The following is a 90,606-nucleotide window of genomic DNA, read 5'->3' as shown; positions in this document are numbered from 1 at the left end:
CTGATCCACCCCGAAGGGCTTCACCGTTCGACTTGCATGTGTTAAGCACGCCGCCAGCGTTCGTCCTGAGCCAGGATCAAACTCTCCGTGAATGTTTACCCGTAATCGGGTTCCCACTCGCGTTGAGCGGCACGGCAACCACCGGAATAGGGCGGCCCCGCGCACTGCGTCCTCGCTAGTGTTATTTCAAAAGGAATCTCCAACCCCGATCAGATGACCGAGGCCGGGGATGTCAACATATCTGGCGTTGACTTTTGGCACGCTGTTGAGTTCTCAAGGAACGGACGCTTCCTTCGGACCGCCTTCCAGCGGACCCTCCGGGCTTCGTTCTTTCGTGTTTCCAGCTTATCAGACGTTTTCCGCTCCGTTTCCGGGGCTTCGTTCATCCAACTCGCCGGTGTCTTCCGAGGCTTGACGCCCTGTCCGACGTTTCAAACTCTAGCCGATCCGTACTCCGAAAAGCGAATCGGCCGCAATCCGATAAAACGAGCACGCCACATAAACGCCAGGCCGCGACGCAGAAATGCGCACGCGAACCAGCCCGAACCTGGGAAGTGGTGTTTCAGGGGATTGGCCGCTCCGGGACCGTCCGCGCAGACGCGTGTCCGGTGCTCCCTGCCGAGCAGCTCGAAGAACTCTACGCGCTTCGGCGCAGCGATGCAAACGGCAGGCAAACACACGCCGGCCGGGCCCCGGGGAGAGGGGTCCGGCCGGCGAGGCGTGGGCTCAGCTGTTGGTCGGGAAGCCGAGGTTGATGCCGCCGTGCGACGGGTCCAGCCAGCGCTGGGTCACGGCCTTGCCGCGGGTGAAGAACTGCACGCCGTCCGGGCCGTACGCGTGGGCGTCGCCGAACAGCGAGGCTTTCCAGCCGCCGAAGGAGTAGTAGGCGACCGGCACCGGGATCGGCACGTTGATGCCGACCATGCCGACCTCGACCTCGAACTGGAAGCGCCGGGCCGCGCCGCCGTCGTTGGTGAAGAGGGCGGTGCCGTTGCCGTACGGGTTGGCGTTGATCAGCGCCAGGCCCTCCTCGTAGGAGGAGACGCGCACGACCGAGAGGACCGGGCCGAAGATCTCGTCGTTGTAGACGGACATGCCGGGCTTCACGTGGTCGAACAGGGTCGGGCCGAGCCAGAAGCCGTCGGCGGTCGGGGTGCCGTCCTTGTCCTCGGCGGTGATCGGGTGCTTGCGGCCGTCCACCGCGAGTTCGGCGCCATCGGCGACACCGGACTCCACGTAGGAGGTGACCTTGTCGCGGTGCTGGCCGGTGACCAGCGGGCCCATCTCGGAGTCGCCGTTGCAGCCGGGGCCGACCTTGAGGGTGGCGACCCGCTGCTTGATCTTCTCGACCAGCTCGTCGCCGACCGGGTCGACCGCGACCAGGACGGACACCGCCATGCAGCGCTCGCCGGCCGCGCCGAAGCCGGCGTTGACGGCGGCGTCGGCGGCGAGGTCCAGGTCGGCGTCGGGCAGGACCAGCATGTGGTTCTTGGCGCCGCCCAGGGCCTGCACGCGCTTGCCGTAGCGGGTGCCGGTCTCGTAGACGTAGCGGGCGATCGGGGTGGAGCCGACGAAGCTGACGGACTTGATGTCCGGGTGCTCCAGCAGGCGGTCGACCGCGACCTTGTCGCCGTGCACGACGTTGAAGACGCCGTCCGGCAGGCCGGCCTCCTTCCACAGCCCGGCGAGGAAGTTGGCGGCGGACGGGTCCTTCTCCGAGGGCTTCACCACGACGGTGTTGCCGGCCGCGATGGCGATCGGGAAGAACCACATCGGCACCATGGCCGGGAAGTTGAACGGCGAGATGATCGCGACCGGGCCGAGCGGCTGGCGGATCGAGTAGACGTCGACGCCGGTGGAGGCCTGCTCGGTGAAGCCGCCCTTGATGAGCTGGGGGATGCCGCAGGCGTACTCCACGACCTCCAGACCGCGGGCGATCTCGCCCAGGGCGTCGGAGTGCACCTTGCCGTGCTCCGACACGATGATCGAGGCCAGCTCGTCGCGACGGGCGTTCAGCAGCTCGCGGAAGGCGAAGAGCACCGTCGACCGCCTGGCGACCGAGGCGGCACGCCACTCGGCGAAGGCCGAGGCGGCGGCGGCCACGGCCTGGTCGACCTCGGCGATCCCGGCGAAGTCGACCTGGCCCGCGACCTGGCCGGTGGCCGGGTCGAAGATGTCACCGCGACGGGGCGCCGCACCGGCGGTGGCGACCGGCTTGCCGCCGATCCAGTGAATGATGTGCTTGCTCAAGGTCGTCTGCCTCCGAAGTCCCGGGCGGCGTCCTGCCACCGGTCCGGTCTGGCGCCGCCCGCGAGTGGGCCGGGCGACGGAAATTCACGGGGCTACCGCGCTCGTCTCCCAGTCTGGTCGCCGACCCGGCCCCGGCTCAACGAACAGGCTGACGGGGATCTCGGATTCAGCCTTACAGGTCGTCCGGTCGCTACTCCGAACGCGTGCCACCCACCGCACGGGACGGGGCTCAGGCCTCCTGAGCCCCCGGAGCCGGAACCGGATCCTCCGGAGGCAGATCGTCCAGGGCCGACTCCTCCAGGTACGGATCGTGCAGCCCGTCCGCCGCCTCCTGGGTCTCCAGCAGGTCCAGCCGCAGGTCCTGCGCCCACGCCAGCGCCCAGCGCTTCAGCCCGTCCACCTCCCCGACCGGGACACCCCGGGCGCGGAACCGCCCGTCAGCCGCCTCGGCGAGCGTCTCCAGTCGGTCGGCGAGCGCGGTGAGCTGGAGGTCCGGGTCCAACTCCTTCGCCAGGGCGATGAGTTCGCCCTCCCGGTAGCAGCGGGTGAGGGCGTGGACGTCGACCAGGTCGCGCGGCATGCCGCGGTCCACGAGCAGCGCTGTGGTCAGCGCCGCCGCGTCCTCCAGGGCGACGACCGGCAGCACCGCCGGGGGCTCGTCCGGCCCGGGCGCGCCGAGGTCCAGGTGGACCGCCCGGTGGCCCAGCGGTTCCTTGCGCAGTTCCACCGAGTGCGTCCGGCCGCCCAGGGCCAGCCGGACGGTGAGCTGCTCCAGTCTCGGGGTGCCCGGCCGCTCGGCCACCCCGCCGCCCGCCGCCCGGTACGCCTCGGCCAGCGCGTCGGCCACCTCCGGCAGGTCGGCGTCACCGGTCGCCAGGGTGAGCCCGTCCTGTGCGCAGGCCGCGACACCGTGGGCGCGCAGCGCGTGCCCACCGGCCAGGGCGAGGCCGTACCGGACGCACACCGGCGCGGCCAGACCGGCCAGGCGCAGCTGGGCGGGGCCCGGCCGGAGGGACGAGTCGACGGCGTGCGGAGCGGTGGTCACGCCTCCAGTCTGACGCTGCCGCCCACCCCGCGCCCCACTGCCGCCACCCTCACCACCCGGCCCGTGCCGCCCCCGCGTGCCGTCCCCGCCGCGCTCACCGCCCGCCGAGCCCGGCCGCCGCCTCGTGCAGCGCGAGTTCCAGCAGCACCGGGTCGTTGAGCCGCCCGGAGCCGTCCGGCGGGACGAGCCAGCGCACGCCCCGGCTGCTGCGTTCGGGGTGCGGGACGACGATCCAGGTGCCCTCCCCCGCGCCGCGCACCCCGGTGCCGACCCAGCGGGCGGCGGTGCCGACCGGCACCAGGAAGCTGACGTGCTCCTCGCCGAAGTCGGTGAGGACCGGGCCGCAGGTGCCGCCCGCCACGACCTCCAGCGCCGGGCGCCCGAGCCGTCCGGGGACGGACAGGACGTCCCAGCCGCGGCCGGCCGGCAGCAGCATCAGGCCCAGCCCGGTGCGCTCCCACTGCTCCCGGAAGGTTTCCGGGTCCGGTGCCACCTGGGCGAGCCAGTGCAGTCCGGTGCTCTCCATGTCTGTCCCCGCTTCTCGCCGTTCGTCCTGTTCGGGCACGGCGGGGAAGACCGAGACCCGCCGTCATCATGGAGAGGCGGACGGCGGGTCCCTCTTACACGGGTCCGACACGGGTCCGGCACCGGGCCGGGGCGCGCTCGCCCCGGGGCGCGGGCGCCGACGGGACCGGCTCGGCGGGGGTCAGCTGTCGAAGCCCAGCCCCAGGCGGTCGAGCGTGCGCAGCCAGAGGTTGCGGTGACCGCCGTTGCGGTCGGCCCGCTCCAGCGACCGGGTGGTGATCTCGATCCCGGCCCAGCGCACCGGCTCGGGCGGGAACGGCAGCGGCTTGCTGCGGACCATCTCCAGCGAGGTGCGCTCGGTGCGCTCGCCGGCCAGCAGGTCGAGCATCACCTCGGCACCGAAACGGGTCGCGCCGACGCCGAGCCCGGTGTAGCCGACCGCGTACGCGACCTTGCCCCGGTACGCGGTGTCGAAGAACGCCGAGAACCGGCTGCAGGTGTCGATCGCGCCGCCCCAGGCGTTGGTGAAGCGCAGGCCCTCCAGCTGCGGGAAGCACTGGAAGAAGTGGCCGGCCAGGGTGCGGAAGGTCTCCGGCCGCTGGTCGTACTCGTGCCGGAGGTGGCCGCCGTAGTGGTAGACCGCGTCGTAGCCGCCCCAGAGGATCCGGTTGTCGGCGGAGAGCCGGAAGTAGTGGAACTTGTTGGCGCTGTCGCCGAGCCCCTGGCGCCCGTGCCAGCCGATCGAGGCGAGCTGCTCGTCGCTGAGCGGCTCGGTCATCAGCGCGTAGTCGTACACCGGCACGACGTACGGGCGGACCCGCTTGAGCAGGGACGGGAACACGTTGGTGCCGAGCGCGACCCGGCGGGCGAAGACGCGGCCGTAGGGGGTGCGGACGGCCGTGCCGCTGCCGTACTCCCGCAGGTCGGTGGCCCGGGTGTGCTCGTGGATCCGCACGCCCTGGCTCAGGCAGGCCTCCTTGAGGCCCCAGGCGAGCTTGGCGGGGTGGACCATCGCCACGCCCTCCTTGTCCCAGAGGCCGCCGAGGAAGGTCGGCGAGTTCACCTCGGCGCGCAGCTCGTCGGCGTCCAGGACGGTGATGTCGAGACCGTGGCGGGCGACCGCCTCGGCGAGCTCGTGGAGCTCCTCGACCTGGTGGGGCTGGGTGGCGACGTCGATCTCGCCGGTGCGCTCCCACTCGGCGTCGATGCCGTAGCGCTTGAGGGTGGCCTCGATGCCGTCGAGGTTGGCGGCGCCGAGGCGTTCCAGCCGGGCGAGTTCGGACGGCCAGCGGTCCAGGCCGTTGCCGAAGCCGTGGGTGAGGCTGGCCGCACAGAATCCGCCGTTGCGCCCGGACGCGGCCCACCCGACCTCGTTGCCCTCGACCAGCACGACGTCCAGCGAGGGGTCGCGCTCCTTGGCGATGAGGGCGGTCCACAGGCCGGAGTAGCCGCCGCCGACGACCAGCAGGTCGCAGGTGGTGTCGCCGACCAGGGCGGGGAGCGCCTCGGGCCGACCGGGGTCCTCCAGCCAGAAGGGGGTGGGCCTGGCGTCACTGAGTACGCGGGCGGAATCCATGCATTATCAGCCACTTTCCACGAATAGGCGTCGTTACGGGCCACCGGTGACCGGGCGTGCGTCAGGCGGCGGCCTTCCTGCGGTTCCCGAGCCACTGGCCGACGACGGTCAGCACGACGGCGGCGAGGAACATCGCGGTGCCGATGACGTTCACCTGCACCGGGATGCCGCGCTGCGAGGCGCCCCAGACGAACATCGGGAAGGTGACCGTGGTCGGGCCCGAGTTGAACTGGGTGATGATGAAGTCGTCGAAGGAGAGCGCGAAGCTGAGCAGCGCGCCCGCCGCGATGCCGGGCGCCGCCAGCGGCAGGGTGACCCTGAGGAAGGTCTGGGTGGGGGTCGCGTAGAGGTCCTGGGCGGCCTGTTCGAGCCTCGGGTCCATGCTCATCACGCGCGCCTTGACCGCCGTCACCACGAAGCTGAGGCAGAACATGATGTGCGCGATGAGGATGGTGGTGAAGCCGAACGGGATGCGCATGTTGAGGAAGAGCGTCCCGAGCGAGGCGGCCATGACCACCTCGGGCATGGCCATCGGCAGGAAGATCATCGCGGTGGTGGCCGAGCGGCCGCGGAAGCGGTGGCGGGCCAGCGCGAAGGCGACCATGGTGCCGAGCACGGTGGCGCCGATGGTGGCGAGCACCGCGATCTGCAGGCTGAGCGAGAGCGACTGGCACATGTCGGCCACGCCGCAGGGGTTGGTCCAGGCGTCGGTGGAGAACTCGTTCCACTCGTAGTTGAACTTGCCCACCGGCTTGTTGAACGAGAAGGCGAGCACGACCAGGTTGGGCAGCACCAGGTAGGCGAGGGCCAGCAGGCCGGCCAGGACGACCAGGTGGGCGCGGACCCACTTCAGGATTCGGGACATCAGACCAGATCCTCCGTCCCGGCCTTGCGCATGTAGACCGTCACCATGCCCAGGATCAGGGCCATCAGGATGAAGCTCAGCGCGGCCGCCGTGGGGTAGTCGAGCACGTTCAGGAACTGCTTCTGGATGCCGTTGCCGACCATCTGCTCGCTCGGCGAGCCCAGCAGCTGGGCGTTGATGTAGTCGCCGGAGGCCGGGATGAAGGTCAGCAGGGTGCCCGCGACCACGCCCGGCAGCGAGATCGGGAAGGTGACCTTGCGGAAGGTGGTGAACGGCCGGGCGTAGAGGTCGCCGGCCGCCTCGTGCAGGCGCGGGTCGATCCGCTCCAGCGAGGTGTACAGCGGAAGGATCATGAACGGCAGGAAGTTGTAGGTCAGGCCGCAGACCACCGCGAGCGGTGTGGCCAGCACCCGGTCGCCGGAGGTGAGGCCGACCAGGTTGGTGAGGTCCAGGACGTGCAGCGCGCCGAGCGCGCCGACCACCGGGCCGCCGTCGGACAGGATGGTCTTCCAGGCCAGCGTGCGGATCAGGAAGCTGGTGAAGAACGGCGCGATGACCAGGATCAGGATGACGTTGCGCCAGCGCTTGCTCGCCTTGAAGGCGATCGTGTACGCGAGCGGGTAGCCGACGGCCAGGCAGAGCACGGTGGCGACGGCGGCGTAGGAGAACGAGCGGACGAAGTGCCACTTGTACTCGACCAGGGCGTCCCAGTAGGTCGCGAAGTGCCAGGTGACCTTGAAGCCCGCTTCGAGCGAGCCGGTCTGCAGCGAGGTGGACGCCTGGTAGACCATCGGGACGGCGAAGAAGACGACCAGCCAGGCGATGCCGGGCAGCAGCAGCCAGTACGGGGTGAGCTTGCGCTTCGGCTTGCGCGCGGCCGTCGGGAGCGGACCGCCGTCGGGCGGTACGGCCGTCGGCGGCGCGGCCGGGGTGGTGGCGGTCATGCGGCCTCCTCCCCGGTGCCCGCGTCGATCGCCTGCGAGGCGTCCAGGGCGAAGGAGTGCGCCGGGTTCCAGTGCAGCCGGACGGCGGCGCCGGGAACTATCCGGGCGTCGCGCTCCATGTTCTGTTCGAAGACGGCGACCTCCTGGCCGCCGTCGGTGCGCACCACGTACTGGGTGGAGACGCCGATGAAGCTGGAGTCGAGCACCGTGCCGGCCAGCTTGTTGCGGCCGTCGGCGACGTCCTCGGAGGCGTGCGTGATGGTGATCTTCTCCGGCCGCACGCCGAGGTGGACGCGCTTGGCGTCGGTGGCGCAGCGCGCCTTCGGCACGGTGAGGCGGGCGCCGGCCGCGCTCAGCAGCAGGTCGCCGCCGTCGGTGCCGGTGACCTCGGCCGGCAGCAGGTTGGACTGGCCGAGGAAGTTGGCCACGAAGGTGGTGGCGGGGTTCTCGTACAGCTCGGCGGGCGCGCCCAGTTGCTCGACCCGGCCGCCGTTCATCACCGCGATGGTGTCGGCCATGGTCATGGCCTCCTCCTGGTCGTGGGTGACGTGCACGAAGGTGATGCCGACCTCGGTCTGGATCCGCTTGAGTTCCAGCTGCATCTGGCGGCGGAGCTTGAGGTCCAGCGCGCCGAGCGGCTCGTCCAGGAGCAGCACCTGCGGGTGGTTGATCAGCGCGCGGGCGACGGCGACGCGCTGCTGCTGGCCGCCGGAGAGCTGGTGCGGCTTGCGCCGGGCGTACTGGCCGAGTTCGACCAGCTCCAGCATGTCGTCGACCTGCTTCTTGACCTCCTTCTTGCCGCGCCGGCGCAGGCCGAAGGCGACGTTCTCGAAGATGTCCAGGTGCGGGAAGAGGGCGTAGCTCTGGAAGACGGTGTTCACCGGCCGCTTGTACGGGGGCAGGGCGGTGACGTCCTGGCCGCCGATCAGGACGGTGCCGCTGGTGGGCTCCTCCAGGCCGGCGATCATGCGCAGGGTGGTGGTCTTCCCGCAGCCGGAGGCTCCGAGCAGGGCGAAGAAGGAGCCCTGGGGGACGGTCAGGTCGAGGGGGTGGACGGCGGTGAAGGAGCCGTAGGTCTTGCCGATGCCGGTGAGCCGGACGTCGCCGCCGACGGCCGCGTCGCGCTGCTGGTCTGTCATGGGGTGGTGTCTTCCTGGGTTTCTCGGCCGGGAGTGGGGGTCAGGCGCCGATGAGCTTGGAGAACTTCTGCTCGAAGTCGCTCTCCTCGCTCTCGGTGAGCGTGCGGAACACGTGCGCCTTGGCCGCCATGTCGGGGGTGGGTACGACCAGCGGGTTGGCCGCGGTGTCCGGGGCGAGGGCGGCGAGCTCGTCGCTCATCCCGGTGACGGCGGAGACGAAGCCGATGCCCGCGACCAGTTGCGCCGCGATCTTCGGCTGATAGTAGAAGTCGATCAGCTTTTCCGCGTTCGCCTTGTGCTGCGCCTTGGCCGGAACCAGCAGGTTGTCGGTGGAGGAGAGGAAGCCCTTCTCCGGGATGACGAACTCGATGTCCGGGTTGTCGGCGCGCAGTTGGATCAGGTCGCCGCCCCAGGCGATGCAGGCGGCGATGTCCCCGGAGGAGAGCTCCTGGCCGTAGTCGTTGCCGGTGAAGCGGCGGATCTGCTTGCTGTCGACCGCCTTCTGCAGCCGGGCGATCGCGGCGTCGAAGTCGTCGGCGGTGAACTTCGCGGAGTCCTTGCCCTGGTCCAGCAGCACCATCCCGACGCTGTCGCGCATCTCGGAGAGGAAGGTGACCCGGCCCTTGAGGTCGGGGTCGTCCAGCAGTTGGGAGACGCTGGTGACCTCCTTCCCCTTGGTCGCCTTCTTGTTGTAGGCGACGACGGTCTGGATGCCGGCCCACGGGTAGGAGTAGAGCCGGCCCGGGTCCCAGTCGGGGGCGCGGAAGCGCGGCTCGATCGTGGTGATGGCGGTGGTCACGTTCGCCGGGGTGAGCTTCTGCACCCAGCCGAGCCGGATCAGCCGGGCGGCCATCCAGTCGGTGAGCACCATCAGGTCGCGGCCGGTGTCCTGGCCGGAGGCGAGCTGCGGCTTGATCTTGCCGAAGAACTCGACGTTGTCGTTGACGTCCTCGTTGTACTTGACCTTGATCCCGGTGGCCTGGGTGAAGGCGTCCAGGGTGCCGTGCTTCTCCTTGTCCTTCTCGTCGGTGTCGATGTAGAGCGGCCAGTTGGAGAAGTCGACCTCCTTCTCCGTGTCCGAGAGGTCCTTCGCGGCGTTCGCGGTGGAGTCGCCGGTCGCCCGGGGGGCCGCCGGGATCCCGCAGGCTGCCAGGGTGCCCGCTCCGGCCGTGAGGGCGGCGGCGCGCAGCAGGGTGCGGCGGCCGAGTGCGGCCCGGCCGCTGGTCAGGCTGCGCTCCCAGGCCCTGCGGACCGGTTCGGGCAGACCGTCGGTGAGCTCGTTGAACGCCATGGAACGGGCCTCCTGGGGGAGAAGGGGGGCGTGGGGGAAGCGCCCTGGTCCGGGGGTTATCTGTCTCCGAAGACGGTGCGGTGCCAGTCCTTGCGGGCGACCGCGGTGGTGTCGAACATGACGTGCTTGACCTGGGTGTACTCGTCCAGCGAGTACTGGGACATGTCCTTGCCGTAGCCGGACGCCTTGTAGCCGCCGTGCGGCATCTCGCTGATGATCGGGATGTGGTCGTTGACCCACACGCACCCGGCCGCGATCTCCCGGGTGGCGCGCAGCGAGCGGTGCACGTTGCTCGTCCAGGCGGAGGCGGCCAGGCCGTAAGGGGTGTCGTTGGCCAGCCGCAGGCCCTCGTCATCGCCGTCGAAGGGCAGCACGACCAGCACCGGCCCGAAGATCTCGCCCTGGACGACCTCGCTGTCCTGGGCCGCGCCGGTGATCAGGGTGGGCGGGTGGTACGCGCCCCGGGTGAGGTCGGTGCCGTCGTGGCCGGTCGTGGGCACGCGCCCGCCGGTGACCACGGTGGCGTACGCCCGGGCGCGCTCCACGAAGCCGGCCACCCGGTCCCGGTGGGTGTACGAGACCAGCGGGCCGAGGTCGGTGTGCGGGTTCAGCGGGTCGCCGATGCGGATCGCCGCGAACAGGTCGGCCACCCCGGCCACGAAGGCGTCGTACAGCGGGCGCTGGACGTACGCGCGGGTGGCGGCGGTGCAGTCCTGGCCGCCGTTGATCAGCGAGGCGGCGACGGCGCCGTGCACGGCGGCGTCCAGGTCGGCGTCGTCGAAGACCACGAACGGGGCCTTGCCGCCGAGCTCCAGGTGGGTGCGCTTGACACTCGCGGTGGCGAGCTCGGCGACCCGCTTGCCGACGGCGGTGGAGCCGGTGAAGGAGACCATCGCGATGTCCGGGTGCCCGACCAGGTGCTCGCCGGCGGTGCGGCCGGCGCCGGTGACCACGTTGACCACGCCGTCCGGGACGCCCGCCGCCGTGCACGCCTCGGCGAACATCAGCGAGGTCAGCGGGGTCAGCTCGGCCGGCTTGAGCACGATGGTGTTGCCCGCGGCGATCGCCGGGAGGATCTTCCAGGCGGCCATCTGCAGCGGGTAGTTCCACGGCGAGATGGAGCCGACCACGCCGACCGCCTCGCGCCGCACGTACGAGGTGTGGTCGCCGGAGTACTCGCCGGCCGCCTTGCCCTCCAGGTTGCGGGCGGCGCCGGCGAAGAACGCCGCGTTGTCGATCGTGCCGGGGACGTCGAACTCGGTGACCAGCTTGACCGGCTTGCCGGTCTGCGCGGTCTCCACCCGGGCGAGGTCGCCGCAGGCGTCGGTCAGCACCGCGGCCAGCCGGGTGAGCACCTCGGAGCGCGCCCCGGGGGTGGCCGAGGACCAGCCGGGCAGGGCCGCCTTCGCGGCGGCGACGGCCGCGTCGACGTCCTCGGTGGTGGCCAGGGCGACCTGCTCGACCACGCTGCCGTCGGCGGGGTTGACGACCTGGAAGGGCTCGCCGCTCCCCCGGGTCCGGCGGCCCGCGATGTGCTGCGCACCGGCGCCGAAGTCGGTCAGGTCCATCTGGTTCCTCCAAGTGCCGGTGGTACGACTGAGTGACGGAGCGCCGCCGCCGCGGTGGGGGTCTGCGGGGGTGCGGAAGTCCGTCCTGTCGATCATCGGGGTTGCGCGATCCTGGCAGTCCGGCTGGCTCCGGACAAGGGATTCCACGGTTGCGTTCTTGTTAACGCGACGGATTCCGGCGTGGGGTCGGTTTTCCGCCACTGCCGACCCGCTGACCATGCCCGGTGCCGCCGGGGCGTGACAAGGCTCACTGCGACAACCTCGACTCGAAGGGCCTTACAGGGTGCAAGGGTCCCGGCAGGGCGACAGGTCGTCGCGAGGATGGATGATTCACCTGACACCCTGGTCACCCCGTCCCCGCTCCAGCTCCGTTCCAGCCCCGCCCCGTCCCCACTCCACCCCCACCCCACCCCCACCCCGTCCCCACTCCGGCCACCTCGGCCATGGAGGCCCGCGATGCTCCCCACCGTCGCCCGCGTACTCGACCTGGAGGTGATGCGGCGCGGCCTGCCCCAGGTCGTGGCCGGCGCCGACCACCTGGAGCGGCCGGTCCGCTGGGTCCACGTCAGCGAACTGCCCGACGTCGCCGGGATGCTCCGGGGCGGCGAGCTGGTCCTGACCACCGGCATCGCGCTGCCCGAGGACCGTGCCGGGCTGGCCCGCTACGTGCACGAACTGGACGAGGTCGGGGTGGCCGGCCTGGTCGTCGAGTACGGGCGGCGCTACTTCGACACGCTCCCCCGCGCCCTGGTGAACGCCGCCGAGCAGCGCGGGCTGCCGCTGATCACGCTCCGCCGCGAGCTGCGGTTCGTCGCCGTCACCGAGGCCGTGCACGCCCTGGTGGTCAACGCCCAGCTGGAGCAGCTGCGCGTCTCCGAGTCCGTCCACCAGGTGTTCAACGAGCTGGTGGTGGAGGGCGCCGAGCCGCCCGAGGTGATCCGGCAGGTGGCCCGGATGGCGGGCGGTCCGGTCGTCCTGGAGAACCTGGCCCACCAGGTGCTCGCCCACGACGCCGCCGGGCGTCCGGAGGCCGAGGTGCTGGAGGACTGGGAGCGCCGCTCGCGCGGGGTCCGTCCGGCCGGCCGCACCGGCCACGACCCGCGCAGCGGCTGGCTGGTCACCACCGTCGGCGCCCGCGGCCAGGACTGGGGCCGGCTGGTGCTGGTCCAGGATCCCGGCCCGCTGCCCGAGGGCGAGGCCCACCCGCACACCATGCTGCTGGAGCGCGGCGCCTCCGCGCTGGCGCTCAACCGGCTGGTGGTCCGCGACCGGGAGAGCCTGGAACGGCAGACCCACCGCACCCTGCTCTCCGGCATCCTCACCCACGCGCTGACCGTCTCCGAGGCGGCGCTGCGCGCCCAGGCGCTCGGCGTCCCGCTGGAGGGCCGTCGGCTGGTGGGCGTGGTGCTGCGGCAGCGGCGCGGGCCGATCCCGGCCGCGCTGGAGGCCCAGGCCCGGCTGCGCGACTTCACCGAGCTGGCCGCGGGCGCGGTCCGGGCCTGCCGGCTCTCCGCCCTGGTCGGCGCGCTGGACGACGAGGGCGTCGGCCTGCTGATCTCGCTCGGCGCCCAGCAGGACGAGCACGCCGCGCTGGACGCCTTCTCGGCCGCCCTGCGCCGGATGTCCGCCGAGGCCGGCCGGGAGGGCGCCGACCCGGCGGGTCCGGTGGTCGCGGTCGGCTCCTCGGTCGGCTCGGTCCGCGACGCCCGGCGCACCCTGCTGGAGGCCACCCAGGTCGCCGACGCCGCCCTGCACGACGTGCCCGGCGGCGGCCGCGCGTCCTCCTACTACCGGCTTCCGGACGTCCGGCTGCGCGGCCTGCTCCACCTGCTGCGCGACGACGCCCGGCTGCAGACCTACGTGGAGCGCGAGTTGGGTCCGCTGCTGGCCCACGACGCCGAGCACAACGGCCAGTTGGTGCAGATGCTGCGGATCTACCTGGAGCAGGGCCGGAACAAGTCGGCCGCGGCGGACGCCGCGCACCTGTCCCGGCCGTCCTTCTACGACCGGCTGCACAAGGTCGAGCGGATCCTCGGCGTCGACCTCGACCAGGTCGAGTCCTGCCTCTCCCTGCACGTCGCCCTGCTGGCCCTGGACGCCGTGCGGCGCTGACGCCGTGCGGCACCGGCGGGCGCCCCCGGCGTCCACACCCCGGCGCTCTCACACCCGTTGCCCTCACACCCCGGTGATGCGTCCCCAGACCTTGTGCAGCTCGGGCCGCTCGGCCGAGGTGACGTCGCGCATGGTGTGCAGCCGGGCGCGCATCTGGTCGGTCGGGAAGACCAGCGGGTTCTCGGCGAGTTCGGCCTTCTTCTGGTCGCCGCTGGCCGCCAGCACCTCGCGGGCGGCCGGCACCGGGCAGATGTACTGGACGAACGCGGCGAGTTCGGCGGCCACCTCGGGCCGGTAGTAGTAGTCGATCAGCAGCTCGGCGTTGCGCTTGTGGGTGGCGCGGTTGGGGATCATCAGGCTCTCCGCCCACAGCTCGCCGCCCTCCTCCGGCACCACGAACTCGATGTCCGGGTTCCCGGCGGTGAGTTGGACCGCGTCGCCGGAGTAGGCCTGGCAGGCGAGCGCCGCGCCGGAGGCGAGGTCGCTGGTGTAGTCGTTGCCGGTGAACCGGCGGACGTGGCCGGCGTCGACCGTCTTCTGCACCAGGTCCATCGCCTTGTGCGCGTCGTCGTCGGTGAACGCCGCGATGTCCGCGCCCTGGGAGAGCATCAGCAGCCCGAGCGCCTCGTCCAGCCCGGCGAACAGCGTGACCCGGCCCTTGAGGTCGGGCGCCCACAGGTCGGCGGTGGTCCTGATCTCCCGGCCGAGCGCCTTGCGGTTGTACGCGATGCCGGTGATCCCGGACTGCCACGGCACGCTGCGCCGGCGCCCCGGGTCGAAGGCCGGGTTCGCGAGCTGCGGGTCCAGGTTGGCGGTGACGTTGGGCAGGTTGGCCCGGTCCATGGCCTGCACCCAGCCCAGCGAGACGTACCGGCCGGCCATCCAGTCGCTGATCACCATCAGGTCCCGGCCGGGGTCGGCGCCCTGGGTGAGCACCGGGCTGAGCTTGCCGAAGAACTCGTCGTTGTCGTTGATGTCCTCGGTGTAGGCGACCTCGATCCCGCTCTTCTCGCCGAAGGCGTCCAGGGTCGGGCGTCCGCCCTGGTCGTCGGTGTCGATGTACTGCGTCCAGTTGGAGAAGACGAGCCGCTTGTCGCTCTCCGAGCGGTCCGGCGCCGAGCGGCGGTCCTCGGCGACGTACGCGGACGGGATCCCGCAGCCGGTCAGCGTGCCGGCCCCGAGCAGCGCGGCCCCGCCGAGCACGGAACGTCGGCGCAGGGAGGGCGGGTTGGACGAACGGCGGGTCAGGGTGGAGCGGCTGGGCATGGGGAACCTTCCGGAGCGTGGGACGGCCCCGGGCGCACGCACGGGTGCCCGGGGCCGTCCTGGTAGGTACGTCAGACAGTGTGCGCGTCGGTGAGCGACAGCACCTCGTCCAGCACCGCGAGGCCGGTCTTGGCCTCCTCCTCGGTGACGGTGCACGGCGGGACGACGTGGAAGCGGTTCATGTTGACGAACGGCCAGAGCCCGCGCTGCTTGCAGGCCGCGGCCAGCTCGGCCATCGGCGCGTTGGCGGCACCGGCGGCGTTGTACGGCACCAGCGGCTCGCGGGTCTCCCGGTCCTTCACCAGGTCGAGTGCCCAGAACACGCCCAGGCCGCGGACCTCGCCGATCGACGGGTGCCGCTCGGCCAGCTCGCGCAGGCCGGGGCCGAGGACGGTCTCGCCGATGTGCTTGGCGTTCTCGACGATGCCCTCCTCCGCCATCGCGTTGATGGTCGCCACCGCGGAGGCGCAGGCCAGCGGGTGGCCGGAGTAGGTGAGCCCGCCGGGGAAGGCCCGCTCGGCGAAGGTGGCCGCGATCTCGGCGCTGATCGCCACGCCGCCCAGCGGCACGTAGCCGGAGTTGACGCCCTTGGCGAAGGTGAGCAGGTCCGGGGTGACGCCCCAGTGGTCGGCGGCGAACCACTCGCCGGTGCGGCCGAAGCCGGCCATCACCTCGTCGAGGATGAACACGATGCCGTGGCGGTCGCAGATCTCCCGCACCCCGGCCAGGTAGCCCGCCGGCGGGATCAGGATGCCCGCGGTGCCGACCACGGTCTCCAGGATGACCGCGGCGACGGTGCCCGGCCCCTCGAACGCGATCACCTCCTCCAGGTGCCGCAGCGCGCGCTCGCACTCCTGCGCCTCGTTCTCGGCGTGGAAGTTGGAGCGGTAGGCGTACGGGCCCCAGAAGTGCACCACGCCGGAGACGCCGGTCTCGTTGGCCCAGCGCCGCGGGTCGCCGGTGAGGGCGATCGCGTTGGCGGTGGCGCCGTGGTACGAGCGGTACGTGGAGAGGACCTTCTGCCGGCCGGTGTGCAGCCGGGCCAGCCGGATGGCGTTCTCGTTGGCCTCGGCGCCGCCGTTGGTGAAGAAGATCTTGTCCAGGTCGCCCGGGGTGCGCTCGGCGATCAGCCGCGCGGCCTCGCTGCGCGACTCGACCGCGAAGCCGGGCGCGATGGTGCAGAGCTTCGCCGCCTGCTCCTGGATCGCGGCGACCACCTTCGGGTGCTGGTGACCGATGTTGGTGTTGACCAGCTGCGAGGAGAAGTCCAGGTAGCGGTTGCCGTCGTAGTCCCAGAAGTACGAACCCTCGGCGCCGGCCACCGCGAGGGGGTCGATCAGCGCCTGGGCGGACCACGAGTGGAAGACGTGCGCGCGGTCTGCGGCCTTGACCGCCTGGCCGGCGGCTGGGTCAGCGGTGGGGATGCTCATGCCGGTAAGGCTAGGGCGGGTCGCCCTAGAAGTGCAGTTCCATCGTGTCAGCCGGTCGCGCGATCCGTCGACAGGGTGCAAAGACACCGGGCCCGGGTCGAAAGGACCCAGGCCCGTAGTCAGTTCATACAACCTGAAATCAGATCGCGGTCATCCCGCGCCGGACGGTCACGACCCGCTAGATCGCGGTCATCCCGCGCCGGACGGTCACGACCCGCTAGATCGCGGTCATCCCGCGCCGAACGGTCACGACCCGCTAGATCGCGGTCATGACGTGCTTCACCCGGGTGTAGTCCTCGAAGCCGTACGCCGACAGGTCCTTGCCGTAGCCGGACTTCTTGAAGCCACCGTGCGGCATCTCGGCGACCAGCGGGATGTGGGTGTTGATCCAGACGCAGCCGAAGTCCAGGCGGCGGGACATCCGCATGGCACGGGCGTGGTCCTTGGTCCACACGGAGGAGGCCAGCGCGAACTCGACGCCGTTGGCGTACTCGACGGCCTGGTCCTCGTCGGTGAACTTCTGCACGGTGATGACCGGGCCGAAGACCTCGTTCTGGATGATCTCGTCGTCCTGGTTCAGGCCGGAGACGACGGTCGGGGCGTAGAAGTAGCCCTTGTCGCCGACCTGGTGGCCACCGGCCTCGATCTTGGCGTGGGCGGGCAGCCGCTCGATGAAGCCGGCGACCTGGCGCAGCTGGTTGGCGTTGTTCAGCGGGCCGTACAGCACGTCCTCGTCGTCCACGCCGCCGGTCTTGGTCTCGGCCGCGGCCTTGGCCAGCGCCTCGACGAAGGCGTCGTGGATCGACTCGTGCACCAGCACGCGGGTGGCGGCCGTACAGTCCTGGCCGGCGTTGAAGTAGCCCGCCACCGAGATGCCCTCGACGGCCTCGGCGATGTCGGCGTCCTGGAAGACCACGACCGGGGCCTTGCCGCCCAGCTCCAGGTGGACGCGCTTGACGTCCTTGGAGGCCGACTCGGCGACCTGGATGCCGGCCCGGACCGAACCGGTGATGGAGGCCATCGCCGGGGTCCCGTGCTCGACCATCAGCTTGCCGGACTCGCGGTCGCCGCAGATGACGTTGAAGACGCCGGCCGGCAGGTCCAGCTCCTTGAGGACGCCGCCGATGATCTCGGCCAGCAGCACGGTGGAGGCCGGGGTGGTGTCCGAGGGCTTCAGGACGACGGTGTTGCCCGCGGCGATGGCCGGGGCGAACTTCCAGACGGCCATCATCATCGGGTAGTTCCACGGCGCGACCTGGGCGCAGACTCCGACCGGCTCGCGGCGGACGATCGAGGTCATCCCGTCCATGTACTCACCGGCGGCCTTGCCCTCCAGCAGGCGGGCGGCACCGGCGAAGAAGCGGATCTGGTCCACCATCGGGCCGATCTCCTCGGAGAGGGTCAGCGCGCGCGGCTTGCCGGTGTTGCGCACCTCGGCGTCGACGATCTCGTCGGCCCGGGCCTCGACCGCGTCGGCGATCTTGAGCAGCAGCTTCTGCCGGGTGCTCGGGGTGGCGTCCCGCCAGATCGGGAACGCGGCGGCGGCGGAGGCCATGGCGGCGTCCACGTCCGCGGCGCCGGACAGCGGCGACGTCGCGTACACCTCGCCGGTGGTCGGGTCGACGATGTCGAGCGTGCGGCCGTCAGCCGCGTCGACGAACTCACCGTTGATGTAGTTGCGCAGCGTGCGAAGGTCGCTCACGGATCTCTCCTCGGTCTGGGCCTGCGGCGTTGCAGATTCCGGCGCCATGGTACGTCGGCGGATCCGACGCACGAAGGGTGCCGAGTGGCCGGGCCCGGAACGGCGCGGTCCACTGGTGGCGGTACGCACGGCACCTCGCGGGGCCGCGCGCGTACCGTGCCAGGGTAGCCGCACGACTGCCGGTATCGACAGGCCGAGTGCTCGCAAGCGATGAAATCCGTATGCGTTTTCCGGGATCACAACGAAATCAGCAGCTTCCACACTTGCGAACGCGGGAACGATCAGGCACAGTGGCCGCGTGGCCAACCGCGACCGGAACGCCAGCGTTCCCCTCGACGCCGCCTCCAAGGCGATCATCGAGCAGCTCCAGGAGGACGGGCGCCGCCCGTACGCCGCCATCGGCAAGGCCGTCGGCCTGTCCGAGGCAGCCGTACGACAGCGCGTCCAGAAGCTGCTCGACCAGGGCGTGATGCAGATCGTCGCCGTCACGGACCCGCTCACCGTCGGCTTCACCCGCCAGGCGATGGTCGGGATCCGGGTCGAGGGTGACATCGAGCCCGTCGCCGACGCGCTGGCCGCCCTCGACGAGGTCGACTACGTCGTCTGCACCGCAGGCTCGTTCGACCTCCTGGCCGAACTGGTCTGCGAGGACGACGAGCACCTGCTCGAACTGATCAACAAGCGCATCCGCGCGCTTCCCGGCGTGCGGAGCACCGAGAGCTTCGTTTACCTGAAGCTCCGGAAACAGACCTACACCTGGGGCACCCGATGACAGCCGACCCGGCGCAGAAGGACCTTTCCAAGACCGCCTACGACCACCTGTGGATGCACTTCACCCGCATGTCGTCGTACGAGAACTCCCCCGTGCCGACGATCGTCAGGGGCGAGGGCACCTACGTCTGGGACGACAAGGGGCGGAAGTACCTCGACGGCCTCGCCGGCCTGTTCGTCGTCCAGGCCGGTCACGGCCGCGAGGAGCTCGCCGAGGCCGCCGCCAAGCAGGCCAAGGAGCTCGCCTTCTTCCCGGTGTGGAGCTACGCCCACCCGAAGGCCGTCGAGCTGGCCGAGCGCCTGGCCAACTACGCCCCGGGCGACCTGAACAAGGTCTTCTTCTCCACCGGTGGCGGCGAGGCCGTCGAGACCGCCTGGAAGCTCGCCAAGCAGTACTTCAAGCTGACCGGCAAGCCGACCAAGTACAAGGTCATCTCGCGCGCCGTCGCCTACCACGGCACCCCGCAGGGCGCGCTGTCCATCACCGGCCTGCCGGGCCTGAAGGCCCCGTTCGAGCCGCTGGTGCCGGGCACCCACAAGGCGCCGAACACCAACATCTACCGCGCCCCGGCCTTCCTCGAGGGCCCGGACGGCACGGTCGACCCCGAGGCGTACGGCCGCTGGTGCGCCGACGAGATCGAGGTCGCCATCCTCAACGAGGGCGCCGAGACCGTCGCGGCCGTCTTCGTCGAGCCGGTGCAGAACGCCGGCGGCTGCTTCCCGCCGCCGCCCGGGTACTTCCAGCGCCTGCGCGAGATCTGCGACCGCCACGACGTGCTGCTGGTCTCGGACGAGGTCATCTGCGCCTTCGGCCGCCTCGGCACCATGTTCGGCGCCGACAAGTTCGGCTACCAGCCCGACATGATCACCTGCGCCAAGGGCATGACCTCGGGCTACTCCCCGATCGGCGCCACGATCATCTCGGACCGCCTCGCCGAGCCGTTCTACAAGGGTGACAACACCTTCCTGCACGGCTACACCTTCGGCGGCCACCCGGTCTCCTCCGCCGTGGCGCTGGCCAACCTCGACATCTTCGAGCGCGAGGGCCTGAACCAGCACGTCCTCGACAACGAGGCCGCGTTCCTGGGCACCCTGAACAAGCTGCGCGACCTGCCGATCGTCGGCGACGTCCGCGGCAACGGGTACTTCTACGGCATCGAGCTCGTGAAGGACAAGGTCACCAAGGAGTCGTTCAACGACGACGAGGTGGAGCGCGTGCTCTACGGCTTCCTGTCGAAGGCGCTCTTCGACAACGGCCTGTACTGCCGCGCCGACGACCGTGGCGACCCGGTGGTCCAGCTGGCCCCGCCGCTGATCTCCGACCAGTCGACCTTCGACGAGATCGAGCAGATCCTGCGGACCAGCCTCACCGACGCGTGGGCGAAGATCTGACCGTCTGAGCTTCCTTCCCCACCCTCCGCCGAAGGGCGGTCCCGCTCCCCGCGGGGCCGCCCTTCGGCGTCCCTCCATCCGAACATCACAGTCGTACGACCAAACATGCCTGAATGCGGGTGATTTGCCCGTGATGGACCAGTGCGCCGCAACCGCGACCCGCCCCGGTCGTTCTAATCTGACGACTGTCATATCCCTGCGGCCCCCAGGATGGAACCTCATGTCAGCGGCACCGCCTGACAACGACGTGCTGTGGGCCCGAGGGATCGTCAAGTCCCATCACGGCACCCCCGCCCTGCGCGGCATCTCGATCGGCGTCCGCGAGGGCGAGGTCCTCGCCGTCACCGGCCCGCGCGGCTCCGGCAAGAGCACCCTGCTGGGCTGCCTCTCCGCCCAACTCCCGGTCGACGACGGCGAGGTCTGGTTCAACAGCGCCCCCGTGCACACCCTCACCCGGGCCGGCCGCGAACGACTGCGCCGCGACCGCTTCGGCTTCGTCGGCTCCGAGCCGCACCTGGTCCCCGAACTGACCGCCCGGGAGAACGTCGCCCTGCCCCTGCTGCTCGCCGGGGCCGGCAACAAGGCCGCCTACACCGCCGCCGACGAGTGGCTCGAGCGCCTCGACGTCGGCGACTTCGCCCGGCAGCGCCCCGACCGGCTGGTCCAGAGCCAGCGCCAGCGGGTCGCCGTCGCCCGCGCCCTGGCCCCGCTGCCGCCCGTCGTCTTCGCCGACGACCCCACCGCCCCGCTGCACCGCGAGGCCGCCGAACAGGTCCTGCGGATACTGACCAGCGCGGCCCGCTCGCACCAGCTCACCCTCGTCCTGGCCACCCACGACCCCGAGCTCGTCCGGTTCGCGGACCGTGCCGTCGCCCTCGTCGACGGACGGCTCGCCGCCCCCGCCGCCCCCGTCCCGCGCGGCCCCGCCGCGTCCGGGGCCCCCGGAGCGTCCGCCGTCACGGCCACCCGCCGCTGACGACGCCGAGCCGCTGAAAGAGTCGACGTGTTCTATCTCCGTCTGGCCCGGGGCTACCGGGCGCCCGACCTCGGCCGCTGGCTGCTCACCGCGCTGGCCGCCGCCGTGGTCGCCGCCTTCCTGCTGCGCTCCCTCGGCCGGGCGATGAGCGACCCGCTCGGCGGCGCCGACCCGCTGGTCCGGCTGCTCTGGTGCCTCCCCCCGCTCGCCGCCGTCGCCTGGTTCGCGGCCGTCGCCGCCCGCGCGGTGCCCGCCCGGTGCCCCGAACGGATCGCCGGCCTCACCGCCGCCGGAGCTGGCTCCCGCCGGATCCGGGTGCTGATCGCCGGCGAGGTCGCCCTCGCCTGCACCCTCGGCAGCCTGCTCACCCTGCTGGCCTTCCTGGTGCTGCGCAACGACATCGCGGGGCCCTCGCTCGCCCCCGACCTCGGCATGGGCGTCCCGCTGCCGCCCGCCGCACCGGTCACCCTGCTCGCCCTGGTCCCGCTCACCGCCGGGATCGCCGCCGCCTGCGCGGTGTCCGTCACCGAGCACCTGCCCGGCGGCCGCACCCGGCGCGGCACCGGCTTCGGCCCCTGGCGGATCGCCCTGCCGATCGGCCTCGGCGTGATCGGCGCCGCGCTCGAACTCATCGCCCTGCGGCCCGGCGCCGCAGCCGACGGCCGCCCGATCCACCTGCCCGCAGGGCTCGGCACCACCAGCACCGCCGCCCTCGGCGGCTGGGCCGCGAGCGCGCTCGGCCTCGCCCTGCTCACCGGCCCGCTGCTGGCCTGGACCGGACGGCTGCTCGCCGTCGGCCGGCCCACCCCGCTGCGGCTGCTCGCCGGCCGCGGCCTCACCGCCCAGGCCCCGCGCCTCGGAGCGCCGCTGGCGGTCCTCACCCTCGCCGTCGCGCTGGTGCTCACCACCATCCGCTACTGGATCGGCACCCCCGGCAGCGCCGACGCGCTGCCCGCCGTCGAGGCTGGCCTGGTGCTCGGCTGCGCGGCCGCCGCGGTGGCCGCCCGGCTGGCCGAGGTCCGCACCGACCGCCGGGACGTCACCGACGCGCTGCTGCGCCTCGGCGCCTCGCCCCGGCTGCTGTTCGGCGCGGTCGCGCTGCGCACCCTGGCGGTCGGCACCACCCTGCTGCTGACCGGCGGGGCGACCGCCGCGCTGGCGGCCGCCGGCCTGCGCTGACCGCCGGGGCCGCCCCGGACCGGTCCTCGGACTAACCCGCCGCGGCGAGCTGGCCGCAGGCGCCGTCGATCTCCTGGCCACGGGTGTCGCGGACGGTCGTCGGCACGCCGTGCGACTGCAGCCGGCGGACGAACTCGCGCTCGTCCTCGGGCCGGGAGGCGGTCCACTTGGAACCCGGGGTCGGGTTCAGCGGGATCAGGTTGACGTGCACCCGGCGGTTCTTGATCAGCCGGCCGAGCAGGTCGGCCCGCCAGGCCTGGTCGTTGATGTCCTTGATCAGCGCGTACTCGATGGAGATCCGGCGGCCGGACTTCTCCGCGTAGTTCCAGGCCGCGTCCAGCACCTCGGCGACCTTCCACCGGGTGTTCACCGGCACCAGCTCGTCGCGCAGCTCGTCGTCCGGGGCGTGCAGGGACAGCGCCAGGCGGCAGCTCAGGCCCTCGTCGGCGAAGCGGTGCATCGCCGGGACGAGCCCGACGGTGGACACCGTGATGCCGCGCTGGGACAGGCCGAAGCCGTCCGGCGCCGGATCGGTCAACCGACGGATCGCGGACAGCACCCGGTTGTAGTTGGCCAGCGGCTCGCCCATGCCCATGAAGACCACGTTGGACAGCCGCGCCTCGCCGCCGGGGATCTCGCCGGACTTCAGCGCGCGCATCCCGGCCGCGATCTGCTCGACGATCTCGCCGGTGGACAGGTTGCGGGTCAGCCCGGCCTGGCCGGTGGCGCAGAACGGGCAGTTCATACCGCAGCCGGCCTGCGAGCTGATGCACATGGTGACCCGGTCCGGGTAGCGCATCAGCACGGACTCCACGAGCGTGCCGTCGAAGAGCTTCCACAGCGTCTTGCGGGTGGCGTCGTCGTCGCACGAGACGTGCCGCACCACCGACATCAGCTCGGGCAGCAGGCTCCCGGTGAGCTTCTCCCGGCTGGCGGAGGGGATGTCCGTCCAGCTCGCCGGGTCGTTCGACATCCGGCCGAAGTAGTGGTTCGAGAGCTGCTTGGCGCGGAACGGCTGCTCGCCCAGCTCGGCGACGGCCTCCTTGCGCTCGGCGGGGCTCAGGTCGGCGAGGTGTCGCGGGGGCTTGGCGCCACGCGGCGCGACAAAGGTGAGTTCTCCGGGCTTAGGCATGGTTCATCCAGTGTCGCAGACGCGCGGGGGCCCCGGACGCCAGGCGTCCGGGGCCCTCCTGCGGGCACGTGGATCAGCTGCCGACGAAGGCCGCCAGCAGCAGCCAGACCACCGGGGCGGTCGGCAGGAGCGAGTCCAGCCGGTCCATGATGCCACCGTGGCCGGGCAGCAGCGTGCCCATGTCCTTGATCCCGAGGTCGCGCTTGATCATCGACTCGCCCAGGTCGCCCAGGGTCGCGGTGACCGCCGCGCAGCCGCCCAGGATCAGGCCCTGCCACCAGCTGCCGTCGTCGATGATCAGCTGCATCAGCACCGCGCCCGCCAGCATCGACAGCGCGATGCCGCCGGCGAGTCCCTCGCGGGTCTTGCCGGGGCTGATCGTCGGGGCCAGCTTGGTCCGGCCGAACTTGTAGCCCACGGCGTAGGCGCCGGTGTCGCTGCAGATCGTGACGATCAGGAAGAGCACGATCCGCTGCGGGCCGTCGTCGGCCGCCAGCATCATCGCCACGAAGGTGGCCAGGAACGGCACGTAGAAGGCGGTGAACACGCCGGCCGTTATATCCCGCAGGTAGTCCTCCGGCGGCTCGGCCATCCGCCAGACCATCACCGCCAGCCCGGTCAGCGCGAGCGAGGCCGCGGCCCACTGGATCCCGGCCCAGTAGCCGGTGGCGACCATGGCGATGCCGCCCACCACCAGCGGGATCAGCGGCGCCTTGATCTGCTTGCGCTCGGCGAGCCGACTGGTCAGCTCCCAGACGCCGACCGCGACCGCGGCCATCACGACGAACAGGAACAGCGCCTTCACCACGAACAGCGAGGCGACGATCACCGCGCCGAGGCCCACCCCCACCCCTATGGCGGCCTGGAGATTACGGCCACCGCGCTGCTTGCGCGGCTGCGGCTGCGGGTCGGGCTGGGCGGCCACGGGTGTCTCCTGCCCTGGGTGGGACGACGGCACGAAGTGGGGCTGCCCGGCTGCCGGGTGGCTGGGCGGCGGCGCGGGACGCACGGGTGCCCCCGGGTACGGCGGGCTGCCGGGGCCGGGGGTGGGAGCGGTGTCGTCGGATATCGCGCGCAGCACGACCGTCTCGGTCACGCCGGGCGGCGCGGTGCCGGGCTGCTCGTCCCGGAACAGCGGGCCGCCCAGTCGGCCGGCCTCCCGGGCCGGTCCCGCCGCGGGGTCGGCCGGTACGGCGGGGCCGACGGGAACGGGCCGACCAGCGGCCGGGCCGTGGCCGGTCGGCCGAGCGTGACCGGTCGGCCGGGCATGGCCGGGCGCACCGGGGGGCGGCCCCGGGTCGGCCGGTACGGGAGGCATGACCTGAGTCTCCTCCGCGTCGCCGCCCCAGTACACCGGAGGCTGCTGCGAGTGATCCGAACGGAGGCCCCGGCCGGGCGGGACGGCAGCCGGCGGGCCCGGGGGCGCCACCGGGCCGCCCCGGTGACCGGGGTGTCCCTGGACCGGCGCCGACGGCTCGCCGTACCCCGGCGCCGGGTGGGCCGGGGTACGGGGTGCCTGCGGCTGCGGCGCCGGGCGGTAGGGCTGGAACTGCTGGTCGGACGGGCCCCAGTAGCCAGGGGCGTCAGGGGCGTCGTTCATCAGACCTCGAGCAGCTCGGATTCCTTGTGCTTCAGCAGCTCGTCGACCTGGGCCACGTACTTGGCCGTGGTGTCGTCGAGCTCCTTCTCGCCGCGGCGGCCGTCGTCCTCGCCGACCTCGCCGTCCTTGACCAGCTTGTCGATGGCGTCCTTGGCCTTGCGGCGCACGGCGCGGATCGACACCTTGGCGTCCTCGCCCTTGGTGCGGGCGATCTTGATGAACTCCCGGCGGCGCTCCTCGGTCAGCTCGGGCAGCACCACGCGGATGATCGAGCCGTCGTTCGACGGGTTGACGCCCAGGTCGGAGTCGCGGATCGCCTGCTCGATGGCCTTCAGCGCGGTCTTGTCGAACGGCGAGACGACCGCCATCCGGGGCTCCGGCACCGAGAACGAGGCCAGCTGGTTGATCGGCGTCACGGTGCCGTAGTACTCGGCGACGATCTTGGCGAACATCGCGGGGTGCGCCCGGCCGGTGCGGATGGCCGCGAGGTCGTCCTTGGCGACGCTGACGGCCTTCTCCATCTTCTCCTCGGCCTCGAGGAGGGTCTCTTCGATCACTGTGGTCTCCCTGTCCGGTTCATCTGCTGTTGTTCCCACCGGTGTCGGCGCGGTGGCCGGTCGCGGCTCCCGCGCCGTTCCGTACGGCTGGTTGCTGCTCAGGCCCGGACGGAATCCTGGCTGATGAGTGTGCCGATCTTCTCACTCTTCACCGCGCGCGCGATATTGCCCTCCGCCAGCAGTTCGAAGACCAGCATCGGAAGGTTGTTGTCCTTGCACAGCGTGATCGCGGTGAGGTCGGCGACCTTGAGGTCGCGCGCGATGACCTCGGAGTACTCCAGCGCGTCGAACTTGACCGCGTCCGGGTTGGTCCGCGGGTCGGAGTCGTAGACGCCGTCCACGCCGTTCTTGCCCATCAGCAGGACGTCGGCGTGGATCTCCAGCGCACGCTGGACGGCGGTGGTGTCGGTGGAGAAGTACGGCATGCCCATACCGGCGCCGAAGATCACCACACGGCCCTTCTCCAGGTGCCGGACGGCCCGCAGCGGCAGGTACGGCTCCGCGACCTGGCCCATCGTGATGGCGGTCTGGACCCGGGTCTCGATGCCTTCCTTGACCAGGAAGTCCTGCAGCGCCAGGCAGTTCATGACGGTGCCGAGCATGCCCATGTAGTCGGAACGGGCCCGGTCCATGCCGCGCACCTGCAGCTCGGCACCCCGGAAGAAGTTGCCGCCGCCGATGACCACCGCGACCTCGGTACCGGCGCGGACGACCGTGGCGATCTCCCGGGCGATCGCGTGCACGACGTCCGGGTCGACGCCGAGCCCGCCGCCACCGGCGAAGGCTTCACCGGACAGCTTGAGCAGCACCCGGCGGCGCGCGCCGTCCTTGGGGTCCTGCGCGGTCTCCTGCGTCTCCTGCATGGACTTCTCCTTTTTGCACCTACTGGTCACAGGCGCGGGTGTGCGGATGCCCCGCCTGCGCGTACACGCGAGGAGGCCACTGCCGCGGGAACCGGTTCGGTGTCCTGCACGGCAATGGCCTCCTCGTCGTTCATGGTGCCGACGCGAGCCCGCCCGTGGGCGGTTGGCGCTGGGTGAGCCCGTTCGGCGGTCCGCCCGCCCTGGTCAGCGGGCGGGGGCGGTTCCCAGCCTAGAGGGGCCGGGGACCAGGTGGAACGTGGCTCAGGCGCCGACGCGGAAGCGGGCGAAGCGCTTGAGGGCGACGCCGTTCTCCTCGAGGACCTTGGCGACGGTCTTCTTGTTGTCCTTCGCGAAGGCCTGCTCCAGGACGGAGTGCTCCTTCACGAAGCCGGTGACGCGACCCTCGACGATCTTCGGCAGGGCGGCCTCGGGCTTGCCCTCCTCGCGAGCGGTGGCCTCGGCGACGCGGCGCTCGTTCTCGAGGTCCTCGGCCGGGATGTCCTCGCGGGACAGGTACTTCGGGGCGAAGGCGGCGATGTGCTGCGCGACGTCCTTGGCGACCTCGGCGTTCTCCTTGTCCAGCTCGACCAGGACGCCGACGGCCGGCGGCAGGTCGGGGCTGGTCTTGTGCAGGTAGACCGCGACGAAGCCGTCACCGCTGAACTGGGCGAAGCGACGGAAGACGATCTTCTCGCCCAGGGTCGCGTTGGCCTCGTCCACGAACTGCTGGACGGTCTTGCCAGCCTCGATCTCGGAGGCCAGGGCGGCGTCCAGGTCGGCCGGAACGGTCTTGGCGACGTGGGCGGCGATCGCGTCGGCGACCTGGACGAAGTTGTCACCCTTGGCGACGAAGTCCGTCTCGCAGTTCAGCTCGACCAGAACGCCGGACTTCTTGTCCTCGGCGATCAGCGCGGCGACGGCGCCGTTGGAGGCGTCACGGCCCTCGCGCTTGGCAACGCCCTTCTGGCCCTTGATGCGCAGGAGCTCGACGGCCTTCTCGACGTTGCCCTCGGCCTCGTCCAGGGCCTTCTTGCAGTCCATCATGCCGGCGCCGGTGAGCTCACGGAGCTTCTTGACGTCCGCGGCGGTGAAGTTCGCCATGGTGTGAATCTCTTCTCGCGTCTCGCGTGTCTGCGTGGGGATGCGCCGGGACCGATGGTTCGGTCCCGGCGCGGGAGAGAGGGGCACCTACCGGCGTCGTACCGGTGGGTGCCCCTCACCCTTGGTACGTCAGGCCTGCTCGGCCGGAGCCTCGGCGGCCGGGGCCTCGGCGGCGGGAGCCTCGGCGGCGGCGGGGGCCTCCTCGGCCTTCTTCTCGCCCTCGATGAGGTCCTTCTCCCAGTCGGCCAGCGGCTGGTCGGCGCCCGGCTCGGCCTTGGCGTCGCCCTTGGCGACACCGGCGCGGGCCTTCAGGCCCTCGGCGACGGCGTCGGCGATCACGCGGGTCAGCAGGGTGACGGAGCGGATCGCGTCGTCGTTGCCCGGGATCTTGTAGTCGACCTCGTCGGGGTCACAGTTGGTGTCGAGGATGGCGACGACCGGGATGTTGAGCTTCCGGGCCTCGCCGACCGCGATGTGCTCCTTCTTGGTGTCCACGATCCAGACGGCGCTGGGAACGCGCTGCATGTCGCGGATACCGCCGAGGGTCTTCTCCAGCTTGTCGTGCTCGCGCTGGAGGACCAGGAGCTCCTTCTTGGTGAGGCCGGAACCGGCCACGTCCGAGAAGTCCAGCTCGCCGAGCTCCTTGAGGCGCTGCAGACGCTTGTAGACGGTCGAGAAGTTGGTCAGCATGCCGCCGAGCCAGCGCTGGTTCACGTAGGGCATGCCCACGCGGGTGGCCTGCTCGGCGATGGCCTCCTGGGCCTGCTTCTTCGTGCCGACGAAGAGGACGCTGCCGCCGTGGGCAACGGTCTCCTTGATGAACTCGAAGGCGCGGTCGATGTAGTTCAGCGACTGCAGGAGGTCGATGATGTAGATGCCGTTGCGCTCGGTGATGATGAAGCGCTTCATCTTCGGGTTCCAGCGGCGGGTCTGGTGACCGAAGTGGACGCCGCTCTCCAGCAGCTCCCGCATCGTGACGACGGCCATAGCCGTGCTCCTCAGGTGTTACGGCCCGGCGGCGGTGACTCGTCGCAGCGACGACCGCCCACAGCCGGGTCAGGCTCGGTTTGTCCGTGGCGGCCAGGTGACAGCCACGCCTGACGCCCCGAACGTGCCGAGCCGCTTCCGCCCGCTCGGCCGGGGCCGGTCGGGCTCGGCGGACCGAGCGGCACTCGCACCTGGCGGGGCCGCGGAAGAACCGTGTCCGACCACCGGTGGCGGGGCGTGCGAAGTCGACCCGGCGGACCGGGTCGCGTGTGAAGTGTACGGGAAGCGCCGAGCGGCGGGCGACTTCACGAGCGGCCGGGGGCCTGCCGAGGAGCTGGGAAGAGTCCGGGATCGGCCGGGACGGGCGGGTCGGCGGCCGGTGGTGGGCGGTGTCGGCGGCGGGTACCGGTGGCGCACGGGAGCGGGCGCGCGCCGGTCGGCTGCCTGCCCGCGGATCGTCACCGGTATGCCGCTTGTACACCGGATGGCGGCACTCGTACACCCGTCGGAGGGACGGCGACCGGGTGCGGGGGCGGTTTGTCCACAGGAATCCGGATGTGGGTGGTGCGGAGGTGCGGAGACGGCGAGCCTTCGCGCATGACTGTTCGTGCGTGGTTCACCGGGTTTCGGAGGCTGCTCACCGTGGGGGTGGTGCCGGGGGTGGTGTTGGGGGTGACCTTGGTGCTCGGGGCGCCCGGGACGCCCGGGGTCGCGAGAGCGACGGAGGCGGCGGGGTCGGCGGATGCGACGGCGTTGGCGGGAGTGGCGCGGGCGGGAGTGGCGTGGTCGGCGGGCGGCTCCGACGGGGATCTCGCCCGAGGCGGTGGGCGGGCCTGGCCGGTGGGCGGACCTCGCGGGCTCCTGGGGCGTTTCGAGCCGCCGGCCAAGCCCTGGGCGGCCGGTCACCGGGGGGTGGACCTCGCCGCGGAGCCGGGGACGGAAGTACGGGCGGCGGCCGCCGGGGTGGTCACGTTCTCCGGGTCGGTGGCGGGCCGTCCGGTGGTGACCGTCTCCCACCCGGGCTCCGGCTCTCCCCCGCTCCGGACCACCTATCTGCCGGTCACCGGCTCCCTCCCGGTCGGCACCCCGGTGGCCGCCGGGCAGGTGATCGGCCGGCTCGCCCCGGACGGGCGGCACTGCGCCGTGCGCGACTGTCTGCACTGGGGGCTGTTGCGCGGGAGCCGCTACCTGGACCCGTTGGCCTTGTTCGGCGCGGGCACGGCGCGACTCCTGCCACTGGGTCCGGGGGCGACGAGCGGCGGGCAACCGACGGGCGGCGGGCGGCCGGTCAGCGACGGTCGGCCGAGCCGCCCGGCCAGCGACGGTCGTCCGGTCAGCGGCGGGTACCGGTCACGCCCGGCCGAGGCCGTGCAGCGCCAGGGCGACGGCGGCGTCCGCGACCTCCTCGGGGTTCTCGGTCGGGCCACCGGTGCGCTCACCCGAGACCGCCTGCTCGGCTCGGCGGACGGCCGCCTCCACGACGCCCTGCAGCAGCGATGCGGCCAGCCGGGGCCGCTCGTGGCCCAGCTCCTCCAGCGCCCGGACCACCAGACCGGCCAGCTTGCCGTGCGCCGCCCGGATCCGCTCGCGCGCGGCCCCGTCGAGCTCCAGCGCCGAGATCGCCACGACCGCGCGGTGACGCGGGTCGGCGGCCAGCGCCAGTTGGCCCCGGACATACGCCTCGATCCGCTCGGCGGCGGTGTCGCGGCTCTCCATCCCGGCCTCGATCTCGGCCGCCCAGAGCGGGAAGTCCACCTCGCAGAGCGCCTCGACCACGGCGGCGCGGGAGCGGAAGTACTCGTAGACCGAGGAGCGCGCCAGCCCGGTGCGCGCGGCCAGCGCGGGGAAGGTCAGGGCCTCCTTGCCGCCCTCGGTGAGCAGGGTGCGGGCAGCGTCGAGGAGGGCTGCACGCTGCAGCTGGCGATGCTCGGCCACCGTGGCCGCTCGGATCTTCGGCACGCTCCCACTGTACGGAGCCCTACGCGCGGCCGATGAGGCGCCGCGCATCAGGCGGCGGCGCGGGCCCCGCACCCCGGGCGGCCGGGCCACCGACCGGCTGGGTCACGACCGGCGAGGTCACGAACGACTGGGCCACGAACGGCTGGGCCACCGGGTGGGCCCGCCGCCGAACCCGCGCGCTACCGGATGTCCGAGAGCTTGGCGCGCAGCTGGAGGACGGACTTGGTGTGGATCTGGCTCACCCGACTCTCCGTCACCCCCAGCACCTGGCCGATCTCGGCGAGGGTGAGGCCCTCGTAGTAGTAGAGCGTCACCACGGTCTTCTCCCGCTCGGGGAGGGTGTTGACCGCCTGGGCCAGCAGTCTGCGCAGCTCGCGGTCCTCGGCCACCTCGACCGGGTTGTCCGCGCCGTGGTCCTCCAGGGTGTCCATCAGGCTCAGCCGGTCGCCACCCTCCCCCACCGGGTGGAGCAGTTCGTCCAGGGCCACCACGTTGGCGAGCGACAGCTGGCTGAAGATGGCGTGCAGGTCCTCGATCGCGATGCCCATCTCGGCCGCGACCTCGGGATCGTGCGGCGTCCGGCGCAGCCTGGCCTCCAGCGTCGCGTACGTCCGCTCGACCGCCTTCGCCTTCTGCCGCACCGAGCGGGGGATCCAGTCCAGGGCGCGCAGCTCGTCGATGATCGCGCCGCGGATCCGGCTGATCGCGTAGGTCTCGAACTTGATGGCGCGGTCGATGTCGAACTTCTCGATCGCGTCGATCAGCCCGAAGACCCCGGAGGAGACGAAGTCCGCCTGCTCGACATTGGAGGGCAGACCGACCCCGACCCGCCCCGCCACGTACTTGACGAGTGGTGAATAGTGCAGGATCAGCTGCTCACGCAGCCGCTGGTCGCCGCTCTCCTTGTACGAGCGCCAGAGCTCCTCCAGCGCGCTGCGCCCCTGGGCCGCGGCGTCCCGGCCGGCCCGCCCGGTGTCCGCGGGTGCGTTCACCGGTGCGTCGACGGGTGCGCCCACCGACGCGTCGACGGATGAGTCCACCGGCGCGTCGGCGGACCGGGCCGCCTCGGCGCCCCGGGTCGCGTCCGCGGGCTGGCCTGGCACCACCGTCGGTCGGCCGCCCTGGCGCGACAGGCCTCCCATCGTCCCCGCCGACTTGGGCGGGAACTCCGTCGTGGGGCGCCGCTCGGTCCGCGGCCCGCCCGAGGACCGAGCGCCACCGGTCACTCTGTGTCCGGGAATGTGTGTGGGCATGCGTTGGTCTGCGCCGTTCTGCCGAGTCATGTGCTGATAGGGAAGGCATGTGGAGCGTAGCGTGACCAACTCACTGCAAAGCGCTACCACCACTCGGTCGTCCCCCGATCCGGTGGCGTTCACCCACCGGATCCGGGCACACGAGCGGAAGAACCGGATCAGCTGGTCAGCCGGGTGGTTCGGACACGCCCTCCCCAGGCGCACGCGTGTTCTCCGTCCCGACGCTCACCTCCTCCGCACCAGGCGCCAGTGCGCGCCGTGTCGCTCGACGTAGCCGAGCGAGCCCAACTCGTAGAGCCGCTGGAGCACTTCGTCCGGCGGGAGGCCGGACTGACGGGCCAGCCGCTCGACCGGTGCGCCCTCCGCCGTCGCCGGTACGGCCTCCAGGACCCGGGCCACCGGGGGCTCCAGCAGGTCGCGCGGCAGCACCGGTGCGCTGCGCTCCGGAGCCAGGTCGTCCCCGATCGCTCCGATCAGCTCGGTGATCTCGGCCGCGTCGGTGACCAGGGTGGCGGCACCACTGCGGATCAGGGCGTGTACCCCGGCGGACAGCTCCGAGGTCACCGGGCCGGCGACGCCCATGGTGTGGCGGTTGAGGTCCCGCGCCCGTCTGGCCGTGCTCAGGGCTCCGCTGCGGACGGCCGCCTCGACCACCACGGTGCCCCGGGTGAGCGCCGCGATCACCCGGTTGCGGAGGACGAAGCGGAAGCGGTTCGGGTGCTCCCCGGGCGGGAGTTCACTGACCAGCAGGCCTTGGACGCCGATCCGCCGGATCAGTGCGGCGTTCCCCTTCGGGTAGGCCACGTCGACTCCGCAGGCGAGCACCGCGACGGTCATCCCGCCGACGGCGAGTGCGCCGCGGTGGGCCGCCGCGTCGATCCCGTAGGCCGCGCCGGAGACCACGACCCAACCGCGCTCGGCGAGTTGGGCCGACAGCTCCCCGGCGACGTGGGCGCCGTAGGCCGTGCAGGCCCGGGAGCCCACCACCGAGACGGAGCGCAGCGCGAGCAACCGCAGCGAGCCGGTGCCCATCGTCCAGAGCCCGACGGGGCGTCCGTCACCCAGGTCGTCGAGTTGACTGGGCCATTCCGTGTCCCCCGGAATGATGAACCGTCCGCCGCCGCGCCGTACCCGTTTCAGGTCCGTCTCCGGGTCCAGCCCCGAGAGCCTCGCCCGGTACCCGGCCAGCCGGGTGGAATCCAGCCCGGGGTGGTCGGGCACCGTCCCGTCCCGGATCGCCCGGACCACGTCGACGGCGGGGAGTTGGCCGAGCCAACGGCCGACCACCGCGTCCCCCGGTTCGCTGAGCCGGCTGAGCAGGGCGCGGGCCAGGCGCTCGGGATCGGACGCCGCCGTGGTGCCGGTGGGGTCGGCCTCGGTTCCGGCACCGGTCCCGGTCGTCCCGGTCCCACCGTAGGGGTATCCCAGCAGCTGGTTCATGCGTCTCGCTCCGTTCCGTCGACAGACTCCTCGCGGGTCCCGGGCCGGCCGGCGTCCGGCGGGCCACCGCGCTGGGCGGGGATCCCCCAGAGCCGGCCGGGGACCCGCTCGGTCAGCGGCAGCCCCTGCTCCACCCCGGTGCGCAGGACCAGGGCGGTGCGCACGTCCCGCTGGTCCGGTCGGTCGCGACCGGCGAGGTCGGCGACCGTCCAGGCGACCCGGAGCACCCGGTCCAGGCCCCGGGCGGTGAGCAGCCCCCGCTCCAGCTGACGGGCGACGTCGTTGAGCGCGCCGGGCGCGAGCTGCCAGTGCGTGCGCAACTCGTGGCCCGGGACCTCCGCGTTGGTCCGCCACGGGGTGTTCGCCAGCCGGGCCGCCGCCCGCTCCCGGGCGGCCCGCACCCGGGCTGCGACGGTCTCGGTGCTCTCCGCCGTGGCGTCCCGCTCCATGAGCTCGATCCTCGTCACCGGGGCGACCTGGACCTGGAGGTCGACCCGGTCCAGCAGCGGCCCGGAGAGCCGCCCCTGGTAGCGGTTGACCATCGCCGGCGAGCACTCGCAGCCCTCGCCCCGCCGGGAGTGCCGACCGCACGGACAGGGGTTGGCGGCCAGACAGAGGAGGAAGCGCGCCGGGAGCCGGAGCGACCCGGCCGATCGGGCGATCACCACCTCGCCCGACTCCAGCGGCTGGCGCAGCGCGTCGAGCACCCGGACCGGGAACTCCGGCGCCTCGTCCAGGAACAGCACGCCCCGGTGGGCCAGCGAGACCGCGCCCGGTCTCGGCAGGCCGCTGCCGCCGCCGACGATCGCGGGCATCGTGGTGGAGTGGTGCGGGGCGCAGTAGGGCGCGGTGTCGATCAACGGACGCCCGACCGGGAGCAGGCCCGCCACCGAGTGCACGGCGGTGACCTCCAACGCCTCCTTCTGGGTCAGCGGCGGGAGCAGCGCGGGCAGTCGCTCCGCCAGCATGGTCTTGCCCGCGCCCGGCGGGCCCTTCAGGTAGAGGTGGTGGCCTCCGGCGGCGGCGATCTCCAGGGCTCGTCGCGCCTCGTACTGGCCGGCCACGTCGGCCATGTCGAGGCGGGACGCCTTGTCCTCGGACAGGCCCCGCACACTCGCGCAGGGCAGCATCAGCCCGGCCATCAGCGGATCCGGTCGGCCCCCGATCGGGTCCGGCGGCTCCTCCGGCGCCGTCCCCCCGGTCAGGATCGCGATCAGCTGGCGCAGGCTGCGGACACCGATCACCGTGACCCCGGGGACGAGCGAGGCCTCGGGCGCGGTCTGCTCGGCGACCACGACCCGTTCGTAACCGGCGTCGGCGGCCGCCAGTACCGACGGCAGCACCCCGCGGACCGGCCGCACCCGGCCGTCCAGCCCCAGCTCGCCGATGATCAGCAGGTCGGCGATGGACGACGGGTCGAGCCGCTCGGCGGCCGCCAGCACGGCGCAGGCCACCGCGAGGTCGAAGCCGCTGCCGCTCTTGGGCACCGAGGCGGGGCTGAGGCCGACCGTCAGCTTGCGCTGCGGCCAGGCCTCGCCGCTGTTCACCACCGCAGCGCGGACCCGGTCGCGGGCCTCGGTGAGCGCCTTGTCGGGCAGGCCGACCAGGGTGAACGCGGCCACCCCGGGCTCCAGATCGGCCTGGACCTCGACGATCACCCCGTCGACGCCGACCAGCGCGACGGAACAGGTACGGGCGAAGGCCATCTCAGACCACCCCCCGCAGGTGGTCGACCAGGGCCGCACCCCGCGCCCGGTTGACCACGGCGACCAGGTCGATCCGCACCCCGCCCGGCGGGGCGGGAGGCCAGTGCGGATCCGTCGGCGCGACGTCGTCGTCGGCGCCGGCCAGCCGGGCGAAGTGGCCGGGCCAGCGCTCGGCCATCCAGCGCTCGGCCAGGCGTTGCAGCCGGGCGGCCTTGGCCTGGTCGATGGCCTCGGTGGGCTGCTGGAAGCCCCGCTCGGAGCGGGTCTTCACCTCGCAGACCGCCACGGTGTCGCCGTCGAGGGCGACGATGTCCAACTCGCCCTCGACGCAGCGCCAGTTGCGGTCCAGGATGCGGAGCCCGGCCTCGGTGAGGCGGCGGGCGGCGACCCGTTCCCCGTAGCGGCCGAGCCCGGTCCTGGTGCTGCGGACCGGGACGCCCCGCGACTTCTTCCCGGCTGCGGCTGTGTCCGGTACGGCCTGGTCCTGCACGACGGTGTGCTGCATGGTGACCACCTCCGCCGAGGAGGCTGCCCCATCGCGCACCGCCGGGCCCGGAAATTCCGGTTCCCTGTGGATAACCCGGACCTGTGGATAACTTTTGTCACCCGCAGGGGTGAGAAGCCCTGATCCCGCGAAATTCGGCTGGACAACGCGGGACGGAGTCGTCCAACGTCAGTTCCCGAAGCCGGACTCGTCCGAGGGCAGCTCCAGGTCGCTCTTCGCGAGTTCCTCGATGTTCACGTCCTTGAAGGTCAGCACCCGGACCTTGCGGACGAACCGGGCCGGCCGGTACATGTCCCAGACCCACGCATCCGCCATCGACACCTCGAAGAACACCTCGCCCTGGACCGAGTGCACCTGCAGCTCGTAGTCGTTGGTGAGGTAGAACCGTCGCTCGGTCTCGATCACGTACTTGAACAGGCCGACGACGTCCCGGTACTCCCGGTAGAGCTTGAGCTCCATCTCGGTCTCGTACTTCTCGAGATCTTCGGCACTCATCCAGGCGTCCCCTCAACTTGTCACGTCCACCCATTGTGGACCACCGCACCCACGGTCAGAGCCGTACCGGATCCACCGGCGGGCCCTCGACCAGCAGTCGTTCCAGGAAGTCCGCCAGGCCGGCCGGATACACCGTCTCGCCGGTCCCCCTCAGTTCCTCGACCGTCCACCAGCGCGCCGCGAGCAGCTGGGCGTGTTCGTCCGCGCCCATGCCGGAGTGGTCCAGGTCCGTCTCGGCGGTCCGGGCCAGGTGGAACCACTGTTCCTGCTCGTAACGCCGTCCTTGAAAGGAGAACGACACCGTGCCGTACGCCACCAAGGGACCCAGGTCCACGCCCCGCAAGCCGGTCTCCTCCGCGAGCTCCCGCTCGGCCGCCTCGCGCACGTCCTCCCCCGCTTCCAAACCGCCCCCGGGCGTGAACCACCACGTCTCCCCGGGAACCGCCGGGTCGGCGCCCAGGAAGAGGAGGATGCGGTCCAGCCCGTCCAGCAGCAGGATCCGCGCCGCCCTGCGGCGCTGTGCTGTCATGGCGGCGCTCCACGCTCCTTCCGTTCGCATCGGTGGTGCTACCGATCCTGCCACCCGGCGCCGCCGTCCGGGGCGATGTTCGGCAGAGCGGCCCGCGCGGCGACGGCCCCGCTCAGGAGCCGCTCCCCCGGCGCAGCCGGCGGGCCAGCCCGGCCACCCCGCCCGCCGCCGAGGTCACCAGGATCAGTGCCGCGCCGCCGACGGTGGCGTAGGCGGCGGGCTCCAGCGGGCCGGGCTGCGACGGCCCCGGCCCCGCGAAGCCGTCGAAGGCGGTGGTCCGGTCGAGCAGGCCCGTCCGGCCGAAGGGCTCCAGGGTGGCCTCGACCCTGGCTTCGACGGCGTCGGCCGGGACGGTCCCGCCGTCGACCTCCAGGTGGGTGCGGGAGTCGAGCGAGCCGACCCGGTTGTCACCGAGCAGGAACAGCCGGCCCTGCGGCACCGTCACGCTGAACGACTCGCCCTGGCCGCCCTGGGCCGCGAGGTAGGGCTCGTCCACCGGCTGTCCGTTGACCGTCAGGCGGCGGTTGTCCCCGCTGGTGGCGACGGTGTCCCCGCCGACCGCGACCACGCGCTTGACCATGAGCTCGTTGCCGCCCCAGGACTGGTCCCGGAAGACCACCACGTCGCCCCGGCCGACGGCCCCGCCGGCGACCTTGCGGGCGAGCACGGTGTCCCCGATCTGCAGCGTCGGGTACATCGAGGCGGTGGGGATGTCGTACGGCCGGTAGTCGACCGCGATGAGGGCGAAGCCGCCGATCATCAGCACCAGTCCGAGCGCCAGCGCGACGCCCTGCAGCACCGCGGCCGGCCGGCGGCGTTCGGGCGCGGGCGCGGGCGCGGGCTCACTGTCGGCCGTCTGCTCCACGACACTGCTCATCGACACCGTCCACCTCTGGCCGACCGGAGAACACCACTGGCACGCCGGGGGCACCGGCGGGAACGCCGACGGGCCGTGGCACGTCCGAGCAGATTACTCGTCGGTACCACGGCCCGCGCAAGGGTCGGGGACAACCCGGTGGAGCTCAGGACGCCTTCCGGCGCTCCTCCCGGCCCCGCACCCGACGCACCAGCGGAAGCAGGGCGACGGCCCCCGCCGCACCGGCCGCGGGGGGCGCCATCGGCGCGGCCGCCGCCAGGCCCTTCTGGTCGAAGGTGCTCGGCACCGGCAGGGTCGCCCAGTGGCTGATCGGCCAGGCCACCACGAAGGCCCGCCCGATCACGTTGTCCACCGGGACGGTGCCGCCGCCCGGCTGGTCCATGTGGAAGCGGGAGTCCAGCGAGTTGGCGCGGTGGTCGCCCATCACCCAGATCCGCCCCTTGGGCACCTTGACCGGTCCGAAGGGGTGGTCACCGCAGGGGGTGTTGCCCGGGTAGATGTACGGCTCGTTGAGCGCGACACCGTTGACCTTGACCGGCCCCTCGCCCTCGCACTCGACGGTGTCCCCGCCGACCGCGATGACCCGCTTGATCAGGTCCTTCTCGTTGGCGGAGGGCATCAGGCCGACGAAGCCGAGCACGTCCTGCACACCGCGGAGGAAGGAGTTGCTGCTCTGCGGGGTCGGCTCGTCGTTCAGCCAGCCGCCCGGGTCATGGAAGACCACGACCTCGCCGCGCTGGGGCTCGGCCCCGAACCAGGGGGTCAGCTTGTCGACCAGGACGCGGTCACCGACCTGCAGCGTGTTCTGCATCGACTCCGACGGAATGGAGAACGCCTGGACGAAGAACGTCTTGATCACGAGCGCGAGGATCAGCGCGATCCCGATCAGGATCGGCAGTTCCTTCCAGAAGGAGCGCGGCTTGCGCGGCTTGGCCGGAGCCTCCGACTCCGACCCGTCCGCCGACCCGGTCTCCGACTGCGAGGGTTCCGGCGAGTCCTCGGCCCCGGCGCCCTGTTCATCGGCGGTCTGGGCCGCGGCGTCGTCGACCGCGGCCGAGGGCGCCGACAGCTCGGCGGACCGGGCCGCCCGACGGCCTGGGCCTTCGGGCTCTCCGGCGCCCGAGCGGGCACCGATCACCAAATCCCCCACAACGTCTCCTCCCTGCTGTGCGGACGCCCGCGCGCCCGCGCTCAGAGTGCCGCACAGCGGGCACCACGCTCGCCACGACCGTGAACGACCTCAGGGCTGCCCACCGGGGGCTCCCCTGACACCAGCACAGCCTCGGCGCACGGCCGGGACCACTCCCGGCCGCACCTGCACTTCTCTATCACTCCGAGGCATCCGGCTCGCGGTCCCACACGCGAGGCCCGGCCGCTCAGCGGCCGGCGCGGCTCACTCCGGAGGCCGCCCCGGCCGACGACCGACGAACGGAAGGATGCCCAACACACCCATAACGAGCGGAGGTTCCACAGGAACCGGCCCAACGCCCACGGATTCCGCGGCAGTTCCACCGGCCTGCGGAGCCCGCGCGAGAGAGGAGAGTGAACCCGGCTCCTCGAGTTGATGGAAGCGGTCCAGCGGCCAGGCGATCACGAACGCGCGACCCACCACACCGCTCAGCGGGATCGTGCCCTGACCCGGATTGCCCATGTGGAAACGGGAGTCGGCGGAGACGTCCCGGTGGTCGCCCATGACCCACAGCCGCCCCTGCGGCACCTTCACCTTGAAGGGCTGCCTGGACGGCGGGTTGTCGGGCGCGAGGTAGGTCTCGTCCACCGGGTGCCCGTTGACACTGAGTCGCCCCTGCGCGTCACAGCACTCGACGGTGTCCCCGCCGACGCCGATCACCCGCTTGATCAGGTCCTGCTCGTTGTCGGACGGCAGCAGTCCGACGAAGGTCAGCACCTGCTTGGCCGCGCCCAGCACCGGGCCGTCGTCGGAGGGCTTGCGGTCGCCCTCCAGCCAGCCGCCCGGGTCCTTGAACACCACCACGTCGCCGCGCTGCGGCTCGCTGCCGAACCAGGGGGTCAACTTGTCCACCAGCACCCGGTCCCCGATCCGGATGGTCTGCTCCATCGAGCCCGAGGGGATCACGAACACCTGGATCAGGAAGGTCTTCATCACCAGCGCCACCAGCAGGGCCACCAGGATGATCATCGGGACCTCGCGCACCAGCGACCGCTTGCGCCGGCGGGCCGCCCGACGGGCGCTGCGGCGGCGCTCGGCCCGGCCGCGCACCGCCGGAGTGACGGCGGGTCCGGTGTCCCGCGGTCCCCGACCGTCCGGCTCCCGGGCCGGACGTTCGCTGAGTCGACTCCTACCTCTGGCTCCCATGACCACCCGTCCCCGCAGTCGCGGCGAAGGCCGCGGGCCGGTCCAGGCCGGTCAAGCGCGAGAACGGGTAGACCACCCAGTCCGCCCGGCCTATCACCTTGTCCTCCGGCACGAAGCCGCCGCCGGGCTCGCCGAGGTGGTCGCGGGAGTCGCGGGAGGCGCTGCGGTGGTCGCCCATCACCCACAGTTCACCGGCCGGCACCACCACGTCGAAGGCCACGCTCGACGGGTCGTCCCCCGGGGCCAGGTAGGAGGTCTCGTCCACCGGTACGCCGTTGACGGTGATCGGCGCGCCCGGCCCGGTGCTGGTCACCCGGTCCCCGCCGACGCCGATCACGCGCTTGACGTAGACGGTGTCCCCGGCCGGGGCCAGCCCGAGGTCCCGGGCGAGCGCACGCGCACCGTCCCAGAATCCCCGCGGCTGCGCCGACTCCCGCAGGAAGGAGCCCGTCCCGTCGAAGACCACCACGTCGCCCCGCTGGGGGTGACCGCCGAAGGCGTACGCGAGCTGGTTCGCGATCAACCGGTCGCCCGGACGCAGGGTGTCCTCCATCGAGCCGGAGGGCACCGCGTACGGGCGCGCGACGAAAGCGTTCACCAGGAGCAGGGCCGCCAGGCAGATCCCCGCCAACAGCAGCAGGTCGCGCGAGCGCGAGTGGCCGGGTTCCTCCTCCGGCTCCGGGCCGTCAGCGGCGTCCCCGGACGCGGCGGCGGTCGTCCCGGTCGGTGCTTCCTCGGAAGCACTCCCGGAAACGACCGCGGACCGCGACAGAGGGTCCGCACCGGTGGGTGCGGGACTGCCGTCGCGGTCCGCGGGTGGTTCGTGCGTGCTCATCGGGGGGTGAGCTTACCTTGCGGTCGTTCGTCCCCCGTGAGCGCTCCGATCCCCCGGCCAGGCCGGGGGACGGTGGATCAGCGGTCGCGCTTCTCCTTGATCTTCGCGGCCTTGCCGCGGAGGTCACGCAGGTAGTACAGCTTGGCGCGGCGAACCGCACCGCGGGTCACGACCTCGATCTTCTCGACGACCGGGGTGTGCACCGGGAAGGTGCGCTCCACGCCGACGTTGAAGCTGACCTTGCGAACGGTGAAGGTCTCACCGATGCCGGCGCCGTGGCGGCGGATGACGACGCCCTGGAAGACCTGGACACGGGAGCGGTTGCCCTCGATGACCCGGACGTGGACCTTCAGGGTGTCACCGGCGCGGAAGGCCGGAATGTCGCTACGCAGCGAGGCCGCGTCGACAGCAGCGAGCTTGTTGCTCATGTTGCTCTCCATCGCAGGCGCCACGGGCCGCCCACGGAAAATCGTCACAATGGGGTTTGCTGTGGGCCGCATCGGCTGACGACGATCCCCCCGTGGCGGGGGCGCCGGTCCACGTGCCCCCTACGAGAAGGGGCCAGCGACAGACAGCAGCGGCCTATTCTTCCACATCGGCGGCCGTGGACCGAAATCGGCCGAGCCGCTCGTCCCAGGCCAGGCCGAGGACACCGAGCGCCTCCCGGTCCTTCTTGTCGAAGGCGCCGTACTGCCAGCGCTCGACCAGGTCGGAGCGGTTCGCCAGGGTACGGGCGAAGGCCTGCTCGCGCCGCCAGCGGGCGATCTTGCCGTGGTTGCCGCTGAGCAGCACGTCCGGCACCGTCCGGCCGCGCCACTCGGCGGGCTTGGTGTAGACCGGGCCCTCCAGCAGGTCGGCCATCGCACCCGGCGCGAAGGAGTCGTCGCGGTGGGACTCGGCGTTGCCGAGCACCCCGGGCAGCAGCCGGGCGATCGCCTCGACCATCACCAGCACCGCGACCTCGCCGCCCGCCAGCACGTAGTCGCCGATCGAGGCCTCGACCACCGGCATCCGGGTGGCCGCCTCCTCGATCACCCGGCGGTCGATGCCCTCGTAGCGCGCGGGGGTGAAGGCCAGCCAGGGGCGGCCGGCCAGCTCCTGGGCGAGCTCCTGGGTGAACGGGCGCCCGCTCGGGGTCGGCACGACCAGGGTGGGCACCTCGCCCTCGGGCCCGCCGGCGACCACCGCGTCCAGCGCCTCGCCCCACGGCTCGGGCTTCATCACCATGCCGGGGCCGCCGCCGTACGGGCTGTCGTCCACCGTGCGGTGCACGTCGTGGGTCCACCCGCGCAGGTCGTGGACGTGCACGTCGAGCTGGCCGCGTGCGCGGGCCTTGCCGACCAGCGAGACGTCCAGCGGCTCCAGGTACTCGGGGAAGATCGTGACGACGTCGATCCGCATGCCGCTCGACACGCCGCCGGCCTCGCCACCCTCCGCCACGCCGCCGGTCACTCCGACTCCTCCGAACCCTCGGCGCGATCGGCATCCTCGACGCCCTCGGCAGCCGCGGCGTCCTCCGCACCCTCGGCACCCTCGGCCGAGGACGTACCGGCGACCTCCGCCCGCTCCGGGTCGATCAGCCCGGCGGGCGGGGTGATCACCGCGCGCTGGTTCTCCAGGTCGATGGTCGGCACGATCTGGCTGACGAAGGGCACCAGGACCTCCGTCCCGTCGGCCTTCTTCACCGTGAGCAGGTCGTGGTACGGGAGGTGGACGACCTCGGTCAGCTCGCCGACCGGGGTGCCGTCGAGCAGCACCACGTCCAGGCCGATCAGCTGGTGGTCGTAGTACTCGTCCGGGTCGTCGGGACGCTCCTCCGGGTCGACCTCGGAGATGAGCAGCGTGCCCCGGAGGGCCTCGGCCGCGTTGCGGTCCTTGACACCGGCGAAGCGCACCAGCAGCCGCCCGCTGTGCACCCGGCCGGACTCGATGGTCAGCGGCCCGGCCGACGCGGGGTCGGTGAGCAGGACGGCACCCGGGCCGAGCCGGAGCTCCGGCTCGTCGGTGCGGACCTCGACGCTGACGTCCCCCCTGATGCCGTGGGCACGGCCGATCCTGCCGACGACGAGCTGCACGGTGATCGTTCTCCTGGAGTTCCTGAGCCGGTACGAAGGGCTGGTACGACGGGTTGGTACGAAGGGCTGGTGCGTTCGGGTGGTGCGAAGTGGTGACGCGATGGGGTGGTGCGAGGCGGTGACACGGTGACGCGATGGGGTGGTGCGAGGCGGTGACACGGTGACGCGGTCACGCGACGGGGTGGTGCGGAAAACGGGAAAGGCCGACCGGGACGACATGCGTCCCGGTCGGCCCCAAGCCCTGACGGCTGAACGAGCAGCTGCGTCAGCGGATGTTGTCCACGTCGACCAGGTCGACCCGGACGTTGCGACCGCCGAGGGCGCCGACCACGGTGCGCAGTGCGCGCGCCGTGCGGCCGCCCCGGCCGATCACCTTGCCGAGGTCATCGGGGTGCACTCGCACCTCGATGGTGTTGCCCCGACGCAGGTTGCGCGAGCGCACCTGCACCTCGTCGGGGTGCTCGACGATGCCCTTCACCAGGTGGTCGAGGGCGTCCTCGATCACGCTCAGGCCTCGGCGGCGGCGTCGGCCTCGGCCTCGGCCTTGTCCGACTTCTTGGCCTTCGGGGTGATGGCGACACCGGTGGTGGCGTCCTCGAAGCCGGCGACGGCCTTGGCGAACAGGTGCGAGAAGTCCTCGACCTTCGGCTCGGCGACCTTCAGCGGCTCCGGAGCCGGCAGGCCCTTGAACTTCTGCCAGTCGCCGGTCAGCTTGAGGATGGCGAGCACCGGCTCGGTCGGCTGGGCGCCGACGGACAGCCAGTACTGGGCGCGGTCGGTGTCGACCTCGATCTTCGAGGGGTTGTAGGTCGGCTGGTAGATGCCGATCTCCTCGATCGCACGACCGTCACGCTTGGTGCGCGAGTCGGCGACGACGATGCGGTAGTGCGGGGAGCGAATCTTGCCGAGACGCTTCAGCTTGATCTTGACTGCCACGGGAGTGGATTCTCCTGGAGTTGACGTGGGTGAGCGGCCCTGCCGTCGCGTGGGGTTGCGGGGCGGACCGTTCAAGGGACACGCCAGCCGTAGGAGAGAGGGGTCCTGCCCGGCTGCCGAGTACTCAGCTGTCCATTCTGCCATACCGGCGAGAAGTGCCTGAGCACGGGCCCGGGACCCGACCAGGGCCCGACCGGGAGCCCCCGCTCCCGGTCCAACCCACGAAGTCACCGCTGTACTGCTCTGCCGTTGTCCTGCTCCGCCGTGCGACCGTCCCGCCGCACAGCGCGTACGCGCTCACGCGCTGATGTGCTCACGCGCTGATGTGCTCACGTGCCGATGTGCTCACGCGCTTGATGTGCTGATGTGCCTGTCGTACCGCCCCGCTCCGGCCGGACCGCTGCCCGCACAGCAGCCCGCCGAACCGCCGACCACTTACGCGATCTTGAACGGCTGCTGGCACGCGCCGCAGACGATGGACGCCTGCGCGAGGACCGACGGCACGACCCGGACGTTGCGTCCGCAGCCGCAGACCGCCTTGACCCGGACGCCGCCCCCGGAGGAGCCGTGCCGGGCGGCCGGACCACGGAAGGCGCGCGTCGCACCGTCGCCGGTCACCGCTTCCTGGTGCGCCCCTAGGGCGCGGTCCAGGCGCTCGATGGTCCCGGCGTAGCGTTCCTGGGTCTCCTTGAGCATGGTCACCTGGGAGAAGCCGCTGCTGGCGTGCGGTTCGACCGGGTGCGCCAGACCGAGCTCGGAGGCGAGCATCAGGAAGCGCCGGTTGTGGTAGCGGCCGGCCCGCGAGGTGTCCCGGATGTCCCGGGCCGCGGCCAGACCATGGGCAGCCTCGTGGAGGAGCCGCTCGAAACCGAGCCGCGTGCCACAGGCCGAGGAGGATTCGCCGATCAGGGCCTCGGGCGAGGCCAGGTCGGGGAGGTCCTGGTGGTAGGCCTGGATGTCACTCCAGGCGGCGGCCAGTTCGGCCGCGAGAACGAGGGGCTGTGTCGTGCTCACGCTAGACCAACGATGGAGTGCGAGCCGATGTTCCGCATGTTCCCGTCCTCCGGGAATTCACAGGGAACTCCCAGGAATGCAAGGCAGCGCGCGAATTGCACGCTCCGGATCTGATGCAAGACCAACCCCCTGCCGGTTTCGGCCCGTCGCAGAGTCGGCGGGCCTGGTGAATTCCGCCCGGGGGGCGGGCTGTCGCCCCCAGGACGTGCGGCCCGTGATCCCGTCTGATTGACAGGGCCACGGGCCGTACACCGTACCGCTATTCCGTTAATACCGGGAGTTGACCGGCCAGTAGGGATGTCGACGTCTGGGAGTCCCCCGGAAGAGTTACCGGATTCTTACCCATCCGCATTCCGGGCAAATGTCGCCGCCAAGAGTCATTACCTGCAGGTAACAAACAACCGGCGGACATCCCGGGGATCCCGGAAGAGCCGCGAAACGGACTCGAAACGGGACCCGGAAGCGAGCCCGGAAGGCCCCCGGAAGGGTCCCGGAACCGGACCCGCGACCGGCCGCGGAACCGCCGTCAGTACGCGCGGGCGACGATCGCGACGTTGCCGTCCTGGTCGTCCGACGCCGGCACCGAACCGTCGGCCGCGACGATGCAGCGCACCGTGACGCCCTGCTCGGCCAACTTGGCCTCGCCCTCCGCGCCGAGGTCGGCCCAGGAGATCCGGCCCCAGCCGGTCGCGGCGGCCTCGACCGCCTCGTCGAGGGTCTTGACGTCGACCGTGCGGGACTCGCGGCGCTCGCGGGACTGGCGCAGCAGCAGCGCCTGGTCCTCCTCCAGGACGCCCGGCAGCAGCTCGGCCAGGGCGTCGATGGAGACCGGCTCCTTGCCGCCCGGGATGCGGCGGGCCAGCATGGCGGTGCCGTTCTCCAGGTCGCGCGGGCCGACCTCGATGCGCAGCGGAACGCCCTTGAGCTCCCAGTCGACGGCGCGGCGGCCGAACGGGGTGTCGGTGCGGTCGTCGACCACGACGCGGATGCCGACGGCCTCCAGCCGGGCGCCGATCTCGCGGACCTTGGCGATGACCGCGTCGTCACCCTTGATCGCGAGCACGACGGCCTGGACGGCGGCCAGCCGCGGGGGCACCCGCAGGCCGTTGTCGTCGCCGTGGGACATGATCAGGCCGCCGACCATGCGGGTCGAGACGCCCCAGGAGGTCTGCCAGACGTACTCGCGCTCGGCGCCGTGCAGCTGGTAGGTGGTGTTGAACGCCTTGGCGAAGTTCTGGCCCAGCTCGTGGCTGGTGCCCATCTGCAGCGCCTTGCCGTCACCCATCATGCCTTCGAGGGTGAGGGTGTTGATGGCGCCGGCGAAGCGCTCCTTGGCGGTCTTGCGGCCGAGCACGACGTCGATGCCGAGCACGTTGGTCATGAAGTCGCCGTAGACCTGGGTGTGGATCATCGACGCGTACGCACGGGCGTCCTCGTACGTGGCGTGGGCGGTGTGGCCCTCCTGCCAGAGGAACTCGGTGGTGCGCAGGAAGACGCGCGGGCGCAGCTCCCAGCGGACCACGTTGGCCCACTGGTTGATCAGCAGGGGCAGGTCCCGGTGGCTCTGCACCCACTTCGAGAAGTACTCGTTGATGATCGTCTCGGAGGTGGGCCGGACGACGACCGGCTCCTCCAGCTGCTTGCCGCCGCCGTGGGTGACCACCGCGAGTTCGGGCGCGAAGCCCTCGACGTGCTCCGCTTCCTTGGTCAGGTAGGACTGCGGGATGAACATCGGGAAGTAGGCGTTCTGCGCGCCGGCCTTCTTGATCCGGGCGTCCATCTCCTGCTGCATCCGCTCCCACAGGCCGTAGCCGTACGGTCGGATGACCATGGTGCCGCGCACCGGACCGTTGTCGGCCAGCTCGGCCTTGTTGATGAGGTCCTGGTACCAGCGCGGGAAGTCTTCCGCCTGAGGGGTGAGAACGGGTGCCTTAGCCATGGGGCGAATGGTACGGGGAGCGACCCCCTGACTTCGAATCGGTATCACACCCGCGGCGGGTGCCGGACCCGGCCGCGGCACGGGGGGCGCACCACCGCGACACGCGCGCACCACCCTGCACCCCTCTGGACGCCGGGCCCGACCCGCTGTTCGCTGGAGTGGGGCGGGACTTTGGGGGAGCCGTAGCAGGACACCGAAGGACCGGATGGGAGGCCGCGATGGCTTCAGCTCGAACGACCGGCACGACCGTACGACCGACCGGCGCACGCGCGCACCACCCGCGGCCCGGGGCCACCGGGGCCGCGCGGGCGCGCGACTGGGCGGAGATCCAGGAACGCATGCTGGTGCCGCTCTACGAGGCGGTGCACGACCGGCTGGAGGTCGGCCCGGCGAGCAGCGTGCTGGGCCTGGGCTGCCGGTCCGGGCTGGCCTTGCTGCTCGCCGCCGAACGGGGCGCGGAGGTCGCCGGGCAGGAGCCGCGGGCGGAGCTGCGCGAGCTGGCCCGCGGCCGTCGGCTGCGGGTGGGCGCCGGGTCCCGGGGGACGGCCGCCGTCCCCCGGCCGGCCCATTCGCTGGTGACGGTTTTCGAGCAGTTGCCCGGCGCCGCCGACCCCGGCCGGGTGGTGGCCGAGGCGGCCGGGCTCACCCTCCCGGGCGGCCACGTGGTACTCGCCACCTGGGGTCCGCCGGAACGCTGCGAGAGCGCCCCGGTGCTGGACGTGGCCCGGCGGATGGCGGGCCGCACCACCGCGCGCGACCCGTTCGAACTGAGCGTGCCGGGAGCGCTGGAGGACCTGCTCGGCCCGGCCGGTCTGCGGCCGGCCGGCAGCGGCCGGGTGAGCTGCCCGTTCGCGTACGCGGACCTCGACAGTGCGGTGCGCGGCCTGCTCTCCACCGGGCTGTTCGAGGCGGCCGAGGAGTTCTCCGGCGCCTCGCTGGTGGCCAAGGAGCTGGAGGAGGCGCTGCAGCCGTACCTGCGTGCGGACGGCTCGGTGCGGATGGAGAACCTGTTCCGCTACCTGGTCGCCGAGCGGCCGCGCTAGGAAACGCGCGGCCGCACCAGGCCGCACCGGGCACCGACAGGCCACACCGAGCCGCGCCACGCCACACCAGGCCGCACCAAGCCGCGACACGCCGTGCCAGGAAACGCCAACGGGGGCGCCCGCCACCGTGGCGGGCGCCCCCGGCGACCGGTTCACGCTGGTCGAGCGACGTCCCTCTCGGTCCCTCCCGGCCCCCCGGACCCACCGGCCGTAGAGGGTGACGCCGAGCGGCCGGCCGCGCGGCACGACGGTGATCTTGCGGACCGGGTCCGCGCCGGGCTGGAGCATGCCCAGCAGCCCGTGCCCGCTCTCGTGGTAGGCGGTCCGCTCGCGCTCCTCCTGCGGCATCACCGGCGGCCGCACGGCCCCGCCGGACGCCTCCCACCAGCGGCTACGCCGAAGCGCCGGGCCACTCCTCGGCGGTCAGGGCGAACCGCTCGTGGTCGCGCCAGTCGCCCTGCAGGAACAGCATCCGCGGCGAGAAGCCCTCGTGCCGGAAGCCCAGCCGCTTGGCCATCGCGACCGAGCGCTCGTTGTCCGGCTGCACGTTGATCTCCAGCCGGTGCAGCCCCAGGCCGCCGGCCGACAGTGGGGCGAAGCAGCGGTCCAGGACCAGCCGCATGCCCTCGGTCATCCGCCCGGTGCCGGCGAACGGCAGGTACGCGTCGTAGCCGAGCGTCGCGTTGCAGAACCGGCTCATCACGATGTTGGCGACGTTCACCTTGCCGACCAGCCCGCCGGTCTTCCCGTCGAGGATCAGGAAGGTGCGCAGACCCGCCCCCTGGCGCTCCAGCAGCTCGGGCAGCCCGTCCGGCTCGACCGGGTTCCACCGTCCGATGTGTTCGGCGGACCGCCGCACCGCCTCGGCGTACGCAACCGCGTCCTCGGCCCTCGGGGCCCTGATCATCACTCGCATGACCCCATCATCGGACACGCGATCGGCCCGCCGCCCGGAAACACCGGACGACGGGCCGACCGAAACCGATCACGAGGACCGGGCACCGCGAACGAGGGCCGAGGGCCGAGGACTACAGCAGGTCCTTGAACTCCTTGGGCAGTTCGAAGTCGGCCGGGCCCTTGCCCGCGCCGAGGCCGAACGCCCCGCCGTCCGCCGGAGCCTGACCGGCACCCGGCCCGAGGGCCCGGCGCTCGGCGGCCGCGGCCTCCTCCTGTGCCCGCTTCAGCGGGTTGCCGCTCTTGCGCTTGCCCTTGGCCTGCGGGGCCTTCTTGCCGGACTTCTTCGCGCTGCCGCCCATGCCCGGGATCCCCGGCATGCCGGGCATGCCCTTGCCGGAGGCCATCGCGGACATCATCTTGCGGGCCTCGAAGAACCGCTCGACCAGGTTCTTCACCTCGCCGACCTGGACACCGGAGCCCTTGGCGATGCGGGCCCGGCGGGAGCCGTTGATCAGCTCCGGCTCGGCGCGCTCGGTCGGCGTCATCGACTTGATGATCGCGCCGACCCGGTTGACGTCCTTGTCGTCGATGTTGTTGATCTGCTCGCGGATCTGGCCCATCCCGGGCAGCATGCCGAGCAGCTTGGAGATCGAGCCCATCTTCTGGACCTGCTCCAGCTGGGACAGGAAGTCGTCCAGCGTGAACTGCTTCGGGCCACCGCGCAGCTTGGCGGCGATCTTCTCTGCCTCGGCCTGCGAGAAGGTCTGCTCGGCCTTCTCGATCAGCGAGAGGACGTCACCCATGCCGAGGATGCGCGAGGCCATCCGGTCCGGGTGGAAGGCGTCGAAGTCGTCGACCTTCTCGCCGTTGGAGGCGAACATGATCTGCCGACCGGTGACGTGCGCGACCGACAGGGCGGCACCGCCGCGGGCGTCGCCGTCGAGCTTGGAGAGCACGACACCGGTGAAGTCGACGCCGTCGAGGAAGGCCTGCGCGGTGGTGACCGCGTCCTGGCCGATCATCGCGTCGACGACGAACAGGACCTCGTCCGGGTCGACCGCGGCGCGGATGTCGGCGGCCTGCTGCATCAGCTCGGCGTCGATGCCCAGGCGACCGGCGGTGTCGACGACGACGACGTCGTACTGCTTCTGCTTGGCGTACTCGATCGAGTCCTTGGCGACCTGCACCGGGTCGCCGACGCCGTTGCCCGGCTGCGGGCCGTAGAAGGCCACGCCCGCGCGCTCGGCGACCACCTGGAGCTGGTTGACCGCGTTGGGGCGCTGGAGGTCGCAGGCGACCAGCAGCGGGGTGTGCTTCTGCTTCTTCAGCCAGTGGCCGAGCTTGCCCGCGAGGGTGGTCTTACCGGCACCCTGCAGACCGGCGAGCATGATGACCGTCGGGCCGCTCTTGGCGAACCGCACCCGGCGGGTCTCGCCGCCGAGGATCGCGATGAGCTCCTCGTTGACGATCTTGATGATCTGCTGCGCCGGGTTCAGCGCGCCGGAGACCTCGACCCCGAGCGCCCGCTCCTTGACCTGCTTGATGAAGGCCCGGACGACCGGCAGCGCGACGTCCGCCTCCAGCAGCGCGATGCGGATCTCGCGGGCCGTGGCGTCGATGTCCGCCTCGCTCAGGCGGCCCTTGCCCCGAAGGTTCTTGAACGTCGCTGCGAGGCGATCGGAAAGGGTGTCGAACACGTCGTCGCGGGTCCTCTGCGGCATCGGTATCGGTACGGTCGTCGTCCCCCAGGGTATCCGGCCGCCCCGGGTAAGGTCTCCACCCCTGCTTCCGCAGCGGCTCCACCGCTGCTCGGCGGCTGCTCGGCGGCGGCCCGGCGCCCGTTCCCGGAGCCGGTCAGTCCAGCGCCGCCCGGACCGCGGCCGCCACCTCCGCGGCCCGCCGGGCGTCCAGCGGACGGCCCTGCGCGTCGGTCAGGTAGAACGAGTCGACGGCCTCCGCGCCCAGCGTGGAGACGTGTGCGGTGCGCACCCGCACGCCCGCCCCGTCCAGCGCCCGGCCGATCCGGTGCAGCAGGCCGGGGGCGTCGTGCGCGCGGACCTCCAGCACGGTCGCGGTCGCCGAGGCCACCGCGGGTGCCACCGCGACCAGCGGCGGCGGGGTCGGGATGCCCTTGCGGCGCGGGGCGGCGGCGTCCCGCTCGGCGAGGCGCCGGGCGACGTCCAGCGAGCCGTCCAGCGCCCGGCGCAGGTCGGCCCGCAGCCGGGCGGCCTCCGGCAGCTCGCCGAACTCGGCGGCCACCCGCCAGGACAGCAGCAGCACCGGGCCGGCCCCGATCGGGTCCAGTTCGCGCAGCCCGGCCGAGCGGACGGCCAGCCGGTGCAGGGCGAGCACCCCGGCGGCGGTGCCGAGCAGCCCCGGACGGTCCGGGACGGCCAGGGTCAGCTCGACGCCCATCGGTTCCGTCCCCATCGGCGCGGTCCCCATCGGCGCGGTCCCCGTCGGCACGGTGCCCGGGTCCGCCCCCGCGGCCTGGGCGCGCAGCGACAGCGCCGGCTCACCGGTGCGGGCCGCCTCCACCGCGAGGCGCTCCTGCTCGGCGGTCGGCGCCGCCTCCACCGGTGCGGTGCCCGCGCCGGCCAGCCGGTCGGCCGCCCGGGCCACCAGGCCGTCCACCAGCGAGGCCCGCCAGCCGCTCCACGCGGCCGGGCCGGTGGCCAGCGCGTCGGCCTCGGTGAGCGCGTGCAGCAGCTCCAGCTCCGGCAGCGTGGTGACCGCCTTGGTGATCGTCTCGACGGTGGCCGGGTCGTCCGGGTCGCGCCGGGTCGCGGTGTCGACCAGGGTCAGGTGGTGGCGGACCAGCACCGCCAGGGTCTCGGTGTCCTCGGGGCCGAAACCCATCCGGGGGGCGAGATCGCGGACGATCACCTCACCGGCCTCGCTGTGGTCCCCGGGCCAGCCCTTGCCGATGTCGTGCAGCAGCGCGGCGACCAGCAGCAGGTCCGGCCGGGCCACCCGGCGGGTCATCGCGGCGGCCCGCACCGCCGTCTCCACCAGGTGCCGGTCGACCGTCCAGCGGTGCACGGCGTTGCGCTGCGGGCGGCAGCGCACCCGCTCCCAGTCCGGCAGCAGCCGGGTGACCAGCCCCTCCGCCTCCAGGGCCTCCCACACCGGGACGGCCGACTCCCCCGCGCCCAGCAGGGTGACCAGCTGCTCGCGCGCCTCGTCCGGCCAGGGCGTCGGCAGCGGACGGCACTCGGCCGCCAGCCTGCGCACCGTCGCGTACGAGACGGTCAGCCCGTTCTGGGCCGCGGCGGCCGCGGCGCGCAGCGGCAGCACCGGGTCGGCGGCCGGGCGGGCGCCCTGGGCCAGTACCGCCTCGCCGTCCTGCTCGACCACCCCCTCGGCGAGCGGACGGCGTTCGACCGCGCCCCGGGCCACCGCACCCGCGCCGCGCCCGGCACCGGTGAACGGGGCGGTGAACGGCGCGGTGAACGGGAAGGCGCGCCGCGCGACCCGGCGGCCCCGGCCGGTCCGGGCGGCGAGCACCCGGTCCACCGCCCGCCAGGTGACATCGCTCGCGTACGCGATGGTCCGGGCGGCCTCGTAGACCTGGCGCAGCAGGGTGTCCGCGTCCAGCACGCCGAGCCGCTCGGCGACCTGGTCCTGGTCCTGCAGGCTGAGCCGCTCGGTGGCCCGGCCGGTGACCAGGTGCAGCGCGTCGCGCACGTCGGCGAGCCGCTGGGCGGCGGCGTCCAGGCCGTCCCGCGGCGCGTCGGCCAGCCAGGTGGCGGCGACGGCGTTGAGCGCGACCACGTCGCGCAGGCCGCCGCGGGCCTCCTTGAGGTCGGGTTCCAGCAGGAAGGACAGCTCACCGTGCCGTTCGGCCCGCTCGCGGCCCAGCTCGCGGAGCTCGGGCAGGCGCGCGGGGGCACTCGCGCGCCAGTCGGTGAACACCGCGGCGCGCAGCTCGGCGGTGAGCGCCGGTTCCCCGGCGAGGTGGCGGGCGTCCAGCAGTCCGAGCTGGGCCTTGAGGTCGGCGGCGGCGACCGCCCGGGCCTCGGCGAGGGTGCGCACCGAGTGGTCCAGCTTGGCGCCCGCGTCCCAGACCGGGTACCAGATCCGTTCGGGCAGCTCGCGGGCGATCGGGCCCTCGTGCAGCAGCAGGACGTCCAGGTCGCTGCGTGGGGACAGTTCGCCGCGCCCGTACCCGCCGACGGCGACCAGCGCGACGCCGGGCGGGGCGCCGGCGGCGTCGAGCAGTCCGGACAGCCAGTCGTCGGTGAGCCGGGCGAGCTCCTCGCGGCGCGGGCGGCCGACCGGGCCGGGGGCGGCGAGCAGCGCGGCCCGGGCGGCGGCGGGGTCGGCGGGGTCGGAAGGCCTGGTCTCGGTGGTCATGTGCTGGGTCCCGTCCGTCGTGCGGCCGGGCCGTCCCGGGGTGCGCCGCGGAGGCGGTGCGCCACGGTTCGGCCGAGCGGGGTACGCCGTCGGCGGGCCCGTGCTCCCCTGGGGGTCACGGGCCCGCCGCGGTGGGGGCTACAGGGCGTCCGGGCCGCGCTCGCCGGTGCGGACCCGCACGGCGGTGTCGACCGGGACGCTCCAGACCTTGCCGTCGCCGATCTTCCCGGTCCGGGCGGCCTTCACCAGGACCTCGATCAGGTCGTCGGCGTCCTCGTCCTCGACCAGGACCTCGATCCTGACCTTCGGTACCAGGTCCACGGTGTACTCGGCGCCCCGGTACACCTCGGTGTGACCGCGCTGGCGGCCGTAGCCGCTGGCCTCGGTGACGGTCAGGCCGTGGACCCCGAAGGCCTGCAGGGCGGCCTTCACCTCGTCCAGGCGGTACGGCTTGATCACGGCGGTGATGAGCTTCATCAGGCGTCGACCTCGGTCTTCTCGGCAGCCTGTCCGGCGGCCTTCTCGGTGGGCTTCTCAGCGGGCTTCCCGGCGGACTTCGCCACCGGCGTCGCGGCGGACGGACCGGCCGACGAACCGGCGGACGAGCCGGTCGCCGGACCGCCCGGCGCGACGGCCGCGGCCAGGCCCGGCAGGGCCCGCGCCAGGCCCGCCCCGACGGCGCTGAAATCGTAGGCGGACTCGGCGTGTTCGGCCTGGTCGATGCCGGCCACCTCGACCTCCTCGGCGACCCGGAAGCCGACCAGCTTGTCGACCGCCTTGGCCAGCAGCCAGGAGAGGACGAAGGAGTACGCCGCGACCACGGCCACGCCCATCGCCTGCTTGCCGAGCTGCCCCAGCCCGCCGCCGTAGAACAGGCCCTTGGCGGTCTGACCGACCCCGCCGGTGGCGAACAGGCCGATCAGCAGCGAGCCGATCGCCCCGCCCACCGCGTGCACGCCCACCACGTCGAGCGAGTCGTCGAAGCCCCAGCGGTACTTCAGCGAGACGGCGGCGGCGCAGACCGCGCCCGCGATCAGGCCGATCGCCACCGCGCCGAGCGGGCTGACCGAGCCGCAGGCCGGGGTGATCGCGACCAGTCCGGCCACCGCGCCGGAGGCGGCGCCCAGCGTGGTGAAGGCGCCGTGCTTGAGCTTCTCGTAGACCAGCCAGCCGACCAGCGCCGCACCGGTGGCGACCTGGGTGTTGACCATCGCCATCGCGGCGACCCCGTTGGCGGCCAGCGCCGAGCCCGCGTTGAAGCCGAACCAGCCGAACCACAGCAGCCCGGAGCCGAGCATCACCAGCGGCAGGCTGTGCGGGCGCATCGGGTCCTTCTTGAAGCCGACCCGCTTGCCCAGCACCAGGCAGAGCGCGAGGCCCGCGACGCCGGCGTTGATGTGCACGGCCGTGCCGCCGGCGAAGTCGATCACGCCGTTCCGGTCGCCCAGCCAGCCGCCGTGGCCGCCGTCGAAGAAGAAGACCCAGTGCGCGACCGGGAAGTAGACGATCGTCACCCAGAGCGCGATGAACAGGCCCCAGGCGGTGAACTTGGCCCGGTCCGCGACGGCGCCGCTGATCAGCGCCGGGGTGATGATCGCGAACATCAGCTGGAAGATCGCGAAGGCGGTGACCGGGATGGTCCCGGTCAGCTCGTTCAGGCCGATGCCGCGCATCCCGAGGAAGTCCAGGTTGCCGATCAGACCGGCGAAGGAGTCGGGCCCGAAGCTGAGCGAGTACCCGTAGAGGACCCAGAGCACAGTGACGATGCCGAGCGAGAGGAAACTCATCGCCAGCATGTTCAGTGTGCTCTTCGCCCTGACCATGCCCCCGTAGAAGAAGGCCAGCCCCGGGGTCATGAGCATGACCAGGGCCGCACTGATGAGCACGAAGGCGGTGTCGCCCGCGCTGAAGCCGTCCGGCATCGGCGTCTCCTCTGCGTCCAAGCCGATCCGCACCCGGGTACCTGTCCCGTGCCACCCGGGGTGTCGGCGTTGAAGAGGAGAGTGCCGAAGGCTGGTTTCGGCCAGTGCGGCCGGTTGTTTCGCGGCCGTGACGCGTGCGACGCGCGGGTTACGGCTGCGTGAACCGCAGCCCTGCGGCCACCCGGACGGGCTACCGTTCGCCGGCGCGCCCGGCCCCGGACGCGCCCCCGGCGGCGGAGTCACCACCGAGCGTGACAACAGCGGTCGACGTACCACCGACCGTGACGGCGGCGGCCGCCACGGTCGGTGGAGTCCGGGCCGGGACCGGCGCTCAGACCACCGAGACGTACTCCGGGATGTCCTGAACGACCCGCTCCTTGAGCCGGCTCACCGCGTCCACGCCCTTGAACCGGGCCGCCGCGGCCTCCGTGGTCTTGCGCACCCGGGAGTTCAGCCGCTCCGAGCGCACCTTGGTCGCGATGTCCACCGCCTGCTCGGCCATCACCGCCGCCTGCTCGGCCTCCTTCTGCAGCAGGTGCACGCTGGCCATGCCGATCAGGTTGAAGGCGTACGAGCGCACGTGGTCGCCGTCCTGGCGGAACAGGTCCACCGCGCGCTCCATCACCGGCGCCGACAGCGAGGCGTACAGCTGGGCGTTGTCGGAGTGGTAGGCGAGGTCGCGGAAGGAGTGCGCGTTCTCGGCGTTCAGCTCGGCCGGCGAGAAGAACTTCAGCCAGTCCGGCTCCTCGTCGCCCTCGCGGATGTCGGTGAAGGTGTCCTCGGAGAGCCGGATCGCCCGGGCGCAGCGGTTGATCTCCCCGATGGTCGCGTAGGCGCGCGCCTCCATCGCGTACAGCAGGGACTGCTGGCGCGGGGTGGCGGTGTCGCGGCTGCCGTACTGCGCCAGATGGATCAGCTCCAGGGCGTCCTCGCCCCGGTTGAGGTGGATCATCTGGCGGCTCATGTCGGTGAGGATCAGCGCGCCGAACGGGCGGTCGCCGGCCTCCTTGGCCGCGTGCAGGGCCAGCACGTAGTACTTCTGCGCGCTCGGGTGCATCCCGACGTCGTACGACATCCACCCGGCCAGGTGGGCGAGTTCGGCGGTGAGCCGGAACAGCCGCCGGGTGGTGTCCTCGCTGTACGTCTCCTGGAGCAGGTCGGTGACCTCGTGCAGCTGGCCCACGACGGCCTTGCGGCGCAGCCCGCCGCCGTTCTGCGCGTCCCACTGGCGGAACATGACCGTGGTCTGCTCCAGCAGTTCCAGCTCGGGCTCGGAGAGCCGGCCGGTGAACGCCTCGCCGCCGTTGGCCGCGGTGAGGATCGGGGTGGGGATGCCGGTCGGGCCGGGGGTCAGCCAGCGCTGCATCGGCTCGATCAGCGCGGCGCCGGCGGTCAGCGCCAGCGAGGTGCCGAGGAAGCCCCGGCGGTTGAGCATCAGGTCGCTGCGGGAGTAGTCACTGATCAGCTGGACGGTCTGCGGACCGCTCCACGGCAGGTCGACGCCGCCGCCCACGGTGGAGACCGGGATCGCGGCGCGCAGGCCGAGGTCCTCGATCGAGACCACCGAGCCGAAGCGCTCGGAGAACAGCTCCGACATGATCTTGGGGATCGGCTCGCGGGGCTGCTCGCCGTCGAGCCAGCGGCGCACCCGGGAGGTGTCGGTGGACACGTGGTGGGCGCCGATCTGCCGGGCCCTGCGGTTGACCTGGCGGGCCAACTCGCCCTTGGACCATCCGCTGCGGGCGAACCACGTGGTCAGCTTCTCATTGGGTTGCTTCTCTGCCATGGGAACGTCCCATCCCGCCCGGCCCCTAGCGGGGCCCCCGATCGTGACCGCCCGACGGTTGCGGGCTCTTGCCAGTCGTGCCGTGCCTGAGGTGGTGCCGCGCCGCGCCCTCGCACTGGCGTGCCATCGTCGCGGACGCTCCGTCAGATTCCCAACTCCCTTTCTCCGGCGGCCCGGAGCGGGCTCCTCCAGGACATCCGCCCGTCGAACGTAATGCCCCGCGAGGTGCCCGTGGGAGCGCCCCTGGCGAAACGCCACCTTTCGCCACCCCCAGGAGTGAACCGAAGCCAGGGGGCACACGCTTCACTGGGTAGTCCCGACGGTCCGGCATATGCGGGCCGCCATGTCGCCCGGACCATCCCGGAAGACCCGGCAGCACTCGCAATCCACCGCAGCCACAAGCGAGTTCACCACCCACTCCGGGCGGCAACAGTCTCGCGTACCCGACGATCCGGCATCCGTGCCGCCCCCACAAGGCGGCGCCCGAGGCGCACCACCGGAACAGGCGCACGCCACGCGCTGCGCGCCGCTACCGCACTACGCACCACGCAGCTGACAATCGACACACAGTCACCATCCCGTAACCATCGGCAACGAGAACCTGTTGGGGGAGGCATGGACAACCTGTTCGGCGAACTTCGACTGGGGCACCTGCGGCTGGCACCGCTGGGCGCGCGCCGCCGCACCAAGGTCACCGCGTCCCAGGCCGCCGCGGAGTACACCGGCCGCTGGGGTTGGGCGGTCACGACCGGCGACCCGGCCGATTCCGCCACCGCCCCGACCCGCTGTCCCTGCGGCGCCGCCCGCTGCGGCGCGCCCGGCCTGCACCCCGTGCCGGGCGGCGAGCGCCGGACCCGGGCCGGCCGCGCCGAGGGCTCGGTGCTGTTCGCCACCGGCCGCGCGTTCGACGTCCTGGACGTCCCCGAGCAGGCGGGCCTGCAGGCGCTGGTCCGGCTGGAGCGGATGGGCACCCAGGTCGGCCCGGTGCTCGCCGCCCCCACCGGCCGGCTGCAGTTCCTGGTCGCCGCCGGCGCCGCCCGCCGGCTGCCCGACCTGCTGTACCGGATGGGCTGGGACGACGCCGCGCTCGACCTCACCTGCCACGGCGAGGGCGGCTACGTCGCCGCCCCGCCCACCGTCCTCGGCGGCCTCGGCCCGGTCCGCTGGCTGCGTCGCCCCACCCGTGACAACGCCGGCTGCCCGCCCGAGGCCCGGCTGCTGCTCGGCACCCTCGCCTACGCCTGCCACCGCGGCCGCGAGCGCACCGCCGAGCCGGCCTGGATCGCCTCGTGACCGGCCCACTCGCCTCCGGGGCGCGCTGACCCGACGCCGAAGGGCCCGCCCCGAGCGGAGCGGACCCTTTCGTACGATCGGACCGACCGGACCCGACCGGACCCGACCGGCCCGGCGCGGGCCCCGAGCACCGGCAGGACCGACGGGGCCGACGGGGAGCCTCAGTCCCCGATCAGCGCGTCCACGAACGCACCCGGCTCGAACGGCGCCAGGTCGTCCGCGCCCTCGCCGAGCCCGATCAGCTTGACCGGCACGCCCAGCTCGCGCTGGACCGCGACCACGATGCCGCCCTTGGCCGTGCCGTCCAGCTTGGTCAGCACGATGCCGGTGATGTCGACCACCTCGGCGAACACCCGGGCCTGGATCAGACCGTTCTGGCCGGTGGTGGCGTCCAGCACCAGCAGCACCTCGTCCACCGGGCCGTGCTTCTCGACGACCCGCTTGACCTTGCCCAGCTCGTCCATCAGACCGGTCTTGGTGTGCAGCCGGCCCGCGGTGTCGATCAGCACGGTGTCCACACCCTCGGCGATGCCCTCCTTGACCGCGTCGAAGGCGATCGAGGCCGGGTCCCCGCCCTCCGGGCCGCGCACGGTCCGCGCGCCGACCCGCTCGCCCCAGGTCTGCAGCTGGTCGGCGGCGGCGGCCCGGAAGGTGTCGGCGGCGCCGAGCACCACCGTACGGCCGTCGGCGACCAGGACCCGGGCCAGCTTGCCGGTGGTGGTGGTCTTGCCGACGCCGTTGACGCCGACGACCAGGACCACGGCCGGGCCCTCCTCGTGCTTGGTGGAGCGGACGGTGCGGTCGGAGTCCTTGCCGATCAGCTCGACCAGCTCCTCGCGCAGCAGCGCGCGCAGCTCGTCCGGGGTGCGGGTGCCGAGCACCTTCACCCGGGTGCGCAGCCGCTCGACCAGCTCCTGGGTGGGGGCCACGCCGACGTCGGCGGTGAGCAGGGTGTCCTCGATCTCCTCCCAGGTGTCCTCGTCCAGGTGCTCCCGGGAGAGCAGCGAGAGCAGGCCCTTGCCGAGCGAGTTCTGCGAACGGGAGAGCCGCGAGCGCAGCCGGACCAGCCGGCCGGCGGTGGGCTCGGGGACCTCGACCGCGGGAATCGCCTCGGCCTCGGCGGGCACGATCTCGACGGCCTCGACGACCTCGGGGGCCATCGGCTCCGCCGGGAGTTCCACCTCCTCAACAGTGCGGCGGGGCTCCTCCGTCGGCGGCGCGGACTCCTCGCCGACCTGGGGCTCCCGCGGAGTGGGCTTCGGCGCCGTGATGACCGGCGCCTGCGACTTCGGGGGCAGCTGCTGGCGTCGTCTGCCGGAAACGACGAGGCCCGCGATCGCGCCGATGGCGACCACGGCGATGACTACGGCAAGGATCACGTATTCCATAACGGCTCCAGTATCCGCGACCGGAGGCCGGATGGACCGCATCCGCCCTACACCGACGCGGTGCGTGCCCCCCTCGGCCGCTCCCGCTGCTCCGCCCCGGCCCGGCGGGCCGGAGGTGCCTCCGCCCGCAGCCGCTGGCTGATCACCTGCGAGATGCCGTCGCCCTTCATCGTCACGCCGTACAGCGCGTCGGCGGACTCCATGGTCAGCTTCTGGTGGGTGATCACGATCAGCTGGGAGCTCTCCCGCAGCTCCTCCATGATGCCGATCAGCCGGCGCAGGTTGGTCTCGTCCAGCGCCGCCTCCACCTCGTCCATCACGTAGAACGGGCTGGGCCGGGCCTTGAAGATCGCCACCAGGATCGCCACCGCGGTCAGCGAGCGCTCGCCGCCCGACAGCAGCGACAGCCGCTTGACCTTCTTGCCGGGCGGGCGGGCCTCGACCTCGACCCCGGTGGCCAGCATGTCGTCCGGGTCGGTCAGCACCAGCCGGCCCTCCCCGCCCGGGAAGAGCCGGGCGAAGACGCCCTCGAACTGGGCGGCGGTGTCGTGGTAGGCGGCGGTGAACAACTGCTCGACCCGCTGGTCCACGTCCCGGACGATGTCCAGCAGGTCGCGCCGACTGCGCTTGAGGTCGTCCAGTTGCTCGCCGAGGAACCGGTGCCGTTCCTCCAGCGCGCTGAACTCCTCCAGCGCCAGCGGATTGACCTTGCCGAGCTGCTGGTACGCCTTCTCGGCGGCCTTCAGCCGCTGCTCCTGCTCGGCCCGCACGTACGGGTACGGCTCCCCCGGCTCCTGCCCCTCCTCGGGCGTCGCGGGCGGGACGGGCCGGTCCGGTCCGTACGCGGCGAGCAGTTCGCCGCCGTCGATGCCGAACTCCTCCAGGGCGCGGGACTCCAACTGCTCGATCCGCAGCCGCTTCTCCGCCCGCAGCACCTCGTCCCGGTGCCCGGCGTCGACCAGCTTGTCCAGCTCCTCCTTGAGGCCGCGCCCCTGCTCGCGGTGGTTCCGCAGCTCCGCCTCGCGCTCGGCGCGGGCCCGTTCGACGGCCGCCCGCCCGGCGTCCGCGCGGGCCAGCGACACCTCCAGGCAGGCCAGCAGCTGCCGGGCGCCCGCCGCGACGGCGTTCGCCACCCCGGCGTCGTGCTCGGCCCGGCGGCGGCGCTCGGCGGCCCGGGCGCGCACCTCGCGCTCGGCGCGGGCTGCCAGGTCCAGCTGGTCCGCCCGTCCGGCCAGCGCGCGGACCCGCTCCTCGTGGGTGCGCACCGCGAGCCGGGCCTCCAGCTCGGCCTGCCGGGCGGTGCTCGCGGCCTCCGCCAGCCGCTGCTGCTCGGCGATGTCCGGTTCGTCCTCCCCCGCGTCCGCCGACTCCTCGGCCGCGGCCAGGCGTTGCGCCGACTCCTCGGCGGCGGCCAGCAGCTCGGCGAGGCCCTGCTCGGCGCGCGCGGCCGCGGCCGACAGCCGTTCGGCCTCCCCGACGGCGGCCCGGGCCTGCCCACCGAGGCGGCCGAGCGCGCCCGCGACCTGGGCCCGCCCCTTCTCCGCCTGCCGCCGCAGCTCGCCGAGCCGGTCCAGCTCGGCGGCCGACTCCCCCCGCCGCGCGGTGAGTTCGGCCAGCAGCTCGGCCGACTCGGCGCACCGGACGGTGAGTTGACCGATCTCCCGGGCCGCCTCGGCCACCGCCGCCTGGGTCTCCAGCAGGCTCGGCGCTCCGGCGGAGCCGCCGTGCGCGAAGCCGGCGCCCAGCCGGTCCCCGTCGACGGTGACGGCCACGACGGCGGACGGTCCGGGCTGCCCGGCGGACGGCCGTGGGTGTTCAGCGAGCAGCCGCAGCGCCGCGTCCAGGTCGGCGACCACCGCCACCCCGGCCAGCAGTTGCCGCACCGCGCCGAGCAACTCGGCCGGGCCGTCGACCAGTTCGGCGGCCCACCGGGCTCCGTCCGGCAACTCCACCTCCCCGCCCGGGAACTCCGCTGCCCCGCCCGGCAACTCCACACCCCCGCACGGCACTTCGCCCACACCGGCGATCAGCAGCGCGGCCCGCCCGGCGTCGTCCGCCCGCAGCAGCCGCAGCGCCTCCGCGGCCGCGGACGGCGAGTCGACGGCCACCGCGTCGGCCGCCGCGCCGAGCGCTGCGGCCACCGGCACCTCGTACCCGGCCTCGATCCGCAGCAGCGCGGCCGCCGGGCCGAGCAGGCCGCCCAGCCGCTCCCCAGCCGCCAGCAGGGCGCCGGTGCCGTCCTTGCGGCGCAGTCCGAGCGAGAGCGCCTCGTGCCGCGCGGTGAGCCCGGCCCGCTCTCGCTCGGCGGCGCCGGCCGCCTCCCGGGCGGCGGCGAGCTCCCGTTCGACGGCGGCCAGCCGCTCGCGCGCCGCGCGGTACCCGGCCTCGGCCCGCTCGTCCTCCCCCGCCTCGCCCTCGACCCGCTGCCGGAGCTCGTCCAGCTCGCCCTGCGCGGCCTCGGCCCGCAGCCGCGCCTCGTCCCTCGCCTCGGTGAGCCGGCCGGTCTCGGCCTGCGCCGCGGCGGCCCTGGAGCGGGCGGCGGCGGCCTGCCCCTGCAGCCGGGCCAGGCCCTCCCGGCGGTCGGCGATGGCCCGGGCGGCGTCCCGCAGCCGGCGCTCCTCGGCGGCCAGCGCCCGTTCCAGCTCGGCCTTGCGCTCGACCGCCTCGGCCAGCGCGTACTGCGCCTCCTCCAGCGCCTCGGCCAGCGCCGCCTCCTCCTCCCGGACCCGCTGCGCCTCCTGCTCCAGCTCCTCCGGGTCGCGGCCGCGCCGCTCCTCGGCCCGCCCCCCGGTCGCGGCGTGCCGGGCACGGGCCTCGGCCAGTCCGAGCGTGCCGCGGCTGCGTTCGGCGAGCGCGGAGAGCCGGTACCAGGCCTGCCGGGCCGTCTCCAGGCTCGGTCCGAGCTGCTGGACCTGGGCCTCCAGGACGCGTTCGCGCTGGACCGCGCGGGCGAGCTCCTGCTCGACGGTGGTGCGGCGCAGCCGCAGCGCCAGTTCGTCCGCGACCTCGGCCTCGACCGCCCGGCGGAGCGTGCACAGGTCGTCGGCGAGCAGCCGCAGCCGGGCGTCGCGCAGCTCGGCCTGGATCCCGGCGGCCCGGCGGGCGATCCGGGCCTGCCGGCCGAGCGGGCCGAGCTGGCGGCGCAGCTCGGCCACCAGGTCCTGGACCCGGTTGAGGTTGGCCTGCATCGCGTCCAGCTTCCGCAGCGCCCGTTCCTTGCGCTTGCGGTGCTTGAGGACGCCGGCCGCCTCCTCGATGAAGGCGCGGCGGCCCATCGGGTCGGCCTGCAGGACGGAGTCGAGCCGGCCCTGTCCGACGATGACGTGCATCTCGCGGCCGATGCCGGAGTCGGAGAGCAGCTCCTGGATGTCCAGCAGGCGGCAGGTCTCGCCGTTGAGCGCGTACTCGCTGCCGCCGTTGCGGAACATGGTCCGGGTGATGGTCACCTCGGAGTAGTCGATCGGCAGGGCGCCGTCGGCGTTGTCGATGGTGAGGCTGACCTCGGCGCGGCCGAGCGGGGCGCGCCCGCTGGTCCCGGCGAAGATGACGTCCTCCATCTTGCCGCCGCGCAGCGACTTCGCGCCCTGCTCGCCCATCACCCAGGAGAGCGCGTCGACCACGTTCGACTTGCCGGAGCCGTTCGGGCCGACCACGCAGGTGATGCCCGGTTCGAAGCGCAGGGTGGTGCTGGAGGCGAAGGACTTGAACCCGCGCAGCGTCAGACTCTTCAGGTGCACGCGGCCGGTCTCCTCGTCGCTCGCCAGGGGCCCCGGTCTGCGACTGTATCCGGCGCCGGACACGACGAAGGGACGCCACATCAGGGCGTCCCTTGCAAGCTGCGTCCCTTTCGGGGCGGCTCAGTGCACAGCGGCGTCGATCTGCGAGGACCGGGCGGGACTCAGGTGAGAGCCGGCTCCCGCTGGTCCAGATCGATGCTGTTGAGCAGCGAGTGCTCGTCAGCGACAGCGGTGAGAGCGTCGTTCTCAGCCTGCATCCGAAGAAGCTCGGCTTCCAGGTCCTGGACGCGCTGCTGAAGCCGTCGCATCTCGGAGAGCATTCGCGGGTCGGGGCCGCCGACGTACCCGAGAAGCGCCTTTGCCATGATGAATGGTCCTCCACGCTGAGTGACCGAACCGGAACGGTCCAGGTCTAGGGGGAAGGGGGACGCACGCGCGGCGCGTCACCGGAAGTGCTGGCTGGGCACTACGGCACAACCACCGTGAGCTGGGCTCACGAGGGCATGCGCCTGCCGGATAAACGCGGTCGTGTGCGCGGGTTTCCAGCGTCTCACCAAAGACGGAAAGGGTCAACACGATCACCGCACGCTACCGCGACCCTGTCACCTGCCCGGCGGTGTCGTCACGCCTGGGGGGCCTTCGGGAGGGTCCACCACCTGCTCGTGGATCATCGTTCGATGCGGAGTCAACCACGAGTCTGCCCGGATGGCAACCTCGTGACACCGACAGTTCCGGATCATTTCCCGGCCGGTCCGGCGGCGGGCCCGCGGGCGGTGGCTCAGCGGATCTCGAAACCCCGGTAACCAGGGCCGACGGCCGTCCAGATCTCGGTCACGCCGCTGACGTTCCCCGGGGTTCCGGGGCCGCGCAGCAGGGCCAGCAGGTGCTCGCAGTCGGAGGCGAGCCCCTCGGCGACCACCTGGACCCGGCCGTCGCCGAGGTTGCCGGCATAGCCGGTCAGGCCGATCTCCAGCGCCCGTGCCCTGGTCCACCAGCGGAACCCGACCTCCTGGACCTTCCCCCGGACCCAGGCGGTGACCCGGACCGGTTCCTCACTGTGGGCGTCGCGACCGTGCATGCCCCGACCCTAGCGGCCCGCCCGGCGGGGCACAGCTCGGGCCCGGGTGCCCGGACGCCGGAGCGGCCCCGCCGGAGAACCGGCGGGGCCGCACGGGATCGCGTGGGATCACCCGGGGATCACGCGGGGATCGCGTGGGGTCGGACGCTCGGACCGGGACTACCAGTCCCCGCCTCCGAAGTCACCGCCCCCGCCGAAGTCGCCGCCGCCACCGAAGTCACCGCCGCCGAAGCCGCCGAAGTCACCGCCGTTGAAGTCGGCACCGGTGTAGTCGCCGCCCTCGTGCTGGTCCTGGTAGCCGTGGTGGCCGCCGTCCATCATCGGCGCCGCGGCGTAGGCCGGACCGCTCATCATCGAGCCGAGCATGGTGCCGACCAGCAGGCCCGGCAGCAGACCGCCGCCGAAGCTGCTGTAGTAGCCGCCCGCGTACGGGGCGTACGCCGGGCCGGCGTTCCAGTACGGCTGCGGGCCGTGCTCGGTGTCGACGGTGCGGACCGCCGGGTCGAGGCCGGCCGCGACCCGGTCCGCGTCGGCCTGGCAGACCGGGACGGACCGGGCGGAGCCGCCGGCCGGCGACCAGTCCACGTCCTTGACGGACGGACCGTGGCGCGGGTCCATGAAGCACGGGGGACGGCGCTCGGGCAGCGGGCGCTTGTCCCGCCGGGCGCTCAGGGTGGCCAGCGCGAACCGGCCGTCCTCGATCGCCTCGGTGACCTGCTTGACGTCCTCCGGCCGCGTGGCCTCGTCCATCAGGCGCTTGGACTTCTCGTACGAGTCCAGGGCGTGGGTGTAGTCGGTGCGCTGGGCGTCGTCGGCGTCGGCCGCGCCCGGGTTGAAGTCGAGCCGGTCCAGCTCCTCGCCGAAGGCGGTGATGTCCTCGTCCACCACCCGGCGCAGCTGGTCCAGCTCGGCCCGGGCCTGCTCCTCCTTGCGCCGCTTGGCACGGCGGAAGAGGAGGAAGACGCCGGTGCCGGCCAGCGCCACCAGCACGAGCGGGATGACCACCCAGGCGATCGAGGTGCTGTGGTTGACGCCCTCGCCCTTGGTCTGCGGGGCGGCCTGGTCCACGAAGTCGTTCAGGGTCGCGTCGATGTCGCCGTTGTGGGAGCGGAAGGCGGCGCCGGAGATCCGCTCCGGGAGGCCGGCGGCCAGCGCGCCGCGGTCCGCCCGGGCCGCGAACTGGTTGCCGCGCCAGATCCCGTAGACCCCGTCGATGCCCACCATGGTGCGCAGGTCCTTGAAGACGGTGTCCTTGCCGTAGGCCGGCGAGTCAGGGACGACCGCGATGAAGATCGGCTTGTCGGCCTTCTCGATCTTCTTGGTCAGGGCATCGGCCTGGTCCTGGCTGAAGCGGTCGGCCATCGCCGGGTCGACGTAGACCTTGCCCTTCTTCAGGGTGGCGGAGGCGTCGCTCAGCCCGCCGGCGGCCGAGGCGGCCGGCGCCAGCAGGAGCAGCAGCCCGAGCAGCGCCGCCACCAGGGCAAGCGGCCCGGCGCCCCGGGAAGGTCGTGCAAGGGTTCTCATGCCCCCGACGCTACCGCGAGCGGCGTCCGACCACGCCATACCCTTCGCATACTGGTTACGACAAGACTCCCCGCCGTCCGCCGGGGCCGCTCCCCTTCTCGGGGATGATGTTTCCCCCAGCCGACCCCGACGCGGGTGGGACGCGGGAACCGCAGGAGGCGCCCGGACGTACGTCCCGGCGGGTCCGGCCCGATTCCGGGGCGCTCCGAGGGGCGTGCCGACCGTACCGCGCGAACCGGCACGGCGGTCCCGAACCGCCGGTCCCATGACCCGTTCTTGACTCGACTCCCGATCGGAGCACCTGGTGATCATCGGCCTCGTCACTGCCGTGGCGGCATCCGCCTGCTACGGCACCGGCTCGGTCCTGCAGGCCGTCGGATCCCGCCGTTCCGCCCGCGAGGAGGCCGCCAAGGGCGCCACCACCGGGACCACCGAGCACGGCGGACCGAGCCTGTCCTCGACCGCGAAGGCCGCCGTCACCTGGGAGTTCATCCTCGGCACGGTGCTCGACCTGGTCGGCTTCGGGCTCGGCGCGCTGGCCGCGCGGCTGCTGCCGCTGTTCCTCTCCCAGACCATCATCAGCGCCAACCTGGTGATCACCGCACTGCTCAGCATCAAGCTGCTGGGCCTGCGGCTCAAGCAGCTGGAGTGGGCCTCGATCGGGGTGCTCTGCTCGGCGCTGGTGCTGCTGGCCGTTTCCGCGGGCCCGGAGGGCGGCCACCACGCGGCGATGTCCTTCCACTGGTGGCTGCTGATCGTCACCACCGTGGTGCTGGTCGGCGGCAGCCTGCTGGTGCGGCGGATGGGCGCGAGCGGCGCGATCGTCGCCGGTCTGCTGTCCGGCCTCGGCTTCGGCGCCCTTGGCGTCGGCGTGCGCATCCTGAACGGCGTCGAGCCGTTCGAGCTCGGCGCGCTGCTCTCCGACCCGGCGCTGTACGCGATCCTGATCGGCGGCCTCGGCGGCATGTACATCCACACCGTGGCGCTGCAGATCGGCTCGGTGAACGGGGCGACGGCCGCGCTGGTGGTGGGCGAGACGGTGCTGCCCGGCGCGGTCGGCGTGCTCTGGCTCGGCGACTCCTCCAAGCCCGGCCTGGGCTGGCTCGGCGTGCTCGGCTTCCTGCTCGCGGTGGTGTCCGCGGTCGGGGTCGCCTACTTCGGCCAGGACACCCACGGCGCGCCCGGCGACACCGGCGCCGAGCAGCCCGAGCTCGCCGGCCGCACGTAGGGCCGGCTCAGCCCCCGCTGCGGGCCTGCGGCACGCGCTGGCAGCGGGGGCAGAAGTAGCTGGAGCGGTTCATCCAGGCCGCCCGCCGGATCGCGGTGCCGCACCGGCGGCAGGGCTCGTGCTCGCGGCCGTAGGCGTCGAGGTCCCGGGAGAAGTAGCCGCTCTCGCCGTTCACGTTGACGTAGAGGCTGTCGAAGCTGGTGCCGCCGACGGCGAGCGCCGCCGTCATCACGTCCCGGGCGTTGGCCAGCAGCAGGGCACCCTGCGGGCGGGTGAGCGTCGCGGTCGGACGGTCGTAGTGCAGCCTGGAGCGCCACAGCGCCTCGTCGGCGTAGATGTTGCCGACGCCGCTGATCAGGGTCTGGTCGAGCAGCGCGCGCTTGACGGTGGTGCGCTTGGCGCGCAGCGCGGCCACGAAGGCCCCGTCGTCGAAGCGCGGGTCGAGCGGGTCGCGGGCGATGTGCGCGATGGAGACGGGCGTGCCCTCCGGGTCGCCGTCCTCGGCCTCCTCGACCGCCAGGCCGCCGAAGGTCCGCTGGTCGACGAAGCGCAGTTCGCGCCCGCCGTCGGTGAAGCGCAGCCGGACGCGCAGGTGCGTCTCGTCCGGCACCGACGGGTCCTGGACGAGGAGTTGGCCGCTCATCCCGAGGTGGCCGATCAGCGAGAATCCCGCGCCGGTGCCGCCTCCCAGCGGCACCCACAGGTACTTGCCGCGGCGCTGCGCGCTGCCGAGGGTGGCGCCGGTCAGCCGGGCCGTGAAGTCGGCGGCGCCGGCCGGCTGGCGGCGCACCGCGCGCGGGTGCAGCACCTGGACGTCGGCGACGGTGCGCCCGGCGACCCAGCTGGCCAGACCACGGCGGACGACCTCGACCTCGGGGAGTTCGGGCACGGGACAACGCCTCCTGCGGAACGATCAACAGGAGAAGGCTACTTCAGGCGGGCCCCGGACCGGGCGCCCGCTGCGTCAGCCCTTGGCTCCGGCGGGCAGCCGGTCCGCGTACTTCTCCTTGATCGCGCGCCAGGCGCTCTCGGCGGCCTTCTGCTCGGCTTCCTTCTTCGAGCGGCCGACGCCGCTGCCGAAGTCCTCGCCGGCCACCCGGGCCGCCGCGGTGAAGGTCTTCTCGTGGTCCGGACCGGACTCCATGACCACGTACTCGGGCACCCCGATGCCCACCGAGGCGGTGAGCTCCTGGAGGCTGGTCTTCCAGTCCAGGCCGGCGCCCAGCTGAGAGGACTCCTCGATCAGCGGGTCGAACAGCCGGTGGACGAACTCGGTGGCGGCGTCCAGGCCCCGGTCCAGGTAGACGGCGCCGATCACGGCCTCGACCGTGTCGGCGAGGATCGACGACTTGTCGCGGCCGCCGGTGCCCTCCTCGCCCTTGCCGAGCCGGATGAACGCGCCGAGGTCCAGACCCCGGCCGACGTCCGCGAGCGCGCGGGAGTTGACCACCGCGGCGCGCAGCTTGGCGAGCGTGCCCTCCGGGACGTCCGGGTGGACGCGGTAGAGGGTATCGGTCACCACCAGGCCCAGCACCGAGTCGCCGAGGAACTCCAGGCGCTCGTTGGTGGGCAGACCCCCGTTCTCGTACGCGTACGAGCGGTGGGTCAGGGCGCGTACCAGAAGGGCGCGCTCGAGTGTGTACCCGAGGCGCCCTTCCAGGACGTCGTATTCGGTCGAAGCCGGCCCGCCGGCCTTGCCACCGCCCGAAGAGGAACCCTTCGGGGCGGAGGACGCCTTGCGAGTGGAGTTACCGTCCGACATCGATCCGTGCACCCCGCCGATCAGACCGAGAGGACCTGGCGACGGTTGTACGTGCCGCAGCTCGGGCACGCGATGTGGCCCAGCTTCGGCTCGTGGCAGCGGTCGCACGCCACGAGGGCCGGGACGACGGCCTTCCAGTTGGACCGACGGTGGCGCGTGTTGCTGCGCGACATCTTCCGCTTCGGAACAGCCACGGCTACTTCTCCTGGTTCTCGGCGAGACCCTCACGGGTGTCGCTGGTCTTGGTTCCGTCACCCTCGTCGCCGGGGGCGGCGGAGAGTCCCTGCAGTGCCGCCCACCGGGGGTCGGCGGCATCGTGGTGGTGCGCCGGGTCGTCGCTCAGGCGCGCTCCGCACTCGGAGCACAGGCCCAGGCAGTCTTCCTGGCACACCGGCTGCAGCGGCAGTGCGAGCACCACCGCGTCACGCAGCACCGGCTGGAGGTCGAAGAAATCGCCCTCCAGGCGGTAAGTCTCTTCTTCCGGGTCCTCGTCGAGGTCCTCGGTCCCGGTCGTCCGGGCGCGGTGGCGCTCGTCGGACTCCGGGTAGTAGTACAGCTCCTGGAAGTCCACGTCGATGTCGAACTCGACGGGCTCCAGGCACCGGACGCACTCGCCCTCGACGTGGGCGCCGGCGGTGCCGGTGACCAGCACGCCCTCGACCACGGACTCCAGGCGGAGCTCCAGCTCGATCGGGCTCTTCTCCGGGACGGCGATCACGTCGATGATCCCGAAGCCCTCGGGGGCCTCCAGGGTCCGGCTCACCTTGCGCATCGCACCGGGACGACGGCCCAGCTCGTGCGTGTCGAACACGAGGGGGTCGCGGTGGTCGAGGCGGTTCACGGTGTCCTGACTTCCATCGGAATGAGTGATCGGGGCGTCTCCGTCACGTCGGCGTCGCGCGGGCAAGCGAAAAGCCGGACATGGGAATGCCGGAGTGGTCAGACTACCGGAGTCTCCCGCCAGGCCCAACTTCGGTCCCGTCAGGAGACTCCGCGGAGGTCCGCCCAGCGACCGCGGGGTCCGCTCAGCGGCCGCCGAGCTCCCGCAGCCTGGTCATGTCGATCATGCTGGTGTCGAAAAAGCTGGTCTCGTCCAGGCCCTGCTGCTGTTGCGGCAGGGCCGGCGGGGTGGCGGGCTGCTGCGGGTAGGTGTAGCCGTCGTACGGCTGCGCGCCGTAACCCGGCTGCGGCTGCTGTTGCTGTTGCTGCTGGTAGCCTCCCCCAGCCTCCGGGCGGGGGTGCCCCCATGCGTCCTGCTGCTGGGCCGGGTAGCCCTGCTGCTGGTAGCCGTCGTGCTGCTGGCCCCACTGGGCGTTGTACGGGTCTCCCTGGCCGGCCGGGTCGTAGCCGCCGCCGTACACCTCGGCGTACTGTCCGCCCGGCTGCTGGGCGGCCGCGTACTGGTCGGCCCCGGGCGTCTGCCAGCCGGCCGCGGCCGGGGTCTGCTCGGGCCAGGTCTGCTGCTGCGGGACGTCCTCGCGGTACCAGGCGATGTCCTCGCCGTCGGGGTCGTCGGCGAAGCCCGCCGCCACCGCCTCGGCCCGCTCCTTGGCCTGCTGGGCCTCGTCGGCGGCGGCCAGGTAGGCGCCCAGCTCGTCGATCGGCCGCTTGCCGAGCAGCTTGTCGCGGCCCTTGCCGACGGCTTCCAGGGTCGCGCCGAGCACGCTCTCCAGGGTGGCGAGCTTCACGTCGACGTACTCGTCCACCTCGGGGCTCGGGCTGAGCCGCTGCGGGCGGAACTCCTCGGCGTCGGCGTCGCCCTCCGGCTCGCCCTCGAAGACGCTGGAGTCGCCGCGCAGCTTGGTGCGGCCGCGGCCGACCGCGCCGAGGGTCTTGGTCAGCACGACCTCGAAGTTGGCGAGCTTGCTGTCCACGTAGTCGTCGGCCTCGGCCCGCTTGGCCTCGACCTCGGCCCGCGCCTCGGCGAGGATCCGGTCGGCCTGCGACTGGGCCTGGCGGACCACCTCGGTGTCCGAGATCAGCGAACCGCGCTCGCTGTGCGCCCCCTGGATGATCCGGTCGGCCTCGGCCTGGGCGCCGGCCACCACCTGCTCGTGGTCGGCCATCACCGACTGGGCCTGGGCCAGTTCGGCGGGCAGGGCCGCCTTGAGGTCGTTGAGCAGGCCGATCAGCTCGGCCCGGTTCACCACGCAGGAGGCCGACATCGGCATCGAGCGGGCGTTCTCCACTGCCGCCACGATCTCGTCGACCTTGTTCTGCACGTCCACGGGGCTTCGTCTTTCCGTGTGCCGCCGACGGTCCGGCGGAGGCAGGCCCGGCGCGGTGGACCTCACCGCAGGGCAGGACTACAGACTGTACGGCCACCCCGGGGCAGGGGCACAACGTCCGTGCCGAACGGGCCCGCAGGCCACCGGACAAGTCATGACGAACCGGCAGAAAAGGACAAGTTGCCGACTACTGCGCGGCCTTGCGCTCCGCGATCCGCTCGACCAGCCGGCGGTGCACCGTCTCGGGCAGCAGGTGCGAGACGTCGCCGCCGTACGAGGCGACCTCCTTGACCAGCGTCGAGGAGAGGAAGCTGTACGTCGGCGAGGTCGGCACGAACAGCGTCTCCACGCCGGTCAGGCCGTGGTTCATCTGGGCCATCTGCAGCTCGTAGTCGAAGTCGCTGACCGCCCGCAGGCCCTTGATGATCGCGGGGATGCCACGCTCCCGGCAGAAGTCCACCAGCAGACCGTGGTGCGACTCGACCACCAGGTTCCCGAAGTCCGCGGTGACCTCCTCGATCAGGCCGATCCGCTCCTCGACGCTGAACATGCCCTGCTTGTTGCGGTTGATCAGGACCGCGACGTGCACCACGTCGTAGAGCTTCGAGGCCCGCCCGATGATGTCGAGGTGACCGTTGGTGATCGGGTCGAACGACCCGGGGCAGACGGCTCGGCGCATGGCGTGTGTGCTCCCTCGTCGGGTGACGGCTCTGGCGGGCCCGCGGCCCGCTACTCCTGCTGGTCGGCCGCGGCGGCGCGACCGTACCAGAGCGTGCCCTCGCCGTAGCGGCGGGAGCGCAGCCCCTCGAAGCCCTCGGGCCAGCCGAACTCGCCGCCCCGGGTGCTGCGCTCCACGGTGACGAGTGTGTCCTCCGCGAGCCAGCCCCCGGCCGACAGTGTGATCAGCATCTCGCGGAGCTCCTCGTCCGTCACGGCGTACGGCGGGTCGAGGAACACCAGGTCGTACGGGCTCTGCGGGGGCGGGCCGGCGACCACCTTCTCCGCCTTCGCGGCCCGCACCTCGGCGCCGGGCAGGCCGATCGTGCGGACGTTCTCCCGGATCACCCTGGCCGCCTGCCCGTCCGCCTCGACCAGCAGGACGTGCTCGGCGCCGCGGGACAGCGCCTCCAGACCGACCGCGCCCGATCCGCCGAACAGGTCCAGCATCCGGGCCCCGTGCAGGGTGCCGCGCAGCGCCTCCAGGGTGGAGAACATCGCCTCGCGGGCCTTGTCGGAGGTCGGCCGGGTGCCCCGGCCGGGCGGTACGGCCAGTCGGCGGCCGCCGGCCGCCCCGGCGATCACGCGGGTCATGGTGGGGGGAGGTCCTTTCGTCGCTGCCCGACCACGCTATCCCGACCGGCGCCGGCCCGATCACCGCGCTCACGCCGAACGGGCGCGGCCCGGCGGGGTGCGCCCCGCCGGACCGCGCCCGCGCACTCGGGCGGTCAGCTCGCCTCGGAACCCGCCGACCGCGCCGGAGCGGCCGCGCCGAGCAGGGCCGGCGAGGCGTAGCGGGACCAGGACAGGCAGCCGTCGGGCGGGCAGAACTCGGGGCGGCGCGGGTCGTGCCCGAGCTCGCGCAGCTTGGTCCGGACGGAGTCGGGCGTGCGGCCGAAGCGGGCGGCGATCCGGGCGACGGTCTCGCCGTCGTGGAAGCGCCGGACCAACTCCTCCTCGTGCTGCGGCACCCAGGGGGCGCCGTGGCCGGGGTACAGCTCGCGCAGCACGTCGCGGTCGGGGATGGGCTCGGAGACGTCGGCGACGATCGCCAGCGCCCGCAGCGCGCGGTTGAGCGCGATCCGCAGCGAGGCGACGTCCTCGACCGGCAGGCGGAGCTTGCCCGAGGCGAGCGGCGCGGCGGCCGCCCCCTCGCGCCAGCCGGTCAGGGTGAGGGTGACCTCGCGGTCGTCGTCGCTGGCGAGTTCGATCCGGAAGACCTTGTCGCCCAGCGGGAGCTCGTTGAGATGACGGAATGCCATGGCAGGACCCCCAAGTGTCGCGCCAGGTACGCACCTTGGGGTGCGCCCTGAACACCTTCATTCTCTCGCGGGGGTCTGACAATTCCCGGGCCGCGCGGGTGCGACCGAACCCGCTCAGCCCTTCTCCATGTAGGCCGCGCGGTCCTCGTCGAGCAGGCTCTCCAGCGCGGTGCGCAGCTCCGGGTGGGCGGCCAGGTCCGGGTCCTCGGCGACCAGCCGGGTGGCCTCGGTCCGGGCGGTGAGGATGACCTCCTCGTCCTCCAGCACCGAGAGCACCTTGAGCGAGGACTTCACCCCGGACTGCGCCTGGCCCAGCACATCGCCCTCACGCCGCTGTTCGAGGTCGATCCGGGACAGCTCGAAGCCGTCCAGGGTGCCCGCCACCGCGTCCAGCCGGGCCCGGGCGGCGCTGCCCCCGGGCATCTCGCTGACCAGCAGGCACAGGCCCGCCGCGGTGCCGCGGCCGACCCGGCCGCGCAGCTGGTGGAGCTGGGAGACGCCGAAGCGGTCGGCGTCCAGGATGACCATCACGGTCGAGTTGGGGACGTTGACGCCGACCTCGATGACGGTGGTGGCGACCAGCACGTCCACCTCGCCGGCCGTGAACCGGCGCATCACCTCGTCCTTGGCCTCCGGCGCGAGCCGCCCGTGCAGGATCTCCACCCGCAGGCCGCTCAGCGGGCCCCCGGTCAGCTTCTCGGCGGTCTCCACCACCGAGAGCGGGGGCCGCCGTTCGTCGCTCGCGGCGCCGAGGTCGGCGATGTCCTCGAAGTCCTCCTCGGCCGGCTTCCGCTTCTTCTTCGGATCGGCCTTCCTCGGATCGGCCTTCGCAGCGGGCTCCTCGTCCCCGATCCGGGGACAGACCACGTACGCCTGGTGGCCCTTGCCGACCTCCTCGCGGACCCGTTCCCAGGCCCGGGTGAGGAAGTTGGGCTTCTCCAGCGCCGGGACGACGTGGGTGGAGATCGGCGAGCGGCCGGCCGGCAGCTGGTCCAGGACGGAGGTCTCCAGGTCCCCGAAGACGGTCATCGCGACGGTGCGCGGGATCGGGGTCGCGGTCATCACCAGCAGGTGCGGCGGCTGCTCGCCCTTGGCGCGCAGCGCGTCCCGCTGCTCGACGCCGAAGCGGTGCTGCTCGTCGACCACGACCAGGCCGAGGTCCTGGAACTGGACCTTGTCCTCGATCAGCGCGTGGGTGCCGATGGCCAGGCCGGCGTCCCCGCAGGCCATGTCGAGCAGCGCCTGGCGGCGGGCGGCGACGCCCATCGAGCCGGTCAGCAGCACCACCCGGGTGCCGAGGTCCGAGCCGCCGAGCATGCCGCCCTCGGCGAGGTCCCCCATCATCTCGACGATCGACCGGTGGTGCTGCTGCGCGAGCACCTCGGTCGGTGCCAGCAGGACGGCCTGACCGCCCGCGTCCACCACGGCGAGCATGGCGCGCAGCGCGACCAGGGTCTTGCCGGAACCGACCTCGCCCTGGAGCAGCCGGTGCATCGGGTGCTCGGTCGCCAGGTCGGCGGCGATCTCGGCGGAGACCTTCCGCTGGCCCTCGGTGAGGGTGAACGGCAGCCGGGCGTCGAAGGCGTCCAGCAGGCCGCCCGCGCGGGCCCTGCGCGGCTTGGCGGGCAGCGCGGAGTCGGCGGCCCGGCGCTGCGCCAGGGCCACCTGGAGCACGAAGGCCTCGTCCCAGCGCAGCCGGCTCTGGGCCCGCTCGCGGTCGGCCTGGCTGCGCGGGCGGTGGATCAGCTCCAGCGCCTCGGGCAGCGGGATCAGGTCGTGCCGCTCGCGCAGTTCGGCGGGCAGCGGCTCGCCGACGTCGCCGAGGTGCTTGGTGAGCGCGGTCTCGACGCAGATCGACAGCTTCCAGCTGGGCATCTGCGCGCTGGCGCCGTACACCGGGATGAGCCGGCCGGCGAACTGCCGCGCGGCGTCCGACCCGGCGTCCTCGTCGAGGAGTTGGTAGTCCGGGGAGACCAGCTGACGGGTGCGGTTGAAGACGCCGACCTTGCCCGCGAACAGGCCCTGGGCGCCGGCCTTGAGCTCCCGCTGGCGCCAGCCCTGGTTGAAGAAGACCAGCGAGAGCCGGCTGCGGCCGTCGGTGACGACGACCTCCAGGCGGTCGCCCTTGCGGCCGCGGAACGGGATCAGGGTGACCTTCTCGATCCGGGCCAGCACCGTGACGTGCTCGTCGGCCTCCAGCTCGTCCAGGCTGGTGAGCTGGCCGCGTTCGACGTAGCGGCGCGGGTAGTGGTGCAGCAGGTCCCCGACCGTGCGCAGCTTGAGGCTGTCGGCGAGCACCTTCGCGGTGCGGTCGCCGACGAGTGTGGTCAGTGGTTCATCGAGAGCGCCCATCAGGGCCCTGTTTACACCACGGGACCGACGAACCGGGCCTCCCGCCGCCCGCCGCTCCGCCCCTCGGCCGCCGCTCCGCCCCGATCACCCCGCCCCGGCCGGTCCGCCCCGGTCACTCCACGCCGATGAGCAGCGGCGCCGGTTCCTGCCCGCCGTGGAAGACCACCGCGTCCACCTCTGGCCGCCGGTGCCGCACGTGCGCGACCAGCCGGTCGGCGAGCGTCGCGTCGGTGCCACCGCCGAGGATCAGGGTGACGAGTTCGCCGCCCGCGCCGAGCATCCGGTCCAGCACGCTCGCGCCGACCTCCTCCAGCCCGCGGCCGATCACCGCGACGTCGCCGTCGATCAGCCCGAGCACGTCCCCGGCCTGGCAGACCCCGGCCATCGTCCAGGACTCCCCTTCGGCGACGGCGAGTTCGGCGTACCGGGTGGCCCCGGCGGCGGAGGTCATGGCGACCACGTCCTCGTCGAAGCGGCGGCCGCCCTCGTGCACCGCGAGCGCCGCCAGGCCCTGCACCGGCGAGCGGGTGGGCAGCACGGCGATCCGGACGCCCTCCTCGCGCAGCTGGTCGGCGGCGGCCCCGGCGGCGGCCCGCAGCTCCGGGTCGTTGAGCAGCAGGACGACCTCCCGGGCGGCCGACCGGCGCACGGCGGCGGCGAGTTCGGCGCTGGCCGGCGGGCGGTCCGGGTCGGCGTGCAGGACGAGGGCGCCGGCCTGCTCGCAGAGTTCGGCCAGGCCCTCGCCGGAGACCACGGAGAGCACCGCGCGGGCCCGCTCCTCCCGCTCGCCGGGCTCGGCGGCGGTGCTGCCGGCCCGGGCGGCGGCCTCGGCGAAGTGCGTGATCCGGATCTGGTGCGGGCGCCCGGCCCCGACCCCGGCCTCCACCGCGGCGCCCGCGTCGTCCACGTGGACGTGCACGTTCCACAGGCCGTCGCCGCCGCCGATCACCAGCGAGTCACCGAGCCCGCCGAGCCGCTCGCGCAGCGCGGGCAGCGCCTCGTCGGGCGCGTCCAGCAGGTAGATGACCTCGAAGGCGGGGTGGCCCGGGCCCGGCGGTCGGACGTGCGCCTCGCAGCTCTCGACGGCCCGGACGTCCCCGCGCAGCGCGACCGGCCCCATCGGCTGCTGCCCGGCGACGGCGTCGGCGAGCGCCCCGAGGACGGCCACCAGGCCGCGCCCGCCCGCGTCCACCACGCCGTTCTCGGCCAGCACGGCGAGCTGCTCGGGAGTGTGCCGCAGCGCGTCCCGGGCGGCCCGGTACGCGGTGTCGGCGACCTGCGCGAGCCCGTCCCCGGCCCGGACGGCCTCCCGGGCGGCGACCCGGGCGACGGTCAGCAGGGTGCCCTCGACGGGCTCCGCGACGGCCTGGTAGGCGGAGTCGGCGGCCCGCTGCAGGGCGGCCCGCAACTGCTCGGCGCCGCCGCCCTCGGCCAGCGTCTCGGCGGTGCCGCGCAGCCACTGGGCGAGGATCACGCCGGAGTTGCCGCGGGCGCCGACCAGCGCGCCGCGGGCCATCGCGCGGGCCGCGTCGGCCAGTCCGGGGGCCGGTCCGGCGGCGGGGTCGGCGAAGCGGCTCTCCACCTCGGCGGCGGCGGACTCGACGGTCAGGTAGAGGTTGGTGCCGGTGTCGCCGTCCGGGACCGGATAGACGTTGAGCGCGTCGATCTCCTCGCGCGCCTGGCCGAGCGCGCGCAGCGCGAGCTGGCACCAGGTGCGCACGGCCGGGGCGTCGAGCGTGTGCAGCACCAGGTCTCCTCCGGGTGGGACGCCGCGATGGCCGGTGGGGGCGGCAGCACGGGCACGGCTGCGGCGAGGGGTGGTACCGGCAGGTTATCGGGGGGCGGGGAGGGGGGCCGTCCGGACCGGTGGCCGGAGCGATCACTCAGCCGGTCATGGTAGTTTCGTGGGACGGAAGCAAGCGTTGTATGCTCTTCCGGTTGCCTGGAACCGTCCAGGCTCACCCCCTTGTCCGGTCTGGTTCACGTGAGTGCTCCGGTGGGTGGGCGGGGTTTTCGAAAGTATCTGATCTGAAGTCTTGGAGTGACTCCTGTGGCTGCCAACTGCGACGTCTGCGGCAAGGGGCCGGGCTTCGGCAACAGCATCTCCCACTCTCACCGCCGTACCCCCCGTCGTTGGAACCCCAACATCCAGACGGTGCGCGCTGTGATTGGGCGGACGCCGAAGCGGCTCAACGTCTGCACCTCGTGCATCAAGGCCGGTAAGGTCTCGCGCTGACGCGCAGACCGGCATGCCGGTCCTCCAGTGAGTCGGTTCATCCCCGGATGGACCGGCTTCGCTGTTTCCACGACCGGCTACGCCGTTTTCCGGACTCATCACTGGTGGGCGGGCTCCCTCGGGAACCCGCCCACCAGTGTGCTGTCCGGCCTTCGTCCGGTTCGGCCTCGGCCAGGTCCGGCCGGTGTCCGGTCCGGGCTCGTCAGCGCCAGCGCCAGGCGTGGTCGACCGGCCCGATCCCGGCGCCCAGCGCGAAGCCCCCGGCGATCGCGCCGGTGACGTACTCCTTGGCCGAGCCCACCGCCTCCGGCAGCGACTCGCCCTTGGCCAGGCCGGCCGCGATCGCGCTGGCCAGGGTGCAGCCGGTGCCGTGGGTGTGCCGGTTGTCGTAGCGCGGCGCCCGGTACCAGTGCTCCTCCCCCGGCCCGCCGTACAGCAGGTCGGCGGCCTCGCCCTCCAGGTGGCCGCCCTTGACCAGCACCCAGCGCGGTCCGAGGTCGAGCAGCGCCTTGGCGGCGTCCAGCATCTGCCCCTCGCCCTCGACGGTCCGGCCGGTGAGCTGCGTCACCTCGTGCAGGTTGGGGGTGGCCAGGGTGGCGACCGGCAGCAGCCTCGCGCGGACGGTGCCGACCGCCTCGGCGGCCAGCAGCGCGTCCCCGTGCTTGGAGACGCCGACCGGGTCGACCACCACCGGGGCGTCCACCCCGGCCAGCAGCTCCGAGACGGTCTCGACCAGTTCGATCGAGGCGAGCATGCCGGTCTTCACGGCCTGCACCCCGATGTCGTCCACCACGCTGCGGAACTGCGCCCGGACGGCTTCGGCGGGCAGTTCCCAGTAGCCCTGGACGCCGAGCGAGTTCTGCGCGGTGACGGCGGTCACCACGCTCATGCCGTGGACGCCGAGGGCGAGCATCGCCTTGAGGTCGGCCTGGATGCCGGCACCGCCGCCGGAGTCGGAGCCGGCGACGGTGAGCACCCGGGGAGGGGCCACGCGAGGGGGAGCCACGTGGGGCGGAGCAGTCGAGACCATGCCCCCAACCTACCGGTGCGGATTCACAGCACGGCTTCGGACTCCACCCAGCGGTCCTCCGGCACCGTCTTCAGCCGGGTCACCGCGGCGGCGATCGGCAGCAGCTCGATCCGGGTCCGGCGCAGCGCGGTGAAGTGCCCGAACACGCCCTGGTGGACGGCCTCCACCGCGTGCCAGCCGAAGCGGGTGGCGAGCACCCGGTCCCGGGCGGTCGGGGTGCCGCCGCGCTGGGTGTGGCCGAGGATGACCGGGCGGGCCTCCTTGCCGAGCAGGTTCTCCAGCTCGTTGGCGAGCCGGTTGCCGATCCCGCCGAAGGTCCGGTGACCGTACTGGTCGACCGCGCCGTGGTCGAAGCGCATGGTGCCGGGCATCGGGGTGGCGCCCTCGGCGACGGCGATGATGGCGAACTTCTTGCCGCGGGAGAAGCGGTCCTCGACCATCCGGGCCACCGCCTCGATGTCGAAGGGCTTCTCCGGGATCAGGATGCCGTGCGCACCGCCGGCCATGCCCGCGGTGAGGGTGATCCAGCCGGTGTGACGGCCCATCAACTCCACGACCATGACCCGCTGGTGGGACTCCGCGGTGGTCTTCAGCCGGTCGATCGCCTCGGTCGCGACGTGCACCGCGGTGTCGAAACCGAAGGTGACGTCGGTGGCGTCGATGTCGTTGTCGATGGTCTTCGGGACCCCGACCACCGGCAGCCCGGCGTCGCTGAACAGCTTGGCGGCGGTCATCGTGCCCTCGCCGCCGATCGCGATCAGCGCGTCGATGCCGATGTCCCGGGCCAGCACCTTCGCGTTCTCCACCGCCCACTCGATCCGGTCGCGCCGCACCCGGGCCGAGCCCAGGATGGTGCCGCCGAGGGTGAGCAGGCCGGTGACGTCGTCGTGCGAGACCGTGCGGGTGCGGCCCTCGATCAGGCCGAGGAAACCGTCCAGGATGCCGACGATCTCGTCGCCGTGGACGTCCGTGCCCCGGTGCACCACCGAGCGGATCACCGCGTTGAGGCCGGGGCAGTCGCCGCCGCTGGTCAGTACACCGATGCGCATGTCAGGCGTGCTCCCGCTCGCAGTGGTTCGAACCACCCGCCCCGGACGGACGGGCGGGCTGGACTGCCGCAAGCCTACGCACAAACACCTCCGCGAAGCCCGTCCGCCGCACGCCGGGAGCGTCCCGCGCCGCACCGCCGTCCAGCGCCCATCGGCCGTACGCCGTAGGTCATTCGGCGAAGTGGTCCCAGCCGCCGACCCGGTCCCAGGGCGCGCCGTCCACCGTCACCCGGCCGCTGCGGCTGCCTGTCGGACGGCCGGTGACCTCGCCCACCACCCGCCAGCGGGCCGGGAGTTGGACCCCGCGCGGGAAGGTCGCCACGATCGCGTGGTCCTCACCGCCGGAGAGCACCCAGACCAGCGGGTCCACCCCGACCGCCTGGCCGATGTCCGCCATCTGTGCCGGGACGTCGAAGTCGGCGGCCTTCAGGTCGATGTCCACCTCGCTGGCCCGGGCCACGTGGCCGATGTCGGCGACCAGCCCGTCGCTCACGTCGATCATCGAGGTCGCGCCCAACTCGGCCGCCGCCGGGCCCGCGTGGTACGGCGGCTCGGGCCGGCGGTGCGCCTCGACGAAGGCGCGCGGGGAGCGGAAGCCGCGCTGCAGCACGGTCAGCCCGGCGGCCGACCAGCCCAGCCAGCCGGTCACCGCGACCACGTCGCCGACCTGCGCGCCGGCGCGCGTGACCGCCGCCCGCCCCTGCAGGTCCCCGAGCGCCGTGATGGCGAGCATGACGGTGTCGCCGCGCACCACGTCGCCGCCGACCACCGTCGCCCCGGCGACCTGGCACTCGTCGCGCAGCCCGTCCATCAGCTCGGTCGCCCAGGTGGTCGGCAGGTCGGCGGGGGTGACCAGGCCGAGCAGTATCGCGGTCGGCACCGCCCCCATCGCGGCCACGTCGGCCAGGTTCTGGGCGGCCGCCTTGCGGCCCACGTCGTACGCGGTGGACCAGTCCCGGCGGAAGTGCCGGTTCTCGATCAGGACGTCCGTGGTCGCCACCACCCGGCCGTCCGGAGCCCGCACCACCGCGGCGTCGTCACCCGGGCCGAGGTCGACCGCATCGGTGAGCGGTACCCGGGCGGTCAGCTCCCTGATGAGGCCGAACTCGCCGAGCTCGCCCACGGTCCCCTGCATCTGCCGTCCTCTCGCGTTTTCATCCGATCCGGCCCCCGTCGCGCTCCCCCGCGCGCAGCGTACGCCCTTCGGGGGTGCAGAAGTCTCCCCTCCCCGGCCCGCTGCGCGGTAGCGTGGTGATCAGACTGCCGGGTGAGCCCGTTTCCACCGACGCCTGACCGGGCGATCACGGCGGCGATCCCCGTAACCGGCCGCCGGGAGGTCCTCGTGGTACAGGCATACATCCTGATCCAGACCGAAGTAGGGAAGGCCACCACGGTGGCCGAGCTGATCTCCGAGATCCCCGGCGTGCTCACCGCCGAGGACGTCACCGGCCCCTACGACGTGATCGTCAAGGCCGAGGCGGAGACGGTGGACGAGCTGGGCCGCATGGTGGTGGCCCAGGTCCAGAAGGTCGAGGGCATCACCCGTACCCTCACCTGTCCCGTCGTCCACCTGTAAGCCCCGACTACCATCGGCGCGTGACCCGAGAACCCCGCGTGCCCAAGGCGCTCGCCGCGCTGCCGGCACCCGTCCGCTGGCTGGCCCTGCCCGTCGCGCTGACCTGCACCGTCATCGTGCTGGTCGGCGCCTGGGGCTCGGACGACCCGCGGATCGAGGTCCCGCACCCGAGCGGCAGGGCGGCCGAGTACTGCAGGGCGCTGGCCGCCGCGCTGCCGCAGGACCTGCTGGGGCACGCCCGCAAGGACCCGTCGCCCGCCTCGCCGTACGTGGCCGTCTGGGACAGTTCGCCCCGGACGGTCATGCGCTGCGGCGTCGACCGGCCGGAGCAGCTGGACGGGGAGCACGCCACGGACCTGTCCCCGACCGTCGACGACGTGACCTGGTGGTCGCAGAAGCTCGACGACGGCGGCTACCGCTTCGTGACGACCATGCGCGCCGCCTACGTCGAGGTGACCGTCCCGGCCGGGGCCGCGCGCAACCCGCTCGACCCGGCCACCGTGCTCAGCCCGCTGGTGAAGGCCAACGTCCCCGGCTGAGCCGCGCACCGGGCCGCGACGGGCACGGCGCACGGAGGGCGGGCCGGGGAGATCCCGGCCCGCCCTCCCGCCGTACGGACCCGCTAGCGCAGCCCGGTCGAGCGCCGCAGCGCCGTCCGCAGCAGCCGGTCGATCAGCTCCGGGTACGAGACCCCGCTGGCCTCCCACATCTTCGGGAAGGCCGAGATCGGGGTGAAGCCGGGCATGGTGTTGATCTCGTTGATCATCCAGGTGCCGTCCTCCAGCAGGAAGAAGTCCACCCGGGCCAGGCCCTCGCAGCCGAGCGCCTCGAAGGCCTCGATCGCCTGGCGCTGGATCTCGGCGGTCTCCTCGGCCGTGAGCTTCGCCGGGATCTGCACGTCCGAGGAGTCGATGTACTTGGCCTCGAAGTCGTAGAAGTCGAAGCCCTCGCCGACCAGGATCTCGCCGGCCACGCTGGCCCGCGGGCCGTCCTCGAACTCCAGCACGCCGCACTCGATCTCGCGGCCGGTCACCCCGGCCTCGATGATCAGCTTGGGGTCGTGCCGGCGGGCCTCCTCGATCGCGGCGTCGAGGTCGGCCAGGTCCTTGACCTTGGTGATGCCGATGCTGGAGCCGGCCCGGCAGGGCTTCACGAACAGCGGCAGGCCCAACTCGGCGGCCCGCTCGCGCACCGCCGCGCGGCCCGCCTCGGTCTCCCAGTCGCGCGGGCGGACGATGGTGTAGCGGCCGACGCCCAGGCCGTGCGAGGCCAGGATCCGCTTGGCGAACTCCTTGTCCATGCCGGCCGCGCTGGCCAGCACGCCGTTGCCGACGTACGGGACGCCGGAGAGCTCCAGCAGGCCCTGCAGGGTGCCGTCCTCGCCCCACGGGCCGTGCAGCAGCGGGAACACCACGTCGACGTCGCCGAGGGCCTTGGGGGCGCGTCCCGGCTCGCTCAGCAGCACCTCCCGGTTGCCCGGGGCGACCGGCAGCGCGACCTGCGCGTCGAGGGACTCGGCGACGTGTGCCACATCGGGCAGCTTGCCGTCGGTGATGGCCATCCGGGCCGGCTCGTCGCTGGTCAGCGCCCAGCGGCCCTCGTGCGTGATGCCGATCGGCAGCACGTCGTACGTGTCGCGGTCGATCGCCCTGAGCACACTGCCCGCGGTGGAGACCGAGATGGCGTGCTCGGAGCTGCGCCCGCCGAAGACCAGCGCGACGCGCGGCTTCGGGGCGGACGGGTTCGGGGAGGACTGTTCGATGCTCATATCGGGTTTGAGACTACCGTGCGACGTGTTTCCGGGGCGTCAACCGCCCCGGTGTCCGCTCCTCCCCGGCCGTCAGCGCCGCCGTTCCGCCTTCGCCGAGCGCGACATCAGCGTCTGCAGCGCCTCCTGGGTGGGCCGCCCGTTGTGCACCACGTCCACCACGGCCTCGACGATCGGCATGTCGACGCCGTTGCGCCGGGCCAGGTCCAGCACCGACTCGCAGGACTTGACGCCCTCGGCGGTCTGCCGGGTGGCCGCGATGGTCTCCGCGAGCGACATGCCCCGGCCCAGGTTCATGCCGAAGGTGTTGTTGCGGGACAGCGGCGAGGAGCAGGTGGCGACCAGGTCGCCCATCCCGGCGAGCCCGGCGAAGGTGTGCGGGTCGGCGCCCAGCACCTCGCCGAGCCGGGTGGTCTCGGCCAGCCCGCGGGTGATCAGCGTCGCCTTGGTGTTGTCGCCCAGCCCCATGCCGGCCGCCATGCCCACCGCCAGACCGATCACGTTCTTGACCGCGCCGCCGAGTTCGCAGCCCACCACGTCGGTGTTGGTGTACGGCCTGAAGTACGGCGTGTGGCAGGCCGCCTGGAGGCGCTTGGCGACCGCCTCGTCGCTGCAGGCGACGACACTGGCCGCGGGCTGCCGGTTGGCGATCTCCTTGGCCAGGTTGGGCCCGCTGACCACCGCGACGCGCTCCGGGCCGACCTTGGTGACCTCGTCGATCACCTCGCTCATCCGCTTGGCGGTGCCGAGCTCGATGCCCTTCATCAGGCTCACCAGCACGGTCTGCGGCTCGATCAGCGGCGTCCAGGCGGCCAGGTTGTCGCGCAGCGTCTGCGAGGGCACCACCAGCACCGCGAAGTCGGCGCCGGCCAGCGCCTCGGCGGCGTCGGTGGTGGCCCGCACCGTGTCGGGCAGCCGGACGCCCGGCAGGTAGTCCGGGTTCTCGTGCGTGGAGTTGACGGCGTCCACCAACTCCTGGCGGCGGGCCCAGAGCACGACCTCGCAGCCCGCGTCGGCGAGCACCATCGCGAACGCGGTGCCCCAGGAGCCGGTCCCCATCACTGCGCAGCGGATCACTTGCCGCCCTCCTCGGTGCCCGTACCCGTACCCGTGCCCGGCCCGCCCTTGGCGCGCCGGCGCTCGGCCACGGCCGCGGCGGCGCGGTCCCGGGCCGCCTTGCGCATGTCGTAGCGCTCGGCCGGCGGCCGCTCGCCGCGGATCCCGGCCAGCACGGCGGTGATCGCCGTCATGATGTCCTCGGTCGCGTCGGTGAGCACCTGCGCGGTGAGCTCCTGCCCCTGGTACTTGCTCAGGTCGACCGCCGGACCGGCCGCGACGGTCACCCGGTGGCGCGGGAAGAGGTTGAACTTGCCCTTCCCGAAACCGGGCCGGCCGTACGGCGGGATGATCTCGTGCGCGCCCCAGTGGGCGACCGGGATGACCGGTGCGCCGGTCATCAGCGCGACCCGGGCGACACCGCTCTTGCCGGTCATCGGCCACAGGTCCGGGTCGCGGGTGAGCGTTCCCTCCGGATAGAACTGCACGCACTGGCCGCTGTCGACGGCGTCGATCGCGGCCCGGAACGCCTGCGCGGCGTCGGTCGACTCGCGGAACACCGGAATCTGTCCGGTCTTGCGCAGCATGAATCCGATGAAGGGCACCGAGAACAGCGAGGACTTGCCGAGAATGCGCGGGGGACGGCCGCTGTTGTACTGCCAGTGCGCGTAGATCACCGGGTCGATGATCGAATTGTGGTTCACCGCGGCAATGAAGCCGCCTTCCTTCGGAATGTGCTCCCAGCCCCGCCAGTCGGGCTTCACCAGGGCGGTCGTCACCGGCTTCACCAGCACGGCCGCGAAGCGGTACCAGATGCCGTAGTCGGCGTTGCCGAACTTGGCGTACGAGCGGCGGGCCACCCCAGCTCCTTCTCATCCGATGCGGCGGCACGTGGCGTGCCGCGGTCCTGACCTTCCGGTACCGCGCACCGGTGCCGACGGTGCCGGCGGTGCCCGGGCCACGGGCGCGGAACAGTGTCGCCCGCCCGCTCACCGGCTGTCGAGCGGCCGCGCCCACCCGCCGGGCGGGCGTGATCAAACGCACGTCCGCACAGTTCGGACGGCCTGGCGAGGGCTCCTGGGGCGACGACACAATGACGCCGATGACCCAGGACACCGTACGCCCCAGCAGGCCCGTCGCGCCCGCCGCACCCGTGGCCGACTGGTCGCTCGTGCTCCCGCTCAAGCCGCTCGAACTGGCGAAGAGCAGACTCGCCCCGTACGCCGGACCGCACCGCGCCGCCCTGGCGCTGTCCTTCGCGCTCGACACCGTCACCGCGGCGCTGGCCACCCCCGGCGTGGCCCGGGTCCTGGTGGTCACCCGGGACGCCGCGGCCGGTGCCCGACTGGCCGCGCTGGGCGCGCTGGTGGTCGCCGACGAACCCGGCGGCGGCCTCAACCGGGCGCTGGCGCACGGCGCGTCGACCGCCCGGGCACTGGCCCCGGCGGCCCCGCTGGCCGTCCTCTCGGCGGACCTGCCGGCCCTGCGCCCGGCCGAACTGGCCCGCGTGCTGGGCTCGGTGCCGTCCGACGGCCGGGCGTTCCTGCCGGACTCCCCCGGCCTCGGCACCACCCTGCTCGCCTGCACCCCCGGGCGTCCGCTGTCCCCCGCCTTCGGGGACGGCTCGCGGGCCCGGCACGCGGCCGGCGGGGCGCTCGAACTGCGCCTGGCGGACGTGGAGTCGGTGCGCCGGGACGTCGACACCGGGGCCGACCTCGGCGAGGCCGCGGTGCTCGGCCTCGGCCCGCACACCAGCGCGCTGTTCGCCCGGCTGAGCCCGTCCTGAGCCCGGCCCGACCGCGGTCGGGCCCGGGGGCGGGCCGACCCGCTCGCTATGCTGCTGACATGCAGGCCACCGCGTTCACCTTCGACCCCGCCACCCGGGCCGGCTCCGTGCTGCTCGACGACGGGACCCCGGTGCCGTTCGACGCGGCCGCCTTCGACGCCGGCGGCCTGCGGCTGCTGCGGCCCGGCCAGCGGGTGCGGATCCGCACCGAGGGCACCGGCGGGGCCCGCCGGGTGGTCTTCGTGACGCTGCAGACCTTCCCCGACCCCGCCGGGGGCTGACGCCCGCGCGGGCGCCGGTCCGCGGGGCCGCTTCGAATACCGACCGCCCGGTCCCGCCGCACGCCGTCGAATCCTGACTAAGCGCCCGGAAATCGAAAGAGCCGCGGCGACCGGTCTCCGCGAATTCGCGGAAGGGTGCCGCGGCTCTTGGCCGAAGGCCGTCCGAGGACGGTCGCGCGGGACTTACTTGGCAGAGGTCTTGCGCGCGGTGGTCTTGCGGGTGGCGGTCTTCTTCGCCGGCGCCGTCTTCTTGGCCGTGGCGGTCGCCTTCTTCGCGGCGGTGGCCGTGGTCTTCTTGGCGGCGGCCGTGGTGGTCGCCTTCTTGGCGGCGGCCGTCTTCTTGGTCGCGGTCGCCGTGGTCTTCTTGGCGGCGGCGGCCGTGGTCTTCGCTGCCGTGGTCTTGACCGCGGTCTTCTTGGCCGTGGCGGTCGCCTTCTTCGCGGCGGTGGCCGTGGTCTTCTTGGCGGCGGCCGTGGTGGTCGCCTTCTTGGCGGCGGCCTTCTTGGCGGCCGGGGCGGCGGCGGCAGCGGTGGCGGCGCGCTTGGTGGCGGCGCGCTTGGCGGCCGGGGTGGCGGCCACACCGGTCTTGCCCGGGGTGAGGGAGCCCTTGGGGGCCTTCTTCACCGAGGGGCCCTCCTTCGGCAGCTTCTTGCTGCCGCTGACCAGGTCCTTGAAGCCCTGGCCCGGGCGGAAGCGGGGCACCGAGGTCTTCTTGACCTTGACCCGCTCGCCGGTCTGCGGGTTGCGGGCGAAGCGCGCGGAGCGCTCCACCTTCTCGAAGGTGCCGAAACCGGTGACCGAGACCCGGTCACCGGCCACGACGGCACGGACCATGGTGTCGAGCACTGCGTCGACGGCCTCTGCGGCAGCCTTGCGACCGCCCAGCTGCTCGGCCACCGCTTCGACAAGCTGAGCCTTGTTCACGTCTTCCCCTTCGGAAACGGGCGCCGGATGATTCCATCCGTTCTTTTCGCACGTTAGGTATGTATCTGCGGACTTTCAATTACCAAACGCGCGAATCACCCTAGTGTCGCAATGGATTTGCGCGTCGGCGACCTCAGCCGAGCGGCGGGCGCCCCTCGTCGAGGTCATGTACAAAGCGACTCAACCGCCTTGCCGCCTCCGGAAGATCGCGCTTGGCGGTCTCGGTGGCGATGAGGAGTTGACGGGTGAGAGCGGTCTTTGCATCGGCAGACACGTTCAGCGCATGCACGCGGGCGTGAGCTTGCTTCAACCGCTCGGCCACGAGCGCGTAGAGCGCTGCGACTTCCTGGTCGTCCGGCCCCTCAGCTGGCGCGGAGGTGACGTCCGGCCGATCGTCAATTCGGCGTTCGGATGGCCGGCCCATGGAGTCCTCAGCCGCGGGTTCGCCGCCCGCGTACGGAGGTTCATGGTGCCGGTGCATGTACTGATTGTGCCATCTACCCGCAGTTGTACTTGCGCGGGGCCCTCTTCCGCAAAGCCAAATGGGCAATCCGGGGCGGGCCGCGGCGCTAACTCGTGCTCCGGAACGACGGATGGCCCGGCCCCCCCGAGGGGAGCGCGGGCCATCCGGCGGATCGTCAGAATGCTTGTTCTGAAGGGAACTCAGGCGACCGGCAGAGTACGGGGCTTGAAGGCCGGGCGGGTCGCTTCGAAGGCCACGATGTCGGCCTCGTTCTGCAGCGTGATGCTGATGTCGTCCAGGCCGTTGAGCAGCCGCCACCGGACGTTGTCGTCCAGTTCGAAAGCCGCGGTGATGCCCTCGGCCCGCACTTCGCGCGCCTCCAGGTCAACGGTGATCTCGGCCGAAGGGTCACTCTCGGTGAGCGCCCAGATCCGCTCCACCGTCTCCTGCGGCAGGACGACCGTCAGCAGGCCGTTCTTCAGGGAGTTGCCCCGGAAGATGTCGGCGAAGCGGGACGAGATGACCGCGTGGAAGCCGTAGTTCTGCAGCGCCCAGACGGCGTGCTCGCGGGAGGAGCCGGTGCCGAACTCGGGGCCGGCCACCAGGACCGTGGCGCCCTGCCGCTCGGGCCGGTTGAGGATGAACGACTCGTCCTTGCGCCAGGCCTCGAACAGCCCGCCCTCGAAACCGGATCGGGTGACCTTCTTCAGCCAGTGGGCCGGGATGATCTGGTCGGTGTCCACGTTGCTGCGGCGCAGCGGGACGGCCCGGCCGGTGTGGGTGGTGAACTTCTCCATGGCTCAGGCCTCCACGCTGTGCTGGATCGGGGAGTGGGTGTCGGCGGACAGGTCGGCGGGGGCGGCGAGGCGGCCCAGCACCGCGGTCGCGGCGGCGACCTGCGGGGAGACCAGGTGGGTGCGGCCGCCCTTGCCCTGCCGGCCCTCGAAGTTGCGGTTCGAGGTGGAGGCGCAGCGCTCCCCCGGGGCGAGCTGGTCGGGGTTCATACCCAGGCACATCGAGCAGCCCGCGTGGCGCCATTCGGCGCCGGCCGCGGTGAACACCTTGTCCAGGCCCTCCTCCACGGCCTGCAGGGCGACCCGGACGGAGCCGGGGACCACCAGCATCCGGACGCCGTCGGCGACCCGGCGGCCCTCCAGCAGCGCGGCGGCGGCCCGCAGGTCCTCGATCCGGCCGTTGGTGCAGGAGCCGACGAACACGGCGTCGACCTTCACCTCGCGCAGCGGAGTGCCGGCCTCCAGGCCCATGTACGCCAGCGCGTTCTCGGCGGCCAGGCGCTCCTGCGGGTCGGCGAAGGAGGCCGGGTCCGGCACGTTCGCACCGAGCGGGGCGCCCTGGCCGGGGTTGGTGCCCCAGGTGACGAACGGGCTCAGCTCGCTCGCGTCGATGAAGATCTCGTGGTCGAAGACCGCGTCCTCGTCGGTGACCAGGGTCTTCCAGTACGCGACCGCGGCGTCCCAGTCCTCGCCCTGCGGGGCGTGCGGGCGGCCCTGGAGGTAGTCGAAGGTGGTCTCGTCCGGGGCGATCATGCCGGCCCGGGCACCGGCCTCGATCGACATGTTGCAGATGGTCATCCGGGCTTCCATGGACAGGCTCCGGATCGCCGAACCGCGGTACTCCAGGACGTAGCCCTGGCCGCCGCCGGTGCCGATCTTCGTGATCACGGCCAGGATCAGGTCCTTGGCGGTGACGCCCTCGGGCAGTTCGCCCTCGACGGTGATCGCCATGGTCCGGAACGGGGCCAGCGGCAGGGTCTGGGTGGCCAGCACGTGCTCGACCTGGCTGGTGCCGATGCCGAACGCCAGTGCGCCGAAGGCGCCGTGGGTGGAGGTGTGGGAGTCGCCGCAGACCACGGTCATCCCGGGCTGGGTCAGGCCGAGCTGCGGGCCGACGACGTGCACGACGCCCTGCTCGACGTCGCCGAGCGAGTGGATCCGGACGCCGAACTCGGCGGCGTTCCGGCGCAGGGTCTCCAGCTGCACCCTGGAGACCGGGTCCGCGATCGGCTTGTCGATGTCCAGGGTGGGGGTGTTGTGGTCCTCGGTGGCGATCGTCAGATCGGTGCGGCGGACCGGGCGCCCGGCCAGTCGCAGCCCGTCGAAGGCCTGCGGGCTGGTGACCTCGTGGAGCAGGTGCAGGTCGATGAAGAGGAGGTCGGGTTCGCCCTCCGCGCGCCGCACGACGTGGTCGTCCCAGACCTTCTCTGCGAGTGTCCGTCCCATCGGATTCCCTCCAGCCGGCCGCGTTGCCGGCCTTCTCGTGTCGTCGAGGTCAAAGCGTGCACCGCCCCCGATGCGGGGCGCGTCCGCGCGACCTGCACGCCGGATCGTGTCCACGATGCGGACACTCGGACGAGGCCACATCCTGGATGTCTCCCGGGCTGCTGCATCCAGAGTGGCGCTTTTCCCGGAAGATTGAACTTGCGTCTCGCGGACTGAGACTGCAGTCTTAGCGCATGGACAACACTAGCGGCGTCGGCGTTCTCGACAAGGCCGCTCTGGTGCTGAGCGCACTGGAGTCGGGCCCCGCCACGTTGGCGGGGCTGGTCGCCGCCACCGGTCTGGCGCGCCCCACGGCCCACCGGCTCGCCGTCGCACTCGAACACCACCGTCTGGTCACCAGGGACATGCAGGGCCGTTTCATCCTCGGTCCCCGCCTGTCCGAACTCTCCGCCGCGGCGGGCGAGGACCGGCTGCTCGCCACCGCGGGCCCGGTCCTGACCCACCTTCGCGACGTCACCGGCGAGAGCGCACAGCTCTACCGCCGGCAGGGCGAGATGCGGATCTGCGTGGCCGCCGCCGAGCGGCTCTCCGGCCTGCGGGACACCGTCCCGGTCGGCAGCACCCTGCCGATGAAGGCCGGCTCGGCCGCCCAGGTCCTGCTCGCCTGGGAGGAGCCCGAGCGGCTCCACCGCGGCCTGCAGGGCGCCCGCTTCACCGCCACCGCGCTGAGCGGCGTCCGGCGGCGCGGCTGGGCCCAGTCGATCGGCGAGCGCGAGCCGGGCGTCGCCTCGGTCTCCGCGCCCGTCCGCGGCCCCTCCAACCGCGTGGTGGCCGCCGTGTCGGTGTCCGGCCCGATCGAGCGCCTGACCCGCCACCCGGGCCGCCTGCACGCCCAGGCCATCATCGAGGCCGCGAACCGGCTCACCGAGGCCCTCCGCCGCAGCTGACCCCCTCCCGCCGCCGGGGAGGCTCCCCCACCCGCCCCCTTCCCCCACCGACCGCCCCCACCGCCCCACTGCCCCCACGAAGCCGAAAGGGCCCCGCTCGATTCGAGCGGGGCCCTTCGACGCATTTCCCGACGGAGCATTTCCCGGCGAAAAAGCAAAAAGACCCCGGGAACCGGGGCCTTCCGTTTACTGGCTGGGGTACCAGGACTCGAACCTAGACTAAATGAACCAGAATCACTCGTGCTGCCAATTACACCATACCCCAACACAAAGCAAGGGCCGATGGGCGAGCCCACCGGCTTCCTGCTCTGAAGTACCCCCGACCGGATTCGAACCGGCGCTACTGCCGTGAGAGGGCAGCGTGCTAGGCCGCTACACAACGGGGGCTTTCCAGGTGATCCCTTGCGGGATCCGTACCCCCGACCGGATTCGAACCGGCGCTACTGCCGTGAGAGGGCAGCGTGCTAGGCCGCTACACAACGGGGGCTTTCCAGGTGATCCCTTGCGG

The 90,606-nt window shown here is 72.6% G+C and carries 80 protein-coding genes, 3 tRNA genes, 1 rRNA gene and 3 pseudogenes; 15 read left to right on the top strand and 72 right to left on the bottom strand.

The window, feature by feature from the left end; genetic code table 11:
- The 10 genes from AB0Q99_RS25295 to AB0Q99_RS25250 form a co-directional block, all read right to left on the bottom strand.
- A 16S ribosomal RNA gene (locus AB0Q99_RS25295) occupies positions 1-92 on the bottom strand; the annotation flags it as partial.
- A 634-nt stretch (positions 93-726) separates the two neighbouring features.
- Complete coding sequence (locus AB0Q99_RS25290) at positions 727-2,250, bottom strand: CoA-acylating methylmalonate-semialdehyde dehydrogenase (protein ID WP_363575413.1); 1,524 nt, start codon at positions 2,248-2,250, stop codon at positions 727-729.
- 229 nt (positions 2,251-2,479) lie between these two features.
- Entirely contained in the window at positions 2,480-3,295 is an 816-nt protein-coding gene (locus AB0Q99_RS25285; RefSeq protein WP_363575411.1) for a hypothetical protein, read from the bottom strand.
- A 94-nt stretch (positions 3,296-3,389) separates the two neighbouring features.
- Positions 3,390-3,821 (bottom strand): hypothetical protein, encoded by a 432-nt coding sequence (locus AB0Q99_RS25280; RefSeq protein WP_363575409.1) that lies wholly within the window; start codon positions 3,819-3,821, stop codon positions 3,390-3,392.
- 180 nt (positions 3,822-4,001) lie between these two features.
- On the bottom strand, positions 4,002-5,396 hold the full coding sequence (locus AB0Q99_RS25275) for an FAD-dependent oxidoreductase (protein ID WP_363575407.1): 1,395 nt from the start codon (positions 5,394-5,396) through the stop codon (positions 4,002-4,004).
- 61 nt (positions 5,397-5,457) lie between these two features.
- Complete coding sequence (locus tag AB0Q99_RS25270) at positions 5,458-6,261, bottom strand: ABC transporter permease (protein ID WP_363575405.1); 804 nt, start codon at positions 6,259-6,261, stop codon at positions 5,458-5,460.
- Positions 6,261-7,205 carry an ABC transporter permease gene (locus AB0Q99_RS25265; protein ID WP_363575403.1) on the bottom strand — a complete coding sequence of 315 codons (945 nt, stop codon included), beginning with the start codon at positions 7,203-7,205 and terminating at the stop codon, positions 6,261-6,263. The genes AB0Q99_RS25270 and AB0Q99_RS25265 overlap by 1 nt, the downstream gene beginning before the upstream one ends.
- Positions 7,202-8,344, bottom strand: coding sequence for an ABC transporter ATP-binding protein (locus AB0Q99_RS25260; protein ID WP_363575401.1), 1,143 nt, complete (start codon positions 8,342-8,344; stop codon positions 7,202-7,204). Before AB0Q99_RS25260 ends, AB0Q99_RS25265 begins: the two co-directional genes overlap by 4 nt.
- 40 nt (positions 8,345-8,384) lie before the next feature.
- The gene (locus tag AB0Q99_RS25255) at positions 8,385-9,635 is read right to left on the bottom strand and encodes a spermidine/putrescine ABC transporter substrate-binding protein (protein ID WP_363575400.1); all 1,251 of its coding nucleotides are present in this window, start codon (positions 9,633-9,635) and stop codon (positions 8,385-8,387) included.
- 56 nt (positions 9,636-9,691) lie between these two features.
- Positions 9,692-11,203, bottom strand: coding sequence for a gamma-aminobutyraldehyde dehydrogenase (locus AB0Q99_RS25250; RefSeq protein ID WP_363575398.1), 1,512 nt, complete (start codon positions 11,201-11,203; stop codon positions 9,692-9,694).
- Between the two features lie 456 nt (positions 11,204-11,659).
- On the opposite strand from AB0Q99_RS25250, the gene AB0Q99_RS25245 reads away from it, so the two are divergent.
- Positions 11,660-13,315: a PucR family transcriptional regulator ligand-binding domain-containing protein gene (locus AB0Q99_RS25245; RefSeq protein WP_363575397.1), complete on the top strand. Its 1,656-nt coding sequence runs from the start codon at positions 11,660-11,662 to the stop codon at positions 13,313-13,315.
- A 63-nt stretch (positions 13,316-13,378) separates the two neighbouring features.
- Here the strand turns inward: AB0Q99_RS25245 and AB0Q99_RS25240 are convergent, their stop codons facing one another.
- The 3 genes from AB0Q99_RS25240 to AB0Q99_RS25230 form a co-directional block, all read right to left on the bottom strand.
- Positions 13,379-14,581 (bottom strand): spermidine/putrescine ABC transporter substrate-binding protein, encoded by a 1,203-nt coding sequence (locus AB0Q99_RS25240; RefSeq protein ID WP_363575395.1) that lies wholly within the window; start codon positions 14,579-14,581, stop codon positions 13,379-13,381.
- A 71-nt stretch (positions 14,582-14,652) separates the two neighbouring features.
- Positions 14,653-16,011: an aspartate aminotransferase family protein gene (locus AB0Q99_RS25235; protein WP_363575393.1), complete on the bottom strand. Its 1,359-nt coding sequence runs from the start codon at positions 16,009-16,011 to the stop codon at positions 14,653-14,655.
- A 256-nt stretch (positions 16,012-16,267) separates the two neighbouring features.
- The gene (locus AB0Q99_RS25230; RefSeq protein WP_363575391.1) at positions 16,268-17,761 is read right to left on the bottom strand and encodes a gamma-aminobutyraldehyde dehydrogenase; all 1,494 of its coding nucleotides are present in this window, start codon (positions 17,759-17,761) and stop codon (positions 16,268-16,270) included.
- 250 nt (positions 17,762-18,011) lie between these two features.
- Here AB0Q99_RS25230 and AB0Q99_RS25225 point away from each other — a divergent pair, with 250 nt between their 5' ends.
- The 4 genes from AB0Q99_RS25225 to AB0Q99_RS25210 all read left to right on the top strand — a co-directional run bounded on the left by AB0Q99_RS25225 (position 18,012) and on the right by AB0Q99_RS25210 (position 22,031).
- Positions 18,012-18,485, top strand: a complete 474-nt coding sequence (locus tag AB0Q99_RS25225; RefSeq protein ID WP_030243538.1) for an Lrp/AsnC family transcriptional regulator — start codon at positions 18,012-18,014, stop codon at positions 18,483-18,485.
- Positions 18,482-19,876, top strand: coding sequence for an aspartate aminotransferase family protein (locus AB0Q99_RS25220; RefSeq protein WP_363575389.1), 1,395 nt, complete (start codon positions 18,482-18,484; stop codon positions 19,874-19,876). The genes AB0Q99_RS25225 and AB0Q99_RS25220 overlap by 4 nt, the downstream gene beginning before the upstream one ends.
- Positions 19,877-20,096: 220 nt before the next feature.
- The gene (locus AB0Q99_RS25215) at positions 20,097-20,852 is read left to right on the top strand and encodes an ATP-binding cassette domain-containing protein (protein WP_363575387.1); all 756 of its coding nucleotides are present in this window, start codon (positions 20,097-20,099) and stop codon (positions 20,850-20,852) included.
- A 27-nt stretch (positions 20,853-20,879) separates the two neighbouring features.
- Positions 20,880-22,031, top strand: a complete 1,152-nt coding sequence (locus AB0Q99_RS25210; protein ID WP_363575385.1) for a hypothetical protein — start codon at positions 20,880-20,882, stop codon at positions 22,029-22,031.
- Positions 22,032-22,062: 31 nt separating this feature from the next.
- Here AB0Q99_RS25210 and rlmN read toward each other — a convergent pair whose 3' ends face one another.
- The 6 genes from rlmN to rpsB all read right to left on the bottom strand — a co-directional run bounded on the left by rlmN (position 22,063) and on the right by rpsB (position 28,271).
- A complete protein-coding gene (rlmN, locus tag AB0Q99_RS25205; protein ID WP_363575383.1) occupies positions 22,063-23,163 on the bottom strand; it encodes a 23S rRNA (adenine(2503)-C(2))-methyltransferase RlmN in 1,101 nt (366 codons plus the stop codon).
- Between the two features lie 73 nt (positions 23,164-23,236).
- Positions 23,237-24,481: a phosphatidate cytidylyltransferase gene (locus AB0Q99_RS25200; RefSeq protein ID WP_363575381.1), complete on the bottom strand. Its 1,245-nt coding sequence runs from the start codon at positions 24,479-24,481 to the stop codon at positions 23,237-23,239.
- 281 nt (positions 24,482-24,762) lie between these two features.
- Entirely contained in the window at positions 24,763-25,320 is a 558-nt protein-coding gene (gene frr, locus AB0Q99_RS25195) for a ribosome recycling factor (protein ID WP_363575379.1), read from the bottom strand.
- Positions 25,321-25,418: 98 nt separating this feature from the next.
- Positions 25,419-26,183 carry a UMP kinase gene (gene pyrH, locus AB0Q99_RS25190; protein ID WP_363575378.1) on the bottom strand — a complete coding sequence of 255 codons (765 nt, stop codon included), beginning with the start codon at positions 26,181-26,183 and terminating at the stop codon, positions 25,419-25,421.
- A gap of 261 nt (positions 26,184-26,444) precedes the next feature.
- Entirely contained in the window at positions 26,445-27,284 is an 840-nt protein-coding gene (gene tsf, locus AB0Q99_RS25185; RefSeq protein WP_363575376.1) for a translation elongation factor Ts, read from the bottom strand.
- Between the two features lie 129 nt (positions 27,285-27,413).
- Positions 27,414-28,271 (bottom strand): 30S ribosomal protein S2, encoded by an 858-nt coding sequence (gene rpsB / locus AB0Q99_RS25180; protein ID WP_363575374.1) that lies wholly within the window; start codon positions 28,269-28,271, stop codon positions 27,414-27,416.
- 555 nt (positions 28,272-28,826) lie between these two features.
- On the opposite strand from rpsB, the pseudogene AB0Q99_RS25175 reads away from it, so the two are divergent.
- Positions 28,827-29,456: pseudogene (locus AB0Q99_RS25175) on the top strand (M23 family metallopeptidase); the annotation flags it as partial.
- Positions 29,457-29,621: 165 nt separating this feature from the next.
- Here the strand turns inward: AB0Q99_RS25175 and AB0Q99_RS25170 are convergent.
- The 18 genes and pseudogenes from AB0Q99_RS25170 to proS all read right to left on the bottom strand — a co-directional run bounded on the left by AB0Q99_RS25170 (position 29,622) and on the right by proS (position 46,169).
- The gene (locus tag AB0Q99_RS25170; RefSeq protein WP_363575422.1) at positions 29,622-30,206 is read right to left on the bottom strand and encodes a helix-turn-helix domain-containing protein; all 585 of its coding nucleotides are present in this window, start codon (positions 30,204-30,206) and stop codon (positions 29,622-29,624) included.
- A gap of 203 nt (positions 30,207-30,409) precedes the next feature.
- Positions 30,410-31,222 (bottom strand): RNA polymerase sigma factor WhiG, encoded by an 813-nt coding sequence (gene whiG / locus AB0Q99_RS25165; RefSeq protein ID WP_363575372.1) that lies wholly within the window; start codon positions 31,220-31,222, stop codon positions 30,410-30,412.
- Positions 31,223-31,708: 486 nt separating this feature from the next.
- Positions 31,709-32,923 (bottom strand): DNA-processing protein DprA, encoded by a 1,215-nt coding sequence (gene dprA / locus AB0Q99_RS25160; protein ID WP_363575370.1) that lies wholly within the window; start codon positions 32,921-32,923, stop codon positions 31,709-31,711.
- Positions 32,920-34,629 (bottom strand): YifB family Mg chelatase-like AAA ATPase, encoded by a 1,710-nt coding sequence (locus tag AB0Q99_RS25155; RefSeq protein ID WP_363575368.1) that lies wholly within the window; start codon positions 34,627-34,629, stop codon positions 32,920-32,922. The genes dprA and AB0Q99_RS25155 overlap by 4 nt, the downstream gene beginning before the upstream one ends.
- 1 nt (position 34,630) lies before the next feature.
- Positions 34,631-35,134, bottom strand: a complete 504-nt coding sequence (locus tag AB0Q99_RS25150) for a YraN family protein (protein ID WP_363575366.1) — start codon at positions 35,132-35,134, stop codon at positions 34,631-34,633.
- Between the two features lie 168 nt (positions 35,135-35,302).
- A complete protein-coding gene (locus AB0Q99_RS25145; protein ID WP_030056781.1) occupies positions 35,303-35,629 on the bottom strand; it encodes a DUF2469 domain-containing protein in 327 nt (108 codons plus the stop codon).
- Between the two features lie 55 nt (positions 35,630-35,684).
- A complete protein-coding gene (locus AB0Q99_RS25140) occupies positions 35,685-36,158 on the bottom strand; it encodes an NUDIX domain-containing protein (protein WP_363575364.1) in 474 nt (157 codons plus the stop codon).
- A gap of 112 nt (positions 36,159-36,270) precedes the next feature.
- A complete protein-coding gene (lepB, locus tag AB0Q99_RS25135) occupies positions 36,271-37,035 on the bottom strand; it encodes a signal peptidase I (RefSeq protein ID WP_363575362.1) in 765 nt (254 codons plus the stop codon).
- A gap of 145 nt (positions 37,036-37,180) precedes the next feature.
- Positions 37,181-38,185 (bottom strand): signal peptidase I, encoded by a 1,005-nt coding sequence (gene lepB / locus AB0Q99_RS25130; protein ID WP_363575361.1) that lies wholly within the window; start codon positions 38,183-38,185, stop codon positions 37,181-37,183.
- 285 nt (positions 38,186-38,470) lie between these two features.
- Positions 38,471-39,271: pseudogene (gene lepB, locus AB0Q99_RS25125) on the bottom strand (signal peptidase I); the annotation flags it as partial.
- Between the two features lie 82 nt (positions 39,272-39,353).
- Positions 39,354-40,205, bottom strand: a complete 852-nt coding sequence (lepB, locus tag AB0Q99_RS25120) for a signal peptidase I (protein ID WP_363575359.1) — start codon at positions 40,203-40,205, stop codon at positions 39,354-39,356.
- Between the two features lie 77 nt (positions 40,206-40,282).
- Positions 40,283-40,633 carry a 50S ribosomal protein L19 gene (rplS, locus tag AB0Q99_RS25115; RefSeq protein ID WP_030306736.1) on the bottom strand — a complete coding sequence of 117 codons (351 nt, stop codon included), beginning with the start codon at positions 40,631-40,633 and terminating at the stop codon, positions 40,283-40,285.
- A 154-nt stretch (positions 40,634-40,787) separates the two neighbouring features.
- The gene (gene trmD / locus AB0Q99_RS25110) at positions 40,788-41,606 is read right to left on the bottom strand and encodes a tRNA (guanosine(37)-N1)-methyltransferase TrmD (protein WP_363575420.1); all 819 of its coding nucleotides are present in this window, start codon (positions 41,604-41,606) and stop codon (positions 40,788-40,790) included.
- A gap of 47 nt (positions 41,607-41,653) precedes the next feature.
- Positions 41,654-42,280: a ribosome maturation factor RimM gene (gene rimM, locus AB0Q99_RS25105; RefSeq protein ID WP_363575357.1), complete on the bottom strand. Its 627-nt coding sequence runs from the start codon at positions 42,278-42,280 to the stop codon at positions 41,654-41,656.
- 265 nt (positions 42,281-42,545) lie between these two features.
- Complete coding sequence (locus AB0Q99_RS25100; RefSeq protein WP_030056773.1) at positions 42,546-42,785, bottom strand: RNA-binding protein; 240 nt, start codon at positions 42,783-42,785, stop codon at positions 42,546-42,548.
- Positions 42,786-42,787: 2 nt separating this feature from the next.
- Complete coding sequence (gene rpsP, locus AB0Q99_RS25095) at positions 42,788-43,216, bottom strand: 30S ribosomal protein S16 (RefSeq protein ID WP_363575355.1); 429 nt, start codon at positions 43,214-43,216, stop codon at positions 42,788-42,790.
- Positions 43,217-43,651: 435 nt separating this feature from the next.
- Positions 43,652-44,230, bottom strand: a complete 579-nt coding sequence (locus AB0Q99_RS25090; RefSeq protein ID WP_030243495.1) for a hypothetical protein — start codon at positions 44,228-44,230, stop codon at positions 43,652-43,654.
- A gap of 526 nt (positions 44,231-44,756) precedes the next feature.
- Positions 44,757-46,169: a proline--tRNA ligase gene (gene proS / locus AB0Q99_RS25085; protein ID WP_363575353.1), complete on the bottom strand. Its 1,413-nt coding sequence runs from the start codon at positions 46,167-46,169 to the stop codon at positions 44,757-44,759.
- A 218-nt stretch (positions 46,170-46,387) separates the two neighbouring features.
- On the opposite strand from proS, the gene AB0Q99_RS25080 reads away from it, so the two are divergent.
- Positions 46,388-47,212 (top strand): SAM-dependent methyltransferase, encoded by an 825-nt coding sequence (locus AB0Q99_RS25080; protein WP_363575351.1) that lies wholly within the window; start codon positions 46,388-46,390, stop codon positions 47,210-47,212.
- Between the two features lie 213 nt (positions 47,213-47,425).
- On the opposite strand, the pseudogene AB0Q99_RS25075 reads toward AB0Q99_RS25080, so the two are convergent.
- The 7 genes and pseudogenes from AB0Q99_RS25075 to AB0Q99_RS25045 all read right to left on the bottom strand — a co-directional run.
- Positions 47,426-47,581: pseudogene (locus AB0Q99_RS25075) on the bottom strand (hypothetical protein); the annotation flags it as partial.
- A 22-nt stretch (positions 47,582-47,603) separates the two neighbouring features.
- Positions 47,604-48,128 carry a GNAT family protein gene (locus AB0Q99_RS25070; protein WP_363575349.1) on the bottom strand — a complete coding sequence of 175 codons (525 nt, stop codon included), beginning with the start codon at positions 48,126-48,128 and terminating at the stop codon, positions 47,604-47,606.
- A gap of 112 nt (positions 48,129-48,240) precedes the next feature.
- Entirely contained in the window at positions 48,241-49,806 is a 1,566-nt protein-coding gene (ffh, locus tag AB0Q99_RS25065) for a signal recognition particle protein (protein ID WP_363575418.1), read from the bottom strand.
- 157 nt (positions 49,807-49,963) lie between these two features.
- Positions 49,964-52,465 (bottom strand): [protein-PII] uridylyltransferase, encoded by a 2,502-nt coding sequence (locus AB0Q99_RS25060; RefSeq protein ID WP_363575348.1) that lies wholly within the window; start codon positions 52,463-52,465, stop codon positions 49,964-49,966.
- A 138-nt stretch (positions 52,466-52,603) separates the two neighbouring features.
- The gene (locus AB0Q99_RS25055) at positions 52,604-52,942 is read right to left on the bottom strand and encodes a P-II family nitrogen regulator (protein ID WP_045700226.1); all 339 of its coding nucleotides are present in this window, start codon (positions 52,940-52,942) and stop codon (positions 52,604-52,606) included.
- Positions 52,942-54,387 (bottom strand): ammonium transporter, encoded by a 1,446-nt coding sequence (locus AB0Q99_RS25050; RefSeq protein WP_363575346.1) that lies wholly within the window; start codon positions 54,385-54,387, stop codon positions 52,942-52,944. Before AB0Q99_RS25050 ends, AB0Q99_RS25055 begins: the two co-directional genes overlap by 1 nt.
- Before the next feature lie 331 nt (positions 54,388-54,718).
- Positions 54,719-56,173 carry a hypothetical protein gene (locus AB0Q99_RS25045; RefSeq protein WP_363575344.1) on the bottom strand — a complete coding sequence of 485 codons (1,455 nt, stop codon included), beginning with the start codon at positions 56,171-56,173 and terminating at the stop codon, positions 54,719-54,721.
- 615 nt (positions 56,174-56,788) lie between these two features.
- On the opposite strand from AB0Q99_RS25045, the gene AB0Q99_RS25040 reads away from it, so the two are divergent.
- Positions 56,789-57,466: a bifunctional DNA primase/polymerase gene (locus AB0Q99_RS25040; protein ID WP_363575343.1), complete on the top strand. Its 678-nt coding sequence runs from the start codon at positions 56,789-56,791 to the stop codon at positions 57,464-57,466.
- 161 nt (positions 57,467-57,627) lie between these two features.
- Here the strand turns inward: AB0Q99_RS25040 and ftsY are convergent, their stop codons facing one another.
- From ftsY to AB0Q99_RS25015, 5 genes are all read right to left on the bottom strand, one after another.
- Positions 57,628-58,854, bottom strand: coding sequence for a signal recognition particle-docking protein FtsY (gene ftsY / locus AB0Q99_RS25035; RefSeq protein ID WP_363575341.1), 1,227 nt, complete (start codon positions 58,852-58,854; stop codon positions 57,628-57,630).
- A 47-nt stretch (positions 58,855-58,901) separates the two neighbouring features.
- Positions 58,902-62,591 (bottom strand): chromosome segregation protein SMC, encoded by a 3,690-nt coding sequence (gene smc, locus AB0Q99_RS25030; RefSeq protein ID WP_363575339.1) that lies wholly within the window; start codon positions 62,589-62,591, stop codon positions 58,902-58,904.
- 161 nt (positions 62,592-62,752) lie between these two features.
- Positions 62,753-62,956: a hypothetical protein gene (locus AB0Q99_RS25025; RefSeq protein ID WP_045702518.1), complete on the bottom strand. Its 204-nt coding sequence runs from the start codon at positions 62,954-62,956 to the stop codon at positions 62,753-62,755.
- Positions 62,957-63,369: 413 nt separating this feature from the next.
- Complete coding sequence (locus AB0Q99_RS25020; protein WP_363575337.1) at positions 63,370-63,669, bottom strand: acylphosphatase; 300 nt, start codon at positions 63,667-63,669, stop codon at positions 63,370-63,372.
- 159 nt (positions 63,670-63,828) lie between these two features.
- A complete protein-coding gene (locus AB0Q99_RS25015) occupies positions 63,829-65,193 on the bottom strand; it encodes a hypothetical protein (protein WP_363575335.1) in 1,365 nt (454 codons plus the stop codon).
- A gap of 304 nt (positions 65,194-65,497) precedes the next feature.
- Here AB0Q99_RS25015 and AB0Q99_RS25010 point away from each other — a divergent pair, with 304 nt between their 5' ends.
- Positions 65,498-66,421: a hypothetical protein gene (locus AB0Q99_RS25010; protein WP_363575333.1), complete on the top strand. Its 924-nt coding sequence runs from the start codon at positions 65,498-65,500 to the stop codon at positions 66,419-66,421.
- A 7-nt stretch (positions 66,422-66,428) separates the two neighbouring features.
- On the opposite strand, the gene mutM is transcribed toward AB0Q99_RS25010, so the two are convergent.
- From mutM to AB0Q99_RS24960, 10 genes are all read right to left on the bottom strand, one after another.
- The gene (gene mutM / locus AB0Q99_RS25005; RefSeq protein ID WP_363575331.1) at positions 66,429-67,310 is read right to left on the bottom strand and encodes a bifunctional DNA-formamidopyrimidine glycosylase/DNA-(apurinic or apyrimidinic site) lyase; all 882 of its coding nucleotides are present in this window, start codon (positions 67,308-67,310) and stop codon (positions 66,429-66,431) included.
- Between the two features lie 75 nt (positions 67,311-67,385).
- Positions 67,386-68,183, bottom strand: a complete 798-nt coding sequence (rnc, locus tag AB0Q99_RS25000; RefSeq protein ID WP_363575329.1) for a ribonuclease III — start codon at positions 68,181-68,183, stop codon at positions 67,386-67,388.
- Between the two features lie 20 nt (positions 68,184-68,203).
- Complete coding sequence (gene rpmF, locus AB0Q99_RS24995) at positions 68,204-68,377, bottom strand: 50S ribosomal protein L32 (RefSeq protein WP_030056747.1); 174 nt, start codon at positions 68,375-68,377, stop codon at positions 68,204-68,206.
- Positions 68,378-68,379: 2 nt separating this feature from the next.
- Positions 68,380-69,024: a DUF177 domain-containing protein gene (locus AB0Q99_RS24990; protein ID WP_363575327.1), complete on the bottom strand. Its 645-nt coding sequence runs from the start codon at positions 69,022-69,024 to the stop codon at positions 68,380-68,382.
- A 184-nt stretch (positions 69,025-69,208) separates the two neighbouring features.
- Complete coding sequence (locus AB0Q99_RS24985; RefSeq protein ID WP_363575326.1) at positions 69,209-70,411, bottom strand: ATP synthase F0 subunit B; 1,203 nt, start codon at positions 70,409-70,411, stop codon at positions 69,209-69,211.
- Between the two features lie 187 nt (positions 70,412-70,598).
- Positions 70,599-71,090, bottom strand: a complete 492-nt coding sequence (gene coaD / locus AB0Q99_RS24980) for a pantetheine-phosphate adenylyltransferase (RefSeq protein ID WP_363575324.1) — start codon at positions 71,088-71,090, stop codon at positions 70,599-70,601.
- Between the two features lie 50 nt (positions 71,091-71,140).
- Positions 71,141-71,722, bottom strand: coding sequence for a 16S rRNA (guanine(966)-N(2))-methyltransferase RsmD (gene rsmD, locus AB0Q99_RS24975; RefSeq protein WP_363575322.1), 582 nt, complete (start codon positions 71,720-71,722; stop codon positions 71,141-71,143).
- Positions 71,723-71,856: 134 nt separating this feature from the next.
- Entirely contained in the window at positions 71,857-72,390 is a 534-nt protein-coding gene (locus tag AB0Q99_RS24970; RefSeq protein WP_363575321.1) for a hypothetical protein, read from the bottom strand.
- A 114-nt stretch (positions 72,391-72,504) separates the two neighbouring features.
- Positions 72,505-74,742, bottom strand: a complete 2,238-nt coding sequence (gene recG / locus AB0Q99_RS24965; RefSeq protein WP_363575320.1) for an ATP-dependent DNA helicase RecG — start codon at positions 74,740-74,742, stop codon at positions 72,505-72,507.
- Positions 74,743-74,854: 112 nt separating this feature from the next.
- On the bottom strand, positions 74,855-76,489 hold the full coding sequence (locus tag AB0Q99_RS24960; protein WP_363575319.1) for a DAK2 domain-containing protein: 1,635 nt from the start codon (positions 76,487-76,489) through the stop codon (positions 74,855-74,857).
- Between the two features lie 303 nt (positions 76,490-76,792).
- Here AB0Q99_RS24960 and rpmB point away from each other — a divergent pair, with 303 nt between their 5' ends.
- The gene (gene rpmB, locus AB0Q99_RS24955) at positions 76,793-76,978 is read left to right on the top strand and encodes a 50S ribosomal protein L28 (protein ID WP_014138233.1); all 186 of its coding nucleotides are present in this window, start codon (positions 76,793-76,795) and stop codon (positions 76,976-76,978) included.
- Positions 76,979-77,180: 202 nt separating this feature from the next.
- Here rpmB and thiD read toward each other — a convergent pair whose 3' ends face one another.
- The 3 genes from thiD to AB0Q99_RS24940 form a co-directional block, all read right to left on the bottom strand.
- Positions 77,181-78,008, bottom strand: a complete 828-nt coding sequence (gene thiD, locus AB0Q99_RS24950) for a bifunctional hydroxymethylpyrimidine kinase/phosphomethylpyrimidine kinase (protein ID WP_363575318.1) — start codon at positions 78,006-78,008, stop codon at positions 77,181-77,183.
- A gap of 23 nt (positions 78,009-78,031) precedes the next feature.
- Positions 78,032-79,057 carry an ATP-dependent 6-phosphofructokinase gene (locus tag AB0Q99_RS24945; protein ID WP_363575317.1) on the bottom strand — a complete coding sequence of 342 codons (1,026 nt, stop codon included), beginning with the start codon at positions 79,055-79,057 and terminating at the stop codon, positions 78,032-78,034.
- Between the two features lie 169 nt (positions 79,058-79,226).
- On the bottom strand, positions 79,227-80,192 hold the full coding sequence (locus tag AB0Q99_RS24940; RefSeq protein WP_363575315.1) for a thiamine-phosphate kinase: 966 nt from the start codon (positions 80,190-80,192) through the stop codon (positions 79,227-79,229).
- A 207-nt stretch (positions 80,193-80,399) separates the two neighbouring features.
- Here AB0Q99_RS24940 and AB0Q99_RS24935 point away from each other — a divergent pair, with 207 nt between their 5' ends.
- Both AB0Q99_RS24935 and AB0Q99_RS24930 read left to right on the top strand, forming a co-directional pair.
- Positions 80,400-80,633, top strand: coding sequence for an Lrp/AsnC ligand binding domain-containing protein (locus tag AB0Q99_RS24935; RefSeq protein ID WP_363575314.1), 234 nt, complete (start codon positions 80,400-80,402; stop codon positions 80,631-80,633).
- A gap of 20 nt (positions 80,634-80,653) precedes the next feature.
- Positions 80,654-81,172 carry a DUF3515 domain-containing protein gene (locus AB0Q99_RS24930; RefSeq protein WP_363575312.1) on the top strand — a complete coding sequence of 173 codons (519 nt, stop codon included), beginning with the start codon at positions 80,654-80,656 and terminating at the stop codon, positions 81,170-81,172.
- Positions 81,173-81,255: 83 nt separating this feature from the next.
- Here AB0Q99_RS24930 and AB0Q99_RS24925 read toward each other — a convergent pair whose 3' ends face one another.
- The 3 genes from AB0Q99_RS24925 to AB0Q99_RS24915 form a co-directional block, all read right to left on the bottom strand.
- Positions 81,256-82,401: a D-alanine--D-alanine ligase family protein gene (locus tag AB0Q99_RS24925; protein WP_363575310.1), complete on the bottom strand. Its 1,146-nt coding sequence runs from the start codon at positions 82,399-82,401 to the stop codon at positions 81,256-81,258.
- A gap of 72 nt (positions 82,402-82,473) precedes the next feature.
- On the bottom strand, positions 82,474-83,460 hold the full coding sequence (locus AB0Q99_RS24920) for an NAD(P)H-dependent glycerol-3-phosphate dehydrogenase (protein WP_363575417.1): 987 nt from the start codon (positions 83,458-83,460) through the stop codon (positions 82,474-82,476).
- 14 nt (positions 83,461-83,474) lie between these two features.
- Positions 83,475-84,317 (bottom strand): lysophospholipid acyltransferase family protein, encoded by an 843-nt coding sequence (locus tag AB0Q99_RS24915; protein ID WP_363575308.1) that lies wholly within the window; start codon positions 84,315-84,317, stop codon positions 83,475-83,477.
- Between the two features lie 242 nt (positions 84,318-84,559).
- Between AB0Q99_RS24915 and cofC the strand changes: the two genes are divergently transcribed.
- Both cofC and AB0Q99_RS24905 read left to right on the top strand, forming a co-directional pair.
- On the top strand, positions 84,560-85,243 hold the full coding sequence (cofC, locus tag AB0Q99_RS24910; RefSeq protein WP_363575307.1) for a 2-phospho-L-lactate guanylyltransferase: 684 nt from the start codon (positions 84,560-84,562) through the stop codon (positions 85,241-85,243).
- Positions 85,244-85,302: 59 nt separating this feature from the next.
- Positions 85,303-85,524: a hypothetical protein gene (locus tag AB0Q99_RS24905; RefSeq protein ID WP_363575305.1), complete on the top strand. Its 222-nt coding sequence runs from the start codon at positions 85,303-85,305 to the stop codon at positions 85,522-85,524.
- 183 nt (positions 85,525-85,707) lie between these two features.
- Here AB0Q99_RS24905 and AB0Q99_RS24900 read toward each other — a convergent pair whose 3' ends face one another.
- From AB0Q99_RS24900 to leuC, 4 genes are all read right to left on the bottom strand, one after another.
- Positions 85,708-86,448, bottom strand: a complete 741-nt coding sequence (locus AB0Q99_RS24900; protein ID WP_363575303.1) for an HU family DNA-binding protein — start codon at positions 86,446-86,448, stop codon at positions 85,708-85,710.
- 133 nt (positions 86,449-86,581) lie between these two features.
- Positions 86,582-86,770 (bottom strand): hypothetical protein, encoded by a 189-nt coding sequence (locus AB0Q99_RS24895; RefSeq protein ID WP_363575415.1) that lies wholly within the window; start codon positions 86,768-86,770, stop codon positions 86,582-86,584.
- Positions 86,771-87,111: 341 nt separating this feature from the next.
- Positions 87,112-87,708: a 3-isopropylmalate dehydratase small subunit gene (gene leuD / locus AB0Q99_RS24890; protein WP_363575301.1), complete on the bottom strand. Its 597-nt coding sequence runs from the start codon at positions 87,706-87,708 to the stop codon at positions 87,112-87,114.
- Positions 87,709-87,711: 3 nt separating this feature from the next.
- A complete protein-coding gene (gene leuC / locus AB0Q99_RS24885) occupies positions 87,712-89,151 on the bottom strand; it encodes a 3-isopropylmalate dehydratase large subunit (protein ID WP_363575299.1) in 1,440 nt (479 codons plus the stop codon).
- Positions 89,152-89,384: 233 nt separating this feature from the next.
- Between leuC and AB0Q99_RS24880 the strand changes: the two genes are divergently transcribed.
- Positions 89,385-90,098: an IclR family transcriptional regulator gene (locus AB0Q99_RS24880; protein ID WP_030246527.1), complete on the top strand. Its 714-nt coding sequence runs from the start codon at positions 89,385-89,387 to the stop codon at positions 90,096-90,098.
- Positions 90,099-90,288: 190 nt separating this feature from the next.
- Here AB0Q99_RS24880 and AB0Q99_RS24875 read toward each other — a convergent pair.
- The 3 genes from AB0Q99_RS24875 to AB0Q99_RS24865 all read right to left on the bottom strand — a co-directional run bounded on the left by AB0Q99_RS24875 (position 90,289) and on the right by AB0Q99_RS24865 (position 90,585).
- Positions 90,289-90,363 (bottom strand) — tRNA-Gln (locus AB0Q99_RS24875).
- Between the two features lie 49 nt (positions 90,364-90,412).
- A tRNA-Glu gene (locus AB0Q99_RS24870) sits at positions 90,413-90,485 on the bottom strand.
- Between the two features lie 27 nt (positions 90,486-90,512).
- A tRNA-Glu gene (locus AB0Q99_RS24865) sits at positions 90,513-90,585 on the bottom strand.
- Positions 90,586-90,606: the final 21 nt, after the last annotated feature.

The organism is Kitasatospora sp. NPDC086791, from assembly GCF_040685975.1.
Taxonomy (GTDB): Bacteria; Actinomycetota; Actinomycetes; order Streptomycetales; family Streptomycetaceae; genus Kitasatospora.
Note: the sequence above shows the minus strand (reverse complement) of the source record. Positions and strands in the feature narration are given on the sequence as shown.

What these genes read in the sequence shown, in the direction of transcription:
- AB0Q99_RS25280 (WP_363575409.1), bottom strand. Translation starts at nt 3,821, where the DNA reads ATGGAGAGCACCGGACTGCACTGGCTCGCCCAGGTGGCACCGGACCCG.
- AB0Q99_RS25275 (WP_363575407.1), bottom strand. Translation starts at nt 5,396, where the DNA reads ATGGATTCCGCCCGCGTACTCAGTGACGCCAGGCCCACCCCCTTCTGG.
- AB0Q99_RS25270 (WP_363575405.1), bottom strand. Translation starts at nt 6,261, where the DNA reads ATGTCCCGAATCCTGAAGTGGGTCCGCGCCCACCTGGTCGTCCTGGCC.
- AB0Q99_RS25265 (WP_363575403.1), bottom strand. Translation starts at nt 7,205, where the DNA reads ATGACCGCCACCACCCCGGCCGCGCCGCCGACGGCCGTACCGCCCGAC.
- AB0Q99_RS25260 (WP_363575401.1), bottom strand. Translation starts at nt 8,344, where the DNA reads ATGACAGACCAGCAGCGCGACGCGGCCGTCGGCGGCGACGTCCGGCTC.
- AB0Q99_RS25255 (WP_363575400.1), bottom strand. Translation starts at nt 9,635, where the DNA reads ATGGCGTTCAACGAGCTCACCGACGGTCTGCCCGAACCGGTCCGCAGG.
- AB0Q99_RS25250 (WP_363575398.1), bottom strand. Translation starts at nt 11,203, where the DNA reads ATGGACCTGACCGACTTCGGCGCCGGTGCGCAGCACATCGCGGGCCGC.
- AB0Q99_RS25245 (WP_363575397.1), top strand. Translation starts at nt 11,660, where the DNA reads ATGCTCCCCACCGTCGCCCGCGTACTCGACCTGGAGGTGATGCGGCGC.
- AB0Q99_RS25240 (WP_363575395.1), bottom strand. Translation starts at nt 14,581, where the DNA reads ATGCCCAGCCGCTCCACCCTGACCCGCCGTTCGTCCAACCCGCCCTCC.
- AB0Q99_RS25235 (WP_363575393.1), bottom strand. Translation starts at nt 16,011, where the DNA reads ATGAGCATCCCCACCGCTGACCCAGCCGCCGGCCAGGCGGTCAAGGCC.
- AB0Q99_RS25230 (WP_363575391.1), bottom strand. Translation starts at nt 17,761, where the DNA reads ATGGCGCCGGAATCTGCAACGCCGCAGGCCCAGACCGAGGAGAGATCC.
- AB0Q99_RS25220 (WP_363575389.1), top strand. Translation starts at nt 18,482, where the DNA reads ATGACAGCCGACCCGGCGCAGAAGGACCTTTCCAAGACCGCCTACGAC.
- AB0Q99_RS25215 (WP_363575387.1), top strand. Translation starts at nt 20,097, where the DNA reads ATGTCAGCGGCACCGCCTGACAACGACGTGCTGTGGGCCCGAGGGATC.
- rlmN (WP_363575383.1), bottom strand. Translation starts at nt 23,163, where the DNA reads ATGCCTAAGCCCGGAGAACTCACCTTTGTCGCGCCGCGTGGCGCCAAG.
- AB0Q99_RS25200 (WP_363575381.1), bottom strand. Translation starts at nt 24,481, where the DNA reads ATGCCTCCCGTACCGGCCGACCCGGGGCCGCCCCCCGGTGCGCCCGGC.
- pyrH (WP_363575378.1), bottom strand. Translation starts at nt 26,183, where the DNA reads ATGCAGGAGACGCAGGAGACCGCGCAGGACCCCAAGGACGGCGCGCGC.
- tsf (WP_363575376.1), bottom strand. Translation starts at nt 27,284, where the DNA reads ATGGCGAACTTCACCGCCGCGGACGTCAAGAAGCTCCGTGAGCTCACC.
- rpsB (WP_363575374.1), bottom strand. Translation starts at nt 28,271, where the DNA reads ATGGCCGTCGTCACGATGCGGGAGCTGCTGGAGAGCGGCGTCCACTTC.
- dprA (WP_363575370.1), bottom strand. Translation starts at nt 32,923, where the DNA reads ATGAACCAGCTGCTGGGATACCCCTACGGTGGGACCGGGACGACCGGG.
- AB0Q99_RS25155 (WP_363575368.1), bottom strand. Translation starts at nt 34,629, where the DNA reads ATGGCCTTCGCCCGTACCTGTTCCGTCGCGCTGGTCGGCGTCGACGGG.
- AB0Q99_RS25150 (WP_363575366.1), bottom strand. Translation starts at nt 35,134, where the DNA reads ATGCAGCACACCGTCGTGCAGGACCAGGCCGTACCGGACACAGCCGCA.
- AB0Q99_RS25145 (WP_030056781.1), bottom strand. Translation starts at nt 35,629, where the DNA reads ATGAGTGCCGAAGATCTCGAGAAGTACGAGACCGAGATGGAGCTCAAG.
- AB0Q99_RS25140 (WP_363575364.1), bottom strand. Translation starts at nt 36,158, where the DNA reads ATGACAGCACAGCGCCGCAGGGCGGCGCGGATCCTGCTGCTGGACGGG.
- lepB (WP_363575362.1), bottom strand. Translation starts at nt 37,035, where the DNA reads ATGAGCAGTGTCGTGGAGCAGACGGCCGACAGTGAGCCCGCGCCCGCG.
- lepB (WP_363575359.1), bottom strand. Translation starts at nt 40,205, where the DNA reads ATGAGCACGCACGAACCACCCGCGGACCGCGACGGCAGTCCCGCACCC.
- rplS (WP_030306736.1), bottom strand. Translation starts at nt 40,633, where the DNA reads ATGAGCAACAAGCTCGCTGCTGTCGACGCGGCCTCGCTGCGTAGCGAC.
- trmD (WP_363575420.1), bottom strand. Translation starts at nt 41,606, where the DNA reads ATGCGGATCGACGTCGTCACGATCTTCCCCGAGTACCTGGAGCCGCTG.
- proS (WP_363575353.1), bottom strand. Translation starts at nt 46,169, where the DNA reads ATGGCTAAGGCACCCGTTCTCACCCCTCAGGCGGAAGACTTCCCGCGC.
- AB0Q99_RS25080 (WP_363575351.1), top strand. Translation starts at nt 46,388, where the DNA reads ATGGCTTCAGCTCGAACGACCGGCACGACCGTACGACCGACCGGCGCA.
- AB0Q99_RS25070 (WP_363575349.1), bottom strand. Translation starts at nt 48,128, where the DNA reads ATGCGAGTGATGATCAGGGCCCCGAGGGCCGAGGACGCGGTTGCGTAC.
- AB0Q99_RS25060 (WP_363575348.1), bottom strand. Translation starts at nt 52,465, where the DNA reads ATGACCACCGAGACCAGGCCTTCCGACCCCGCCGACCCCGCCGCCGCC.
- AB0Q99_RS25055 (WP_045700226.1), bottom strand. Translation starts at nt 52,942, where the DNA reads ATGAAGCTCATCACCGCCGTGATCAAGCCGTACCGCCTGGACGAGGTG.
- AB0Q99_RS25050 (WP_363575346.1), bottom strand. Translation starts at nt 54,387, where the DNA reads ATGCCGGACGGCTTCAGCGCGGGCGACACCGCCTTCGTGCTCATCAGT.
- AB0Q99_RS25045 (WP_363575344.1), bottom strand. Translation starts at nt 56,173, where the DNA reads ATGGCAGAGAAGCAACCCAATGAGAAGCTGACCACGTGGTTCGCCCGC.
- AB0Q99_RS25040 (WP_363575343.1), top strand. Translation starts at nt 56,789, where the DNA reads ATGGACAACCTGTTCGGCGAACTTCGACTGGGGCACCTGCGGCTGGCA.
- ftsY (WP_363575341.1), bottom strand. Translation starts at nt 58,854, where the DNA reads ATGGAATACGTGATCCTTGCCGTAGTCATCGCCGTGGTCGCCATCGGC.
- AB0Q99_RS25025 (WP_045702518.1), bottom strand. Translation starts at nt 62,956, where the DNA reads ATGGCAAAGGCGCTTCTCGGGTACGTCGGCGGCCCCGACCCGCGAATG.
- AB0Q99_RS25020 (WP_363575337.1), bottom strand. Translation starts at nt 63,669, where the DNA reads ATGCACGGTCGCGACGCCCACAGTGAGGAACCGGTCCGGGTCACCGCC.
- AB0Q99_RS25015 (WP_363575335.1), bottom strand. Translation starts at nt 65,193, where the DNA reads ATGAGAACCCTTGCACGACCTTCCCGGGGCGCCGGGCCGCTTGCCCTG.
- rnc (WP_363575329.1), bottom strand. Translation starts at nt 68,183, where the DNA reads ATGTCGGACGGTAACTCCACTCGCAAGGCGTCCTCCGCCCCGAAGGGT.
- coaD (WP_363575324.1), bottom strand. Translation starts at nt 71,090, where the DNA reads ATGCGCCGAGCCGTCTGCCCCGGGTCGTTCGACCCGATCACCAACGGT.
- rsmD (WP_363575322.1), bottom strand. Translation starts at nt 71,722, where the DNA reads ATGACCCGCGTGATCGCCGGGGCGGCCGGCGGCCGCCGACTGGCCGTA.
- AB0Q99_RS24970 (WP_363575321.1), bottom strand. Translation starts at nt 72,390, where the DNA reads ATGGCATTCCGTCATCTCAACGAGCTCCCGCTGGGCGACAAGGTCTTC.
- recG (WP_363575320.1), bottom strand. Translation starts at nt 74,742, where the DNA reads ATGGGCGCTCTCGATGAACCACTGACCACACTCGTCGGCGACCGCACC.
- thiD (WP_363575318.1), bottom strand. Translation starts at nt 78,008, where the DNA reads ATGGTCTCGACTGCTCCGCCCCACGTGGCTCCCCCTCGCGTGGCCCCT.
- AB0Q99_RS24945 (WP_363575317.1), bottom strand. Translation starts at nt 79,057, where the DNA reads ATGCGCATCGGTGTACTGACCAGCGGCGGCGACTGCCCCGGCCTCAAC.
- AB0Q99_RS24940 (WP_363575315.1), bottom strand. Translation starts at nt 80,192, where the DNA reads ATGCAGGGGACCGTGGGCGAGCTCGGCGAGTTCGGCCTCATCAGGGAG.
- AB0Q99_RS24925 (WP_363575310.1), bottom strand. Translation starts at nt 82,401, where the DNA reads ATGAGCATCGAACAGTCCTCCCCGAACCCGTCCGCCCCGAAGCCGCGC.
- AB0Q99_RS24920 (WP_363575417.1), bottom strand. Translation starts at nt 83,460, where the DNA reads ATGGGGACCGGCTCCTGGGGCACCGCGTTCGCGATGGTGCTCGCCGAC.
- cofC (WP_363575307.1), top strand. Translation starts at nt 84,560, where the DNA reads ATGACCCAGGACACCGTACGCCCCAGCAGGCCCGTCGCGCCCGCCGCA.
- AB0Q99_RS24905 (WP_363575305.1), top strand. Translation starts at nt 85,303, where the DNA reads ATGCAGGCCACCGCGTTCACCTTCGACCCCGCCACCCGGGCCGGCTCC.
- leuD (WP_363575301.1), bottom strand. Translation starts at nt 87,708, where the DNA reads ATGGAGAAGTTCACCACCCACACCGGCCGGGCCGTCCCGCTGCGCCGC.
- leuC (WP_363575299.1), bottom strand. Translation starts at nt 89,151, where the DNA reads ATGGGACGGACACTCGCAGAGAAGGTCTGGGACGACCACGTCGTGCGG.
- AB0Q99_RS24880 (WP_030246527.1), top strand. Translation starts at nt 89,385, where the DNA reads ATGGACAACACTAGCGGCGTCGGCGTTCTCGACAAGGCCGCTCTGGTG.